Source organism: Achromobacter sp. JUb104 (assembly GCF_024806975.1).
GTDB classification, from domain to species: Bacteria; Pseudomonadota; Gammaproteobacteria; order Burkholderiales; family Burkholderiaceae_B; genus Achromobacter; species Achromobacter spanius.
Genome location: NZ_JANUEY010000003.1, coordinates 113692 through 227137, shown reverse-complemented (window position 1 = coordinate 227137; position 113446 = coordinate 113692). Strand labels below are relative to the sequence as shown.

Annotated in this window: 109 protein-coding genes and 1 tRNA gene (2 of these 110 running past the window's edge); 72 read left to right on the top strand and 38 right to left on the bottom strand. The window is 63.9% G+C overall.

Features of this window, described 5'->3' with window-relative positions; genetic code table 11:
• The 4 genes in view from infB to typA are tightly spaced (at most 39 nt apart) and all read left to right on the top strand, a layout consistent with a single transcriptional unit that may run on beyond the window.
• On the top strand, positions 1-2896 hold the 3' portion of the coding sequence (infB, locus tag M2361_RS21555; RefSeq protein ID WP_259251714.1) for a translation initiation factor IF-2. Its footprint begins 155 nt before the window's first position; only the last 2896 of its 3051 coding nucleotides appear in the window; its start codon lies off the left edge, out of view; its stop codon occupies positions 2894-2896.
• Between the two features lie 23 nt (positions 2897-2919).
• Positions 2920-3321, top strand: a complete 402-nt coding sequence (gene rbfA, locus M2361_RS21550) for a 30S ribosome-binding factor RbfA (protein WP_006218273.1) — start codon at positions 2920-2922, stop codon at positions 3319-3321.
• Positions 3322-3360: 39 nt separating this feature from the next.
• A complete protein-coding gene (gene truB / locus M2361_RS21545; protein WP_100857147.1) occupies positions 3361-4113 on the top strand; it encodes a tRNA pseudouridine(55) synthase TruB in 753 nt (250 codons plus the stop codon).
• Entirely contained in the window at positions 4110-5933 is a 1824-nt protein-coding gene (typA, locus tag M2361_RS21540; RefSeq protein WP_259251712.1) for a translational GTPase TypA, read from the top strand. The genes truB and typA overlap by 4 nt, the downstream gene beginning before the upstream one ends.
• A gap of 112 nt (positions 5934-6045) precedes the next feature.
• Here typA and M2361_RS21535 read toward each other — a convergent pair whose 3' ends face one another.
• On the bottom strand, positions 6046-6444 hold the full coding sequence (locus M2361_RS21535; protein ID WP_259251711.1) for a 4-oxalocrotonate tautomerase: 399 nt from the start codon (positions 6442-6444) through the stop codon (positions 6046-6048).
• 109 nt (positions 6445-6553) lie between these two features.
• Here M2361_RS21535 and M2361_RS21530 point away from each other — a divergent pair, with 109 nt between their 5' ends.
• Complete coding sequence (locus M2361_RS21530; protein WP_259251710.1) at positions 6554-7420, top strand: LysR family transcriptional regulator; 867 nt, start codon at positions 6554-6556, stop codon at positions 7418-7420.
• 89 nt (positions 7421-7509) lie between these two features.
• On the top strand, positions 7510-8931 hold the full coding sequence (locus M2361_RS21525; RefSeq protein WP_259251709.1) for a M20 family metallopeptidase: 1422 nt from the start codon (positions 7510-7512) through the stop codon (positions 8929-8931).
• Between the two features lie 37 nt (positions 8932-8968).
• Here the strand turns inward: M2361_RS21525 and M2361_RS21520 are convergent, their stop codons facing one another.
• Positions 8969-9595 carry a TIGR00730 family Rossman fold protein gene (locus tag M2361_RS21520; protein WP_259252638.1) on the bottom strand — a complete coding sequence of 209 codons (627 nt, stop codon included), beginning with the start codon at positions 9593-9595 and terminating at the stop codon, positions 8969-8971.
• A gap of 52 nt (positions 9596-9647) precedes the next feature.
• Between M2361_RS21520 and polA the strand changes: the two genes are divergently transcribed.
• The 3 genes from polA (at position 9648) to M2361_RS21505 (ending at position 14187) form a co-directional block, all read left to right on the top strand.
• The gene (polA, locus tag M2361_RS21515) at positions 9648-12365 is read left to right on the top strand and encodes a DNA polymerase I (RefSeq protein WP_259251708.1); all 2718 of its coding nucleotides are present in this window, start codon (positions 9648-9650) and stop codon (positions 12363-12365) included.
• Positions 12366-12482: 117 nt separating this feature from the next.
• The gene (locus M2361_RS21510) at positions 12483-13322 is read left to right on the top strand and encodes a ZIP family metal transporter (protein ID WP_100857142.1); all 840 of its coding nucleotides are present in this window, start codon (positions 12483-12485) and stop codon (positions 13320-13322) included.
• A 76-nt stretch (positions 13323-13398) separates the two neighbouring features.
• Positions 13399-14187 carry a dienelactone hydrolase family protein gene (locus M2361_RS21505; RefSeq protein WP_259251707.1) on the top strand — a complete coding sequence of 263 codons (789 nt, stop codon included), beginning with the start codon at positions 13399-13401 and terminating at the stop codon, positions 14185-14187.
• An 81-nt stretch (positions 14188-14268) separates the two neighbouring features.
• Here the strand turns inward: M2361_RS21505 and M2361_RS21500 are convergent, their stop codons facing one another.
• Positions 14269-15930 carry a Na/Pi cotransporter family protein gene (locus tag M2361_RS21500; protein WP_100857140.1) on the bottom strand — a complete coding sequence of 554 codons (1662 nt, stop codon included), beginning with the start codon at positions 15928-15930 and terminating at the stop codon, positions 14269-14271.
• 175 nt (positions 15931-16105) lie between these two features.
• Here M2361_RS21500 and M2361_RS21495 point away from each other — a divergent pair, with 175 nt between their 5' ends.
• Entirely contained in the window at positions 16106-17497 is a 1392-nt protein-coding gene (locus M2361_RS21495) for an L-serine ammonia-lyase (RefSeq protein ID WP_259251706.1), read from the top strand.
• Positions 17498-17581: 84 nt separating this feature from the next.
• On the opposite strand, the gene htpX is transcribed toward M2361_RS21495, so the two are convergent.
• Positions 17582-18463, bottom strand: a complete 882-nt coding sequence (gene htpX / locus M2361_RS21490; RefSeq protein ID WP_100857138.1) for a protease HtpX — start codon at positions 18461-18463, stop codon at positions 17582-17584.
• A 153-nt stretch (positions 18464-18616) separates the two neighbouring features.
• Here htpX and M2361_RS21485 point away from each other — a divergent pair, with 153 nt between their 5' ends.
• Both M2361_RS21485 and M2361_RS21480 read left to right on the top strand, forming a co-directional pair.
• Positions 18617-19471 (top strand): DMT family transporter, encoded by an 855-nt coding sequence (locus M2361_RS21485; RefSeq protein ID WP_259251705.1) that lies wholly within the window; start codon positions 18617-18619, stop codon positions 19469-19471.
• A gap of 30 nt (positions 19472-19501) precedes the next feature.
• Positions 19502-20428 carry a sulfurtransferase gene (locus M2361_RS21480; protein WP_259251704.1) on the top strand — a complete coding sequence of 309 codons (927 nt, stop codon included), beginning with the start codon at positions 19502-19504 and terminating at the stop codon, positions 20426-20428.
• 124 nt (positions 20429-20552) lie between these two features.
• On the opposite strand, the gene M2361_RS21475 is transcribed toward M2361_RS21480, so the two are convergent.
• Positions 20553-21122 (bottom strand): phosphonate degradation HD-domain oxygenase, encoded by a 570-nt coding sequence (locus M2361_RS21475; protein ID WP_100857135.1) that lies wholly within the window; start codon positions 21120-21122, stop codon positions 20553-20555.
• 52 nt (positions 21123-21174) lie between these two features.
• Positions 21175-22038: a LysR family transcriptional regulator gene (locus M2361_RS21470; protein WP_259252637.1), complete on the bottom strand. Its 864-nt coding sequence runs from the start codon at positions 22036-22038 to the stop codon at positions 21175-21177.
• Positions 22039-22183: 145 nt separating this feature from the next.
• Between M2361_RS21470 and M2361_RS21465 the strand changes: the two genes are divergently transcribed.
• From M2361_RS21465 to M2361_RS21445, 5 genes are all read left to right on the top strand, one after another.
• Positions 22184-23257, top strand: coding sequence for a putative 2-aminoethylphosphonate ABC transporter ATP-binding protein (locus M2361_RS21465; RefSeq protein WP_259251702.1), 1074 nt, complete (start codon positions 22184-22186; stop codon positions 23255-23257).
• A gap of 7 nt (positions 23258-23264) precedes the next feature.
• Positions 23265-25046 carry a putative 2-aminoethylphosphonate ABC transporter permease subunit gene (locus tag M2361_RS21460; RefSeq protein WP_259251700.1) on the top strand — a complete coding sequence of 594 codons (1782 nt, stop codon included), beginning with the start codon at positions 23265-23267 and terminating at the stop codon, positions 25044-25046.
• Positions 25047-25061: 15 nt separating this feature from the next.
• Complete coding sequence (gene phnX, locus M2361_RS21455; protein ID WP_259251699.1) at positions 25062-25892, top strand: phosphonoacetaldehyde hydrolase; 831 nt, start codon at positions 25062-25064, stop codon at positions 25890-25892.
• Positions 25893-26031: 139 nt separating this feature from the next.
• Entirely contained in the window at positions 26032-27054 is a 1023-nt protein-coding gene (locus M2361_RS21450; protein ID WP_259251698.1) for a putative 2-aminoethylphosphonate ABC transporter substrate-binding protein, read from the top strand.
• 13 nt (positions 27055-27067) lie between these two features.
• Positions 27068-28198: a TIGR03364 family FAD-dependent oxidoreductase gene (locus tag M2361_RS21445; RefSeq protein ID WP_259251697.1), complete on the top strand. Its 1131-nt coding sequence runs from the start codon at positions 27068-27070 to the stop codon at positions 28196-28198.
• Positions 28199-28287: 89 nt separating this feature from the next.
• Here M2361_RS21445 and M2361_RS21440 read toward each other — a convergent pair whose 3' ends face one another.
• The 3 genes from M2361_RS21440 to M2361_RS21430 all read right to left on the bottom strand — a co-directional run bounded on the left by M2361_RS21440 (position 28288) and on the right by M2361_RS21430 (position 31916).
• Entirely contained in the window at positions 28288-29433 is a 1146-nt protein-coding gene (locus M2361_RS21440; RefSeq protein WP_100857130.1) for an aromatic ring-hydroxylating dioxygenase subunit alpha, read from the bottom strand.
• Positions 29434-29727: 294 nt separating this feature from the next.
• On the bottom strand, positions 29728-30738 hold the full coding sequence (locus tag M2361_RS21435; protein ID WP_259251696.1) for an acyltransferase: 1011 nt from the start codon (positions 30736-30738) through the stop codon (positions 29728-29730).
• Positions 30739-30947: 209 nt separating this feature from the next.
• Positions 30948-31916, bottom strand: a complete 969-nt coding sequence (locus M2361_RS21430) for a tripartite tricarboxylate transporter substrate binding protein (RefSeq protein ID WP_259251695.1) — start codon at positions 31914-31916, stop codon at positions 30948-30950.
• A gap of 168 nt (positions 31917-32084) precedes the next feature.
• Here M2361_RS21430 and M2361_RS21425 point away from each other — a divergent pair, with 168 nt between their 5' ends.
• From M2361_RS21425 to M2361_RS21370, 12 genes are all read left to right on the top strand, one after another.
• Entirely contained in the window at positions 32085-32939 is an 855-nt protein-coding gene (locus M2361_RS21425) for an IclR family transcriptional regulator (RefSeq protein ID WP_259251694.1), read from the top strand.
• Between the two features lie 82 nt (positions 32940-33021).
• The gene (locus M2361_RS21420; protein WP_259251693.1) at positions 33022-33288 is read left to right on the top strand and encodes an exodeoxyribonuclease VII small subunit; all 267 of its coding nucleotides are present in this window, start codon (positions 33022-33024) and stop codon (positions 33286-33288) included.
• A gap of 7 nt (positions 33289-33295) precedes the next feature.
• Positions 33296-34207 carry a polyprenyl synthetase family protein gene (locus M2361_RS21415; RefSeq protein WP_259251692.1) on the top strand — a complete coding sequence of 304 codons (912 nt, stop codon included), beginning with the start codon at positions 33296-33298 and terminating at the stop codon, positions 34205-34207.
• Positions 34208-34260: 53 nt separating this feature from the next.
• The gene (gene dxs, locus M2361_RS21410; RefSeq protein ID WP_259251690.1) at positions 34261-36123 is read left to right on the top strand and encodes a 1-deoxy-D-xylulose-5-phosphate synthase; all 1863 of its coding nucleotides are present in this window, start codon (positions 34261-34263) and stop codon (positions 36121-36123) included.
• Positions 36124-36309: 186 nt separating this feature from the next.
• Positions 36310-37107, top strand: coding sequence for a GTP cyclohydrolase FolE2 (gene folE2, locus M2361_RS21405; RefSeq protein ID WP_259251688.1), 798 nt, complete (start codon positions 36310-36312; stop codon positions 37105-37107).
• 7 nt (positions 37108-37114) lie between these two features.
• A complete protein-coding gene (locus M2361_RS21400) occupies positions 37115-38038 on the top strand; it encodes a DUF817 domain-containing protein (RefSeq protein ID WP_259251687.1) in 924 nt (307 codons plus the stop codon).
• A 212-nt stretch (positions 38039-38250) separates the two neighbouring features.
• A complete protein-coding gene (gene rpsF, locus M2361_RS21395; RefSeq protein ID WP_006218306.1) occupies positions 38251-38625 on the top strand; it encodes a 30S ribosomal protein S6 in 375 nt (124 codons plus the stop codon).
• A 51-nt stretch (positions 38626-38676) separates the two neighbouring features.
• Positions 38677-39000, top strand: coding sequence for a primosomal replication protein N (priB, locus tag M2361_RS21390; RefSeq protein ID WP_050446043.1), 324 nt, complete (start codon positions 38677-38679; stop codon positions 38998-39000).
• A 119-nt stretch (positions 39001-39119) separates the two neighbouring features.
• The gene (gene rpsR, locus M2361_RS21385) at positions 39120-39392 is read left to right on the top strand and encodes a 30S ribosomal protein S18 (RefSeq protein WP_006218308.1); all 273 of its coding nucleotides are present in this window, start codon (positions 39120-39122) and stop codon (positions 39390-39392) included.
• A gap of 14 nt (positions 39393-39406) precedes the next feature.
• Entirely contained in the window at positions 39407-39862 is a 456-nt protein-coding gene (gene rplI, locus M2361_RS21380; protein WP_100857122.1) for a 50S ribosomal protein L9, read from the top strand.
• 126 nt (positions 39863-39988) lie between these two features.
• Positions 39989-40828 (top strand): hypothetical protein, encoded by an 840-nt coding sequence (locus M2361_RS21375; protein ID WP_259251685.1) that lies wholly within the window; start codon positions 39989-39991, stop codon positions 40826-40828.
• Entirely contained in the window at positions 40825-42207 is a 1383-nt protein-coding gene (locus M2361_RS21370; protein WP_006218311.1) for a replicative DNA helicase, read from the top strand. Before M2361_RS21375 ends, M2361_RS21370 begins: the two co-directional genes overlap by 4 nt.
• 70 nt (positions 42208-42277) lie before the next feature.
• Here the strand turns inward: M2361_RS21370 and M2361_RS21365 are convergent, their stop codons facing one another.
• The 5 genes from M2361_RS21365 to M2361_RS21345 all read right to left on the bottom strand — a co-directional run bounded on the left by M2361_RS21365 (position 42278) and on the right by M2361_RS21345 (position 45904).
• Positions 42278-43255, bottom strand: coding sequence for a bile acid:sodium symporter family protein (locus M2361_RS21365; protein ID WP_259251683.1), 978 nt, complete (start codon positions 43253-43255; stop codon positions 42278-42280).
• A gap of 127 nt (positions 43256-43382) precedes the next feature.
• Complete coding sequence (pdxA, locus tag M2361_RS21360) at positions 43383-44363, bottom strand: 4-hydroxythreonine-4-phosphate dehydrogenase PdxA (protein WP_259251682.1); 981 nt, start codon at positions 44361-44363, stop codon at positions 43383-43385.
• Positions 44360-44668 (bottom strand): hypothetical protein, encoded by a 309-nt coding sequence (locus M2361_RS21355; protein WP_259251681.1) that lies wholly within the window; start codon positions 44666-44668, stop codon positions 44360-44362. Before M2361_RS21355 ends, pdxA begins: the two co-directional genes overlap by 4 nt.
• A gap of 94 nt (positions 44669-44762) precedes the next feature.
• Positions 44763-45221: an Lrp/AsnC family transcriptional regulator gene (locus M2361_RS21350; protein ID WP_050446088.1), complete on the bottom strand. Its 459-nt coding sequence runs from the start codon at positions 45219-45221 to the stop codon at positions 44763-44765.
• A gap of 77 nt (positions 45222-45298) precedes the next feature.
• Entirely contained in the window at positions 45299-45904 is a 606-nt protein-coding gene (locus M2361_RS21345; RefSeq protein WP_259251680.1) for a hypothetical protein, read from the bottom strand.
• Between the two features lie 192 nt (positions 45905-46096).
• Here M2361_RS21345 and M2361_RS21340 point away from each other — a divergent pair, with 192 nt between their 5' ends.
• Both M2361_RS21340 and M2361_RS21335 read left to right on the top strand, forming a co-directional pair.
• A complete protein-coding gene (locus tag M2361_RS21340) occupies positions 46097-46342 on the top strand; it encodes a hypothetical protein (protein WP_050446038.1) in 246 nt (81 codons plus the stop codon).
• A gap of 239 nt (positions 46343-46581) precedes the next feature.
• Complete coding sequence (locus M2361_RS21335; RefSeq protein ID WP_050446087.1) at positions 46582-46815, top strand: hypothetical protein; 234 nt, start codon at positions 46582-46584, stop codon at positions 46813-46815.
• A gap of 7 nt (positions 46816-46822) precedes the next feature.
• On the opposite strand, the gene M2361_RS21330 is transcribed toward M2361_RS21335, so the two are convergent.
• Both M2361_RS21330 and M2361_RS21325 read right to left on the bottom strand, forming a co-directional pair.
• Positions 46823-47389: a DedA family protein gene (locus tag M2361_RS21330; protein WP_259251679.1), complete on the bottom strand. Its 567-nt coding sequence runs from the start codon at positions 47387-47389 to the stop codon at positions 46823-46825.
• Positions 47386-48825: a PLP-dependent aminotransferase family protein gene (locus tag M2361_RS21325; protein WP_259251678.1), complete on the bottom strand. Its 1440-nt coding sequence runs from the start codon at positions 48823-48825 to the stop codon at positions 47386-47388. Before M2361_RS21325 ends, M2361_RS21330 begins: the two co-directional genes overlap by 4 nt.
• A 169-nt stretch (positions 48826-48994) precedes the next feature.
• Between M2361_RS21325 and M2361_RS21320 the strand changes: the two genes are divergently transcribed.
• The 4 genes from M2361_RS21320 (at position 48995) to M2361_RS21305 (ending at position 51683) form a co-directional block, all read left to right on the top strand.
• Positions 48995-49372 (top strand): hypothetical protein, encoded by a 378-nt coding sequence (locus tag M2361_RS21320; protein WP_259251677.1) that lies wholly within the window; start codon positions 48995-48997, stop codon positions 49370-49372.
• A gap of 24 nt (positions 49373-49396) precedes the next feature.
• Positions 49397-49473, top strand: a tRNA-Met gene (locus tag M2361_RS21315).
• A 216-nt stretch (positions 49474-49689) separates the two neighbouring features.
• On the top strand, positions 49690-50034 hold the full coding sequence (locus tag M2361_RS21310) for a hypothetical protein (protein WP_100857113.1): 345 nt from the start codon (positions 49690-49692) through the stop codon (positions 50032-50034).
• A gap of 320 nt (positions 50035-50354) precedes the next feature.
• Positions 50355-51683, top strand: a complete 1329-nt coding sequence (locus M2361_RS21305) for a TIGR03862 family flavoprotein (RefSeq protein ID WP_259251676.1) — start codon at positions 50355-50357, stop codon at positions 51681-51683.
• Between the two features lie 3 nt (positions 51684-51686).
• Here M2361_RS21305 and M2361_RS21300 read toward each other — a convergent pair whose 3' ends face one another.
• A complete protein-coding gene (locus M2361_RS21300; protein WP_259251675.1) occupies positions 51687-52094 on the bottom strand; it encodes a hypothetical protein in 408 nt (135 codons plus the stop codon).
• 62 nt (positions 52095-52156) lie between these two features.
• Complete coding sequence (locus tag M2361_RS21295) at positions 52157-52516, bottom strand: hypothetical protein (RefSeq protein ID WP_259251674.1); 360 nt, start codon at positions 52514-52516, stop codon at positions 52157-52159.
• A 164-nt stretch (positions 52517-52680) separates the two neighbouring features.
• Here M2361_RS21295 and M2361_RS21290 point away from each other — a divergent pair, with 164 nt between their 5' ends.
• The 5 genes from M2361_RS21290 (at position 52681) to M2361_RS21270 (ending at position 56738) form a co-directional block, all read left to right on the top strand.
• Entirely contained in the window at positions 52681-52809 is a 129-nt protein-coding gene (locus M2361_RS21290) for an entericidin A/B family lipoprotein (RefSeq protein WP_100857109.1), read from the top strand.
• A gap of 126 nt (positions 52810-52935) precedes the next feature.
• On the top strand, positions 52936-53367 hold the full coding sequence (locus M2361_RS21285) for a BPTD_2524 family lipoprotein (RefSeq protein ID WP_259251673.1): 432 nt from the start codon (positions 52936-52938) through the stop codon (positions 53365-53367).
• A 3-nt stretch (positions 53368-53370) separates the two neighbouring features.
• The gene (locus M2361_RS21280) at positions 53371-53781 is read left to right on the top strand and encodes a hypothetical protein (protein WP_259251672.1); all 411 of its coding nucleotides are present in this window, start codon (positions 53371-53373) and stop codon (positions 53779-53781) included.
• A 116-nt stretch (positions 53782-53897) separates the two neighbouring features.
• Entirely contained in the window at positions 53898-55190 is a 1293-nt protein-coding gene (locus tag M2361_RS21275; RefSeq protein ID WP_046802818.1) for an aspartate carbamoyltransferase, read from the top strand.
• 126 nt (positions 55191-55316) lie between these two features.
• Entirely contained in the window at positions 55317-56738 is a 1422-nt protein-coding gene (locus tag M2361_RS21270; protein ID WP_259251671.1) for a diguanylate cyclase, read from the top strand.
• Between the two features lie 255 nt (positions 56739-56993).
• Here the strand turns inward: M2361_RS21270 and M2361_RS21265 are convergent, their stop codons facing one another.
• On the bottom strand, positions 56994-57893 hold the full coding sequence (locus M2361_RS21265; protein ID WP_259251670.1) for a recombination-associated protein RdgC: 900 nt from the start codon (positions 57891-57893) through the stop codon (positions 56994-56996).
• A gap of 151 nt (positions 57894-58044) precedes the next feature.
• On the opposite strand from M2361_RS21265, the gene M2361_RS21260 reads away from it, so the two are divergent.
• Complete coding sequence (locus M2361_RS21260) at positions 58045-58254, top strand: hypothetical protein (RefSeq protein WP_259251669.1); 210 nt, start codon at positions 58045-58047, stop codon at positions 58252-58254.
• A 314-nt stretch (positions 58255-58568) separates the two neighbouring features.
• Here the strand turns inward: M2361_RS21260 and M2361_RS21255 are convergent, their stop codons facing one another.
• The 3 genes from M2361_RS21255 to M2361_RS21245 form a co-directional block, all read right to left on the bottom strand.
• A complete protein-coding gene (locus M2361_RS21255; RefSeq protein WP_167401151.1) occupies positions 58569-60230 on the bottom strand; it encodes an MFS transporter in 1662 nt (553 codons plus the stop codon).
• A 220-nt stretch (positions 60231-60450) separates the two neighbouring features.
• The gene (locus M2361_RS21250) at positions 60451-61827 is read right to left on the bottom strand and encodes a sensor histidine kinase (RefSeq protein ID WP_259252636.1); all 1377 of its coding nucleotides are present in this window, start codon (positions 61825-61827) and stop codon (positions 60451-60453) included.
• A gap of 112 nt (positions 61828-61939) precedes the next feature.
• Complete coding sequence (locus M2361_RS21245) at positions 61940-62629, bottom strand: response regulator transcription factor (RefSeq protein ID WP_006218337.1); 690 nt, start codon at positions 62627-62629, stop codon at positions 61940-61942.
• A gap of 265 nt (positions 62630-62894) precedes the next feature.
• On the opposite strand from M2361_RS21245, the gene recA reads away from it, so the two are divergent.
• Together recA and recX are read left to right on the top strand one after the other, a co-directional pair.
• Positions 62895-63956, top strand: coding sequence for a recombinase RecA (recA, locus tag M2361_RS21240; RefSeq protein WP_100857102.1), 1062 nt, complete (start codon positions 62895-62897; stop codon positions 63954-63956).
• A 118-nt stretch (positions 63957-64074) separates the two neighbouring features.
• Positions 64075-64851, top strand: a complete 777-nt coding sequence (gene recX / locus M2361_RS21235) for a recombination regulator RecX (protein ID WP_259251667.1) — start codon at positions 64075-64077, stop codon at positions 64849-64851.
• A gap of 91 nt (positions 64852-64942) precedes the next feature.
• Here recX and M2361_RS21230 read toward each other — a convergent pair whose 3' ends face one another.
• The gene (locus M2361_RS21230; RefSeq protein ID WP_259251666.1) at positions 64943-65863 is read right to left on the bottom strand and encodes a LysR family transcriptional regulator; all 921 of its coding nucleotides are present in this window, start codon (positions 65861-65863) and stop codon (positions 64943-64945) included.
• Positions 65864-66004: 141 nt separating this feature from the next.
• On the opposite strand from M2361_RS21230, the gene metE reads away from it, so the two are divergent.
• The 11 genes from metE (at position 66005) to ppa (ending at position 78396) form a co-directional block, all read left to right on the top strand.
• Complete coding sequence (gene metE, locus M2361_RS21225; RefSeq protein ID WP_259251665.1) at positions 66005-68302, top strand: 5-methyltetrahydropteroyltriglutamate--homocysteine S-methyltransferase; 2298 nt, start codon at positions 66005-66007, stop codon at positions 68300-68302.
• 230 nt (positions 68303-68532) lie between these two features.
• Positions 68533-69135 carry a DUF2889 domain-containing protein gene (locus M2361_RS21220; RefSeq protein WP_100857098.1) on the top strand — a complete coding sequence of 201 codons (603 nt, stop codon included), beginning with the start codon at positions 68533-68535 and terminating at the stop codon, positions 69133-69135.
• 10 nt (positions 69136-69145) lie between these two features.
• The gene (gene sucC / locus M2361_RS21215) at positions 69146-70306 is read left to right on the top strand and encodes an ADP-forming succinate--CoA ligase subunit beta (protein WP_100857097.1); all 1161 of its coding nucleotides are present in this window, start codon (positions 69146-69148) and stop codon (positions 70304-70306) included.
• A gap of 103 nt (positions 70307-70409) precedes the next feature.
• Complete coding sequence (gene sucD / locus M2361_RS21210; protein WP_006218345.1) at positions 70410-71291, top strand: succinate--CoA ligase subunit alpha; 882 nt, start codon at positions 70410-70412, stop codon at positions 71289-71291.
• Positions 71292-71575: 284 nt separating this feature from the next.
• Positions 71576-72274: a TerC family protein gene (locus tag M2361_RS21205; protein WP_050446013.1), complete on the top strand. Its 699-nt coding sequence runs from the start codon at positions 71576-71578 to the stop codon at positions 72272-72274.
• Between the two features lie 117 nt (positions 72275-72391).
• Positions 72392-73111: a TerC family protein gene (locus M2361_RS21200; RefSeq protein WP_100857878.1), complete on the top strand. Its 720-nt coding sequence runs from the start codon at positions 72392-72394 to the stop codon at positions 73109-73111.
• 118 nt (positions 73112-73229) lie between these two features.
• Positions 73230-74177, top strand: a complete 948-nt coding sequence (gene hemC, locus M2361_RS21195) for a hydroxymethylbilane synthase (protein ID WP_259251663.1) — start codon at positions 73230-73232, stop codon at positions 74175-74177.
• Complete coding sequence (locus M2361_RS21190) at positions 74177-74977, top strand: uroporphyrinogen-III synthase (RefSeq protein WP_259251662.1); 801 nt, start codon at positions 74177-74179, stop codon at positions 74975-74977. Before hemC ends, M2361_RS21190 begins: the two co-directional genes overlap by 1 nt.
• 37 nt (positions 74978-75014) lie before the next feature.
• Positions 75015-76208: a uroporphyrinogen-III C-methyltransferase gene (locus tag M2361_RS21185; protein WP_259251661.1), complete on the top strand. Its 1194-nt coding sequence runs from the start codon at positions 75015-75017 to the stop codon at positions 76206-76208.
• 5 nt (positions 76209-76213) lie between these two features.
• A complete protein-coding gene (locus M2361_RS21180) occupies positions 76214-77833 on the top strand; it encodes a heme biosynthesis HemY N-terminal domain-containing protein (protein WP_259251659.1) in 1620 nt (539 codons plus the stop codon).
• 32 nt (positions 77834-77865) lie between these two features.
• The gene (ppa, locus tag M2361_RS21175) at positions 77866-78396 is read left to right on the top strand and encodes an inorganic diphosphatase (protein WP_050446009.1); all 531 of its coding nucleotides are present in this window, start codon (positions 77866-77868) and stop codon (positions 78394-78396) included.
• On the opposite strand, the gene M2361_RS21170 is transcribed toward ppa, so the two are convergent.
• The 4 genes from M2361_RS21170 to M2361_RS21155 form a co-directional block, all read right to left on the bottom strand.
• Positions 78397-79233 carry an IclR family transcriptional regulator gene (locus tag M2361_RS21170; RefSeq protein ID WP_259251658.1) on the bottom strand — a complete coding sequence of 279 codons (837 nt, stop codon included), beginning with the start codon at positions 79231-79233 and terminating at the stop codon, positions 78397-78399. It abuts the gene before it with no gap.
• A 15-nt stretch (positions 79234-79248) separates the two neighbouring features.
• Positions 79249-80010 carry an SDR family NAD(P)-dependent oxidoreductase gene (locus tag M2361_RS21165; protein WP_259252635.1) on the bottom strand — a complete coding sequence of 254 codons (762 nt, stop codon included), beginning with the start codon at positions 80008-80010 and terminating at the stop codon, positions 79249-79251.
• Entirely contained in the window at positions 80010-81221 is a 1212-nt protein-coding gene (locus M2361_RS21160) for an ABC transporter substrate-binding protein (protein ID WP_259251657.1), read from the bottom strand. The genes M2361_RS21165 and M2361_RS21160 overlap by 1 nt, the downstream gene beginning before the upstream one ends.
• 99 nt (positions 81222-81320) lie before the next feature.
• On the bottom strand, positions 81321-81719 hold the full coding sequence (locus M2361_RS21155; protein ID WP_050446001.1) for a cupin domain-containing protein: 399 nt from the start codon (positions 81717-81719) through the stop codon (positions 81321-81323).
• A 172-nt stretch (positions 81720-81891) separates the two neighbouring features.
• On the opposite strand from M2361_RS21155, the gene M2361_RS21150 reads away from it, so the two are divergent.
• The 7 genes from M2361_RS21150 to M2361_RS21120 all read left to right on the top strand — a co-directional run bounded on the left by M2361_RS21150 (position 81892) and on the right by M2361_RS21120 (position 87357).
• Positions 81892-82671 (top strand): SDR family NAD(P)-dependent oxidoreductase, encoded by a 780-nt coding sequence (locus tag M2361_RS21150; protein ID WP_259251656.1) that lies wholly within the window; start codon positions 81892-81894, stop codon positions 82669-82671.
• 10 nt (positions 82672-82681) lie between these two features.
• Positions 82682-83452, top strand: a complete 771-nt coding sequence (locus tag M2361_RS21145; RefSeq protein WP_050445998.1) for an ABC transporter ATP-binding protein — start codon at positions 82682-82684, stop codon at positions 83450-83452.
• 1 nt (position 83453) lies between these two features.
• Complete coding sequence (locus tag M2361_RS21140; RefSeq protein WP_050445997.1) at positions 83454-84146, top strand: ABC transporter ATP-binding protein; 693 nt, start codon at positions 83454-83456, stop codon at positions 84144-84146.
• A 13-nt stretch (positions 84147-84159) separates the two neighbouring features.
• Complete coding sequence (locus M2361_RS21135) at positions 84160-86037, top strand: ABC transporter permease (RefSeq protein ID WP_259251654.1); 1878 nt, start codon at positions 84160-84162, stop codon at positions 86035-86037.
• A complete protein-coding gene (locus M2361_RS21130; RefSeq protein ID WP_259251653.1) occupies positions 86037-86339 on the top strand; it encodes a Dabb family protein in 303 nt (100 codons plus the stop codon). Before M2361_RS21135 ends, M2361_RS21130 begins: the two co-directional genes overlap by 1 nt.
• 151 nt (positions 86340-86490) lie before the next feature.
• Positions 86491-87186, top strand: coding sequence for a fumarylacetoacetate hydrolase family protein (locus M2361_RS21125; protein WP_050445993.1), 696 nt, complete (start codon positions 86491-86493; stop codon positions 87184-87186).
• Positions 87187-87225: 39 nt separating this feature from the next.
• Positions 87226-87357 carry an entericidin A/B family lipoprotein gene (locus tag M2361_RS21120; protein WP_006218367.1) on the top strand — a complete coding sequence of 44 codons (132 nt, stop codon included), beginning with the start codon at positions 87226-87228 and terminating at the stop codon, positions 87355-87357.
• An 83-nt stretch (positions 87358-87440) separates the two neighbouring features.
• Here M2361_RS21120 and M2361_RS21115 read toward each other — a convergent pair whose 3' ends face one another.
• Genes M2361_RS21115 through M2361_RS21105 form a run of 3 tightly spaced genes read right to left on the bottom strand, consistent with a single transcriptional unit; the run spans position 87441 to position 90121 of the window.
• A complete protein-coding gene (locus tag M2361_RS21115; protein ID WP_259251652.1) occupies positions 87441-89141 on the bottom strand; it encodes a PhoH family protein in 1701 nt (566 codons plus the stop codon).
• A gap of 57 nt (positions 89142-89198) precedes the next feature.
• Positions 89199-89663 carry a peroxiredoxin gene (locus M2361_RS21110; protein WP_100857083.1) on the bottom strand — a complete coding sequence of 155 codons (465 nt, stop codon included), beginning with the start codon at positions 89661-89663 and terminating at the stop codon, positions 89199-89201.
• Positions 89660-90121, bottom strand: a complete 462-nt coding sequence (locus M2361_RS21105) for an Mth938-like domain-containing protein (protein ID WP_050445990.1) — start codon at positions 90119-90121, stop codon at positions 89660-89662. The genes M2361_RS21110 and M2361_RS21105 overlap by 4 nt, the downstream gene beginning before the upstream one ends.
• A gap of 328 nt (positions 90122-90449) precedes the next feature.
• Between M2361_RS21105 and alaC the strand changes: the two genes are divergently transcribed.
• The 4 genes from alaC (at position 90450) to M2361_RS21085 (ending at position 94800) form a co-directional block, all read left to right on the top strand.
• On the top strand, positions 90450-91637 hold the full coding sequence (alaC, locus tag M2361_RS21100; protein WP_006218372.1) for an alanine transaminase: 1188 nt from the start codon (positions 90450-90452) through the stop codon (positions 91635-91637).
• Between the two features lie 47 nt (positions 91638-91684).
• Complete coding sequence (locus M2361_RS21095) at positions 91685-92989, top strand: homoserine dehydrogenase (protein WP_046805560.1); 1305 nt, start codon at positions 91685-91687, stop codon at positions 92987-92989.
• Positions 92986-94395, top strand: coding sequence for a threonine synthase (gene thrC / locus M2361_RS21090; protein WP_259251651.1), 1410 nt, complete (start codon positions 92986-92988; stop codon positions 94393-94395). The genes M2361_RS21095 and thrC overlap by 4 nt, the downstream gene beginning before the upstream one ends.
• 183 nt (positions 94396-94578) lie before the next feature.
• Positions 94579-94800: a YgdI/YgdR family lipoprotein gene (locus M2361_RS21085; RefSeq protein WP_259251649.1), complete on the top strand. Its 222-nt coding sequence runs from the start codon at positions 94579-94581 to the stop codon at positions 94798-94800.
• A gap of 73 nt (positions 94801-94873) precedes the next feature.
• Here M2361_RS21085 and M2361_RS21080 read toward each other — a convergent pair whose 3' ends face one another.
• The gene (locus M2361_RS21080) at positions 94874-95893 is read right to left on the bottom strand and encodes a class 1 fructose-bisphosphatase (protein WP_259251648.1); all 1020 of its coding nucleotides are present in this window, start codon (positions 95891-95893) and stop codon (positions 94874-94876) included.
• A 9-nt stretch (positions 95894-95902) separates the two neighbouring features.
• The gene (gene pepN, locus M2361_RS21075) at positions 95903-98608 is read right to left on the bottom strand and encodes an aminopeptidase N (protein ID WP_259251646.1); all 2706 of its coding nucleotides are present in this window, start codon (positions 98606-98608) and stop codon (positions 95903-95905) included.
• 150 nt (positions 98609-98758) lie between these two features.
• Here pepN and M2361_RS21070 point away from each other — a divergent pair, with 150 nt between their 5' ends.
• A complete protein-coding gene (locus M2361_RS21070) occupies positions 98759-99406 on the top strand; it encodes a DUF4136 domain-containing protein (RefSeq protein ID WP_259251645.1) in 648 nt (215 codons plus the stop codon).
• Between the two features lie 87 nt (positions 99407-99493).
• Here M2361_RS21070 and M2361_RS21065 read toward each other — a convergent pair whose 3' ends face one another.
• Complete coding sequence (locus M2361_RS21065) at positions 99494-99877, bottom strand: H-NS family nucleoid-associated regulatory protein (RefSeq protein WP_100857078.1); 384 nt, start codon at positions 99875-99877, stop codon at positions 99494-99496.
• An 814-nt stretch (positions 99878-100691) separates the two neighbouring features.
• Here M2361_RS21065 and tldD point away from each other — a divergent pair.
• The 6 genes from tldD to glcF all read left to right on the top strand — a co-directional run bounded on the left by tldD (position 100692) and on the right by glcF (position 109076).
• A complete protein-coding gene (gene tldD / locus M2361_RS21060) occupies positions 100692-102152 on the top strand; it encodes a metalloprotease TldD (RefSeq protein WP_050445979.1) in 1461 nt (486 codons plus the stop codon).
• A 278-nt stretch (positions 102153-102430) separates the two neighbouring features.
• Positions 102431-103504 carry a 3-deoxy-7-phosphoheptulonate synthase AroG gene (aroG, locus tag M2361_RS21055; protein ID WP_100857077.1) on the top strand — a complete coding sequence of 358 codons (1074 nt, stop codon included), beginning with the start codon at positions 102431-102433 and terminating at the stop codon, positions 103502-103504.
• A 139-nt stretch (positions 103505-103643) separates the two neighbouring features.
• Complete coding sequence (locus M2361_RS21050) at positions 103644-105053, top strand: FAD-binding oxidoreductase (RefSeq protein WP_259251644.1); 1410 nt, start codon at positions 103644-103646, stop codon at positions 105051-105053.
• 163 nt (positions 105054-105216) lie between these two features.
• Complete coding sequence (locus M2361_RS21045; protein WP_259251643.1) at positions 105217-106716, top strand: FAD-linked oxidase C-terminal domain-containing protein; 1500 nt, start codon at positions 105217-105219, stop codon at positions 106714-106716.
• 11 nt (positions 106717-106727) lie between these two features.
• Positions 106728-107834: a glycolate oxidase subunit GlcE gene (gene glcE / locus M2361_RS21040; RefSeq protein ID WP_259251642.1), complete on the top strand. Its 1107-nt coding sequence runs from the start codon at positions 106728-106730 to the stop codon at positions 107832-107834.
• A gap of 6 nt (positions 107835-107840) precedes the next feature.
• On the top strand, positions 107841-109076 hold the full coding sequence (gene glcF, locus M2361_RS21035) for a glycolate oxidase subunit GlcF (RefSeq protein ID WP_259251641.1): 1236 nt from the start codon (positions 107841-107843) through the stop codon (positions 109074-109076).
• 77 nt (positions 109077-109153) lie between these two features.
• Here the strand turns inward: glcF and M2361_RS21030 are convergent, their stop codons facing one another.
• The 5 genes from M2361_RS21030 to M2361_RS21010 all read right to left on the bottom strand — a co-directional run.
• A complete protein-coding gene (locus M2361_RS21030; protein WP_050445973.1) occupies positions 109154-110593 on the bottom strand; it encodes an NAD(P)(+) transhydrogenase (Re/Si-specific) subunit beta in 1440 nt (479 codons plus the stop codon).
• Complete coding sequence (locus M2361_RS21025; RefSeq protein ID WP_006224972.1) at positions 110590-110907, bottom strand: NAD(P) transhydrogenase subunit alpha; 318 nt, start codon at positions 110905-110907, stop codon at positions 110590-110592. The genes M2361_RS21030 and M2361_RS21025 overlap by 4 nt, the downstream gene beginning before the upstream one ends.
• Positions 110908-110909: 2 nt before the next feature.
• Positions 110910-112028, bottom strand: coding sequence for a Re/Si-specific NAD(P)(+) transhydrogenase subunit alpha (locus M2361_RS21020; RefSeq protein WP_259251640.1), 1119 nt, complete (start codon positions 112026-112028; stop codon positions 110910-110912).
• Between the two features lie 407 nt (positions 112029-112435).
• Positions 112436-113311: an N-formylglutamate amidohydrolase gene (locus tag M2361_RS21015; protein ID WP_259251639.1), complete on the bottom strand. Its 876-nt coding sequence runs from the start codon at positions 113309-113311 to the stop codon at positions 112436-112438.
• Positions 113312-113381: 70 nt separating this feature from the next.
• A protein-coding gene (locus tag M2361_RS21010; protein WP_259251638.1) for a tripartite tricarboxylate transporter substrate binding protein crosses the window boundary here: on the bottom strand, positions 113382-113446 show its final stretch. Its footprint extends 925 nt past the window's final position; the window shows 65 of its 990 coding nt (coding positions 926-990); its start codon lies beyond the right edge, outside the window; its stop codon occupies positions 113382-113384.

Sequence of the window (113446 nt, the reverse complement as noted above, 5' to 3'; positions counted from 1 at the left end):
CGCCCATGGCGCGACCGAAGGCAAGAAGATCACCCTGACGCGCCGCCAGACGTCCGAGATCCGGCAGGCTGACGCCACCGGCCGCTCGCGCACGATTCAGGTCGAAGTGCGCAAGAAGCGCGTGTTCGTCAAGCGTGATCCCTCCGAAATTGCCCTGGAGCAGGCCGCGTCCGCGCGTGCCGAAGATGAAGTTGCTGTTGAAGAAGAGCAGCAGGTGTCCGCGCCGGCTGCACCCGAGGCTCCTGCCGTGGCCGAGCCCCGCGAAGCCACGCCCGTCCAAGCGGAGGCTCCGGCCCCCGTCGAGGCGGAAGAGCCTGTTGCTGTAGAAGCGCCCGCGCCGGTTGAAGCGCCCGCGCCTGTTGAATCCGTCGCGGCCGAAGTGCCCGCCACCGTCGAGGCGCAAGCCGCCGAAGTCCAGGCCCAGCCTGAACCCGAACCGACGCCGGCGCCTGCTCCTGCCGAGCCCGTGGCCGAAGAGGCCAAGCCCGAAGTTAAGACTGAATCCACCGAGCCCACGGCTGAAGAAGCCAAGCCGGAACCCGTTGTGCTAGCCAATAAGTCCGATACACCTTCCCCCCAGGCCAATGCGCCGATCGCCCAGGCGCAGCCTGCCGCGAAGTCCGAACCTGTGCAGTCCGCCGCGCCCGCGCCGGCCACGCCCCCCGTCCGGGTGGGCAATCGTGCCGACAACCGCCGCGCCGGCCCGCCGCTTGCCGCTTCCGCTACGACGGGTGGCCGCGATGAGGCCCGCCGTGCCGCCGAGGCCGAAGCCGCCGCGCTGCGCGAAATGCTGAACCGTCCGCGCAAGGTATTGCGTGCCCCCGAGCCGGAGGCGCCCGCCGCCGCCGCTGCTCCGATTTCGGGCACGCTGCACAAGCCGGCCGGCAAGCCGGGTGCTACGCCCGGCGCCAAGAAAGACGCCAAGCCCGCCGCTCCCGGCACGAAGAAGACCATCAAGACCGCCGAAGTCGCTTCGACCTGGTCTGATGACGCCTCGCGCAAGAAGCCGGCCGACAAGCCCGCAGCCCCGGCCAGCCGTGACGGCTGGCGTGCAGGTGGCAAGGGTGGTGGCAAGGGCGGCGGCCGTGGTGGTCGCAACCAGCAGAACGACCGCCGCAACGAGCCCGCACCGCAAGAATTCATTGCTCGCGAAGTGCACGTGCCGGAAACCATCAGCGTGGCCGATCTGGCTCACAAGATGTCCGTGAAGGCCGCCGAAGTCATCAAGCATCTGATGAAGCTGGGCCAGATGGTCACCATCAACCAGGTACTGGACCAGGAAACGGCCATGATCGTGGTTGAAGAACTGGGCCACGTGGCGATCGCCGCCAAGCTGGATGATCCGGAAGCGTTCCTGGACGATTCCACGGCAGTGTCCGAAGCCGAGCAACTGCCGCGCGCTCCGGTTGTTACCGTCATGGGCCACGTTGACCACGGCAAGACCTCGCTGCTGGATTACATCCGCCGCGCCAAGGTTGCCGCGGGCGAAGCCGGCGGCATTACGCAGCACATCGGCGCCTACCACGTTCAAACCGAACGCGGCATGGTGACCTTCCTTGACACCCCGGGCCACGAAGCGTTTACCGCCATGCGTGCTCGCGGCGCCAAGGCGACCGACATCGTGATTCTGGTGGTGGCCGCCGACGACGGCGTGATGCCGCAAACGCGCGAAGCCATCCACCATGCCAAGGCCGCGGGCGTGCCCATGGTCGTGGCGGTGACCAAGATCGACAAGCCTTCGGCCAACCCGGAACGCGTCAAGCAGGAATTGGTTGCCGAACAGGTCGTGCCGGAAGAATACGGCGGCGACGTGCCCTTCGTGGGCGTGTCGGCCAAGACCGGTGAAGGCATTGACGACCTGCTCGAAAACTTGCTGCTGCAAGCCGAAGTGCTGGAACTGAAGGCGCCGGAAGACGCGCCCGCCAAGGGCCTGGTCATCGAAGCCCGTCTGGACAAGGGCCGTGGCCCGGTCGCGACGATCCTGGTGCAGAGCGGTACGCTCAAGCGCGGCGACGTGGTGCTGGCCGGCGCAAGCTTTGGCCGCGTGCGCGCCATGCTGGACGAAAACGGCAAGCCGATCCAATCGGCCGGCCCGTCCATCCCGGTTGAAATTCAAGGCCTGACCGAAGTGCCGGCTGCCGGTGACGAGCTGATGGCTCTGTCCGACGAGCGCAAGGCGCGCGAAATCGCGCTGTTCCGCCAAGGCAAGTTCCGCGACGTCAAGCTGGCGCGCCAACAGGCCGCCAAGCTGGAATCGATGTTCGACAACCTGGGCGAGGGCACGCAAACGCTCACGCTTATCGTCAAGACCGACGTGCAAGGTTCGCAGGAAGCGCTGGTGCAGTCGCTGGTCAAGCTGTCGACCGACGAAGTTCGTGTGCAAGTGGTGCACGCGGCTGTCGGCGGCATCTCGGAAACCGACATCAACCTGGCCATCGCCTCGAATGCGGTCGTGATCGGCTTCAACGTGCGTGCGGAAGCAAGCGCCAAGAAGCTGGCCGAAAACAACGGCATCGACGTGCGCTACTACAACATCATCTATGACGCCGTGGATGAAGTTAAGGCGGCCATGTCGGGCATGTTGGCGCCCGAGAAGAAGGAAGAAATCATCGGCCTGGTCGAGATCCGTGAGGTCTACAGCATCTCGCGCCTTGGCAACATCGCTGGTTGTATGGTGCTTGACGGCATCGTCCGCCGCGATTCCCAGGTACGCCTGCTGCGCAACAACGTGGTTACCTGGACGGGGCATCTTGAATCGCTGCGCCGCTTCAAGGACGACGTCAAGGAAGTCAAATCTGGCTTCGATTGCGGTCTTACGCTGCGCGGCAACAACGACATCCAGGTGGGTGACCAGCTGGAAGTCTTTGAAATCAAGGAAATCGCGCGTACGCTGTAAAGCGTCGCGAGGCATTATTGCTAATGAGCCGTCACAAGTCCAAAGCCATCCCCGGTCGCAATCTGCGACTGGCCGACCAGATCCAAAAGGATCTGGCGGAGATCATTCAGCGCGAAATCGATATGTCTCGCGCTGGGCTGATCACGCTCTCCGGTGTGGAATTGTCGACCGACTACGCGCATGCCAAGGTGTGGTTCACGGTTTTGGGCGCCGAGCCCGAAGCCGCCACCGCCTTGCTGAACGAAAAAGCCGGTTGGCTGCATTCCCAGCTTTACAAGCTGCTGCACATACACACTGTCCCCACTTTGCGCTTCTTCCACGACGAGCAAATCGCCCGTGGCATCGAAATGTCGATCCTCATCGACCGCGCAAATCGGCCCGGCCCCCACTCGGGCGTGCCTGACGAACCTGAAGACCAGTCCTGATCGGGCTGTCGTCACTGCTTTTTCAACCGGATTCCGACGATGGCTAAACGACGCGGGCTTTTGCTCGACGGTGTGCTGTTGCTCGACAAACCCGTAGGTTTGTCGAGCAACCACGCCTTGCAACGCGCCAAGCGTTCCATGGACGCGGCGAAAGCCGGTCATACAGGCACGCTGGATCCCTTCGCCACCGGCTTGCTGGTGTGCTGCATGGGACGCGCAACCAAGATTTCCGGCGCGATGCTTAACGCCGACAAAGCGTATCGCGCTACGCTGCAATTTGGCAGCGAAACCGATTCTGGCGACCTGACCGGCAATGTCGTGTCCACCGCCGAACCGGGCTTTACCGTTGACGAGCAAGCGCTGCGCGACGCGCTGTCACGTTTCTCGGGCACGATCGAGCAGATTCCGCCGATGTACTCCGCGCTCAAGCGCGACGGCAAGCCGTTGTACGAGTACGCCCGCGCCGGCATCGAGCTGGAACGGGCCCCGCGCCAAATCACGATTCACCGCATCGAGCTGTTGTCCCTGTCGGGAACGCAGGCAGAGATCGATGTGGCTTGTAGTAAAGGCACATACATCCGAACACTGGCCCAGGACATCGGGCGCGTGCTGGGCTGTTACGCCCACCTGACGGCGCTGCGGCGCACGCACGTCGGGCCTTTTTCTCTGGAACGCGCCGTTGCGCTGGAAGCCTTGCAGGCCATGCCAGACCCGAAGCAGGCATTGCTTGCACTGAACGAATTGCCGGAGGGCTTGCTGCCCTCCACCCTGACCTTAAAGGACTCGCTATGACTCGCGCCTTGCGCAACGTCGCCATCATCGCCCACGTGGACCACGGTAAAACAACCCTGGTCGACCAGCTGCTGCGCCAATCCGGCACCTTCCGCGAAAACCAGGCGCTGACCGAACGGGTCATGGACTCGAACGATCTGGAAAAAGAACGCGGCATCACGATTCTGGCCAAGAACTGTGCCGTTGAATACGAAGGCACGCACATCAACATCGTCGACACCCCGGGTCACGCCGACTTCGGTGGTGAAGTCGAGCGCGTGCTGTCGATGGTTGACGGCGTGCTGCTGCTGGTTGACGCCGTTGAAGGCCCGATGCCGCAGACCATTTTCGTGACGCGCAAGGCACTGGCCCTGGGCCTGAAGCCGATCGTGGTCGTCAACAAGGTTGACCGCCCCGGCGCCCGCACCGACTTCGTCATCAACGCCACGTTCGACTTGTTCGACAAGCTGGGCGCGACCGAAGAACAGCTGGACTTCCCGGTGGTTTACGCCTCGGGCCTGTCGGGCTACGCCGGCCTGACCCCGGACGTGCGCGAAGGCAACATGCGCCCGTTGTTCGAAGCCATTCTGCAACACGTGCCGCAGCGTGAAGATGACCCCAACGGCCCGCTGCAGATGCAGATCATCTCGCTGGACTACAACAGCTACGTCGGCAAGATCGGCGTGGGCCGCATCAACCGTGGCCGCATGCGCCCCGGCATGGAAGTGGCTTACAAGTTCGGTCCCGACGGCCAGGGCGGCAAGGGCCGCATCAACCAGGTCCAGAAGTTCCATGGCCTGGAGCGTGTCGTGGTGGAAGAAGCCGAAGCCGGCGACATCGTGCTGATCAACGGCATCGAAGAGCTGGGCATTGGCTGCACCGTGACCGACGTGCTTACGCAGGAAGCCCTGCCGATGCTGCGCATCGACGAGCCGACGCTGACCATGAACTTCATGGTGAACACGTCGCCGCTGGCCGGCCGTGAAGGCAAGTTCGTGACCAGCCGCCAAGTGCGTGACCGCCTGGATCGCGAGCTGAAGTCCAACGTGGCGCTGCGTGTGCGCGACACGGGCGACGACACCGTGTTCGAAGTGTCGGGCCGTGGCGAACTGCACCTGACGATTCTGCTGGAAACGATGCGCCGCGAAGGCTACGAGCTGGCCGTGTCGCGTCCGCGCGTGGTGTTCAAGGAAGTCGACGGCGTGAAGTGCGAGCCGTTTGAATCGCTGACCATCGACGTTGAAGACGCTCACCAAGGTGGCGTGATGGAAGAGCTGGGCCGCCGCAAGGGCGACCTGCAGGACATGCAGCCGGACGGCCGTGGCCGTACGCGCCTGGAATACCTGATCCCGGCCCGTGGCCTGATCGGCTTCCAGAACGAGTTCCTGACGCTGACGCGCGGCACGGGCTTGATGAGCCACATCTTCCACGAATACGCCCCGGTCAAGGAAGGCGCGATTGGTGAGCGCCGTAACGGCGTGCTGATCAGCCAGGACCAAGGCGACGCCGTGGCCTACGCACTGTGGAAGCTGCAGGATCGCGGCCGCATGTTCGTGAGCCCGGGCGATGCGCTGTACGAAGGCATGATCATCGGCATTCACAGCCGCGACAACGACCTGGTTGTGAACCCGATCAAGGGCAAGCAACTGACGAACGTGCGCGCCTCGGGTACCGACGAAGCCGTGCGCCTGGTTCCGCCGATCCAGATGTCGCTGGAATACGCCGTTGAATTCATCGACGACGACGAACTCGTGGAAATCACGCCGAAGTCGATCCGTCTGCGTAAGCGTCACCTGCTGGAAAACGAACGCAAGCGCGCCGCGCGCGAAGCCTCGGCCTAAGCGGGCACGACGGCCACACTCGCTGTGGCCTTCGCATAAGACAAAGCCGCGCACCTTCGGGTGCGCGGCTTTTTTTTTCACGATGCGCGGGCCGTCTTATAGCCCGCTTTTCTTAGAGTCCGCTTTGCTGATGCCGGTATTCCTGGGTGGCGCCACCATACCCATATGCGGCTGCGCGCGCGTCGATCACATGCACGTAAGAGCATTCGTGCAGTTCGCCCAGAATCCCTTGGAACGCCGCATAAATCTCCTTGATGAAGCGCGCTTTCTCGGCCTTGGTATTGGTTTCGTCCGTGACGCTGATGTCCAGGTGAAAGGCGTTCTTGCCCTGCTCGGAGAGCGGCGTTCCGCCAATGAACCAGAGGTCGTGCGGGATGTGCTGCAAGGTAATCGCGATGACTGGCAGCTTCTTGCCCAGCACGGACTGCGTCAGCCCAGCCACGGATTCAACGACGCGGCGATTGATGGCGGGATCGGATTGGCCAGAAAGATGTACGACGATATGGGGCATGACAGGACTCCAGTTTGTGAGGGGTACAAGGCCAGTGTAGAAAGCCGTTTGACATCGGAAAAGCGGGAAATTACGATTTCATCCATCGAGTAATCCGTCGGATAGAGCCATGTCGGGTTTTGATCTGGACCAGTTGCGCACCTTGGTCGCCGTGCTGGACGCGGGCAGCCTGACGGCGGCGGCGCCGAAGGTTTTCCTGTCGCAATCGTCGGTCAGCGAACAGATGCGCAAACTGGAAGAGCGCGCGGGCCAAGCCCTGCTGGTGCGTGGAAAAACGGGGGTGGCGGCTACACCCGCGGGCGAACGCCTGCTGCAACATGCGCGCGCCATCCTGGCCTTGAGCGACGAGGCCTACCGGGATCTGCGTGGCGTGGCGTTGCGCGGCGAACTGCGGCTGTTCATTACGGATTACTTTCGGCCCGGCGATGTGGCGCGCATGCTGCGACGTTTGAACGAGCAATACCCGCAGGTGCGGCTGCACGTGACGATCATGAAAAGCGGCGCCATCGAGGCCGCCTACGAGCGCGGTGAAATCGACGTGGGCATATCGATGTCGATCCAGGAGCGCGGTGCGCCGCGAGCCCGCGCGCAGGGCGCGCTGTTGCGCCGCGAGCCGCTGCTGTGGATGACGGCCGAGGGCGCAGGCGCGCCGTCGGACGACGCTCCCTTGCCCTTGCTGGTGCTGCCGGAGACCTGCGCATTGCGCCAGTATGTGGAACGGCAGCTTGCGCGGCGTGCCGTGCCTTATACGGTGGCGCACGTGGCGTCTGGGGTGGCGGGATTGCAGTTGGCGGTGTCGGCCGGGCTGGGCGTGGCCTGCCTGAATGAATCCGCCCTGGCGCCCGGGATCGCACGTTTGCATGCGCCTGGTTTGCCCGCGCTGCCCTCTGTGGAATTTCGTTTGTTGCCGGCCCGAACCGGGGAAAGCGAGTTCATCGGATTGGCGCGCGAGGCCATCGTCAAGGCGCTGAGCTGATCGGAGCTGCCTCGGCGAAGGGGGGCTTGAACAGACTCGCCTCCAATCGAAAAATGATCGAAACTGCCGAAACCAGCAGAGGAGAGATCATGGGTGCCATCGACAAACTTGCGCCGTTCATCGACGCGCGCAGCGAGCGTTATGCGGAACTGAGCGACCGCATCTGGAGCTTGGCTGAACTACGCTACGACGAACACAAGTCAGCCGAATTGCACATTGCGATGCTGGAAGAAGCCGGCTTTCGCATCACCCGCGACGCGGCCGGCATTCCCACGGCGTTCGTGGCCGAGGCCGGCCAGGGTGGTCCCGTCATCGGCATCCTGAGCGAATACGACGCGCTGTCCGGCCTGAGCCAGGAAAGCGGCGCCTTTGCGTGCCAGCCGTCGCCGGAAACGCCCAACGGCAATGGCCACGGTTGCGGCCACCACTTGTTGGGCACGGCAGCGCACTTTGCCGCCGTGGCGGTCAAGGAATTCCTGGAAGCCAACCAGTTGCCGGGCACCATCCGTTTCTACGGCTGTCCGGCGGAAGAGGGCGGGTCGGGCAAGACTTTCATGGCGCGCGAGGGCCTTTTCGATGAGCTTGATGCTGCCTTGACTTGGCATCCGGCTTCGCACACAGGCATCTTCCACCAGTCCACGCTGGCGAACATCCAGGCCTACTTCCGTTTCCGCGGCATCGCGGCCCACGCCGCGAATTCACCGCATCTGGGCCGCAGCGCCCTTGATGCCGTGGAACTGATGAATGTGGGCGTTAACTACCTGCGCGAGCACATGGTGCCGGACGCGCGCGTGCATTACGCCGTGACCAACAGCGGCGGCATTTCGCCCAATGTGGTGCAGGCCCGCGCCGAGGTGCTGTACCTGGTGCGCGCGCCCATCAATTCGCAGGCGGCCGAACTGTACGAGCGGGTCAAGAACGTAGCGCGGGGCGCGGCGCTGATGACCGGCTGCGAGCTGGACATCGTGTTCGACAAGGCGTGTTCGAACTACATGCCGAACCGTGTGCTGAACGAAATCATGTACGCCAACATGCAGGCGCTGCAAGGTCCGGCCTATACCCCAGGAGAAGAACAGGTGGCGCGCCGGATGTGGGATTCGATCACGGAAGACGACATCGACAACGCAGGCAAGAACCTGGGCGCGGTACTGCGCAATCCCACGCCGCTGTTCGCGGGCGTGGCGCCGTTTGACCCGGCCAAGACCGAGATCACTTATGGCTCGACGGACGTGGGCGATGTCAGTTGGGTGACGCCCACGGCGCAATGTTGGGGCGCCTGCTACGCCTATGGCACGCCGTTTCATTCCTGGCAGATGGTGGCGCAGGGCAAGATGTCGATGGCGCACAAGGGAATGGTGCACGCCGCCAAGATCATTGCGGCGACGGCGGCTGATCTGCTGGTAAAGCCGGAAGCCTTGGCGCGCGCCAAGCAGGAACTGCTGGACGCGCGACGCGGGCAGCCCTATGTGTGCCCAATTCCGGACGAGGTGGTGCCGTCGTTCAAGCGCTAGGGAGCAAGGCGGCCCTCGCCTGAGGGCCGCGCCGTGTTCAAGCCGGCAGGGATGGCGCGTATTGCGCCTCGGAAGTGACCTTGTCATGGAATTCCACGACGCGGCGCACCACTTTGACGGGGTCGTCCTCGATGATGAAAAGGTCCAGGTCGTGCGCGCCGATCATTCCGTTGCCCAGCACCTGATCGCCCAGCCAGTCGATCAGGCCCGACCAATATTCGCTACCCACCAGCACGATGGGCGCCGGCGGCACCTTGCCCGTCTGGATGAGCGTCAACGCTTCGAAGAGCTCGTCCAGGGTGCCAAAGCCGCCAGGCATCGCCACGTAGGCGAAGCTGTGCATGAAGAACGTGGCCTTGCGCGAGAAAAAATACTCGAACGACAGGCTGATGGTTTGATACTCGTTGTTGTGCGCCTCGTGCGGCAGGCTGATGTTCAGCCCGATGCTGGTGCCGCCAGCCTCGAAGGCGCCTTTGTTGGCGGCCTCCATGATGCCGGGGCCACCGCCCGCGATGACCGCAAAACCGGCGCTGGCCAGGGCGGCCGAGATGGCGATGGTGGTTTCATAATGGGGGGAATTACGGCTGACTCGTGCACTGCCGAAGACGCTGACTGCGGGCCCGATGTGCGCGAGCTCGTCTGCCGCCGTCCGTATCTCTGACATAATCAGCGGAATCTGTTTGCCGGCGGGTGTTTCCATATCTGCCTTTTTAACCATGAAAAAAACCTTATTACTGGTCGACGGTTCAAGCTACTTGTACCGCGCTTTCCACGCTATGCCTGATTTGCGCAATGCGCAAGGCGAACCCACGGGGGCGCTGTACGGCGTGGTCAATATGCTGCGCAAGCTTGTATCTGATCATAAGGCAGAGTATGCCGCATGTATTTTCGATGCCCGCGGCAAGACCTTCCGAGACGACCTGTATCCCGAGTACAAGTCGCACCGTCCGCCCATGCCTGAAGACCTGGCGGCGCAGATCGAACCCATCCACCGCGCCGTGCGCGCGCTGGGTTGGCCGGTGCTGGCCATTGAGGGGGTGGAAGCGGACGACGTGATCGGCACCCTGGCCAAGCACGCCGCCGAACACGATGTACACACCATCGTTTCCACGGGCGACAAGGACTTGGCGCAACTGGTCAATAGCCACGTCACGCTGGTCAACACCATGACGGGCGAAGTGCTGGACGAGCCCGGCGTGGTCAACAAGTTCGGCGTGCCGCCCGACCGCATCGTGGACTACCTGATGCTGGTCGGCGACACCGTGGACAACGTCCCCGGCGTGACCAAGGTCGGCCCCAAGACGGCGGTCAAATGGCTGGCGGAATACGGCTCCATCGACAAGCTGGTCGAAGGGGCGGATGGCATCAAGGGCGTGGCCGGCAACAACCTGCGCGAAGCCATTCCCAATTTCCCGCTGACCCGCCAACTGCTGACGGTGAAATACGATTGCGACCTGACCGGCCATGTAAAAAACGTCAGCGACCTGACGCCACGCGAACGCGACATTGCCACGCTCACCGAACTGTATGAACGCTACGGCTTCCGTACCTGGCTGCGCGACCTGACGGGCGACGCCGAGCGCGTGCCCACGGGCGATGCGCGCATTGCGGTGGAGGTGCCGCAGGCGCCCGCCGAGCTGGACTACCGCATCATTGCCGACTGGGCCGAATTCGACGCCTGGTTTGAAAAGCTGCAAGGGGCGCCCCTGGTGGCGCTGGACACCGAGACCACATCGCTGGACCAGATGCAGGCCCGGCTGGTTGGCCTGTCGCTGGCGGTGGAACCTGGCGTGGCTTGCTACATTCCGGTGGCGCACCGGGGGCCGGACGGCGCAACGCAGTTGCCCAAGGCCGAGGTGCTGGCGCGCTTGAAGCCGTGGCTGGAAGACGCCTCGCGCGCCAAGCTGCTGCATCACGCCAAGTACGACGCGCATGTGTTCGCCAACGAAGGCATCAAGCTTGCGGGCATTACCGACGACACGATGCTGCAGGCCTATGTGCTGGAATCGCATCGCGGCGTGGGGCTCAACGACCTGGCCCAGCGCTATCTGGGCCGCAGCGGCGTGTCGTACGAGGACCTGTGCGGCAAGGGCGCCAAGCAGATCGGTTTCGACGAGGTAGCGGTGGACAAGGCGGGGCATTACGCCGCCGAAGACGCCGACTTCACCTTGCAATTGCATCGCGTGCTGCGTCCGATGGTGGCGGCCGACGAAGGCCTGGACCGCATCTATCAATTGGAAATCAAAGTGTCGGCGGTGCTGACCACCATCGAACGCAATGGCGTGAAGGTGGATGCCGACGAACTCGGCCGCCAAAGCCACAAGCTGGGCCAGGAAATGTTGCGGCTGGAGCAAAAGGCCTATGAATTGGCCGGTCAGCCCTTCAACCTGAATTCGCCCAAGCAGTTGGGTGAAATTCTGTTTGAGCGCATGCAGTTGCCGGTGGTGCGCAAGACCGCCAGCGGCGCGCCGTCCACCGACGAAGACGTGCTGACCAAGCTGGCGCTGGACTATCCGCTGCCGCAGGTGCTGCTGGAATACCGTGGGCTGTCCAAGCTGAAGTCCACCTACACGGACAAGCTGCCGCGCATGATCAACCCCGCCACGGGCCGCGTCCACACGCGCTACTCGCAGGCGGCGGTGATTACCGGCCGGCTGGCATCGTCCGATCCCAACCTGCAGAACATTCCCGTGCGCACCGAGGCGGGCCGCCGTGTGCGCGAGGCGTTCATCGCGGAAGAAGGCATGCTGCTGTCGGCCGACTATTCGCAGATTGAACTGCGCATCATGGCGCACGTGTCGGACGACGCCAACTTGCAACGCGCGTTTGCCGCCGGCGAGGACATTCACCGCGCGACGGCCGCCGAAGTGTTCGGTGTGGCGCTGCCGGATGTGTCCACCGACCAGCGCCGCGCGGCCAAGGCCATCAACTTTGGCCTGATCTACGGCATGGGGGTGTTCGGCCTGGCGTCCAACCTGGGCATCACGCGGGATGCGGCGCAGGCCTACATCGACCGCTATTTCGCGCGCTATCCCGGCGTGGCGATGTACATGGAAAACACGCGCCGCGTCGCGCGAGAGCAAGGTTACGTTGAAACCGTGTTCGGTCGGCGCCTGCAGTTGCCGGAAATCCGTGGGGCGTCGGGTCCACGTAGGCAGGGGGCAGAACGCGCGGCCATCAACGCGCCCATGCAGGGCACCGCGGCCGACCTGATCAAGCTGGCCATGGTGGCCGTGCAGGACTGGCTGGAAGCGGAAAAGCTGCAAACCCGCATGATCATGCAGGTACACGATGAACTGGTGCTGGAAGCGCCGGACGCCGAAATCGAGGTGGTCAAGGAAGCCTTGCCGCGCCTGATGTGTTCGGTGGCCGAGCTGCGCGTGCCGCTGGTCGCGGAAGTGGGCATGGGCAAGAACTGGGAGCAGGCGCACTAAGCCCGCTGTTCTGTCCCCGTGCACCTGGTGGGCCGTCCTCGGGCGGCCCATTTCCGATTTCAGGATTGCAACAATATAATGTTGCGCTTCCTCCCCGCCTCTATTGCGTCCCCCCACATGTTGCTGCTCTGGGTACTTCTTGCCACCGTTACCGGCGGGCTGATCGCCGTCCTTGTTGCCAGTTGGCTGGCCTACAAGGTCTTCGCCCAGTACCTGCACCACATGGTCAGCCTATCGGTGGGCGTGCTGCTGTCGGTGGCGCTGCTGCATTTGTTGCCCGAGGCTTTCGAAGGGGGCGTGGCCGATGCGCATACGCTCTTTGGCTTGATGCTGGCGTCACTGATCGGCTTTTTCGTGCTGGAGAAGATTGCGCTGCTGCGCCATAGCCATCACCACGAGGGCGACGGGCACCATCATCACAAAGGCCACGATCACCACGAAGCCGGGCGCGGGGGCGTGCTTATCCTGATCGGAAGCTCTTTGCACAACCTGTGCGACGGCATCCTGGTGGCGGCGGCTTTCCTGACCGACCCGTTGTTGGGGGTGTTGACCGCGGCGTCGATCATCGTGCATGAAGTGCCGCACAAGCTAAGCGATTTCGTCGTGTTGCTGAACGCCGGGCTGGCGCGCCGCCGCGCCTTTTCCCTGATCCTGTTCACCAGCTTGTGTTCAGCCGTGGGCGGCATAATAGGGTACTTTGTGCTGCAGCAGGCGCAGGACTGGGTGCCGTATGTCTTGGTGGTTGCCGCCAGCAGCTTCCTGTATATCTCGGTGGCTGACCTGATGCCGCAGATGCATGAACGGGTGTCCCTTTCGGATGCCGTCCCGCAATTATTGCTGGTGGGTGTGGGCGTGGCGCTGATCTACAGCGTGACAACCGTGATGCACCATGGGCACGAGCACGGGGCCGACGCCGGCCACGGCGCTCCCCATGCCGAGCACGGCCACTCGCACTAGGCAGGGCTCGCCTACTTGCACCAGGGCGCGCGCGGACGGGACGCCTCTATGTCCACCCCCTACACAGGAGTCCGCCATGAGTTTTTCCGCTGCCGCCGGCAACGTCGCCCCTACCGTCATTCACACTGACACCGAAGGCCTGGTCCACGGGGATTTCAAGCTGCCCGTGGCTGATGGCTCCATTGCCGCGTATTACGCCGCGCCTCAAGGGCGCCGCGACTTGCCTGTCGTGCTGGTGGTGCAAGAGATTTTTGGCGTGCACGAGCACATCAAGGATCTTTGCCGCCGCATCGCCAAGGCCGGTTATCTGGCGGTTGCCGCCAATCTGTACGAGCGTCAGGGCGACGCCTCTACCTATACCGATATTCCCAAGCTCATCGCCGAGATCGTCAGCAAGGTGCCCGACGAGCAGGTGTTTGCTGACCTGGACGCCAGCGTGGCCTGGGCCGCGGACAACGGCGGCGACGCCAAGCGCGTGGCCATTACCGGCTTTTGCTGGGGCGGCCGCCTGACGTGGATGTACGCCGCGCACAACCCCGACGTCAAGGCGGCGGTGGCCTGGTACGGCAAGCTGAGCGTGGGCCATGGCCCGCTGATCAAGCGCGTGGCGTTCGACGTGGTCAACGACCTGCACGCGCCGGTGCTGGGCCTGTACGGCGCCCTGGACGCCAGCATTCCGCTGGCCGACATCGAGACCATGAAGACGAAGCTGGCGGCTGGCAACGCTGCGGCCAAGCAATCGGAGTTCGTGGTGTACCCGGACGCCGACCATGCCTTCCTGGCGGATTACCGCGCCAGCTACAAGCCCGAGGCCGCCAAGGATGGCTGGACTCGCATGCTGGCGTGGTTCCAGCGCTACCTGTAAACCGATAGGCGCGGTGGGGCTTGTGTTTCCCGCGCTGTCATCCGCTTAATTGCCCGCTTGGTTGCCAGCTTAATTACCGGCTTAGTTGCCCGCTTCCCTTAAGCGGCTGGGCAACAATTCCCCGTGGCGGGCCAAGAGCGGATATGCGGCGGCGCCCACCAGGTGCGAGTTGATGCCCTTCATATCGCGCAGGATATCCAGGTACAGCGCGCCGACTTCGGCGGCGTCCACCTCGCCCGACTTGATCTTCTGCAAGTGCGTGTCGGCCGCTTGAATCTCGATCGTGCGAAAGCGCGCCTTTTCACCAGCCAGGGCGCGCGCCTGACGCAGGTCGTCGTTGACGAAGAGCGCGGCGGCCTGACGCTGGTTGGCAATCAATTGGCCCAGCGTGTCGTCCAGACTGGCGCGTTGCTCGGGTGAAAACATCCAACCTTGCTTGCGCAGCTTGGCCACATGGCTCAGCAGCCCGTGATGGGCAATGTCGCCCGCATGGCCGATGTTGCTGGCGAAGGCCAGAATGTCATCCATGCGCTGGACGTCGTCGCGCGTCATGTTTTCCTGGTCCAGCGTGGCCAGGTAGGTGGTGATGGCGTTTTCCAGCTTGTCCAGCGCGGCGTCCAACTGGCGCGCCTGCACCATGCGGTGGCGGTTGTCGCGCTTGAAACCTGCGCGCGCGTACAGCAGCAAGGTTTGCAGCATGTCGGCCATGCGCAGGGCTTCGCGCGCCGCGTTGCCCAGCGCCACGGCCGGTACGTCATGGGCCCATTCATCCAGGTACTGGGGGCGAGACGGGTCGTTGGGATCGGCCCGTTTGGGCAACCAACGGGTCAAGAGCGCCGCGTAGGGTGTCAGCAGCGGCAGGAACAGCAGGGCGATGACCGCGTTGAACAGCGTGTGGAAATTGGCGACGGCGCGTGCCGGGTCGCTTGCCATGTCGCTCATCAGCGGTTGCAGCACCGGCAGCAGGATCAGCCCGGCCAGCACGCCCAGCACCCGGGTCAGCAGGTTGCCCAAGGGCAGGCGGCGCGCGGCGGGGTCGTCGCCTGTCACGCCTTCGATCATGGGGTTGATGGCGGTGCCCAGGTTGGCGCCCAGCACCAGCGCGAAAGCCACGTGGGGCGCCACCATGTGATGGCTTGCCAGGGACATTACCAGCACCACCACTGCCACGCTGGAGTGCGCGGCCCAGGTGAACGCGGCCGACAGCAGCACGGCCGCCACCGGCTGGGTGGCCAGCGCGTCCAGGATCATGCCCAGCATGGGGGCCGTCTGGAACGGCTCGAAAAGCTCGACCAACTGATGCAGAGACAGCAACAACAGCCCCAGGCCGATGAATACCCGGCCCAGGTCGCGCGTGCGGCCGGGCGGGTAGCGGCGAAACATCCAGACGCCGGCAAGAATAAGAATGGGGGCAAGCGAGGTCAGGTCGAACGACAGCAGTTGCACGATCAGCGTGGTGCCGACGTTGGCGCCCAGCATGGCGGCCAGTGCCGGCACCAAGCCCACCACGCCGCCCGCCGCGAAGCCGGTAATCATCAGGCCCGTGGCCGTGCTGCTTTGCAAGGCGGCGGTGATGCCCAAGCCCGCCGCGAAAGCACGCAAGCGGGTGCCCAGGGCTCGGCCCAACGCCGCGCCCAGGGCGGCGCCGAAGGCGCGCTGGACACCGGTTTGGACCATGTGCACGCCCCAAAGGAGCAGGGCGACGTAGCCGGCGAAGTCAAGCAGGGTGATAAGACCAGACATCCAGGGGTGTTCCCGTTCTTTTTATGACAAGTAATAATTCTGTAATGATCGCATGCCTGCCGGGGCGGCGAAACCCGCGGCAGCGATACAGCATACGCTGGCCAGGTTTCCTGCGCGCGGTGTTGCCAGCGCGTATCATTGCCTGACTATTCGTTGATGTATTGGAGTGTGTGGCGTGGCCGTTTCCGTATTTGATCTGTTCAAGATTGGCATAGGCCCGTCTAGTTCCCATACGGTGGGGCCGATGCGGGCCGCCTTGCTGTTCGCGCAAGGCCTGGAACGCGACGGCCTGATTCCTCGGGTGGCGCATGTGCGCGCCGAACTCTACGGTTCGTTGGGCGCCACCGGCAAGGGGCACGGCACCGACAAGGGCGTGCTGCTGGGGTTGATGGGCGAGGCGCCCGACACGGTGGACCCGGCCGCCATTGAAGGCATGATCGCCTCGGTGCGCGCCAGCCGCCAACTGCCGCTGCTTGGCCGCTACCCCGTTGCGTTCATCGAAAAAGAGCACATGGTGTTCTACCGGCGCGAAGCCATGGCCGAGCACCCCAACGGCATGAAATTCCACGCTATCGACGCCAACGGCGAGTCGTTGCGCGAATCGCGCTACCTGTCGGTCGGTGGCGGCTTCGTGGTGACGGCGGGCGCGTCCAATAGCCAGGTCATCGCCGCCCACAACCAACTGCCATATCCGTTCCGTTCCGGCCGCGAACTCTTGACCATGTGCCGCGAGAACGGTCTGACGGTGGCGCAGTTGATGATGCAGAACGAACTTACCTGGCGTGAGGCGGCGGACACGCACAGCGGGCTGGACCGCATTTGGCAAGTGATGCAGGACTGCGTGGCGCGCGGTTGCGGTATCAATTACCCGGAAGCCGACGGCGTACTGCCCGGCCCGCTGCGGGTACGCCGCCGGGCGCCCGAGCTTTACCGCAATCTGACCCAACGCGCCGAACGTACCTTGTCGGACCCGCTGTCGGTCATGGACTGGGTCAACCTGTACGCCATGGCGGTCAACGAAGAAAACGCCGCCGGCGGCCGGGTCGTCACGGCGCCCACCAACGGCGCGGCGGGCATCATTCCCGCAGTGCTGCATTATTACGACCGTTTCGTGCCCGGCGCCAACCACGACGGCGTGCGGGACTTCCTGCTTACCGCCGCGGCGATCGGCTTGCTGTACAAGTACAACGCGTCCTTGTCGGGGGCCGAAGTGGGCTGTCAGGGCGAAGTGGGCGTGGCCTGCTCGATGGCCGCGGGCGGGTTGGCCGCGGCGCTGGGCGGTTCGGTGGAGCAGGTTGAAAACGCCGCCGAAATCGGCATGGAACACAACCTGGGCCTGACCTGCGACCCCGTGGGCGGGCTGGTGCAAATTCCCTGTATCGAGCGCAATGCCATGGCGTCCATCAAAGCCGTGAACGCGGCCCGGATGGCCCTGCGCGGTGACGGCCAGCACTATGTGTCGCTGGATTCGGTCATCAAGACCATGCGCGAAACCGGGGCCGACATGAAGACGAAGTACAAGGAAACCGCGCGCGGCGGCCTGGCGGTGAACATCGTCGAGTGCTGATGGGCGGGGGGATACCCCAGCCGACCCTGCAAAAGAAAAGTCCCTCGGCTGAGGGACTTTTTTCTGCCTGGCAATCCGCGGGGGTCAGACCACGCGGGCGTTTTGCAACGCGGCGATGCGCGACGGGATCGGCGGGTGCGAGGCGAACATGGCCGCCAGGCCGCCACGGCCGGTGATGCCCGAGGCTTCAAAGGACTTGGGCAGATCGCCCGGCTCCAGGCCACCCAGGCGGGCCAGCGCGCGGATCATCGGTTCGCGCGCGCCCATCAGTTGGGCCGAGCCGGCGTCGGCGCGGTATTCGCGCTGGCGCGAGAACCAGGCCACGATGATCGAGGCCAGCACGCCGAAGATGATTTCACAGACCAGCACGGTGATGTAGTAGCCCGGACCGATGCCGCGTTCGTTCTTGAAAACCACGCGGTCGATGAAGTAGCCGACCACGCGAGCCAGGAACACGACGAAGGTGTTCACAACGCCCTGGATCAAGGTCAGCGTGACCATGTCGCCATTGGCGATGTGGGCCACTTCGTGCGCCAGCACCGCCGCAACTTCCTCTTCGCTCATGCTTTCCAGCAGGCCGGTCGACACGGCGACCAGCGAGTCGTTCTTGAACGCGCCGGTGGCGAACGCATTGGGCGCGCCTTCATAGATGGCGACTTCCGGGCGGCCGATGCCGGCGCGGTCAGCCAACTGGTGCACGGTGTCGACGAGCCATGCTTCGCGCTGGTTGCGCGGCGCGTTCGGATCCAGCACTTGGGCGCCGGTGCTCCACTTGGCCATCGGCTTGCTGATCAAGAGCGAGATGATCGCGCCCGTGAAACCCACCACCACCGAGAAGATCAGCAGCGCGTTGAGGTTAAGGCCGTTGGCGGTGATGTAGCGGTCTACGCCCAGGATGCGCAGCGTGGCCGACAGCACGAGCATGACGGCCAAGTTGGTGATGACGAACAAGACAATGCGTTTCATGTTTTTTGTGTTCCTCTGCGAGCGGGAAATACCGGGGTTCGACATGACGGCGGCCCGCCAGTTCCCCGACTCGCCGGCACCGCTCCCGATGGCGAAGAGTATAGTATCGCTTTCCCCTAGTTCTCCCCACTTTTCCCTTAGCGCAGAACCCCAATGCAGGCTCTCTGGATGTTGTTGGCGTCCGCCATGTTCGCCATCATGGGGTCGTTCGTGAAGTTCGGCACCGAACACGGCGCCTCGTTGCCCCAGATCGTGCTTTTTCGTGGGCTGCCTTCCGTTCTTCTCTTGCTGCTGTGGGCGCGCGCCGGCCGCCAATCCATCGTTCCGACCAGTTGGAAGCTGCACCTGTGGCGCAACCTGTCCGGCGTGACGTCGATGTGGCTGGGGTTCTTCGCCATCTCGCACCTGCCGCTGGCCACCGCGACCAGCCTGAACTACACCGCGCCTCTTTTCATTGCCTGTTGGATGCTGGGCTGGGGCGGCGCGCAGCGCGACGCCGTGCGCATCATCGCCGTGGCCTTGGGTTTCCTGGGCGTGATCGCCGTGCTGCGGCCCAGCATCAATGAAGACCAATGGCTGGCGGCGCTGATGGGAATGGGGGCGGGCGCCATGTCGGCAATCGCCATGCTGCAGATCCGCCAACTGGGCCGGATCGGCGAACCCGAGTGGCGCACCGTGCTGTTCTTTTCCGTGGCGGTCTGCGTGTCCAGCGTTGTCGGGCTGTGGTTCGAAGGCTGGGGCACGGCGGACTGGCAGGGCTATGCGTCGCTGGTGGGCGTGGGCGTGGCGGGCATGTTCGGCCAGCTTGCCATGACCCGGGCCTTTGGCGTGGGCTCGGCGCTGCTGACGGCGGCGCTGCAATACAGCACCATTATTTTCGCGGCCTTGCTGGGCATGGGTTTTTGGGGCGACCACCTGGATGGTCTGGCCTGGGCCGGCATGGGCTTGATCATCTCCGCGGGCCTGCTGTCGGTGTGGCGCACCATGCGCGACCCCAAACCGGCCTGACGGGACACCCGCTAGACAGGAGCACACCGAATGACGATGACACTGATTTCCGCCGCCGATCTGGCGGGTCGGCTTGGGGCTTCCGGGCCTGACGCTTCCAACGTGCGCGTAGGCGACGTGCGCGTAGGCGACGTGCGCGTAGGCGACATGCGCGTAGGCGACGTGCGCGTCTTCGACGTGCGTCACGACCTGACCAACCACGCCGCGGGCCGCCAGGCGTATGACGCCGGCCACATCCCCGGCGCTCGTCACCTGGACCACGAAACCGAACTGGCCGCGCCGCGCACCGGCAAGAACGGCCGTCATCCGCTGCCCTCGCGCGCCGAGCTGGGCGCACTGATGGCCGCCCATGGCGTGACGCCGCAAACGCTGGTCGTGGCCTATGACGCCAGCGGCGGTATGTACGCGGCCCACCTTTGGTGGATGCTGCGCTGGCTGGGCCATGAGCGCGTGGTGGTGTTGGACGGCGGCTGGCAGGCCTGGGTGGCCGCCGGGCTGCCGACCACGACCGATCCCGCGCCGGCCGTGCAAGCCGGCCAGCCCGTCGAGCCCGGCGCGCCGCTGGTCGCATCGGTTGATGCGCAGGCCGTGCTGGACAATATCGATCGGCCCGCCTTTACCGTGATCGACGCGCGCGCCGCCAACCGCTATCGCGGCGAAGTCGAACCGATGGATCCGGTGGCCGGCCACATCCCGGGCGCCCTGAACCGCCCGAACGGTGAAAACCTGCAAGCCGACGGAAGCTTCAAGTCCGCCGAGCAACTGCGCGCCGAATTCGACGGCTTGCTTGGCGGCCGCGACCCTGGCGCCATCGTGCACCAGTGCGGCTCGGGCATCACCGCCTGCCACAACCTGCTGGCCATGGAAATCGCGGGCCTGTCCGGCTCGCGGCTGTACCCGGGCTCGTGGAGCGAGTGGTGCAGCGACCCGTCGCGCCCGGTAGCCAAGGGCGCCTGAGGCGCAGCGGCGCACAAAAAAGCCAGGGTTCGCACCCTGGTTTTTTTTCGTCTCCGATGCGATCCCCCTGCGGCTCCTGCCGGGCTATTCTTCCTGCGGCCCGTGCCGGACTATTCCGCCCGCGCTACCAGATCGCCGCCAGCTTGACCCGCCCGGACACGCTTTCCGCGATCTCCAGGAAGTGGTCCAGCGGGGGCGTGGCCAGCCCCGGCACTTTGGCCATATCGTCCCAGCGGCGTAGGCGGATCGCGTCAGGCGCGCCCGGCATGCTGGCGAAATCCACCGCCTGGCCGGCATCGAAACTGCCGCCTTGCAGCGCCAGGCTGCGCTTGGAATCCTCCGACAACGACGCTTCGTATTGCGGCTCGACATAGCAAAGGTAGCGCTTGGCTTCCACGTGCAGGCGGATCGGGTCCAGCACGGCCGAACTGAACAGTCCGCGCAGGAACGGCAGCACGAAATACTGGTGCTTGTCGTCGACGCCGCGCAGCGTGGGGGTGCCCGGACGGTCGGCGATCAGGTGGCCCAGATCATGCAACAGGCAGGCGGTGATGAGCGAAGCGTTGGCGCCATGGCGTTCCGCCAGCGATGCCGTTTGCAGCGCATGCCGCAAATGGCTGACGGACTCGCCATGGTAGGAACGGTGTCCGCGTTCCAGGAAAATCTGTTCGATGTCTTGCAAGGTCAAGGCCATGGTTGTCTCCTGAGTGGCCGCAAGGGGGAGGGGGCGGGCAGTGACCTGACGGTCAGCCGGCTGCCGGCGCCATCTCCAGAAAGCGCGCGATCAACTGCACCGGTTGGCGCTCGCGCAGGCAGTACAGGTATTCGTGCATCACGATCTCGGCCCCCTGGATGTCCAAGGCCGCCAGGTCGGGGTGCGACGGGATTTCACGCGAGGGGATCAGGCTGATCCCCAAGCCGCACAGAATCGCCTGCCGGATGGATTCCCGGCTGCCGATCTCCAGCGTGCGGCGCACGGTGACGCCCGCCGCCGCCAGCGCGTCTTCGGTCAACTGGCGCGTCATGGAGCCGGGCTCGCGCAGCAGCAAGGCGTGGTCGGCCAGATCGGCCAGCCGAACCTGCCCGCGCCGCGCCAGCGGATGGTCGCGATGGGTGACCACGCGGATCGGGTCGGCCGCGATCATCCTGCGGTACAGGTGCTTGTCATCCATCAGAAAGGAAGACGTGGCAATCTCGATCCGGTAGTCGTGCAGCGCTTGCAGCATCGACTGCGAATTTCCGATGGTGACGGCCAGGTCGATGCCCGGGTAGCGCTGGTTGTACCGGCGCACCGTATCCATGATGTAGAAGGGGCCGGTCGCGCCAATGCGCAGATTGCCTTCGCGCAGGTCGCTGGCGTCGCGCAGGCGGAAATCGATCTCGGTTTCCTGCTGCACCAGCTTTTCCACCATGGGCATCAGGTTGTGTCCCGCATCCGACAAGCGCATGCCCCGGCCCTGCCGGTGGAACAGTTCGATGCCGTAGCGCGATTCCAGTTGACGCAACTGCCCCGTCACGGTCGGTTGGCTGACACCCAGTTGGGCGGCGGCCTTGGTGACGGTGCCGCAGCGGGCCACGGCGTAGAAGGATTTGAGTTCGGCGACAAGCACGATGAGGGGGCGGGAAAGGGACGCAATGCGCAAGACCGCCAGTACACCAAAATAATTTGATGTTTTTATTACTGCATTTGCGCGAAGTGTCATAAACGCTCAATACGCGCCTTCCATACTGGCTTCGTTCCAATCTGGAGGCAGCATGCCCCAACCCGATAGCGCCTTCCTCACAGTTCGAAATCTGGTCAAGCGTTTTGGCAGCCACACCGCGCTGGCCGACGTCTCGCTGGATATCCGCGCCGGAGAACTGGTGTGCCTGCTGGGCCCGTCCGGCTGCGGCAAGACCACGTTGCTGCGCGCCATCGCCGGCCTGGAACGCCAGGACAGCGGTGCAATCGTGCTGTCGGGCCGCGATATTTCTTACGCCGAGCCCCAAGAGCGCGACTACGGCATCCTGTTCCAGTCCTACGCGCTGTTTCCCAACCTGACCGTGGCCCAGAACGTGGCGTATGGCTTGAGCGGCAAGCGCGCCCACCGCAACCACGTCGCCAACCGCGTCGAGGAAATGCTGAGTCTGGTCGGCCTGACTGGGGCCGCGGACAAATACCCCGGGCAGATTTCCGGCGGGCAGCAGCAGCGTGTAGCGCTGGCGCGCGCATTGGCGCCATCCCCGTCACTGTTGTTGCTGGATGAGCCGATGTCGGCGCTGGACGCCCGGGTGCGCGAGCATCTGCGGATTGAATTGCGCGCGTTGCAAAAACGTCTGTCCATCACGACGCTGATGGTGACGCATGACCAGGAAGAGGCCATGGTGATGGCCGACCGCATCGCCGTCATGAACGGCGGCGTCATTGAACAATTCGGAACGCCGCGCGAACTCTACCGCCAGCCGGCATCGGCCTTTATCGCCGATTTCGTGGGCGAGGCGAACTGGCTGCCGTTCGAACGCGTCGATACCCATCGCGCCCGCGTCGGCCGCCAGGAACTGGCCGTGGACGAGGCGCTGGACGGCAAGTCCGGCAAGCTGTTCGTGCGCCCCGAAGCGGTGCGCGTCAGCATGGCGCGCTCGGAAGAACCCAATTCAATGTTGGCCGACGTGCTGGACGGCGTATTCCTGGGCCGGGGCTATCGCCTGGCCTTGCGCCTGGAAGGCGTGCCCGGTTCCACCGTGCATTCCATCGTGTCCCCTGAAATCGGAGACGCCCTGTTGGGCCCTCACGCCGCCAGCCGTTGCTGGGTGGAGCTGCCGCGCCATGCGATTCGCGCCTACGCTTGATTCCGCCATGACTGGATCGCCTTCCGTGGCCGAACTGGCCCCCGCCCCGGCCCCCGCCTCGACCACCACCCCCGCGCCGACCGCGCCCGCTCTGGGCCGCCGCCCCATGCCCGCGTGGATAGGCGCGCTGGGCCTGACGGCGGGGCAGGGCGCGCTGGTGCTGTTTCTGGTGCTGTTCCTGGCATTGCCGCTGCTGGCCATCCTGGCCAAGGCCGTGACCGATAGCGACGGCGCCTGGGCCGGCCTGTCGGTGGTCTCCGGCATCATCGGCGCGGATGGCTTTCTTGCCATGGTCGGGCGCAGCCTGACCGTGGGCGTGGTGACGATGCTGCTGGTGGTGCCCTGCGCCTATGGCTTCGCCTACGGCCTGACCCGCACCCGCTTGCCGGGCAAGGGCCTGCTGCGCACCATTGCCTTGCTGCCTTTGCTGGCGCCGTCGCTGTTGCCGGGCATTGCGCTGGTCTATCTGCTGGGCAACCAGGGGCTGCTCAAGGGCCTGACGGGCGGCGCCACCATCTATGGCTTCTGGGGCATTGTGGTGGGCGAGGCCTTCTACACGTTTCCGCATGCGCTGATGATTCTGCTGACCGGCCTGACGCTGGCCGACGGCCGGCTGTACGACGCGGCGCGTGCCATGGGCGCGGGCCCGTGGCGCACCTTCCTGACCGTGACCTTGCCCGGCACGCGCTACGCCGTGTTCTCGGCCTGCTGCGTGGTGTTCACGCTGACCGTCACCGATTTCGGCGTCCCCAAAGTGGTGGGCGGCGACTACAACGTGCTGGCCATGGAAGCCTACAAGGCGGTGGTCGGGCAGCAGAACTTTCCCAAGGGCGCGGCCATCGGCATCCTGCTGTTGCTGCCCGCCTTGCTGACCTTTGTGCTGGACCGCCGGCTGCGTGCCCGCCAAGGTGCGCAGATGAGCGGCCGCGCCCAGCCTTACGCGGCGGGCGCCAACCGACGCCGCGATGCCGCGTTCCTGGCGCTGGCCGGGGTGCTGGCGGGCTTTCTGCTGCTGATCATCGGCGTGGCCGTCTGGGCCTCGTTCGTGAAGATGTGGCCGTACAACCTGTCGATGTCGCTGCGTTCCTACGACTTCGACAACATGGACGGCGGCGGCTGGCTGGCCTGGCGCAACAGCCTGCAACTGGCGCTTTGGACCGCAGTGATCGGCACGGCCGTGGTGTTTGTGGGCGCCTGGATGATGGAAAAGGTGCCGGCGCGCGGCTCAGTGGCGCGCAGCCTGCGCGCCACGGTCAGCATGCTGGCCTTGATGCCGATGGCCGTGCCCGGCCTGGTGCTGGGGTTGGGCTACATCTTCTTCTTCAACAGCCTGATGAACCCGCTGAACCTGCTGTACGGCACGATGCCGCTGCTGGTCCTGTGCACGGTGGTCCACTTCTACACCAGCGCGCATCTGACGGCGGCCACCGCCTTGAACGCCCTGGATCCCGAGTTCGAAGCCGCTTCGGCGTCGTTGAAGGTGCCGCGCATGACGACGTTCCTGCGCGTGACCTTGCCCATGTGCCTGCCCGCCGCGCTGGACGTTGCTCGCTACCTCTTTGTTTCCGCCATGACGACCGTGTCGGCCGTGGTGTTCCTGTACAGCCCGTCCACGGTGCTGGCCGCCGTCGCCGTGCTCAACATGGACGACGCCGGCTTCATCGGCCCGGCCGCCGCCATGTGCACGGTGATCATGGCCAGTTCCGCCACGGCGGCCCTGCTGCTGCATCTGGCAAGCCGCGCGCTGGTTGCGCGCAGCCAGGCATGGCGCCGCCCCATGGCTCTTTGAACGCTTATTTCTAGGATGACCCTCATGACTGTTTCAACCTTGCCCGTCCAACTGGAAGCCGTCATCTTTGACTGGGCCGGCACGCTGGTCGACTTTGGTTCGTTTGCGCCCACCAAGGTGTTCGTGGACGCCTTCTCGCAGTTCGGCATGGATGTGTCGCTGAAAGAAGCCCGTGGCCCCATGGGCATGGGCAAGTGGGACCACATCCGCGCCCTGTGCGATCAGCCCGCCATCGCCAGCCAGTATCAGGCCCAGTTCGGCCGCTTGCCTTCCGATGACGACGTCACCGCCATCTACGACCGCTTCCTGCCGATGCAACTGGAGAAGGTGGCGCAGTATTCAGCGGCCATTCCGGGCGCGGCCGAATTGCTGCGCGCGCTGCGCCAACACGGCTTGAAGATCGGCTCGTGCTCGGGCTACCCCGACAGCGTCATGCGCCGGGTGGTCGAGCGCGCGGCGTCCGAGGGTTTGGAGCCGGACTGCATCGTGGCCAGCGACGATGTGCCGCGCGCCCGTCCGGCGCCTGCGATGGCCTTGAAAAACGTGGTCGAACTGGGGCTGTCCGATGTGGCCGGCTGCATCAAGGTCGACGACACCGCGCCCGGTATCGAGGAAGGGCGGCGCGCCGGCATGTGGACGGTGGGGCTCTTGTTGTCGGGCAACGCCGCCGGCCTGACGCTGGACGAATACCTGAGCCTGGATGAGAACGGCCGCGAGCGCGCGCGCGTCGAGGCACGCGCGGAGCTGTCGTCCGCCCACCCGCATTACCTGATCGACACGGTGGCCGACCTGCCCGCCGTGATTTCCGACATCGAAGCCCGTCTGGCGCGAGGCGATCGACCCTGAGCTAAAGCCATCAGCCTGAATACCTTCCGCCCGGCGTAGCCGGACTTAACCCTGCTTTTTTTTATCGCGACCGCGGCCGGCATCGTCCGACCGTGGCGGCGACCTTCACCCTTTTTTCCGCTCATTCACGGAGTTCCTCATGAATCGCTACAAGCTGCTTGCCCTGGTCACCGCCCTGACGGGCATGATGGGCGCCGCCTCTGCCGAGACCACGCTGACGGTCTACACCGCGCTCGAAGCCGACCAGATCAAGGTCTATCAAGCCGCGTTTGAAAAAGCCAACCCCGACATCAAGATCCAGTGGGTTCGCGATTCCACGGGCATCATCGCCGCCAAGCTGCTGGCGGAAAAGAGCAACCCCAAGGCGGACGTGATCTGGGGCTTGGCGGGCACGGCGCTGGGCCTGATGGACAAGGAAGGCATGCTGCAACCCTACGCCCCGAAGGGTCTTGACCAGATCGCCGCGAACATGCGCGACGCCAAGGCTGAGCCGTCGTGGGTCGGCATGGACGGCTATGCCGCCGCCATCTGCTTCAACACCATCGAAGCCGAAAAGCAAAAGCTGCCCAAGCCGACCTCGTGGCAAGACCTGACCAAGCCGGTCTACGCCGGCAAGATCGTCATGCCGAACCCGGCGTCCTCGGGCACGGGCTTCTTGGACGTCAGCGCCTGGCTGCAGATTTTTGGCGAAGAGAAGGGCTGGGCCTATATGGATGCCCTGCACAAGAACATTGGCTCGTACACGCACTCGGGCTCCAAGCCGTGCAACATGGCGGCCGCGGGTGAGTTCCCGATCGGCGTGTCGTTCGACTACCGCGCGGCCAAGCTGAAGGCCGATGGCGCGCCGGTCGAAGCCGTGTTCCCGTCGGAAGGCCTGGGCTGGGAAGTGGAAGCGACCGCCATCATGAAGGGTACGAAGAACCTGGAAGCCGCCCGCAAGCTGGCTGACTTCTCGGCCAGCCGCGAAGCCAACGAACTGTACAAGGCCAACTTCGCGGTGCTGGCGATTCCGTCCATCGCCACGGCCAACCCGAACCTGCCGGCTGACCTGACCAAGCGCATGATCAAGAACGACTTCGTGTGGGCCGCCACGAACCGTGAACGCATCATCGCCGAGTGGACCCGCCGCTACGACGGCAAGTCCGAGCCGAAGAAGAAGTAAGGCGTTGCCCGCGATGAAAACTTACGACGTGATCGTGGTGGGCGCGGGCATGCTTGGCATCGCCCACGCCTGGGCGGCCGCCAAGCGCGGCCTGTCGGTGGCGGTCATCGAGCGCAGCCGCCAGGCGCACGGCGCCACCATCCGCAACTTCGGCCAGGTCATCGTGACGGGCCAGCCGCCCGGCATGATGCTGTCGCACGCGCAACAGGCGCGCGAGCTGTGGCTGGACCTGGCCGCCAAGGCAGGCTTTCATGTGCGGGCCAATGGCGCGCTGGTGCTGGCGCGCAACCTGGACGAGGCCAGCGTGCTGCAGGAATTCGCGGACACGCGCCTGGCGCAGGAAGGCTATCGCGCCAACCTGCTGTCGGCGCGTGAGGTGGCCGGCCTGTATGGCGGACAGCTTGCGCACCACTGCCTGGCGCTGCGTGGCCATGATGACCTGCAGATTTATTCGCGCGAAGCCTTGCCGGCCATGACCCGCTACCTGGCCGAGTCGCTGGGCGTGACGTTCATTACCGGCACGCTGGCGCGCGCGGTGGAAAATGGCCTGGTCGGCACCACGGCCGGCGACTTCCAGGGCAAGCATGTTTTCGTTTGCCCCGGCCATGACTACCTGACGCTGCTGCCCGAACGTTTCGCGCCGCTGAACCTGGAAGTCTCGCGCTTGCAGATGTTGCGCGCGGCGTTCGACACCAACGCCATCGCCTTGGACCGCCCGGTGCTGACCGGCCTGTCGTGCGTGCATTACGGCGCGTTCTCGGACCTGCCCACGGCGCAGGCGCTGCGCCAGGTGATCCAGGAACGCACGCCGATGCTGGTTGAAAACGGCATCCATCTGCTGATCAGCCCGACGCCGAATGGTGAGCTGATCATCGGCGACTCGCATCGCTATGGGCAGGACGCGTTCCCGTTCAACGACGAGGCGGTCGACAACGCCATGCTGGACCTGGCGTCACAGGCCCTGGGTGCGCGCTTGCGTGTGCTGGAACGCTGGCAGGGCGTGTATGGCGCACACGGACCTGCGCCGTTCTCGGTCATGCCGGTGGACGCCGCTACGACGGTGGCGGTCATGCATTCCGGTGTCGGCATGACGGTGGGGCTGGCGATCGGCGAACGCACGGTGGCGGGTGTGATCGGACATTGACGGCGCGGGCAGGCATTTGCCGCGTGCAATGAAAAGGGCCTCGCGAAAAAATCGCGAGGCCCTTTGTTTTTTGCGACGGCAAACCCGGTTCAGAGGTCCTGCATGATGCGTCGATACCATTCGTGGAAGTGCTGCATGCCGTCTTCCATCGGTGATTGGTAAGGACCGGCTTCATTCACGCCGCGCAACATCAGGGCCCTGCGGCCGGCGTCCATGCGTTCGGCGATTTCATCGTCTTCGATGGCCGTTTCCATGTAGGCGGCGCGCTGGGCTTCGACGAATTCGCGTTCGAACGCCGAGATTTCCTCGGGGTAGTAGAACTCGACAACGTTCACCGTTTCCTGCGGGCTCTTCGGGTACAGCGTGGACAGCACCAGCACGTGCGGGTAAAGCTCGATCATGTGGGTCGGAAAGTACGTGACCCAGACCGCGCCGAAGTCGGGCGCGTCGCCTTCGCGGAACGACAGCAGGCGGTCGTGCCATTGCTTGTACACGTCTGAACCCGGTTGGGCCAACGCATTGTGCACGCCCACTTTCTGCAGGCTGTACCAGTCGTTGAATTCCCAGGTCAGGTCGTCGCAGGTAACGAAACGGCCCAGGCCCGGATGGAACGGCCCGACGTGGTAGTCCTCAAGGTAGACCTCGATGAAGGTCTTCCAGTTGTAGTTGCACTGATGCACTTCAACGTGGTCGAGCACGTAGTCGCCGAAGTTGAACTCGGGGCGCGAGAACAACGGGGCCATGTCCGACGCCGGATCGCGCGGGCCTTCAAACAGCAAGCCGTGGCAATCGCGCAGGCGAAACTTCTGCAAATTCATGCAGGGCGTAGTCTCGAACTGAGGCGCGCCCAACAACTCGCCTTGGTTGTTGTACGTCCAACGATGCAGCGGGCAGACAATATTGCCGCCGGTTGCCTTTAGATTGCCTTGCGTATTGCAGTTGCCGGCTACATTGCCGGCTTCGCCGCCCAGCATCAATGCCTGACGGTGGCGGCAGACATTTGAGATGAGTTCAACGCCTTGCTGGTTACGAACCAGCACGCGCCCCCCGTTTTCCTGGACCAACGACCGCCAATCCCCAATCTCGGGCACTACTTTCTGGTGTCCGACGTACTGCGAGGATTGCTTGAAAATGAGTTCTTGCTCGCGGGCAAAGAGGGCTTCGTCAAAGTAAGCGCTGACGGGTAGCTGGGTGCGAGCTGGCACGACATGTGCCATCCGACCGATGTCGGTCATGATTCCCTCCGCTCGGATAAAAAAGCCAGGACGGTTTGAGCTCTGCCAAGCGTTTTTGTTCAAGCCCAGCGTTTTCAGGAAACCGTCCTGAAAACCGCTTGGAGCTCAACGATGAGCTTGGCTACATACGTGCTGGCGCGAAGAAAAATCGGTGTCTGGCCGATCAAATAAGCCGTGAATTGTACCCCAAGGGCCTCCCTCACGCCCGGGAAGATGGACGAGGCTTCATCCAGTGTTCACGCGGCCTGCCGGCCCTGTGCGGCCGTTCGATTAACCCTTCGCGGCGTAGGTCTTTCAGACGAGCTTGCGCGTGGCGGGATGTCGCCTTAGCAACCAGCTACTGGCCGCCGACAAGACAAAGACCGCAAGGGTCAGCAAGGGGACTGCCCAGGCGTCGCGCGGGCCGCCGGAAATGGCGCCGGCGCGGCGGGCCACGTCCAGGAACACGGGGTGGATCAGATAGATGCCGAAGGTCAAGGGCGCCAGGGCGGCCAGGCGCGGCAGGCGGGGCGAGTCCACGATCCACTGGAATGCGGCCAGCGACATGAACGGCACGGTCAGGCTGAAGTAGTCATAGAAGTACGTGTCCAGGTTATGGCCGTTGGACATCAGGTTCACGCCCAGGGCGGTGGCGGCCACACTGGCCAGCAGCACCAGGCCTGGGCGGGGAATGCGCATGTCGCCATCGAAAATCAAGCGGCCGGCCACGAAGTAGCCCAGGTACGGCAGGAACCAGGTCAGGAAGAATCCGTGCGGCGCGCCCAGCGCGCGCCGGTACAGCGCGTCCAGGATCGCCACGCCCAGAATGCCCACCACCCACAGCGCGCGCCCGCGCGGCGTGCTGCGCGCATACAGAAGACGGGCCAGCGGCGCGAACAGGTACAGGCCCACGATCATGTACAGATACCAAAGGTGGTAATACGGTTCGCCTTGCGCCACCTTGCGCGGCCAGAACGAAAAATCGATACGGCCATCGTCCCACCAGTCCAGGCCCGTGCGCCAGGTCAGGTAGAACAGCGTCCAGAACAAGAGCGGCGCGCAAATACGCGCCATGCGGCGGCTATAGAACTTGCGGGCGTCATGCGGCTTGTTCGGGTCCAGCAGCAGGGCGCCGCTGACCATCACGAACACGGGCACGCACCAGCGTGCCGCCGAGTCGTAGAGATTGGCGGCCAGCCAGGCGCCCTTGCCGTAGGCGGCCGGGTCACTGACGATCAGCGCCGCGCTGTGCAACAGGACGACGGCCACGGCCGCCAACCAGCGGGCGGCATCCAGGCGGGCATAACGGTCTTCGGTCAAAGGCATCGGGCTCCCGCTGGGTGTTTTCTCTTTTTCACCTTAGCAGCGTGCAGCGCCTGGCTTCTGTATCCAGCGGTTAGGCAAGGCATAAAAAACCGACAGGGCCCGTAGGGGCGCTGTCGGCGGAAAGGTCGGCGGGGCGGGTGGCTGGCCGCCGGTTCGCGGGCCGGCGGGACCGCGAACGATTTGTCACGAAACTACTTACTGCGAACGACTTACTGCAAAACGATATTGGCTTGCTTGATCAGTTGCGACACGATGGGCTGTTCGGTCTTGATCTGCTTGTCGAGCTCGGCGGCCGTACCCGAACGCGGGTCGATGCCCATGTCCAGCATGCGCTTCTTAACGCCTTCGTCCTTCAGCGTTTCAGTCAGCGCGGCTTGCAGCTTTTCCAGCACCGGCGCCGGCGTGCCCTTGGGCGCAACAAAGCTGAACCATGCCGTCATGTCGAAGTTGGGATAGCCCTCTTCGGACAAGGTCTTCAGCTTGGGCAGCGTGGCCAGGCGCGACGGGCTGGTAATGGCGAATACCTTGACCTTGCCGGCGTCTGCTTGCGGGATGCCGGTGGCGACCATGTCAAAGAACAGGTCCACATCGCCGCTGATCAAGGCCGGCAGGGCTTGCGTGGCGCCCTTGAACGGCACGTGCAGGATGTCGATGCCGGCGCGCGACTTGAACAGTTCACCCGCCAGGTGCGACGAGGTGCCGGGGCCGAAGGTGGCAAACGTCAGCTTGCCCGGGTTCTGCTTGGCATAGGCCACCACGTCCTGCGTGCTGTTGAAGGGCTGCTTGGGGCTGGACAGCAGCACCAGGGGGCCGACCCCCACCATGCCGATACGCGCGAAGCTGTCCGGGTCGTAGGGCAGTTCCTTGTACAGATAGCGGTTCGTGACGAGCGTGGAGTTGGTGGCCATCAGGATCGTGTAGCCGTCCGGTTGTTCGCGCGACACATAAGCCGCACCGATGGACGTGCCCGCGCCGGCCTTGTTTTCCACGATCATGGATTGGCCCAAGGTCTTGGCCATGCGTTCAGCCAGGATGCGGGTCAGCACATCGGTGGCGCCGCCGGCCGGGAAGGGCGAGATGATCTTGATGGGCCGGGCCGGATAGGTCTCGGCTTGCGCGCCCAGCGCGGCCGCGCCTAGAACCAAGGTAGCCAGTAGTTTGATGCTCGTGCGAATCATGTTTTCCCCTTGAAATCGCGTGCGTGAGTGGATCGCCGGGCCTGGCTTGGCGGCTGCGCGGTGAAGCGCGTTGCGGTGCTTGCCAGGTCTCCTTGGATGCTTTAAATTCCGCCTTATGGAATTTAGTTTTGTCATTCGAAATAAACTATAAAAACGAAGCGTAGTGAAATGCAATCTTTTTCTGACTCCAAGCGTGTCATCCACGCCGCCGCCAAGCCGGACGAAAAGCTGGAACTGAGCCAGCCGGCACGCCGCAAGCGCGCGGCGGGTGTGGGCGAGGGCGCCAGTTCGCCGGACTTCATTACTGCGTTGGCGCGCGGCTTGGACGTATTGCGTTGCTTTCGCCATGGCGTGGCCGCGCTGGGCAATCTGGACCTGGCCCGCTTGACCGGGCTGCCCAAGCCCACCATCAGCCGTATCACGTACACGCTGACCGAACTGGGCTACCTGCGCTATCACCCCGACACCGGCAAGTATTCGCCGGGCTATGGCGTGTTGGCGCTGGGTTTTGGCCTGCTGGCCGGGCTGGAAGTGCGCGAACTGGCCAAGGCGTCGATGACCGACCTGGCCCGCGACACGGGGGGCGCGGTCGCCCTGGGCGCCTTTGATGGCGATGCCATGACGTATGTCGAGGCTATCCACGGGTCGTCGGCCTTGTATCTGCGCCTGCCCGTGGGCTACCGCGCCAGCCTGGACAGCGCCATGGGCCGGGCGTACCTGGCCAGCCTGCCGCAAAGCGCCTGTGATGAGGAAATGGCGCGCCTGGGCCAGGCGGCGCCGCCCGCCGACGCGATCTTGCGCGCCCGCGCCGAGCTTCAGGAATCGGGCTGCTGCTTCGCGCTGGGCGAATGGCAGTCGGGCATCAACGCCGTGGCGGTGCCGTTCACCTCGATCACCGGCGAAGGCGTCTTCGTCATGAGCTGCGGCGGTCCGGCAAGCCTGCTGCCGGAGCCTGACTTGCGCGCGCGCGTCGGGCCGGCGTTGCGCGCCGCGATCGTGGGGCTGGCGGGGGCCGCGGCCTGATCCCTGCGATGCATCCGGGTCTGGTTTGGCTATCTCGTACAATTCACAAATTGATCCACCCCTAGCGCCCTCGGAGACCCGTTTGGCCAACCCCGCACAAGCCGATCCGCAGACTGACGACCGTCCCCTGCCTCAAGATTTCGAAACGGCCCTGGCCGAGTTGGAGTCCTTGGTGGCGGCCATGGAAGACGGCTCGTTGCCGCTTGAGCAATCACTGACCGCCTACCGGCGCGGCGTGGCGCTGACGCGGGTCTGCCAGGAACGCCTGGCGCAGGCCGAACAGCAGGTCAAGGTTCTGGAAGGCGACCTGTTGCGCCCGCTGGATCCGGCGGCGCTGGATGACGAATAAGAATCCGATGAAGCAAACTCAACTCCCCTTTGCGGAGTGGTTGCAGGGTCGCGTGCGGCACGTCGAAGACGTCCTGGACGACCTGATGCCCCCCGCGGACGTGCTGCCTGTCCGCCTGCATGAAGCCATGCGCTACGCGGTGCTGGGCGGTGGCAAGCGCGTACGCGCCGCCATGGTCTACGCCGCGGGACAGGCCTGCCCGGTCAGCGGCAGCGTGCTGGCCATCGAGGCCTCGCTGGACCGCGCCGCGGCAGCGGTTGAATTGATCCACGCTTATTCGCTGGTGCATGACGACCTGCCTTGCATGGACGACGACACCTTGCGCCGTGGCCGGCCCACCACCCATGTGCAGTTCGACGAAGCCACCGCCATGCTGGCGGGCGACGCCTTGCAGCCGCTGGCCTTCGACTTGCTGGCCTCGATGCCCATCGCGCCCGCGCTCATCGTGCAGGCGACCCAGTCGCTGGCCCGCGCCGCCGGCAGCCAGGGCATGGCGGGCGGCCAGGCCATTGACCTGCTCAGCGTCGGTCATTCGCTGTCGCGCGACGAACTCCAGACCATGCACAGCATGAAGACGGGCGCCATGCTGGCGTGCAGCGTGGCCCTGGGCGGCATCGTGGCGGGCGCCAGCTCGGCCTCGCGCCAGGCGCTGGACGCCTACGCGCAAGCCATGGGCCTGGCGTTCCAGGTGGTGGACGATATCCTGGACGTCACCGCCGACACGGCCAGCCTGGGCAAGACGCCGGGCAAGGACGCGGCGGAAAACAAGCCCACCTACGTATCGCTGCTGGGCCTGTCCGAAGCGCGCGCGTTCGCCGAAGAATTGCGCGTGGCCGCGCGGGCGGCGCTGGAGCCTTTGGGCGACGCGGGCTTGCGTCTGGCGCAATTGGCTGATTTCATCGTCCTTCGAGACCGCTGATCCGTGATAAGCCCGGCCTGGGTTCAGGCCGGGGCAACGAACCCCATAAAAGCATGACGACTGATTTATTGGACCGCATTCAATCCCCGGCCGACCTCAAGCGCCTGGATCGTCGCGAGCTGAAAAAGCTTGCCGACGAACTGCGCGGCTTTGTGCTGGAGTCGGTATCCAAAACGGGCGGACACCTGTCGTCCAACCTGGGCACGGTCGAGCTGACGCTGGCCCTGCATCAGGTGTTCGACACGCCGCATGACCGCATCGTCTGGGACGTGGGTCACCAGTCCTATCCGCACAAGATCCTGACCGGCCGCCGCGCCGGCATGGCGCAATTGCGGCAGCAGGGCGGTATTTCGGGCTTTCCCAAGCGCAGCGAATCCGAGTACGACGCCTTCGGCACCGCGCATTCGTCCACGTCGATCTCGGCGGCGCTGGGCATGGCGGTGGCCTCGCGCAATGCGGGCGTGCAGCGCCAGCACATCGCCGTCATCGGCGACGGCGCCATGTCCGCGGGCATGGCGTTCGAGGCCATGAATAACGCGGGCGTCACGCCCAACATCAACCTGCTGGTCATCCTAAACGACAACGACATGTCGATCTCGCCGCCAGTGGGAGCGCTGAACCGCTACCTGGCGCGCCTGATGTCGGGCCGCTTCTACGCCACCGCCAAGAACGTGGGCCGGGCCGTCTTGCAGCACGTGCCGCCGGTGCTGGAACTGGCGCGCCGGTTTGAAGAACATGCCAAGGGCATGGTCACGCCGGCCACGCTGTTCGAAGAGTTCGGCTTCAACTACGTCGGCCCCATCGATGGGCACGACCTGGACGCGCTGGTGCCCACTCTGCAGAACCTGAAGGCGCTGCAAGGCCTGCAATTCCTGCACGTGGTCACGAAGAAGGGGCAGGGCTACAAGCTGGCCGAGGCCGACCCGGTGCTGTATCACGGCCCGGGCAAGTTCGATCCCGCGGTCGGCATCCAGCAATCCAAGGCGCCGGGCAAGCGCACCTTCACGCAGGTGTTCGGCCAGTGGCTGTGCGACATGGCCGAGCAAGACCCGCACCTGGTCGCCGTCACGCCCGCCATGCGCGAAGGCAGCGGCCTGGTTGAATTCGAAAAGCGCTTTCCGCTTCGTTATTTCGACGTGGGCATCGCTGAGCAGCACGCCGTGACGTTCGCGGCCGGCGTGGCTTGCGAAGGGCAAAAGCCCGTCGTGGCGATCTACTCCACCTTCATGCAGCGCGGCTACGACCAGTTCATCCATGACGTCGCGCTGCAAAACCTGGATGTGACGTTCGCGCTGGACCGCGCCGGCATCGTCGGCGCCGACGGCGCCACCCACGCCGGCAATTACGACATCGCCTTTTTGCGCTGCGTGCCGAACATGGTGGTGGCCACGCCTTCCGACGAAAGCGAAACCCGCCTGCTGCTGTCGACCTGTTATCAGCACCCCGGCCCGGCCTCGGTGCGCTATCCGCGTGGCGCAGGCTGTGGTGCCCCGGAAGGCACGAGCTTGGACACGGTGGAACTGGGCCGAGGCGTGGTGCGGCGCGAAGGCAAGAAGATCGCCATCCTGGGTTTTGGCACCCTGGTGCAAGCGGCGCTTGTCGCGGCGGGCAAGCTGGACGCCACCGTGGCCGACATGCGGTTCGTCAAGCCGATCGACCTTGATCTGATTCTGGACCTGGCGCGCCGCCATGAGGCGCTGGTCACGATTGAAGACGCCTCGATCATGGGCGGCGCCGGCAGCGCAGTGCTTGAAGCGCTGAGCGCCGCGGGCGTGCAGATTCCGGTGCTGCAACTGGGTCTGCCGGACGTCTTCATCGACCATGGCGACCAGTCGGCCCTGCTGGCGGGTGTCGGCCTGGATGCCGCCGGCATCGAGCAGTCGATCCGCAACCGCTACGCCGATCTGCTGGCTTGAAGCTGGCGCGGCATCCGGTCGGGGGCGGCGCCCTCGTCCGGGTTTGCAACACACTGTTCCGCTCCAACCGACCTACGGAGAGAAGGGTTTTCCCTGGCGGTCGCGGGGCTTTGGGCGATAATGGCCCCCTCTCAAAGTTTCCTAGGCCGTGCGCGAGCGACTGGTTGCCTAGACAGGTAAGCTGAAATGAATTCTCCGATCGACCCCGCCATCGTGATGCCCGACGTCCAAAGTTCGGCGGACACCCGGCACATCCCGATCCAGCGCGTGGGCATTCGTGGCGTGCGCCACCCCATGCTGATTGAAAGCGGTGATGGTTCGCCCCAGGGCACCGTCGCCAACTGGACGCTGACCGTGGCGCTGCCGCCCGAAGAAAAAGGGACGCATATGTCCCGCTTCGTGGCGCTGCTGGAAAAGTATCGCAGCACGCCCATGACGCCGGCACTGTTCCGCGCCATGGCGGCCGACATGCTGCCCTTGCTGCATGCCGAGCGCGGCGACATCACCGCGGCGTTCCCGTACTTCATCAACAAGTCGGCTCCCATTTCCGGCGTGCAAAGCCTGCTGGACTACGAAGTTCAGTGGATCGCGCGCGCTCAGGGCGACGGCGTTGAATTCGAGCTTGTCGTTCAGGTGCCGGTGACCAGCCTGTGCCCGTGTTCGAAGGCCATCTCGGAATACGGCGCGCATAACCAGCGTTCGCACGTGACCGTGTCGGCCATCCTGAACGGCGACATCAGCATGGACGGCGTCATCCGCCTGATCGAAGAAGAAGGTTCGTGCGAACTGTGGGGCCTGCTCAAGCGCCCCGACGAAAAGTACGTGACCGAACGCGCCTACGACAACCCCAAGTTCGTCGAAGACCTGGTGCGTGACGTGGCGGCTCGCCTGACCGCGCACCCCGGCATCGCCCGCTACCGCGTCGAAGCCGAAAACTTCGAATCCATCCACAACCACTCGGCCTACGCCGTCGTGGAAGGCTGAGCTTCCCGTGCACCATCCGGCGGCCAATGACTGGCCGCTTATCGCGGGGCTGCAAGCCTGGGAATCGCGGCTGGCCAATAACTTGGCCGGCCGCGGTCGTTTGGGCGTGGCGCTCTATGAGTTCTTCCGCTTTGGCGTCAAGCAAGCCTGGGCCTGCCTGTTCGGCGGGTTGATGTGCGCGCTGCTGCTGGGCACGCACTGGTGGTATCCCAAGGACGCGCTGCTGGCGCGCTACGACTTCCTGACGATCGCCGCGCTGGGCATCCAGGCCTTGCTGCTGGCCTTGCGCATGGAGACCTGGAGCGAGGCCCGCGTGATCCTGATGTTCCATGTGGTCGGCACCGGCATGGAAATCTTCAAGACGGCCGCGGGGTCGTGGATCTATCCCGAGGCCAGCGTGCTCCGCATCGGCGGGGTGCCGCTGTTTACCGGCTTCATGTATGCGGCGGTGGGCAGCTACCTGGCGCGGGTGTGGCGGCTGTTCGACTTCCGGTTTCGCGCTCATCCCCCCATGGTCGCCACGGTGGCCTTGTCGGTGCTGATCTACGTGAACTTCTTCGCGCACCACTTCATCATGGACTTCCGGTGGGTGCTGTTCGCACTGACGGCCGTGCTGTTCGCGCGCACCTGGGTGTATTTCCGCATATGGCGCGTCTACCGTCGCATGCCCTTGCTGCTGGGCTTCGTGCTGGTGGCCTTGTTCATCTGGTTCGCCGAAAACATCGGCACCTTCGCCAACGCCTGGCGCTATCCCAACCAGTCGCACGCCTGGCAATGGGTCTCCATCGCCAAGCTCGGGTCATGGTTTCTCTTGATGATCATCAGCTATGTGATGGTCAGCGTGGTCAACCGGCCGCGTGAAATCGATGTTGCCGATCTGCCGCAAACGGTTGATACGGGCGGCGGAAAAGCTCCGTCCCTGATTTCCTGACGCCCCAGTCGCTTGCGAAGCGATGCTCAATCGGTAATAATCGAGGGCTTTCTTGCTCGACCGCCCATGGTTTTTGGGTAGCGGGCTGCCCCTTGCGGGCTAGTTGTCTTTTGCGTGTGCGGCTGAATTGTAGCCATGCATGCAACCACCCATGATGGAAAGCGCGGGTGCAAGACGCTTGGCCAGCAAGACATCCTCAAGGAGTTTTACTCATGCGTCACTACGAAGTAGTGTTTATTGTTCACCCCGACCAAAGCGAGCAAGTGCCCGCCATGGTCGAGCGTTACCAAGCGCTGGTCACGGGCCAAGGCGGCTCGGTTCACCGCCTGGAAGACTGGGGTCGCCGTCAACTGGCCTACCCGATCCAGAAGCTCGTCAAGGCTCACTACGTTTGCCTGAACATCGAGTGCGGCCAAGCCACGCTGGATGAGCTGGAACACTCGTTCCGCTACAACGACGCCGTTCTGCGCCACCTGGTCATCAAGACCAAGAAGGCCCAGACCACGCCCTCGATCATGATGAAGTCGGTTGAGCGCGAAGAAGCCCGTAAGGCTTCGGCTGAAGCTGTCGCGGTTCAGCCCGAGTAAGCAGGGCTCACGCAGAGCTCAACTCATGAAGTCCCCTCGGTGCCTGGCAGGATGAATAAGCTGGAACTCAGCGCCCGCGTTCTTGAATGCGAGCCTTTGCGCCACACTCCCGCCGGTTTGCCCGCACTGGAAATGGTGCTGGCACACGAGTCTGAAGTCATCGAAGCCGGCCACCCGCGCCGTGTTGAATTGACGATCACGGCCGTGGCATTGGGCGATCTGGCGTTGCTGTTGAAAAACACCGCGTTAGGGTCTGAATTGCTGGTGCAGGGGTTTTTGGCTCCCGTCCGCAAAGACTCGGTGAAGATCAAGCTGCATCTGCAGCAGGCACGCAAGATCAGCGGTAGCGCAGGACGCGATCCGCAGGTGGCTTGAAAGGGTTGAGCAAGAGGTGCGAGAGCGCCTTCTGAATACGGATAGGTTATGGGGTGCTGGGCCCGGTTTTTAAAAAACCCCGGGTAAAACCCGCCCCCTCAAACATAGAGGCACATATCATGGCTTTCTTCGGAAAACGCAAAGAAAAACGCAAATTCACGCAGCAGAACCCGCTCTTCAAGCGTCGTAAGTTCTGCCGCTTTACCGCAGCCGGCGTCGAAGAGATCGACTACAAGGATCTGGACACCCTGCGCGACTTCGTGCAAGAAAACGGCAAGATCATCCCGGCTCGCTTGACCGGCACCAAGGCAATCTACCAGCGTCAGCTGGACACCGCCATCAAGCGCGCGCGCTTCCTGGCTCTGTTGCCTTACACCGACAACCACAACTAATCCGGGGCACTGAAATGCAAGTTATTCTGCTCGAAAAAGTCCTCAACCTGGGCAACCTGGGTGAAGTCGTCCGCGTGCGTGACGGTTACGCCCGCAACTTCCTGATTCCCCAGCGCAAGGCCCGTCGTGCTACCGACGCCGCCCTGAAGGAATTCGAAGCGCGTCGCGCCGAACTGGAAAAGGCCCAGGCTGAAAAGCTGGCCGCCGCCCAGGCTCTGGGTGAGCGCATCGCCGGCTTCCAACTGAAGATCGCTCAGAAGGCCGGCGTTGACGGTCGTCTGTTCGGCTCGGTGACCAATGCCGACATCGCTGAAGCGCTGAAGAAGGCTGGTTTCGAAGGCGTTGAAAAGGGCCAAGTGCGCCTGCCCAACGGTCAACTGAAGTCGGTTGGCGAGTTCCCCATCCAGGTTGCTCTGCACGCTGACGTTGTTGTTGACGTCACGGTCCTGGTCGAAGGCGAACTGTCCTAAGCCGGTACCCGCGGTAAAAAGAAGCCGGCCCGCGCGCCGGCTTTTTTTCTTGTTGTCTGGTCGTTTTATGCTTGCTGCCTTGTCGGCCACGCCTAAGACGCCACCTTGCTTCGCACAGAGGACCCCTTGACTCAGCCGCCCGTCCATCGCAATGCGCCGCCCGGCCTGCGCGCCTGGCTCGACAGTGTCGACGCCCAGCGTGAACCTTCGGTGCGCGACGTGAGGATCGACGGCGTGCGCTGCATCGTCAAGCGCCGACGTCCTGGCTTTGGCCGTGGCGTCAGTTACGCACTGCGCTATGTGCGCGCGCTTTTTCTTGGCGTGGGATGCAAGGTGTTCCTGGGCGAGTTTCCGCGTCCCGGCGTGCTGTTGCGCAATGGCCTGACGCACGAGGCCCAGCGCCTGTCCACCTTGCTGGAAGCGGGTTGCCGCGTGCCCGAGGTGTGGTGGCAGGAGCAGGGCCTGCTGGTGCTGGAATACGTGGGCGACGACCTGGCTGACCTGATTCGCAAGGAAGACGCCACCTCGCAGCTTTGGTTGACGCGCGCGGCCGCCGCTGATCTGGCGGCCTTTCACGTGCGCGGTATGTGGCATGGCGGCGCACAGATCCGCAATGTCACCTTGCGTGATGGCGAGCTGTGGCGCATCGATTTCGAAGAGAACATCGGTGCGACCCTGTCCCGGCCGCTGGCGCAGGCCTACGACCTTTTCCAGATGTTGTCCTCGCTGGTGTCTTTGCGTAAATTGCCCAACGATGTGGCCGTCACGCTGGGTAAACTGGCGCTCGATGTCTACCTGGAAAACAACCCTGACACTGCGGTCAGGGCGAGCATGAAGCGCCTGGCCCGTGTGCTTTGTGGCGTTGCAGCGCCTTTGCGTCCCCTGTTGCGGCGCCTTCCTTCGCGCGATATCCAGGGTTTTTTCCGCGTTGCCGATATTTTGCAGCCGTTACTATTGAAGCCATGAACACACCTGCCGATCCCCAGCTTGAATACCTGCGCGTTCCTCCCCATTCCATCGAGGCGGAGCAGTCGGTGCTGGGCGGCCTGTTGCTGGACAACACCGCGTGGGACCGTATTGCCGACGTGCTGGTCGAAGAAGACTTCTACCGCCACGACCATCGGCTGATCTGGCACCACATCGCCCGCCTGATCGGCTTGGCGCGGCCCGCCGACGTCATCACCGTCAATGAATCGCTGATCAGCGCCGGCAAGGCCGAAGACTCGGGCGGCTTGGCGTATTTGAACGCGCTGGCGCACAACACCCCGTCGGCCGCCAACATTCGCCGCTACGCGGAAATCGTGCGCGAGCGCGCCATGCTGCGCAAGCTGGTGTCGATTGCCGATGAGATCTCGTCGGCCGCCCTGAACCCGCAAGGCAAGGAAGCGCGCCAACTGCTGGATGAAGCAGAATCCAAGGTCTTCAAGATCGCCCAGGAAGGCTCGCGCGGCGCCGCCGGTTTCCAAGAGATTCAACCGCTGTTGACCCAGGTGGTTGAACGTATCGACGAGCTCTACCACCGCGAAGGTAGTTCCGATGTCACCGGTGTGCCCACCGGCTTTACCGACCTGGACAAGATGACGTCCGGCATGCAGGGCGGCGACCTGATCATCGTGGCCGGCCGCCCGTCCATGGGCAAGACCTCGTTCTCGATGAACATCGGCGAACACGTGGCGATTGAGCAGGGCCTGCCCGTGGCGGTGTTCTCCATGGAAATGGGCGCGGTGCAGTTGGCGATGCGTATGTTGGGCTCGGTCGGCTTGCTGGACCAGCATCGCATGCGTACCGGCAAGCTCATCGCCGATGACTGGCCGCGCGTGACGCACGCTGTGCAATTGATGCAGGACGCGCAGGTCTACATCGACGAAACCCCCGCCCTGAGCCCCATGGAAGTGCGTGCGCGCACACGCCGCCTGGCGCGCCAGTGCGGTCAGCTTGGCCTGATCATCATCGACTACCTGCAACTGATGTCGGGCAACGGTTCCGGCGAAAACCGGGCTACCGAAGTGTCGGAAATCAGCCGCTCGCTGAAAGGCCTGGCCAAGGAACTGAACTGCCCGCTGATCGCGCTGTCGCAGTTGAACCGAAGCCTGGAACAACGCCCCAACAAGCGCCCGGTGATGAGCGATCTGCGCGAATCCGGCGCTATCGAACAGGACGCCGACGTGATCCTGTTCATCTACCGCGATGAAGTCTACAACCCGGACTCACCCGACAAGGGCACGGCCGAGATCATCATCGGCAAGCAGCGTAACGGCCCCATCGGCACGGTGCGCCTGACCTTCCAGGGTTCCAGCACGCGCTTCCTGAATTTCTCCGGAGCGCAGCCGCGCGACATGTACTGACCGCTATCGGCATCGCAAAAAAAAACCGCGTCACATCGAATGTGCGCGGTTTTTTTCTGTGCGGCAGGGGTCAGTCCTTGATTTCCGGACGCTTGCCGTAGCGCGCGGCCAGCACGCCGCAGACCATCAACTGGATCTGGTGGAACAGCATCAAGGGCAGCACGATGGCGCCCACGGCGTGGCCGGCGAACAGCACCTGCGCCATCGGAATACCGCTGGCCAGGCTCTTCTTCGAACCGCAGAAAAGCAGGGTGATGCGGTCTTCCACGCTGAAGCCGAAGACCTTGCCGGCCAAGGCGGACAAGCCCAACGCAAGCGCCAGGATGACCGCGCAGCACACCACCAGGCCGACCAGCGCGGGGACGGGCGTGGTGCTCCAGAGGCCTTCGTTGATGGCTTCGGAAAAGGCGGTGTAGACGACCAGCAGGATCGAACCCTGGTCCACGAACTTCAGCATGGCCTTGTGCTTGTGGACCCAGGCGCCGATCCAGCGGCGGGCGAACTGGCCCAGCACGAAGGGCAGCAGCAGTTGCAGCATGATCTTGCCAACCGCATCGAACGAAATCGGCGCGCTGCCGGCGTTGGCCACGACCGTGCCCACCAGCAGCGGGGTCAGAAAAATGCCCAGCAGGCTGGAGGCCGACGCGCTGCACACGGCGGCCGGCACGTTGCCGCGCGCCATGGACGTGAAGGCAATGGCCGATTGCACCGTGGCGGGCAGGCAGCACAGGAACAGGATGCCCAGGTACAGCTCGGGCGTGACCAGCGGTTCCAGCACGGGCTTGAGCGCCAGGCCCAGCAAGGGAAACATCAGGAACGTGGCTGAGAAGATCGTCAGGTGCAGCTTCCAGTGCGTCAGGCCGGCGATGATGGCCTCGCGCGACAGGCGCGCGCCGTGCAGGAAGAACAGCAGGCCCACCGCAATGTTGGTGATCCAGCCGAACACCACCACGCCTTGCCCGTGCGCGGGCACGATGCTGGCGATGATGACGGTGCAAATCAGGTAGAGGGTGAAGCGGTCGGGCAGAAGGCGGACTAGGCGTGACATGGACGAACCAAAGGGCGGGCTGAAAGCGGAAACAACAAGCGGGAACGACAGGCGGGAATGACAGGCAGCGGCGCGATAGTCACGCCGGAAACGGGGCGTATTGTAGTCCCGTGGCGCGCCCGGCGCGCTAGGGCGTCATCAACAGCGCCAGGTCGAACGCGGCGACCAGCGAAGCGTGGTCGGCCACGCCCCGGCCGGCGATGTCAAAGGCGGTGCCGTGGTCCACGCTGGTGCGCACGAAAGGCAGGCCCACCGTGACATTCACGCCGTGGTCCAGCCCCAGGTACTTCACGGGAATCAGGCCCTGGTCGTGGTACTGGGCCACGACGATATCGAATTCGCCACGGCGGGCGCGCATGAAGATGGTATCGCCGGGCCAGGGGCCGCTGGCGTCGATGCCTTCGGCACGTGCGCGGGCGATGGCAGGCTCGATGATGTCGATGTCTTCACGGCCAAACTTGCCACCTTCACCGGCGTGGGGGTTCAGGCCCGCCACGGCCACGCGCGGGGCGGCGATACCCATTTGCCGGCAGGCCCGGTCGGCCAGCCGCATGGCGGTCAGCTCGGCGTCGGGCGTGATGCGCGCGATCACGTCCGCCAAGGCCACGTGTATGGTCACCAGCAGCACACGCAATTCGTCGTTGGCCAGCATCATGGCGAAGTCCTGCGTGGCGGAGCGGTCGGCCAGGATCTCGGTGTGGCCGGGATAGTTGATGCCGGCCTCGTGCATGGACTTCTTGTTCAGCGGCGCGGTAACGATGGCGCGGATACGGCCGGCCTGCGCGTCGTCGATGGCGGCGCACACATAGTCATAGGCCGCGCGTCCGGCGGCGGCGCTGATCTGCCCCAACGGCAACGCGTCGGGCAGGGCAGGGCTACAGGCGATGACATGAATACGCCCCGCATCGGGGCTGGCCTGGGTGACGTCGCGGATTTCCACGACGTCCAGGCGTGCGCCCAGTTGGGCAGCGGCGCGGCGCAGCGCGCCTGCATCGCCGTACACCACACAGGGTGCGTTCAGGCCTTGCGCAATCGCCTTGACGACGATTTCAGGGCCGATGCCGGCGGCATCGCCCATGGTGATGCCCACGGGCAATGACGCGTTCACGATGCCTTGTCCTTAGGCGGTTCGATAACGCCGCATTCGAATGTGACCGTGGCGCGCTTGGAGCCCAGCCCCGTTGCGTGGTTGGACGTCACTTCCGGCTTTTGCAGCTTGCGGCCGATCTCTTGGCAATACTGGTCGGCCCGTTGCAGCGTCTGATTTTTCAGTTCGACCCACGTCAGCAATTGCGTGCCCGAACTGTAGGTGACGCTGTAGGTGTCTTTACCGACGGACGTGACCTCGCTCATGCTGGAGCAGGCGGAGAGCAGGGTCAGCAAAACGGCGGCGGGTGCAAGGCGTGCAAACATGGGTTATCCAGAAATCGCGATATCCGTCATTACAACACCATGTCGGTCCACCAGAAAAGACGTCGGGATGGCACGTGCCGCCCAGAGGCAGGCCTCAGGGGGCAGCCACCGCACTGCGCCGGTCTACCTTGCGGCTCAACACGATCGAGGTCTGCGTCTGCTTGACCCCGTCGATCAGCCCGATGCGGTCCAGCAGGTCGTCCAGTTGCTCGTGGGTTTCGCAGCGCAGGAAGATCAGGTAGTCATACGGCCCGCTTACCGATGACACCTCTTCCACTTCCGGCATGCGTTCCAGTTCGCGGATGACGGCGGCAGGCGTCTTGGGCAGCACGCTGATGAAGCAATACGCCCGTACCGCGGCCTCTTCCAGGCGGCGCCCCAGGCGCACGCCATAGCCCGACACAATGTGTTCGCGTTCCAGCCGCGCGATGCGCGCGACAACGGTCGTGCGCGCCAGGCCCAGCTTGCGCGCCAGGATGGCCGCGGGCTCGCGCGCGTTGGCCGAAAGCAGGCTCAGCAATTGCCGGTCGATGTCGTCGAGTCGTTCGTTCATGCAAAGGGCGTGCGGCGAGTAGCGGAGTGGCGACGGTACAGGCGTGAACCCGCCCGCGTCAATGCAATGCGGGCGGGCTAACCGTCTGATTCGGGCGGAATGCCACCGTGATAGATACGCCCATCGAACTCGAAGCGCGTGATGGTCTTGTGCGCGGCCTCGAAGATGCGGTCACGGCTGGCGCCGTCCAGCCCGTCGTGGTCAGCGAAGCGGAAGCGGCATAGGTCGATGTCGCTGTCGTAGAACACCGAATTCACAAAGCGGCTGACGTCGGCCTCATGCGCGAAGTGCGCAAATTCCCGCAACTGTTCCATTTCGTGGAAGGCGCCGTTGCGGCTGACCAGCAGCATGCCGAATTTGCGTTCTTCGTCGGCCACCAGTTCCGGCGCGGCGGGTGCGCTGACCGACAAGGCGTCTTCGTAGTCGAAGCGGGCGCCGGCGTCATGCATGGCATCCAGCACCGCTTGCCATTGGCGTTCGTCCAGCGTCAGGCGGGCCATCATGTAGAACAGGCGTTGCCGGCCCAGTGTGCGCGGTTCGGGGCCGCCGACATAACTTGGCCAGGGCGTTGCGGCGTCCAATCCGGCCAGCTCGGCCATGCGCGCATCGCTGAAACCCAGTTTGTCCTGCAGGCGCTGCAGGGACTGGGCGTCTGGGGGTGCATAGTTCTGGATCGTCTTCATAAGCGCTCCGGTGTCCCCGGATGCCGCGGATGGCGCCGGTGGCGTGCGCCGCGGTGCCCCAGCGGCTACGCTTCATGCTAGCGCGGCGCATGGCGCTTGCCTAGCGCCAGCAAGGCAGGGCGGGCTGGCGCAGGGGCGCGCGGGCGCCATGCTAGGATTTGCGCCGATCACCACTGCCAGGAGGCTTTCGCCATGGATATCCAAGAACAAATTGCCGTTATCGTCCACACCATTTCGCATCAGGGCGGCCGCATCGATGCGCTGAATTCGACCCTGTTGTCGATGCTGCATCTGGTCAAGGCTTCGCCGGGCCTGCGTGAAGCGATCGAGGCGCAGTTGGAACAGAACTATTCCAGCCTGTTGGCGCGTTCGGAAAACCCGCAGTACGTGGCGGGCTTCGAAAGCGTGCGCGACATGATCATTGCCGCCCTGAAGTAAAGCGCTGCGCGGTCGCCGCGCATCAGAAAGTTACCCACAGCTTCTGTGGACAAGCCTTGGGATAGTGCGGGCATAGATCCGCATTTTCCTTTAATTACAAGGGCTTGGGGATGGCGGTCAAAGGTGGCTCCTTTTGCGCGTTTCAGACACGCAATTGTGTAATCTCCACAAGCGCGCCAAGCCGGGTAATATGCGGCCCCATGCGGAATCAGTATCGATTGGAACACCCGGGCACCGTCATGTTGGCGCGTGTTTCGGAAGCGGCAAAGCTGGCGGCGTTCGACCCCGGCAAACTCTCGCCCCAAGCGCGTGAGAGCTGGGAGCGCATGGGGCATGGCTTCAAGGCGTGGCACGACTTCGACCAGCGCCACCCCATCCTGCGCCGCCTGGCGCTGCTGCCTCTTGTGGGCGGGTGGTACCGCAAGGCACGGCGGCGCCATGTGCTGCGCGCCAGCGGCCGAATCGTCTGTTGATGGCGGCTTAGCGTTGCCGTCGTCGGGCAACAAGGTGATAGGCCAGCCCGATCACCAGGCCGATCGCCGCGGCAACGGCCAGCTTGGTTTCCACGCCGTGCAGGCGGCCAAGCAAGCTCTCGATGGTTTGGCCAAACGCATAACCCACCACGCTGAAGCACAGCGCCCAAATGACGGCGGCGATGGCGTTGAGCACTAGAAAGCGCAACGGTGGCACGCGCGACATTCCTAACGCCACGGGCCCCACGGTGCGCAGGCCGTAAAGGAATCGCAGGCTGAGGATGAAGCCATGCGGATAGCGGTCAATGGCGGCCAGCGCTTTTTCAAATGCCGGTTTTTCGCGGATGCGCCGCACGAAGCGGTGGTCGCGATAGCGCCGGCCCAGAAAGAACAGCAGTTGGTCGGCCATGAAGGAGCCGGCGAAGGCGCACAGCATTACATACGGCAGGTGCAGAAGATGCTGGTGCGCCAGAAAGCCCGCGAATACCACCACGCTTTCGCCTTCCAGAAAGGTGCCGGCCAGCACCGCCCACAGGCCGTAATCAACGATGAATTGATGCAGGGACGTGCTCATTGCGCGCGGTCGCCCACGATGCGCGCCAGGGTCAACAAGGCTCGCGAGATGTCTGGCGTGGTGCGCTGGCCGCAACTGATGCGCAGGAAATGGTTGTAGCGCGTGCCGTTCGAGAACATGGCGCCGGGGGCAACGCGTATGCCTTGCCGCAACGCCGCTTCAAACACATCCATGCCCGAACGGCCACCGGGCATTTCCACCCAAAGCAGCATGCCGCCTTGCGGCACGCTCAAGCGCGTACCCTGCGGAAAGTGCGCGGCGATGGCCTCGGCCGTCTGGTCGCGCTGCTGCTTCAAGTGCCTGCGCAAGCGCGTCAGGTGGCGGTCGTAGGCGCGTGACCCCATGTACTCGGCCACGGCGATCTGCGCCAAAGGTTCATTGGGCCGGCTTTGCGCGAATTTCAGCATGGCGATGCGCGCTTTCCAGCGCCCGCCCAACAGCCAGCCCAAGCGCATGCCCGGGGCCAGCGTCTTGTGCATGGACGAGCAATAGATAACGTTGCCGGTTGCATCCCAGGACTTGGCCGCGACCAAGGGCGTGTCGTCATCGGTCAGCGCGCCGTAGGTGTCGTCTTCGATCAGCGGCACCTGCTGACGCTCGCACAGCGCCACCAGCCGGGCCTTTTCGGCATCCGGCATGACGCAACCCAGCGGATTCTGGAAGTTGGGCACGACGACCACGGCGCGAATATTGCCGTGCGTCTGGAAGGCCAGGTCCAGCGCCTCGATCGACAAGCCATGTTGCGGGCTGGTCGGAATTTCGAGTGCGCGCATGCCCAGGCTTTCCAGAATCTGCAGCAGCCCGAAGTAGGTGGGTGACTCGACGGCGATGGTGTCTCCCGGCCGGGCCACCGCGCGCAGGGCCAGGTTCAGGGCTTCGATGCAGCCGTGCGTGACGATGACGTCATCCGGCGTGGTGTTGATGCCATTGGTCAGCGCGCGCCGCGCCAGCACCGACCGCAAATCGGGATGCCCCTGCGGCGGAACCGGGCTGACCAGCACGTGGGGCGACGAGCGCAGCGCGCGCGTCATCGCCTGCTTCAGCGCCTCCATTGGATAAGCCTCGGGCACCGCGGCCGCCAGCGCGAAGTTGGCGCTGACGGGGTGGGCTTCGCACTTGGCGATGAAGTCCGAGACACGGTCATGGATGCCGACGTACTGCGCGGCGCCCAGCGTTTGGCGGATGTCGGGCTCGTTGACCGGGGGAATGCTGTTTCGTCGGGCCTGCAAGACGAAGTAGCCCGACCGTGGCCGGGCTTCGATCAAGCCGTCGTCTTCCAATTGGCGGCAGGCTTGCAGCGCCGTGGATAGGCTGACATGGTGCGTGCGCACCAGCGTACGCACGGAAGGCATGCGCTGGGCGGGCGCCAGAACGCCTGTCTGGATGGCGCGCCGATAGTGGTTCGCCAGGCGGAGGTACAGCGGTTGTGGGTCCATGCGCCGATCATGCTCCCCAGGCTTGGAATGAAGGAAGGCACAGATGGACGAAAAGTACACCATAACAGCCACAAAATCGAGCATCTGCATCGGTACAGAAAGGGCGGGATTGTGGCTGTTGCGCAAAGCAGCGCCCGCGTAGCCTGTCAGTGTCCGATTGGAGATCATCATGCAAGCCGATATGTACCCCGAAGGTCCGTCCCGCCGCCTGGATATCGCGCCCGGCGCATCCCGAGTCTTTGCCCTGCGCGCCGGTGCAACCCTAATCTGCGTGGCGGGCAGCGTGCGCCTGGAAGAACCCGCCGCCGGCGCGGAAGCCACGGGCCGCCTGCCTTTGCCGGTCGCGGTGCGGATGAATGCCGGCGAAGCGCACGCAGTCGTTGACGGGGGCGTGGTGCGCATCACGGCCATCGACGCCGCCGACGTCATTTGCCTGGATGTTCCGGACCCAATTAGCCGCATTTTGAGGGCGGTCACGAAAATATTTCGCCTGAAAGTGCCTAAATCTTCGAATAAAGGGCTGGGTGCGCTGCACAAGATTTCATAATGGTGTATGATTCATCACATCAGACGCGGGGTGGAGCAGTCTGGCAGCTCGTCGGGCTCATAACCCGAAGGTCGTAGGTTCAAATCCTGCCCCCGCAACCAGTTTCAAGAAAAAGCCGCGATTTTTATCGCGGCTTTTTTGCGTCTGGCTTGTCCTTTTTGGATTTCCCTTCGGGTTTCCCTTTTTTCGTCCGGACTTGCCCTGGGTCAACCCAATCTTCCAGTCCGGAGTTTCCCGGATGTTCCTGCCTGCACAGCGCCGCAACCCTGAGCTACCATGGGCCACGCGCGCTAGGTTGCCGCACAGGAGGAGGGTCCATGGGTACAGCAAAATACGATCATCCCGGCTTTGTCGCCGACACCGGCGCTGAAGGCAAGTACCACGTAGGCATCTGGTGCCCGCACGGCTACCCCGCCCACATCCATATCGGCCGGCCCGCGGAACGCGGTGATCCCCAGGCACTGCTGCGCTTGCGCATTCCCGACGGCGTCTTTCAATCCCTGCCCGACGATCCCGAAACCCTGTGCCGCCGCGCGCTGGGGCAAGCCATGGGCGCGGGCTTGCTGCGTTCCGTGGGGGTGGACGGCGAGTACCAAGAGCTGCGTTTCGAAATGGACGCGGAGCCGTGGTCGGGACCCATGCAGGCGGCAGGCAACGCCTGAAATCGGAAGTTAGGGCCGGAAGTTACCCACAGCGACTGTGGACAAGCCTTGGGATAGGCTCTGCGCATGTCGGAATTATCCTTGCATAACAAAGGCTTGGCGCCTGCGGTCAATCATTGGCCGGCGCCAGGCCTTTTTCTTGTCGATGGGTAGGTCTGGTGGGGGCGTTGAGCGCCCTGTTCGCAGGGCCCGTGCGACAATTCTTCCCCGCTGCGCGCGGCATGTTTTTTTTGCCGCTTCTCGCCGCTCTTGATCAAACCGTGTGCCCTCATGCCTTGTCCCCTACCCAAATCTCTTCCCGTTCTGACGGGCCTGGTGCAATGACCGCCCCGACGTCGCGCAATGCTCTTTGCGTTGCCGTCATCGGCGGCGGCCCGGCCGGCCTGATGGCGGCGGAACGATTGGCCGCTGAAGGCTTGCAGGTTGACGTGTTCGACGCCATGCCCTCGGTCGGACGCAAATTCCTGATGGCGGGTCGGGGCGGGCTGAACCTGACACATAGCGAAGCCGCGGCGCCGTTCCTGGCGCGCTATGGCGAGCGGGCCGCGCAGCTTGCCCCTTGGTTGCAAGCGATGGATGCGACGGCGCTGCGGGATTGGGCGCACCAGTTGGGCATCGACACGTTCGTGGGGTCTTCGGGGCGTGTCTTTCCTCAGGAAATGAAAGCCGCGCCCTTGCTGCGCGCCTGGTTGGCAAGATTGCGCGCCAGCGGTGTCCGGTTTCACATGCGGCACCGGTGGCTGGGCTGGCCGCAAGGGGGCGCGGTTGAGCCGGCGGCGCTGCGCTTCGAGACGCCGGAAGGCATGATCACGAAGGAGGCGGATGCCGTGGTACTGGCCTTGGGGGGAGGAAGCTGGGCCAAGCTGGGGTCGGACGGCGCATGGGTGACCGGGTTGCAGGCGCACGGTATCGAGGTAGCGCCGCTACGGCCCGCCAATTGCGGCTTCGACGTCGCGTGGTCGCCGCATTTTTCCGAGCGTTACGCGGGCCAGCCGGTGAAGTCGGTGGCCATGTCCTGCGCCGGCGAAACCAGCGACGCGCGGCCCAGCGGCGCGCGGCCCAGCGACGCGCGGTCTAGCGGCGTGCGGCCTCGCCAAGGCGAATTCGTGGTGTCGGAAACGGGCATCGAGGGCAGTCTGGTGTATGCCTTGTCGGCGGCCTTGCGCGACCGGATCGACGCGGAAGGCCGCGCGGTGGCGATGCTGGACCTGGCGCCGGACTGGACGCAAGACAAGGTCATGGCAGCCGTCACGCATCCTCGTGGCGCGCGCTCCATGTCCAGCCATTTGCAAAGCCGAATGGGGCTGACGGGGGTCAAGGCGGGGCTGCTGCGCGAATGCGCATCGGCCGAAGATTTCAAGGACCCGGCGCGATTGGCCTTGCGAATCAAGGCTTTGCCCGTGACGCTGTTGCGCGCGCGTCCGATGGACGAAGCCATCAGCACGGCGGGGGGCGTGTCATTCAGCGCGGTGACGGATGCGCTGATGTTGCAATCGGCCCCCGGCGTGTTCTGCGCCGGCGAGATGCTGGATTGGGAGGCGCCTACCGGCGGCTACCTGTTGACAGCCTGTATGGCCAGCGGTGTGGTGGTTGCCAAAGGCGTGCTGGATTATTTGAATGGCCCGCGCGAAGGTTCGCCTCGGCAGTAACGTTCAGGACCCGGACGGGTAGGGCGCCATGCCCAGCGGCGGGCGCGGCGCAAGGTCACCCACCACATGGCCCACCACGGGGGTGGCGCCATCTTCCGGCTGAGTGATGATGCCGATCACGCGGGTGATGGCGCTGGCGGGAATGCCGGTGCCGTGCGCGGGATCTTGCACCAGTTGCCAAACGATGGCGTCGGCGGGGCCGGCGTCCGTCAGCGTGGCGGAGGAAGAATCCAGGCAACCGCGGGCAAAGGAAGACCAATCAGAGGCGCTGCAAGGCAAGCCGTGTGCCGTGGCCAAGCGCGCCAGGGCCAGAGGTGCATCCGCCTGGCCCGCGGCATGCTGGGCGGCCGCGCCCAGCGTAACGTCCAGGGACAGCAAGCGGAGAAACTCTACGACGTTGTCTGAATTCATTGCGGGTCTCCTAAGAGCTGGTCTGGATTTCAATCGGCCTTCAATCGCGTGACAAAAGCGGGTCAACCGGGGCTTTGGCCCAGCATCGACACAAGCGATTGCTTGAGGCGGGCAGAAAAGATAGGCACCGTATGGGACACGCCATTGCGGTCTACGCCTTCTTTCAGTTCAACCGTCTGGCCCAGGAAAATCTCGGGCGCGGCGTTGATCTCGTTATAGCGGGCAAGCAACTCGTCCACCTGCTCTTGGGCGTCAACCAGCGTGCTGCTGTCTGCAAGCCTGCCGGCGGCATGGGCTTGCAGGATTCGGTGCAAATCATCGATAAACAGCGCCAATGCCGCTTGGCCGCGGCATCGCGGCTGTTCCCAGCCCCAGCCTTCAACGGCGGCGCCAGCGTTGTGTGATACGGGTTTTCGGTTCATTTGCGAATCCTAATCCATTGGCGGCAAATACGCGACAACCCAGGCGGGCTGGGGATGTCACGGCCGAGTAAGGGCGGTTACGGGGTTTGTGTTCCGGGTGGTGCGCAATCGGGATTCTTTGCGGTATGCTGGCTTCGGTTTTCACGCCCAGACAGGAGATGTATATGAAACACAAGGTTGTTTTCGTCATGCTGCTTTCGATCGCCGCACTTTCGGCGGGCTGCAATACTGTTGCGGGCGCCGGCAAGGATATCCAGCGAGGCGGTGAGAAGATCGAAGGCGCTGCGAAGTAAGGCGGCGCGCCCTGACATTGATCAGGCCGCTTGAGGCCACGCGGGAAATGCCCTGGCATTTCCCGCGTGGCCTTTTTGCGCCGCTGGCATAATCGCAGAAGTCCGAATTTCAATGCGGGAAGAATCATGCGCAAGTCAGTATGGGTGGGTGTAACGCTGGCGGTGGTGTTGGCCGGCTGCGCGAGCAAGGGTGTTTACGAATCCGAGGCCGTGCAGAAAGAGACCTTCAGCGTCGACACCAACTACCAAGCCGCCTTCCGCCGTGGTGGTGAATACGTGCGTACCTGCCACATGAACGTGAAGCATCCCTATGGCGTGGCCTATGCATGGCGCCACGTCTTGGGCGAGAAGGGCGCCCCCGACGAAATCCAGGTGTACAAGGTTGGCGAGCCCGCCACGGTGCTTGAATTGATTTCCGCCGAGGCCGACGGCCCGGCCAAGTCCAAGGTCACGGTGACGGTGCTGGGCGAGGGGCGCTGGGACAAGGCCGAGATCGCCGCGGTGCGTACCTCGATCCAGACCGCGACACCGGCTTGCCGCGCCGCCGACGGCAGCTGATATATGGACCCGCGCGCTCAGCAGATCCGTTCATCGGGGATGTCTTTTTCGCTGCTGGCGGGCGGGTTCCGGTTTCTTGCCTGGCTGAACGGCGGCGCCGCCTTGGTCTTGGTGGCCTTCTCGCTGGGGATCGTGGGCGGCGACATCGCCGCGCCTGACCTGCAATTGCCGCTGGCACTTTTCCTGGTCGGGTTGTTGTCGTCCTGCCTGGGGTTGCTGTTTGCCTATCTGGCACAGGTCAGTTTGTTGCGGCAAGGCTACACGGGCCACCTGACGCGCGGCCATTGGCCCACCCAATTGCTGGCCATGGTTTGCTATCTGTTCAGTGCCCTGGCGTTCTGTGCCGCGTGCTGGTTCGCGCTGGGGCAGGCGGCACCCGAGGCCCAGCAGACGACGTCTTACGCCAGTCGCTAACGGCTGGCAGCGAAGTTCAAGGGTAAACCCTTGTGCGCAAAAGTGTTGGACTTGCACTTGCGCTGGGAATAATATGCGCGGTGCGTATATAAACCCTCTTGCCTTGAGGCTCCGTCATGACCATTTCCCAGCAAGCTTTCCTGCGCGACGCCATGCGCCGCCTGAACCTGACGCGCGACGTGTTCGCTACCCGGATCGGCGTGAAACGTAGAGCGTTGGACACCTGGTTGTTGCCCGAAGGCTCGCAGGAATTCCGCGCCATGCCGGAAGTGGTGCAGCGTTTCGTCAGCGAAATCGTGCAAAACGGGGTGCTGCTGGAAAAATATACGCAAAGCGTACAAGACGGCCCGCTGCGTGAGCGGATCGCGGTGGAAGGCAAGAATCAACTGTTGTCGGTGGATCAGTTCACCCGCGAATCGGTCGAAGACCTGTTCCGCGTTGCCGACATGATGCAACCCATTGCGCGCCGCCAGAAGGTATCGCGCGTGCTGGAAGGCGCCGTGCTGGGCAACCTGTTCTTCGAAGCCAGCACTCGTACGCGAGTCAGCTTCGGGTCGGCGTTCTGCCGCCTGGGCGGCTCGGTGTGCGACACGACGGGCTTCACGTTTTCTTCCATGGCCAAGGGCGAATCCATCTACGACACCAGCCGCGTCATGAGCGGCTATGTGGATGCCATGGTGATCCGCCATCCCGAGCAAGGCTCGGTTGCGGAATTCGCGCGCGCCACCAATATTCCCGTGGTCAACGGCGGCGACGGCCCGGGTGAACACCCCAGCCAGGCACTGCTGGATCTGTACACGATCCTGACCGAGTTCTCGCGCCTGGGTAAGTTGCTGGATGGCGCGCATATCGCCATGGTCGGCGACCTGAAATACGGCCGTACCGTGCACTCGCTGATCAAGCTGATGGCGCTGTACAAGAACGTGAAGTTCTCGCTCGTGTCGCCCAAGGGGCTGGAGATGCCCAGCTACATCATTGAGCAGGCAAGCCGCAACGGCAACATCATCGAACAGAAGACCTCGCTGGCGGAAGGCCTGGCGGGCGCGGACGTGATCTATGCGACGCGCGTGCAGAAAGAGCGCTTCGCCAACGAAGAGAACGAAGGCTACACGCCCGACTTCCAGATCAACCGCGCCATCATCGATGCGTATTGCAGCCCCGAAACCATCGTGATGCACCCGCTGCCGCGCGATAGCCGCCCGGGCGCCAACGACCTCAGCGTGGACCTGAACCACGATCCGCGCCTGGCCATCTTCCGCCAGACCGACAACGGCATCCCCATTCGCATGGCAATCTTCGCGGTGCTGCTGGGCGTTGAAGGCCTGGTGCAGCATTCGCTGCGTGATGTGACCTGGCAACATCCGTCGCACGTCGGCCCGGACGATTCCGTCTTCCACGGCCTGGAATAAGCGGCACTTGCCCTATGAGCGTGGGCCCCGGCAGGGGCCCACTTTCTTTTGGCGCATAATCCGCGCTGGTTTTTCCGTCGCGTGTCGTTCCGAGACACGCGCGGCGTTTTTGGGGCGGATGATCTTATGTCTTCAAGCAAGAGCGCATTGCCGGCGTGGGCAAGCAGCGCCGATCAGGCGTGCTACCTGAGCGCGTCGAACGCGCAAGCCTGGGAAGCGGTCTATCAATCGGTGGACGCTTATACGCGCGGCCAAGTGGCTGCCGTGGTGGGCGACAGCGCCAAGGAACTGGTGGATGCCTTCTATTCCACCTTGCTGGCGGACGCTGAAGCCGGGCCGCGCCTGTCGCATGACATCGTTTCGACGCGGCTGCACAAGGGCATGAAGCACTGGCTTCTTGGTTTGCTTTGCGTGCGTGACCAGGGTGACATTGTGGCCTTGATGGCCACGCAGAAAAAGGTGGGCGAGGTGCACGCCCGCGTCCATATCCCAATTCATCTGGTGATGGCGGGCGCGCGCGTGCTGAAGAATGAAATTGCCGAGCGTCTGCGCGCAAGCGACCTGGACGGCACGGCCGCGTCCATCGCCACGCAGTACGTCTGTAATCTCTTTGACCTGGCCATCGAGCAGATGAGCCGCGCCTTCATGCGCGACATCAATCGCGGCGCGCGCAACGATGAGGCTTACCGACTGTTCGCGCTGGGGCAGAACATTTCCACCGAGCGTGAACGCCAGCGCGCGGCGTTGCTGGAATGGAGCCAGGCGGTGTTGATCGGGCTGCATTACCGCGCACCCGAACAGGCCTTGCCCAGGCTGGCGGCATCGGAGTTCGGCTTGTGGTTGCAGCACAAGGGCGGCGTGCTGTTCGAGAGCGCGCCCGCGTTGGGCCAGATTACCGAGGCGGTCATGCGCTTGGACGACGTGGTGTTGCCAAGCCTGATGATGGACGACCGCGAGCGTCAGCTTTCCTTGCCCGACCAGGTGCGCGAACTGCAGGAATTGGTGGCGCGCATCAAGCATCTGCTCAACGGCTTGTTCGACATGGTGGCCGAGATTGAAAGCGGCAGCGACCCGCTGACCAATGTGCTGAACCGGCGCTTTCTACCGTCGGTGATCGGGCGCGAGATTTCCATCTCCAGCCGGCAGGGCAGCCGCTTTTCGGTGCTGCTGCTGGATATCGACCATTTCAAGGCCATCAACGACGCGCACGGGCATTCGGGTGGTGATCACGTGCTGCGTCAATTTGCCGAAGTGGTGCACCAATCATGCCGGTCCAGCGACTTCGTGTTCCGCTATGGCGGCGAAGAGTTTCTGGTGGTGTTGGTGGATACGGGCCAGGAGGCCGCGCTGGCAGCCGCCCAGAAGTTGGGCGCCGAGATCCGCCGCCACGATTTCACGATCCCGGAGGTTGGCGCCCTGCGCATCACGGCCAGCATCGGCGTGGCCACCTTCGACGGCCATCCCGACTACGCCTATCTGATCGACCGCGCCGACAAGGCCCTGTACCAAGCCAAACTAGCCGGCCGCGACCGCAGCGTGGCCGCCTGACCGAGCGGTACTACACGGTGCCGCAACGACGCGGCACCGACGCGGAACACGACGCGGCACTGATGCCGAAAACGACGTGGCACCGATGGCAAAAAATGCGGCACCGATGCGGACAAATAATGCCGCACCGATGCGGAAAAATAATGCGGCACCGATGCGGAAATGATGGCGAACGTAGGATGGGTGAAGCGCGAGAAGCCTGATGCAAGAAAGCCAGCACCTCAACGCGCGCAACCCATCAATCAACCGACCCCATCAAATCTTTTTCTCGCCCCCCAGCGCATCCACCAACTCGGCCATCATCTTGGCCAGTTCGCCCGTCATCAGCATCATGTCGGAATCGAACTTTTCATCATCGTTGGTGGCTACGCCTTCGTTGCCTTCTTTCAGCACGTCCAGCGGCGACACGCGCTTGACGTCCAGGCCTTCGGTAAGGACAAACGAGATGCGGTCGGCCCACGTCATGGCCAGGCGGGTGCACTGCTTGCCCGACTGGATGTGGCGGCGCACGTCGTCGGCGTCGATGGAATGCTTGACGTAGCGGATGGCCGCGCCGCTTTCGCCGGACGAACGTAGTTCGGTGTCCTGGTCGATGCTGAAGTTCGAGGGGGCCTCGTCTTCAGCCAGCCAGCCCGTCATGGCGGACGCGGGCGACTGCGCCACGTACAGGTTTTCAAGCGGGAACGGATCCACGCACTTGGCCAGCAGGCCGATGACTTCGTCCGCTTTGGCGGATGCGGCAGCGTCGATGACCAGCCAGTGGTTTTGCGGGTCGATCCAGACGCGCGTGTCGCGGTAGACGCTGAAGGCACGCGGCAGCAGTTCGTCGGTGACGCGCTCCTTGATTTCCTTCATTTGCTTGCGGCCCGGCTTGTAGCCTTGCTGCTCTTCGATTTCCTGGGCGCGCGCCTTGGCGACCTGGTTCACGACTGTGCCCGGCAGCAGCTTCTTTTCCGCGCGCAGGCTAAGCAGGATCTGGCCGTTCACGACGTGGGCAAGCCCACCGTTTTCGCGCGGCGGCACCCAGCCCAGGCTTTGCATTTCAAGGTTGTTGCCCGCTTGGTAGGCGTGGCGCGCAAGCGTTTCTTCAAGCTGATCGCCAACGAGAGTCCACGGCGAGGAAAGGCGGTAAATCTTGAGGTTTTTGAACCACATGAGCGTCGGCCAAAAGGGTTGATTCTATACGACGCGGACGGTTTGCCGAAGTGGTGCAATACGCTTGCGACAGGGGACACGTTCTGTCACTGACAGGGGGCGGGCGATGCGTTAACTTCCGCGCACCGACATGGAACCGGAGAGGAAAAACATGAAAATCATTGGCGCGATCCTGATCGTCCTGGGCATTGCAGCGTTGGCCTACAAGGGCTTTGACTACAAATCCGAAGAGACCGTTTTGCAGATCGGTTCGGTCAAGGCCACGGCCGAAACCGAGAAGTCGGTGCCGATCCCGATGTGGGCCGGCATTGCCGCGATTGTGGCCGGCGTGCTGATCATCGGCGTGGGCATGCGCCGCTAAGTCAGACGCACAAAAAAAGCGGCCCGGCTCAATAAAGGCCGGGCCGGTACGGGAGCACACAATACCGCGTCATAAAAGGCTCGCGGGGAACGCGGTATCGGTGTCAGAACACTAGCCCTGCAATCGTCTGACAGGGGGATCAATCGTCAGCCGATCTGGCGCAAGGCCGTAATCTGAAGCGCCAGTCTAAGCGCGAGGGTCTGACATCGTCCTGAAAGCGGCAGCGCGCACTGCCTCAGGGCAAAAAAAAAGCTCCATAAGGAGCTTTCAAGGCCGGGCAGGCGCAGCAGTCCCGCCCGGCGGGGGATGGTCGTTTATGCGTTGATGTCGTTGTCCTTGGATTCGCGCACGAACAGCGTGCCGATGACCAGGGTCATGACTGCAATGATGATCGGATACCACAGGCCGTCGTAGATGTTGCCCGTGGCGGCCACCACCGCGAAGGCGACCGGAGGCAGGAAGCCGCCGAACCAGCCGTTGCCGATGTGGTACGGCAAGCTCATCGAGGTGTAGCGGATGCGGGTCGGGAACATTTCAACCAGCATGGCCGCGATCGGACCGTAGACCATGGTCACGTACAGCACCAGGATCGCCAGCAGCACCACCACCATGACGTAGTTGGTTTGCGCCGGGTCCGCCTTGGCCGGATAGCCGTGGCCGCGGATCGCCGTGGTCAGCGCCTTGTCCAGTTCAGCCGCCCGGGCCTTGAAGTCCGCGGGAGCCATGCCCTTGCCGTCGAACGATTGGAACTCGTCGTTGCCGATCTTGACCTTGGCCACCGAACCAGCGGGCGCGGCTTCGTTCTTGTAGTTCACCGAGTTGCGGGCCATGAAGGACTTCACGACGTCGCAAGAGCTGGTGAACGCCGAGGTACCCACCGGGTTGAACTGGAACGAGCACGTGCCGGGGTCGGCAATCACGGTCACGGGCGCCGTGGCCTGGGCCTTTTCCAGCGCCGGGTTGGCGAAGTGCGTGATGCCTTGGAAGATCGGGAAGTACGTTGCCGCGGCGATCAGGCAGCCCGCCATGATGATGGGCTTGCGGCCGATCTTGTCGGACAGTGCGCCGAAGACCACGAAGAACGGCGTGCCGATCAAGAGCGCGATGGCGATCATGATGTTGGCCGTGTTGGCGTCGACCTTCAGCGTTTGCGTCAGGAAGAACAGGGCGTAGAACTGACCCGTGTACCACACGACGGCCTGGCCGGCGGTCAGGCCCAGCAGCGCCAGGATCACGACCTTCAGGTTCTTCCATTGGCCGAACGATTCAGCGATCGGCGCCTTCGAACCCTTGCCTTCTTCCTTCATGCGCTTGAAGGTCGGCGATTCGTTCAGTTGCAGGCGGATCCACACCGAGATGCCCAGCAGCACGACCGAGATCAGGAACGGAATGCGCCAGCCCCAGGCTTTGAAGTCGTCTTCGCCCATCACCGTGCGGATGCCCAGGATGACCAGCAGCGACAGGAACAGGCCCAGCGTAGCGGTCGTCTGAATCCACGACGTGTAGAAGCCGCGGCGGCCGTGCGGGGCGTGTTCGGCAACATAGGTTGCCGCGCCGCCGTATTCGCCACCCAGCGCCAGGCCTTGCAGCAGGCGCAGCACGATCAGGATGGCCGGAGCGGCCAGACCGATGCTGGAGTAGCTGGGCAGCACGCCCACGAGGAAGGTAGACAAGCCCATGATCACGATCGTGACCAGGAAGGTGTACTTACGTCCTACCAGGTCGCCCAGCCGGCCGAACACCAGCGCGCCAAAGGGGCGCACGGCAAAACCGGCGGCGAATGCCAGCAAGGCGAAGATGAAGCCCGCGGTGGGGTTCACGCCCGAGAAAAAGTGCAACGCGATGATGGCTGCAAGCGAGCCGTATAGGTAGAAGTCGTACCACTCGAAAACGGTGCCCAAGGATGACGCGAAGATGACTCGGCGTTCTTCCTTGGTCATCGGGCGCCGTTCCGCGGAAGGGCCGCGGCCTGCCATGGTTGTTGTGCTCATGATGTCTCCTCGTTTTATGGCCGGCGGTTTTCCGCCGTGCTTAGCTCTTTGCCGACGCACCGACACCGAGCCTTACGCCACATTGAGGCGCAACCCTGACGAGGTTCTGACGTAACCCTTACTCGAATCTTAAAATTGAAACTATTGGTAACTTCTGCGCGCGCAGCTAGGGATAGTCCCTATCGGCCCGCAGCGGGCGGCAGACCTAGCTTTCGTGCGAATCCGGCGCGTCGGTGTACAGCGGGAACACCACGCTGATGCGCGTGCCCGGCAGGTCGGAATGCGGGTTGGGGTGATCGTTGATCAGCACGCTGGCGCTGTGCTTTTGCGCAATCTCGCGCACGATCGCCAGCCCCAGCCCGCTGCCGTCTGACGCCGTGCCCAGCACGCGGTAGAAGCGGTCGAATACCCGTTCGCGCTCGTCTGGCGGGATGCCCGGGCCCGAATCTTCCACTTCCAGCAGCGCCTGGTCGCCACGGCACAGCACGCGCACGGTGATATGGCCGCCACGCGGCGTGTAGCGCAGGGCGTTGTCCACCAGGTTGTTCAGCAGTTCGGCAAGCAGCAAGGGGTTGCCGTTGATGTAGACGGGATCATCCGCGCCCTCGAACCCCAGGTCAGTATTTAGCGACAGCGCCTGCGGCACCCAATGCATGGCCTGTTCGTAGGCAATGGCGTTGAGGTCCGTGCGCGTCAGCCCGATGGCGCTGGGGTTTTCAGCGCGCGCCAGCAGCAGCAACTGGTTGACCAGCCGGGTGGCGCGTTCGGAACCCGTCACCAACTGCCGCAGGCTGGACTGCATCTCTTCGGGGCTGGCGTCGCGCAAGGCCAGCTCGGCCTGTGTGCGCAGGCCGGCAAGCGGCGTCTTCAATTGGTGCGCGGCGTCCGCCACGAAACGGCGCTGGGCCTGGACGTTGGCGGATAGCCGGTCCAGCAGGTCATTCATGGCGGCCACCAACGGCGCGATTTCGGACGGCGCCGCCCGTTCATCGATGGGCGACAGGTCGTCGGGACGGCGCGCACGCAGCCGCTGCTGCAGCGCGTTCAGCGGCGCCACCCCGCGCGACAGCCCGAACCACACCAGCAGCACCGCGATCGGCAACACCACGAACTGCGGAATGATCACGCCCTTGATGATGTCGTTGGCCAACTGCGTGCGCTTTTCCACGGTCTCGGCCACGATCAGCAGCGCGGGCTGGGTGTTGGGCAGGTTCAGGTCAACCCAGGTGTAAGCCAGGCGAACGCCGAAACCGCGCAAGGTGTCGTCTTCGTACTGGACTTCGCCCGGGCGTGGCTGGCCCACGGTGGCCGGCAGCGGCAGGGCGCGATCGCCACCCAGGTATTCGCCGCGGCTGCCCAGCGCCAGCCAGAACACGCTGTCCGTCTCGTCCGCGCGCAACACGTCACGCGCGGCGTCCGTCATCTTCAGCACCGCGCGGCCGTCCTGCACATGGACCTGCCGGGTCAAGACATGCAGATTGTTGGCCAGCGCGCGGTCGTACGGCACGTTCGCAATGTTCTGGGCAACCACATAAGTGATGGCGACGCTCATGGGCCACAGCAGAAAGAGCGGCGCCAGCATCCAGTCCAGGATCTCGCCCAGCAGGGAACGCTGGGGTGGCGCGAAGCTCGGGCCCTTGGACCCGGCTTGCATGATATCCAGCGCTTCCTGATTCAGTGGCTCTGGCCGGGCATCAACTGGCGAGGTACGCGGCACCCTGGTCCCGCTCCAGACAGTAGCCCAGGCCGCGCACGGTCACGATCTTCACGCCGCTGGGTTCGAGCTTCTTGCGCAGACGATGCACGTAGACTTCGATGGCGTTGGTGCTGACTTCCTCGCCCCACTCGCACAGGTGGTCCACCAACTGCGTCTTGCTGACCATGCGGCCGCTGCGCGTCAGCAGAATTTCCAGCAGGCTGACTTCGCGCGCGGACAGGTCCAGCGTCTGGTCGTCGACAATGGCCACGCGGCCGGTCTGGTCGAACAGCAGCCGGCCATGCTTGAGCATCGTGGCGCCGCCGCCCGCGCCGCGCCGGGTCAGGGCGCGCACGCGCGCCTCAAGTTCGGACAGGGCAAAGGGCTTGGCCATGTAGTCGTCCGCGCCCAGGTCCAGGCCTTTCACGCGCTGCTCGATACTGTCGGCGGCCGTGAGGATCAGGACGGGCAGGGCGGAGTTGCGGGCGCGAAGGCGGCGCAATACTTCCAGGCCCGCCAACTGCGGCAGGCCCAGATCCAGGATAAGCAGGTCGAACGCCTGGGCCGCCAGCGCCGAATCGGCGGCAAGCCCGTCGCGCACCGCGTCAACCGCGTAGCCGTTGTGGCGCAGTGACCGGGATAGGCCGTCGGCCAGAATGCTGTCGTCTTCGGCGATCAGGATACGCATGGGGCTGCAAAGGGAAGCGGCAAGGGAAGCGGCAAAAGAGAGCGCTGCAAGATGCAGCGGGGGGCAACGCCGGGGTCGGCTTCGATTCTGTCACACGGGGCGGGACTTGCCCACTCAGGGAATACGTGAAAACTCTGGCACACTGGTTTTTTGTACAGTACAATCCGATGCAATAATCTGAACCTGATTCGAAACAGCACGCTGCGGTTCAAGTTTCAGGCTCTTGACGCCGCAACCACCAGATACGTTACAGACAGGACTCTACATGGACGACAAAACCACCAAGGCCGCCGCTTCGGAAAAGGCCAAGGCGCTTGCCGCTGCGCTTTCCCAGATCGAAAAGCAGTTCGGCAAGGGCTCGATCATGCGCTACGGCGATAACGAGGTCTCGCACGATATTCAGGTGGTTTCCACGGGCTCGCTGGGTCTGGACATCGCGCTGGGCGTCGGCGGCCTGCCGCGCGGCCGCGTGGTTGAAATTTACGGCCCGGAATCGTCCGGTAAAACGACGCTGACGCTGCAAGTCATCGCCGAAATGCAAAAAATTGGCGGCACCTGCGCCTTCGTCGACGCCGAACACGCGCTTGACGTGCAATACGCCAACAAGCTGGGCGTGAACCTCACCGATCTGCTGATCTCGCAGCCGGACACGGGCGAACAGGCGCTGGAAATCACCGACGCGCTGGTGCGCTCGGGTTCGGTTGACCTGATCGTCATCGACTCGGTGGCGGCGCTGGTGCCCAAGGCTGAAATCGAAGGCGAAATGGGCGACTCTCTGCCGGGCCTGCAAGCCCGCCTGATGAGCCAGGCGCTGCGCAAGCTGACCGCCACGATCAAGCGCACCAACTGCATGGTCATCTTCATCAACCAGATCCGCATGAAGATCGGCGTCATGTTCGGCAACCCCGAAACCACCACCGGCGGCAACGCGCTGAAGTTCTACGCCTCGGTGCGTCTGGACATTCGCCGCATTGGCTCCATCAAGAAGGGTGACGAGGTCGTCGGTAATGAAACCCGCGTCAAGGTCGTGAAGAACAAGGTGGCGCCGCCGTTCAAGCAGGCCGAATTCGACATCATGTATGGCGCCGGCATTTCGCGCGAAGGCGAAATCATTGATTTGGGCGTGGCCGCCGGAGTGGTCGACAAGTCCGGCGCGTGGTACAGCTACAACGGCAACCGCATCGGCCAGGGCAAGGACAACGTCCGCGAATACCTGAAAGAACACCGCGACATGGCTATCGAAATCGAAAACCGAGTTCGCGAGAACCAGGGCATCGTCAGCCGCGCCGCCGAGTTCGTGCCCACGGTGGAAGACACCGCCGAATAAGCCATCCACCGTCCGTCAGGTTGCGCTGGCGGCTTTGGCAGCTTTTGTGCCGGCTAGCTAGCCGGCCACACGCGGCAGGCGCCATGATGGGCCTGCCGTTTTGCATAGCAGGAAGCGCATGAGCTGGAAACCGACCCCCGCGTCAGCCGACCGTCTTCGCGCCAAGTTGGATGACGAATTTGAAACCGTCGCCAAGCCGGAAGGTTTGCGGCGCAGCTCGGACGCACGCCGCGAACGGGAAGCGGCGGCGCCCGCTGTCGAGCCAGACACCTGGCAGCGCAGTTCTGAACAGCGAGGCAATGCACGCGGCGGTTCGCGTATCGGCGCCGCATCTGGGCGAGCCTCGGGGTTAGCCTCTGGTCGGGCCTCCCATCATGCCGCTGATGGGGCCTCTAGCCGTACCTCCAGTTCCGAAGACGAAGCCTCCGCCCAAGATAACGGCAAGCCAGCCCGCAAAGGGCCGTCGCTGAAAATGCGCGCGGTCGGCTACCTGTCACGGCGCGAGCATGCGCGCGAGGAATTGGCGCGCAAATTAGCCGCCTACGCTGAAGACGCCGATGAAATTGAAAGCGTGCTGGATGCGCTGGAAAAAGAGGGTTGGCTGTCTACCGAACGGTTTGCGCAAAGCCTGGTGCATCGCCGCGCATCGCGCCAAGGCGCGGCGCGCATCGTGCAGGAATTGCGACAGCATGGCGTGGACGATACGCAGGTGGCTGAGCTACGAGAGCAACTGCGCGCAACCGAATACGACCGCGCGCTGGAAGTCTGGAAAAAACGCTTCGACGCCAAGCCGGAAGACCGCGCCGTGTATGCCAAGCAGGCGCGCTTTTTGGCCAGCCGTGGGTTTGCGCACGATGTGATCCGGCGCATTCTTGGCGAAGGCGAGGACGACTGATCAACTGCGCAATTTATCCGCCGCGCAATTGATCGACTGATCGGATCCGCCTGACGCACAGCCCACTCCGCCGCCCGCCCAGGCGGCTTTTTTATGCCTTGGCCGACTTGATTCCCGACAACGTCTTGAAGCAGACGTCGCGCGTGATGGTCAGGAATTCATCAATGTACGAGGCATCGGTGTCTTCGCTGCGCACGGTGGCGTACAGCGTGCGCCAGACGCCCTGCGGCCCTAGTCGGCACAGCCGCAACCATCCCTGATTCATGTATTCGGTCAGCGCCCAATTCGGCAGCGCCGCCACGCCCCGATTGCTGGCCACCAGTTGCGCGATGATGGGCGTCAGTTCGGCCTTGCGGATGGCCGCCGGCTCAACGTCGGCCGGGTCCAGAAAGGCGGTGAACACGTCCAGCCGCTGCTTGTCCACCGGATAGGTGATGAGCGTCTGGTCCGCCAACTGCTCGGGCATGATGAATTTGCTTGCGGCCAAGGGGTTCGATTCCGACACGGCCAGCACCAATTCGTACTTGAACAGCGGCAGGTATTCCACCGAATCCAGCGGCTGCGGGTCCGACGTGATGACCAGATCCAGGTCGCCGCGCACCAAGGCGGGCAGGGGCGCGAACGAGAACGCCGCAGTCAGATCCAGCGCTACGTCGGGCCATTGCACCCGGAAGGCATCCAGCGCCGGCATCAGCCACTGAAAGCAGGAATGGCAGTCGATAGCCAGATGCAGCCGGCCGCTGCGGCCTGCCGCCAGCCGTTGCAGATCGCGTTCCGTGGCGCGGATGCGGGGCAAGACTTCGTCGGCCAGCGCCAGGACGCGCAAGCCCGCGGTCGTCAGCCGGGCGGGGCGGGTGCGGCGATTCAACAGGGGCGTGCCCAGCCGGGTTTCCAGGTCGCGCAACTGATGCGACAAGGCGGACTGGGTCAGGTGCAGCCGCTCGGCGGCTTCCTGCAGGCTGCCGCCGTCACGGATGGCGGACAGCGTTTCAAGATGGCGGATTTCTAGCATGGGCATCTGGCATGAAAGAGATGAGTGCGAATTGTATGAGGTTTACTCATCTTATGGATGTAGACATTGATTTTGATTCATATAAGTTTGCCTGCACAATGGCTGCCACTTGAACAAACTTTGTCTAACGGCGGTGTTGTCATGACTACGATTCATAATTTGGGATTCCCCCGTATTGGCGCCCAACGCGAACTCAAGCGCGCTGTCGAGGCCTATTGGGCGGGCAAGCAAACCGCCGAAGCCCTGGAAGAGACGGGCCGCGAGCTGCGCGCCAAGCATTGGAAGCTGCAAGCAGCGGCCGGCCTGGAATTCGTGCCGGTGGGCGACTTTGCCTGGTATGACCAGATCCTGGAATGGAGCACGCTGCTGGGCGCCGTGCCCGCGCGCTTCGGCCAGAAGGACAACGAGCCCGTGACGCTGGACACGCTGTTTCGCATGGGCCGTGGCCGTGCGCCGTCGGGCAAGCCCGCCGCCGCTTGCGAAATGACCAAGTGGTTCGATACCAACTACCACTACATCGTGCCGGAGTTGGTGCCTGGCCAGACCTTCCGCATTGCTCGCGAGTCCCTGTTCCAGCAGATCCAGGAAGCGCAAGCGCTGGGCCACGCCGTCAAGCCGGTGATCCCGGGTCCGCTGACCTGGCTGTACCAAGGCAAGGGCGACGCCTTTGCGGGTGGCGCGGCCGACGAAGGCAAGCTGCAACTGCTGGCCGCCTTGGTGCCGGTGTACCAGGAAGTGCTGGCCCGGTTTGCCAAACAAGGCGTGCAATGGGTGCAGATCGATGAACCCATCCTGGTGCTGGACCTGCCGCAAGCGTGGCGCGATGCGTTCAAGCGGGTGTACGACACCCTGGCCGCAAGCCCGGTCAAGCTGCTGGTCGCCACCTACTTCGACGGGTTGAAGGACAACCTGGCTACCGTGCAGTCGCTGCCCGTGGCCGGCCTGCATGTGGATATGGTGCGCGCGCCGGAACAACTGGCGGACGTCGTAGCCGGCCTGCGTGCCGACCAGGTGCTATCCGCGGGTGTCATCAACGGCCGCAATATCTGGCGCACCGATCTGGACGCGGCCATCGCGGCCTTGGCGCCGGTCAAGCAGCAATTGGGCAAGCGCCTGTGGCTGGCGCCGTCGTGCTCGATGTTGCACGTGCCGGTGGACCTGTCCAATGAGACGGAACTGGACGCCGAGCTCAAGAGCTGGCTGTCGTTCGCCGCGCAAAAGCTCCAAGAACTAAGCCTGCTGGGCCGCGCCCTGGACAACGCGACGGATGCGTCCGTGCAGGACGGCCTGATCAAGCAGCGCGCCGCGCTGGCCGCCCGCCGCTCGTCGCCCCGCATTCACAACCCGGCCGTGGGCCAACGGATGGCCAGCGCGGCCGCCGTGTCGCGCGACCGGGCGCCGTTCGCCGGCCGCATTGCCCGCCAGCAAGAACAGTTGGGCCTGCCCGCCTACCCGACGACCACGATCGGCTCCTTCCCGCAAACCGCCGAAATCCGCGCGCTGCGCCGTGATTGGAAGGCGGGCGCGTTGACGGATTCCGGCTACGAGACGGCCATCCGCAAGGAAATCGAGGAAGTCATCCGCTTCCAGGAAAAGGTTGGCCTGGATGTACTGGTGCATGGTGAACCCGAACGCAACGACATGGTCGAGTACTTCGGCGAACTACTGGCCGGTTTTGCCTTCACCAAGAACGGCTGGGTGCAGAGCTATGGCTCGCGCTGCGTCAAGCCGCCGATCATTTTCGGCGACGTGGCCCGTCCCGCGCCGATGACGGTGGGCTGGTCGTCGTACGCGCAGTCGCTGACCGACAAACCAGTCAAGGGCATGTTGACCGGTCCGGTCACCATCCTGCAATGGTCGTTCGTGCGTGACGATCAGCCGCGCGAGCAGACGTGCCGCCAACTGGCGCTGGCCCTGCGCGACGAAGTCGTGGACCTGGAAGCGGCCGGCATCAGCGTCATCCAGATCGACGAGCCGGCCATCCGCGAAGGCCTGCCGCTGCGCCGCGCCGATTGGAAGGCCTACCTGGACTGGGCCGTGGATTGCTTCCGCCTGTCGACGGCCGGCGTGCGCGACGAGACGCAGATCCATACGCACATGTGCTATTCGGAGTTCAACGACATCATCGAATCCATCGCGGCCATGGACGCCGACGTGATCACCATCGAAACGTCGCGCTCCAACATGGAACTGCTGAAGGCGTTTGAAGATTTCGACTATCCCAATGACATCGGCCCGGGCGTGTACGACATCCACTCGCCGAACGTGCCGGAAGTGGACTGGATGGTCGGCCTGATGGAAAAGGCGGCGGCCCGCTTGCCCAAGGAACGCCTGTGGGTGAACCCGGACTGCGGCCTGAAGACCCGCGCCTGGCCGGAAACGGAAGCCGCGCTGATCGGCATGGTGCAAGCCGCCCGCGCGCTGCGCCAGTCGGCTTGACGCCGGCACGCCCCGATCCGCCTGCGTGAACCGAACCCCATGGGGGCGCCAACCCGCGCCGCTCATGGGGTTTTTTTGCGCTCTGCAGGGGGCGGTGCGGGAAAAAACGGCGACGGACACAAGTCCGCGCAGCAAACCGGCCGCTTGATCCGGGGCCGCCTGCGCTATACTTTCAAGGTTTTGTTGCCGCGCACCATGCGCAGGCCATCTTCGCCCCGCAGGCCCCCAGAATGCCCTTGCCACCGCCGGATTACCCTCGCCAACCGCTGCACACGCGTTCCATACGTGTGCAGTCGTATGCGCGCGAAGACGGTAATTGGGACCTGGAAGCCGAGCTGATCGACGTCAAGGCGTACGATTTCCCCAAGAGCGACGGCAAGATGTTCAAGGCCGGGCAGCCCATCCACCATATGCATTTGCGCATCACCATCGACGAGGAATACTCGATTTTGGACGCGCAGGCTGTCTATGATGCGGCCCCTTATGGCGGTCATTGCATGGCCATCGAGGCCGCTTACACTGATTTGATCGGCATGAATCTGCTCAAGGGATTCCGCCGCCAGGTCAAGGAGCGGTTCGGGCATGTAGAGGGCTGTACGCACATGACCGAGCTGTCGCAGGTGCTTCCCACCGCGGCGGTCCAGACCATGGCCAACCGCCGGCGGCAGGAACCCAACCCGAACCGGCGTCCATTCCAATTGGATGGCTGTCATGCGCTCAGCACTGGCGGCCCGGTGGTGGCTGAGCACTATCCCAAGTGGTACACCGGGGGTAGCGCTGAGGCATCGGCCGATTCGTCCTCCGATTCACCTTCTCTTTCTCATACGTCCTGACAGGTAACACATGAAAATCCACGAGTATCAAGGCAAGGAACTGCTGAAGCAATTTGGCATCCCGGTGCCGCGCGGGATCCCCGCTCTTTCCGTCGACGAGGCCGTGGCTGCCGCTGAAAAGCTGGGTGGACCGGTGTGGGTCGTCAAGGCACAAATTCACGCGGGCGGCCGCGGCAAGGGCGGCGGCGTCAAGCTGGCGCGCTCGCTGGACGACGTGCGCAAGCTGGCCTCGGAAATCCTGGGCATGCAGCTGATCACGCACCAGACCGGCCCGGAAGGCCAGAAGGTTCGTCGCCTGTACATCGAAGACGGCGCCGACATTCAAAAGGAATACTACGTGTCGCTGGTCACTGACCGCGCCACGCAGAAGGTCGCCTTCATCGCCTCCAGCGAAGGCGGCATGGACATCGAGGAAGTGGCTCACTCCACTCCCGAGAAGATCATCACCGAATACATCGACCCGCTGACCGGCCTGTCCGCCGAGCAAGCCACCAAGATCGCCAACGCGATCGGCCTGCCCGCCGACTCCACCGCCCAAGCCGTGGACGTGTTCCAGAAGCTGTATCAGTGCTACATGGACACCGACGCGTCGCTGGTTGAAATCAACCCGCTGAACCGCGACGGCAAGGGCAACATCATCGCCCTGGACGCCAAGTTCAACTTCGACTCCAACGCCCTGTTCCGCCACCCGGAAATCGTCGCCTACCGCGACCTGGACGAAGAAGATCCCGCTGAAATCGAAGCCAGCAAGTTCGACCTGGCCTACATCCAGCTCGACGGCAACATCGGCTGCCTGGTGAACGGCGCCGGTCTGGCCATGGCCACGATGGACACCATCAAGCTGTTCGGCGGCGAGCCGGCCAACTTCCTGGACGTCGGCGGCGGCGCTACGGCCGAGAAGGTCACCGAAGCGTTCAAGATCATGCTCGCGAACAAGAGCGTGAAGGCCATTCTGGTCAACATCTTTGGCGGCATCATGCGCTGCGACGTCATCGCCGAAGGCGTGATCGCGGCTTGCAAGGCCGTCAACCTGAACGTGCCGCTGGTCGTGCGCATGAAGGGTACCAACGAAGAACTCGGCAAGAAGATGCTGGCCGACTCCGGCCTGCCGATCATCAGCGCCGACACGATGGCCGAAGCGGCCACCCGCGTCGTAGCCGCCGTCAAGTAAATATGCCCCCTCGCCGCGCCCCTTCGTGGCTAGCAGCCCCCCATGGGGGAGCTTGCCACCTTGGGACGGCCCGGCGGTAAAAGAAATTGCCAAGGATTCACAAATGTCGATTCTGATTAACAAGGACACCAAAGTCATCACCCAGGGCATCACGGGCAAGACGGGCCAGTTCCACACCCGTATGTGCCGTGAGTATGCCAATGGCAAAGCCGCCTTCGTGGCCGGCGTGAACCCCAAGAAAGCGGGTGAAGACTTTGAAGGCGTGCCGATCTTCGCTTCGGTGAAGGAAGCCAAGGCTGACACCGGCGCAACCGTGTCCGTCATCTACGTGCCGCCCGCCGGCGCTGCCGCCGCCATCTGGGAAGCTGTCGAAGCCGAACTGGATCTGGTGATCTGCATCACCGAAGGCATCCCGGTCCGCGACATGCTGGAAGTCAAGAACCGCATGAAGGCCAAGGGCAGCAAGACGCTGCTGCTGGGCCCGAACTGCCCCGGCCTGATCACGCCGGACGAAATCAAGATCGGCATCATGCCCGGTCACATCCACCGCAAGGGTCGTATCGGCATCGTCAGCCGTTCGGGCACCCTGACGTACGAAGCCGTGGCGCAAGTCACCGAACTGGGCCTGGGTCAATCCAGCGCCGTCGGTATCGGTGGCGACCCCATCAACGGCCTGAAGCACGTCGACGTCCTGAAGATGTTCAATGACGATCCCGACACCGACGCCGTCATCATGATCGGCGAAATCGGCGGCCCCGACGAAGTCAACGCCGCGGAATGGGCGAAGGACAACATGAAGAAGCCGGTCGTCGGCTTCATCGCTGGTGTCACCGCTCCTCCGGGAAAGCGCATGGGCCACGCTGGCGCCCTGATCTCCGGTGGCGCCGACACGGCCGACGCCAAGCTGGAAGTCATGGAAGCTTGCGGCATCCGCACCACGCGCAACCCCTCCGAAATGGGCAAGCTGCTCAAGTCGGTGCTGTAAGTTTTCAGCATTGCGTTCAAAAAGCCCGCTTCGGCGGGCTTTTTTTCGTTCGTCCGCCGTTCGGGTGAGGGCGAAATTTTCCGTGTTTTCCTAGGGTAATCCCGCGTCCAAAACGTGGCCGTGCAACCATTCGGCAAGCTGAACGAAACTATAATGAAAGAAATTTCGCTCGTACCCAGCAAGAATGCCGTCGCGCTCGCACGAAGACGGCCAGTACGGCTCTTGTTTTGTTCATCCATTAATTTGGTTCGTCCTAGGGGGATCAACACCTAGGAAAGAGAGGCATGGAACTCAGTTCAGCGGCATTCTGGATAGCGCTGCTCCAGATCATTTGGGTCAATATTTTGCTGTCGGGCGACAACGCCGTGGTCATTGCGCTGGCGGCGCGTTCGCTGCCTCCGGCACAACAAAAGAAAGCGATCACGATAGGTTCTGCCGCCGCGATCATCATGCGTATCGTGCTGACCCTGGTGGCGGCCAAGTTGTTGCTGTTGCCGTACCTGAAGCTGATTGGCGCGTTACTACTGGTCTACATCGGCGTGACGCTGCTGTTGCCGGAAGGCGAAGAGGACGGCGCGGGCAAGACGCAAGGTAATCTTCTGACCGCAATTCGCACTATCATGATTGCCGATTTGGTCATGAGCCTGGACAACGTGGTGGCGGTTGCCGCCGCGGCAATGGGCGATACGACCTTGCTGGTGCTGGGCTTGGCCATCAGCATCCCGCTGGTTATCTTCGGCAGCACCTTGCTGTTGAAAGTGATCGAGCGCTTCCCGGTCATCGTCTGGGTGGGTGCGGCACTGTTGGGCTTTATTGCTGGTGAATTGCTGGTCGGCGATCCCGCCTTGCAGGAACCGGTGGCGCGTATTGACGCGGCCTTGGGCATCACCCATCACAGCTTTGCGCTGATGACGGGCGCGCTGGGCGCGGTGCTGGTGCTGGCAATTGGTAAAGTTTTACTGATGCGCCAGAAAGCTGAATGAAAGCTGAATTACAATAATCAGTTGTTTTGAATGATCCTGCCGTGCCGCGCGCGGCGCGGTGGGATGGCCGGCTCGGGACCGGCCTTTCTTTTCATAAATGCCTTCGGGGGTTCTATAGTGCTTGAGTTTTTCCAGACGCTGAGTTGGGCAGCGGTATTCCAGATCATTCTCATCGACATCCTGCTCGGCGGCGATAACGCGGTCGTGATCGCGTTGGCGTGCCGCAATTTGGCGCCCAAGCAGCGCATGCAGGGCATTCTTTGGGGCACCGCGGGCGCCATCATCCTGCGTGTCGTGCTGATCGCTTTTGCGTTGACGCTTCTGTCGATTCCGTTCCTGAAGGTCGTTGGCGGTTTGTTGCTGGTCTGGATCGGCGTCAAGCTCCTGGTCCCCGAAGACGATGCGCATGGCAACGTGAAGGGCGGAACGTCCATCGCCGCCGCCATCAAGACCATCATCATCGCTGACTTCGTGATGAGCCTAGACAACGTGATCGCCATTGCCGGCGCGGCCCAGAACGCCCACGCCGACCATCAGATCGGCTTGGTTGCCTTCGGCCTGATCGTCAGTGTGCCGATCATCATCTGGGGCAGCACCCTGGTCCTGAAGCTGATCGACAAGTATCCGCTGGTGGTTACCTTTGGCGCGGCTCTGCTGGGCTGGATCGCGGGTGGCATGCTGATTACCGATGTGGTTGTCGAACGTCAATTCGGTGTTCAGCCGACTACGGTTAAAATCGCTGCAGAAATTATCGGCGCCTTGCTCGTTGTTGTCCTTGGACGGTGGCTTGCAAGCCGCAAAACCGCTTCCAAGGAATCAGCACATGAGTCTGCGTAGATCCGTCGATCCCCAGCAATCCGAATCGGGCCTGAGCCTCCTTCAGGGCCTTTTCGTGCTGGCCATCCTCGGGATAGTCGCGACGGTCATCGTCTCCAATTTCGTTTGATGACCGCTCGTGTCTCTTCCGCAACGCCTGGTCATTGCGACCCGCGCCAGCCGGCTTGCCCTTTGGCAAGCTGAGCATGTGCGCGACCGGCTGCGCACGCTGTACCCAGCGTGCGCGGTTGAGCTTCTTACCCTGACGACCCGAGGCGATCAGATCCTGGACCGAACCTTGTCCAAGGTCGGTGGCAAAGGTTTGTTCGTCAAGGAACTTGAAAACGCGTTGCTCGACGGACGCGCTGATCTGGCCGTGCACTCCTTGAAGGACGTGCCGGTGGATCTGCAAGCTCCGTTCGAGCTGTGCGCCATTCTTGATCGCGCGGATCCGCGCGATGCCTTCGTATCCAATCGCTATGCCAGCCTGGCAGATCTGCCGGCGGGCGCGGTCGTGGGTACGTCCAGCCTGCGCCGCGAATCGCAGATACGCGCGCGCTTTCCGGAACTGGTGGTCAAGCCGCTACGCGGCAATCTGGATACCCGCCTGGGCAAGCTGGATAAAGGCGAATACGACGCCATTGTGCTTGCGGCGGCCGGTCTGGAGCGCCTGGGTCTGGCCGAACGCATCCGCAGCCTGCTGGACCCGGCCGATAGCCTGCCGGCCGCGGGGCAGGGCGCACTCGGCATCGAAATCCGCAACGACCGCGACGACATGCGCGCGTGGCTGGCGCCGCTGATCAGCGCGCCTACCACCTCGTGCGTGCTGGCCGAACGGGCAGTGTCGCGCAAGCTGGGCGGCTCCTGTCAGGTGCCGTTGGCGGCGTTCGCCCAGATCTCGGGCGATACGCTGTCGCTACGTGCGCTGGTCGCCTCGCCGGATGGCAAGCGCATGGTCCACACGGCCCGCAGCGGCCCCGTGGCCGATGCTGAAACGCTGGGCGAAGCTGCTGCACAAGAGCTGCTGGATGCCGGCGCCGCCGCCATCCTCCAGGAACTGCTGCAAGCCGATCCCCGGCCGGACTGATGTCCAGCCCCGCCCGAGTCGCCGTCCTGACGCGGCCCGAGGGCCGCAACGAGGCGCTGGCCGGCCGTCTGACCGACGCCGGCTGGCACGCCTGCGTGCTTCCCGCGCTGGAAATTCATGCGTTCGACGTCCCCGCCGCGCAGTTGCCGCGTCCGGCGGACTTCGACATGGTCGTGTTCGTCAGTGGCAACGCGGCCAAGCAATACCTGCGGCAACTCTCGGCGGTGCACGGCGAAGGCGCCTGGCCTGCTCAGGTGATAGCCGCCACGGTCGGCCCCGCCAGCGCGCAAGCGCTGCGCGAATCGGCCGCCTTTTGCGCGAATACAACAGTCTTGCATCCTGGCGACGACGCTCCCAGCCACGATTCCGAAGCCTTGTGGGAAGTCCTTTGCGGCCTGCCCGGCTTGCCGTCCCGCGTGCTGCTGGTGCGCGGCACGCAGGGCCGTGACTGGTTGGGCGACAAGCTTGAGGCCCACGGTGCCGCCGTTACGCGCCACGCGGCCTATCTCAGGCGTCCGGCTGTCTGGGATGCCGAGGCGCTGGCGGCGTTGCGGCGCTGGGCGGACGCGGGCGTTTTCGCCACCTGGCTCATCACCAGCGGCGAGGGCGCGGATGCCATACGCGCGAATCTGGACGTGGCGGGCCTGGCGCCATGGTGGCAGCAATGCCGTTTTGTGCTGACGCACCCTTCGCTTGCGCGGCGCGTCTTACCCGCCTGTCATGGCGCCGACGCTTCAGCAATGGTAAAAATCTGCTTGCCCAACGACGAGTCGATATTCCAGGCTTTTGTTGCTGCTTGATTCGTTGCATCGGACTGACACCGAATACAATCGCGTCATGACAGACAAGACTCCCGCTACCGATCCGGTCGTTCACACGGCCGCCCCGGGCGCAAGCGCGCCCGCATCGGCCCCGGCCGATCCCGTCAAGGCCCGTCCGGCCAAGCGCGGCAATGGCCCCTTGGTCACCGCCCTGATAATCGTCATCCTGCTGGCCGTCGGCCTGGGTTATGCGCTGTGGAGGCAACGCACCCAGTTTGTTTCGGCCGGACGCGAGGTGGCTTCCCGTATCGACACCCTGACCGCCGACGTGGCGCAGGCACGCAAGGACACGCGCGAAGCGCTGGCCTTGGCCCAGGCGCAAGCCGGCCGCGTGGGCGAGCTTGAAGACACCGTCCGCGAAACGCAAAGCCAATACAACGCGCTGCAACTGGCGTGGCAGAACTTCAATGACAGCGCCAGCGATGAACTGCTGGCCAACGACGTTGAGCGCCTTCTGACCATTGCCAACCAGCAATTGCGCCTGGCCGGCAACGTCTCCAACGCCATCGTTGCGCTGGAAACCGCGCAATCGCGCTTGGCGCGCGCCGACCGCCCGCGTTTCTCCAGCCTGCAGCAAGCCATCAACGGCGACCTGGATCGCCTGCGCGCGGTGTCCACCGTGGACATCCCCGCCCAATCCGCGCGCATCGAGCGCCTGGTGGCGCTGGTGAGCAAGGCGCCGTTGCTGGTGCCCGATTCCGTGGCCCCGGGCGTGGCCGCCGCTGGCGAAAACCAACCGGCTGTCGCGCCCGCGCCTGCCATTGATCCGCAAGCCGGCCTGCCCGCTGACGCGCCGTGGTGGCAGCGTTGGCGCGCGGAAGTTGTCTCGTGGCCTGGCCGCGCCGGGTCGGCACTGGCCCAGGAATTGGGCGGCTTGATCACCATCCAGCGCGTTGACGAACCCGCCGCGCTGCTGCTGTCGCCAGAACAGGCCGATCAAGTGCGCGGCACGCTGCGCCAGCGCCTGTTGACCGTCCAGCTGGCCATGCTGATGCGTCAACCGGCCGTCTGGAAGAGCGAGCTCGACAACGTGGGCGTGACCTTGTCCAAGTACTTCGACAGCCGCTCCCCCGATACCGTCGCCGCGCAGACGCTGGCACGCGAGTTGGCCCAGACCGACATCGCCGTGCGCATGCCCGAAGTGGCTGACAGCTTGAACGCCGTGGCCGCCTTGCGCGCCGCGGGTTTCAAGACTAGCGAGCAGGACTGAGCCTTATGCGTACCTGGTTCTGGACACTGCTGCTCGCCGTCATCGCCGTCGCCCTGGCGGTGGTGCTGCGCTCGCATTCCGGCAACGTGCTGTTGCTGGTCTGGCCGTGGCGCATCAACATGTCGCTCACGCTGGCGGTGCTGCTGGTCGTGGCGACCTTCATCGTGCTTTATGTGGGCCTGCGCCTGTTGGCCTGGCTGCTTGCCATTCCGGATCGCGTCCGCGTGTGGCGCGGCAAGCGTGCGCAGGCGCGCGACCATGAATTGCTGGAACGCGGCTGGATCGGCCTGCTGGAAGGCCGCTACGCCGTCGCCGAAAAAGACCTGACCAAACTGCTCGACCAGACCAAGGTGCAGACGCGCCGCGTGCTGGCCGCCTTGTCCGCGGCTCGCGCCGCGCACGGCTTGGGCGAGTTCGATCGTCGCGACCGTCTGTTGGCCACCGCGCAAGAGCAGGCCGGTACGGATCCGGGCATGGTTGAAGCCACGGCAACGGTATCGGCCGATATGCTGCTGGACCAAGGCCGCCCCGAACGCGCGCTGGCAGTGCTTGCGCCCTTGGCTGACGGCGGCGCTCGCCACCTGCACACGATGCGCCTGCTGCTGCGCGCGCACACTGCGCTGCATCACCACGATCAGGTCTTTACCCTGGCTCGCGGCCTGGTGCGCCGCAACGCGCTGGCTCGCTCCGAAGCCGACGCCCTGATCGACGCTTCCGGCGCGGCGCGCTTGCGCGCGGCGGCCCATGGCGACGGCTGGCGCGCCATTTGGAAAGACCTGAAAGCCGAAGAGCGCCTGCTGCCCGACATCGCCTTGTCTGGCGCGGCCGCCTTTGACGCCGCTGGCGAAGCCAACGAAGCGGCGCGTGTGCTGGAAGCCGCCATTGCCGTCAAGTTCAACCCGACCTTGGTGGCGGCTTACGCTCGCTGCGAAGCCGAGCAGGTGTCGCGCCGCCTTGCCAAGGCCGAGACGTGGCTGCAGCAGCGCCCGACCGACCCGGACCTGCTCACCGCGTTGGGCATGCTGTGCCTGAACGGGCAATTGTGGGGCCAGGCCGAGCGTTATCTCTTGCGCAGCCTGAGCCGCCGCAGCGACGCGCAGACGCATGCTTTGTTGGGCAGCCTCTACGACCGCCTGGACCGGCCCGCCGACGCCATGCGTCACTGGCGCCTGGCAACCGCCGCCAGCATGGCGCTGCCGGTGTTGGCGGCCGATGCCGCCTTGCCCGCCGCGGATACCGGTTCCGACCCGTATCACCTGGACGCCGAAGGCGGCTATGCAGTGGGCATGTCTGACACGGACGGCGATGCCGACGTCACCGGCGATTACCCGCCGCTGCCGCCCGCGGTGGCGGCCTCGGCCTCTGACTACGTGCTGGACCCGGATGCCCGTGTCAGCCGCGACCAGCGCGACCGCGCGCTGGCGCCCGAAGACGCGCCGCTGGCCGGCGGCACGTCCGACATTGACGAGTACTTCGACAGCGCCCCGATTCCGGCGGCGGCTTTCGATGACCCCGTGCCCACGTATACGCCAGCGCCCGCCGCCAGCCCGAAGCCCACGCCCGCCCCGGCATCGGCACCGGTGCCGGCGACCAAGCCGCCGTTCAAGGACGACGGCTCGCTTTGAACATTTCTTCAGACAAACAACAAGGTTGAATCATGAGTCTTGATCGCGTCTCCCCTGGCAAGAAGCTGCCGGAAGACTTCAACGTCATCATCGAAATCCCCATGAACGCCGACCCGGTGAAGTACGAGGTCGACAAGGACACGGGCGCGATTTTCGTTGACCGCTTCATGCTGACCGCCATGCACTACCCGTGCAACTACGGCTACATCCCGCAAACCCTGTCGGAAGACGGCGACCCCGCCGACGTGCTGGTCCTGACCCCGTTCCCCATCCAGATCGGCGCCGTCGTGCGCTGCCGCGCCATCGGCGTGCTGGAAATGGACGATGAGTCGGGCGGCGACGCCAAGCTGTTGGCCGTGCCGATCGAAAAGCTGTACCCCCCGTACCGCAATATCAAGTCGTACGAAGATCTGCCGACCGAAGACGTCGCCCGCATCCAGCACTTTTTCGAGCACTACAAAGATCTCGAAAAGGGCAAGTGGGTCAAGGTCAAGGGTTGGAAGGGCGTGGACGCCGCTCACGAAGAAATCGTGAACAGCGTCGAACGCTACAACAAGGCCTGATCAGGCTTTGGTCCGCGCCGGTGATGCACCGGCCGGAGCCCTGATGCGGCGCGGCCGCGACGGCATGATGCCGATCGCCGCCGCGCCGTTGCTTTGTGGGGCTTGCAGGTTCTGCGACACCTCGGCCGCCGCCACCTGGATGCGCGCCTGCAATACTTCCAGGCGCTGCGGTGATGTATGCGCCTGGGCGGCAATGAACACCAGGCTGCCCACCACTTTTTGCTCGGGGCTGAAGATGGCCGCGCCGATCCCCATCAGGCCACGGTCGACCTCGCCGTGCGACACGCACACGCCCGCCGTGCGCAGCCGTTTCAGGTTGGCGCGGAATGCATCCCAGTCTTCGCCCAGTCCGGCTTCGCGGATTTCGGCTGCGTGCCACAGCATCAGGTTGCGCAACTGGTAGGGCGGCAGGTTCGCCAGGATGGGCTTGGCCGTGGCGCCCCGGAACATGGGGAAGGGCCGACCGCGCGCGTAGCTCGATTCAATGGAGTTGTCGGTCCAGTAGCGGTCCACGCACATGACCTTGTCGCCGTAATAGCTGCACAGCATCAGGTTGGCGTGCAGTTCGTCGCCCGTGGCGCGCATGACGTCGCGCGCGGCGCGCATCAAGGGATCGTGCTGGCGCAGATGGCGGTCCAGTTCAATGATGCGTGAACCCAGCACGTAGGCGCCGCCCGCCGTGGGTGCCAGCAGCCCGCTTTCGGTCAGTGACTTCAAATACCGATACGCCGTGGCGCGCGAGCAATCCAGATGCGCCATGACGTCCTCCTGGAACGCGGCGGTGGTGTCGTCGCGAAAAAGGTCGAGTATGGACAGCATGCGATCGGGAGTGCTCATTGCTTCGGGACGTGCCTAGTGAATGTGGAAGCCGCCGTTGACGTCGACCACGATGCCGGTTGAATACGAGGACAGGTCCGAGGCCAGGAAGAGTATGGCTTGCGCCACTTCGGCGGGTGAGCCGAAGCGTTGCAGCGGAATGCCCTGTTTGAGTTCTTGTTCCCAATTTTCGCCGAATTTTCCCAGCGTCATGTCGGTTTCAATAATGCCCGGCGCCACGCAGTTGGCGCGCACGCCACGCGGGCCTAGTTCGCGTGCCAACGCCTTGGTGAAGCTGATGACGCCGCCCTTGGACGCCGCGTAGTGTGATCCGCCCAACAGCCCGCCGCCGCGCAAGGCGGCGGTGGACCCCAGATTGACGATGGCCGGTTGCCGCGTGCTTTCCAGCAATGCGGGCAGGGCGGCGTGTGTGACGTTGTAGGTGCCGGTCAGGTTGACGTCCACCATGCGACGAAATTCCTCTTCGGGCAAATCCCAGATGCGCGTGGCGGCGACGATGCCGGCGTTGTTGACCAGCACGTCGATGCCGCCCAAGGCCGCGTTGGCCAGTTCCATCGCGGCCTCGCACGAGACGCCGCGCGAGACATCGCAGTGCAGATTGACGCGGCGATCGCTCAGCGCGCTGGCGCCGCCTTCGGGGTAGGCATAGTCCAGCACCGCGACGGTGGCGCCTTGCGCAAGAAACAGGTCGACGACCGCCGCGCCGATGCCACGGGGGTTGGCGCCCCCCGTGACGACGGCGCGCTTGCCGGCCAAGAGCGACAGCGCGCCGTCCATCACGACTTCACCAGCGAGCAGCCGCCGTCCTTGAGCGGGCGGAACGCCTGTTCGGCCGGAATCTTGCGCACCAGCTTGTAGTAGTCCCACTCGCGCTTGGACTCCGACGGCTTCTTGACCTGGAACAGGTACAGGTCGCGCATGATGCGCCCGTCTTCGCGGATATGGCCGTTCTCGGTCATGAAGTCATTGATGGGCGTCTCGTGCATTTTCTTCAGCACGGGTTCTGATGCATCCGAGCCCGCGGCCTTGATGGCGTTCAGGTAGTGCATCGTGGCGCTGTAGTTGCTGGCCTGCACCATCGACGGCATGCGGCCCGTGCGCTTGAAGTAGCGTTCGGACCACTGGCGTGCCTTGTCGTCCTGATCCCAGTAGAAGGGTTCCACCAGGTTCAGCCCCTGCGCGTATTCCAGCCCCACGCTGCGCACGTCGACGATGCTCATGAAGAGCGCGGCCACGCGTTGCTTGCTGCCCATGATGCCGAACTCGAATGCCTGCTTGATGCTGTTGATGGTGTCGCCACTGCCGTTGGCCAGGCCGATGACCTGCGCTTTCGATGCCTGCGCCTGCAACAGGAACGACGAGAAGTCCGAGCTGGCGATGGGATGGCGCACGCTGCCCACCACTTGCCCGCCCTTGGCCTTCACCACGGCCATGGCGTCACGTTCCAGCGAATGGCCGAAAGCGTAGTCGGACGTGATGAAGAACCAGCTCTTGCCGCCGTCTTCGATCACGCCATTGGCCACGCCGGTGGCGTAGGCATAGGTGTCGTAGGTCCAGTGCATGCCATTGGGCGAACATGCCTTGCCGGTCAAGTCGGCCGAGCCCGCGCTGGTGAAGATCACCACGCGCTTCATCTGGCGGGTCAGGTCCTGCACGGCCAAAGCGATGGCCGAGTTGGGCACGTCCAGGATCAGGTCCACCTTGTCGTTTTCGTACCAGCGCCGCGCGATCGACACCCCGATGTCCACCTTGTTCTGATGGTCGGCCGAGATCACTTCGATGGGCTTGCCCAGCACCTTGCCACCGAAATCCTCAACCGCCATCTTCACGGCCTCGACGCCGAACTTGCCGGACAGGTCCGCCATCATGCCGGACTGGTCGCCCAGCACGCCGATCTTCACGACATCGTCCGATACCTGCGCCATGGCGGGCACGGACAGGGCGCCCAACACGCAGGCGGCAAGGCTGTTCTTGAAACGGGTCTTCATGGGGTGTCTCCTTGGGGGCTAGTTCTTTTGCGCGCCGCCCTGTGCCGGGCGGTCATGCGGGATATGGCAGGGTCTTGCAGGGTTGAAAAGCCGGGTGGCCTATTCCAGCGTCTGGCCGGCGTAGGCGTCGATAAACAGATTGGGCTTGAGAAAAAAGCTGAGCACCAGCGCGCCGTTGGGCGCGCGGGCCACGTGCTGGTTGCCGCGCGGACGCCAGACGTAGTCGCCCGCGCAGACCTCGCCTTCGGCGTCCACGATGGAGCCTTCCAGCACATAGGTTTGTTCGACTTCCACGTGTTCGTGCAGCGGCAGTTCGGTGCCGGGCTGCCAACGGAACAGGGCGGTGAGCAGGCCGCTTTCCTTGTCCTGCATCAGCACCTTCATGTCGATGCCTTCCACCTGCGTGGGCTTCCAGGGCAGCTCGGCCACTTTCAGAAAGCGCGATGCCAGGGGCGGCAGCGCATTGGCGGCGGGGCAGCCGGGGGTTTCGAGGGCCATGATTGTCTCCTAGCCATTACTCGTTATCGAAGATAAAGCAAAAATCTTGTTATTGAGCGTTTAAAAATAGTCGCGTATATTGAGATTGATGTCAACTTTGTTTTTGCAGCCGGAAAGCAAGGACGACACAGGCCGGACCTAGAGATTCGGTGCATACAACAAGGAGACAAGCTTGAAACACGACTATCTGGACCAGACGTTCGGTCTGGCGGGGCGCGTCGCGCTGGTGACGGGCGCGGCCCGGGGGCTGGGCTACGCCATTGCCGAAGCCCTGGGTCGAGCGGGCGCGCGGGTGGTGGTCAACGACCTGTCGCAAGCCGCCTGCGACACGGCTGTTGCCAGCCTAGCGGCGCAAGGCATCGTGGCCCATGGCGTGCCTTTCGACGTGGCGGATGCCGGCGCGGTCGCCGACGCGGTGGCTCAGATGGAGGACGCCGGCCTGGCCATTGACGTGTTGGTCAGCAACGCCGGCAATCAAAATCGCAAACCCGTGGTCGAGATGACGCCCGCCGAATGGCAGGCCTTGCAGAACGTGCACGTGAACGGCGCCTTTCATTGCGCGCGCGCCGTGCTGCCGGGCATGGGTAAGCGCGGTTTCGGCCGTATCGTGTTGATGTCTTCGGTGGCGGGGCAGGCCACCATGCCCAACATTGCGGCCTATGCCACCGCCAAGGGCGCCATCGCCGCTTTCACGCGGGCATTGGCCGTGGAATATGGCGCCAGCGGCGTGACGTGCAACGCGCTGGCGCCGGGTTTCGTGCGCACCGACTTCACGCAGGGCCTGCAAGACAATCCGCAGTTTCAATCGTTCCTGTCGGCCTCGGTGCCGGTGGGCCGTTGGGCGACGCCGGAAGATGTCGCGCCCGCCGTGGTGTATCTGGCCTCGAAGGCCGCTTCGTTCGTCAACGGGCATGTCCTGGCGATCGATGGCGGCCTGTTGGCCCGCATGTAAGAGGCCCATCATGACGACCCCAAGCACCCAAGCGGTTCTGTCCGCCCAGGGGCTGGTCAAGCGCTTTGGCGGCTTCAATGCCGTCGACGGCGTGACCCTTGCCCTGCACGAAGGCTCCATCCATGCCCTGATCGGCCCCAACGGCGCCGGCAAGACCACCTGCTTCAACCTCCTGACCAAGTTCCTGACGCCCGATGAAGGCGTCATCCACTACCGTGGCCGCGACATCACGGCGCTGGCGCCGGAACAGATCGCGCGCCTGGGCATCGTGCGGTCGTTCCAGATCTCGGCGGTGTTCCTGGGCCTGACGGTGCTTCAGAACATGCGCGTGGCGCTGATGCGCCAGCATGGCGACGGCATGCGCTTCTGGCGCAGCCGGCGCAGCGTGGACCACCTGAACGAACGCGCGATGGAACTGCTGGACGCGGTCGGCCTGGCCAACCTGGCGGACGCGACGGCGGCGCTCTTGCCCTACGGCCGCAAGCGCGCGCTTGAGATCGCGATGACGCTGGCGCTGGAGCCCGAGATCATGCTGCTGGACGAACCCATGGCCGGCCTGGGCCAGGAAGACGTGGTCCGCATCACGGCGCTGATCCGGCGCGTGTCGGCCAATCGCAGCATTCTGATGGTCGAACACAACCTGTCCGTGGTGGCGGACCTGTCCGACACCATCACCGTGCTGGCGCGCGGCGCCGTGCTGGCGCAGGGCGACTACGCGGCGGTGTCGCGCGACGAGCGCGTCATCACCGCGTACATGGGTTCGGACGAGGAGGCGCACTGACATGCTGGCAATCAAGGACCTTAACGCCTGGTACGGCGAATCGCACGTGCTGCACGGCGTGAACATCGACGTGAATCGGGGTGAACTCGTCACCATCCTGGGCCGCAACGGCGCGGGCAAGACGACCACCTTGCGCGCCATCATGGGCATCATGGACAAGCGGCGCGGCTCCATCCGGCTGAACGGCCAAGAAACCGTGGGCATGGCGCCGCACCGCATTCCGCGTCTGGGCGTGGTCTATTGCCCCGAAGAGCGCGCGGTGTTCCGCAGCCTTAGCGTCACCGAAAACCTGATGCTGCCGCCACGGCTGGCCGACGGCGGCATGTCGCTGGACGAGATCTACACGCTGTTTCCAAACCTGCGTGAACGCAGCGCCAGTTCCGGCGGCAACCTGTCGGGCGGCGAGCAGCAGATGCTGGCCATCGCGCGCATCCTGCGCACGGGCGCCCAATTGATCCTGCTGGACGAGCCCACCGAAGGCCTGGCGCCCGTCATCGTGCAACAGATCGGGCAAGCCATCCGCACGCTGAAAGCGCGCGGCTTCACCATCGTGCTGGTCGAGCAGAACTTCCGCTTTGCGACCAAGGTGGCCGACCGCCACTACGTCATGGAGCACGGCTGCGTGGTGGATCAGTTGTCGGCGGATGAGGCGCGCAGCGATCCCGCCCGGATCGCGGCGCGCCTGGGCGTCTGAAAGGAGAATCCCTGTGTTCGAAATTTTCGGTGTGCCGTCCTCGGCGCTGTTCGGCCAGCTTCTGCTTGGCCTGATCAACGGTTCTTTCTACGCCTTGCTCTCGATCGGGCTGGCGGTGATTTTCGGCCTGTTGAACATCATCAACTTCGCCCATGGCGCGCAGTACACGGCCGGGGCGTTCCTGGCCTGGATGCTGCTGAATTACCTGGGCGTGAACTACTGGGCCGCGCTGGTGCTGGTGCCGCTGATCATGGCGATGTTCGCCGTCGTGGTCGAACGCTTGCTGATTTCCCGCACCTATCGCATGGACCACTTGTATGGGCTGCTGCTGACCTTTGGCATTGCCCTGCTGATTGAAGGGGGGCTGCGCCAGGCCTATGGCGTGTCGGGCTTGCCCTACACCATCCCCAAGGCGTTGACGGGGGGCGTGAACCTGGGCTTCATGTTCCTGCCGTGGTATCGCGGCTGGGCGGTGGTGGTGTCGTTGGTGCTTTGTCTGGCGGTATGGGTGCTGATCGAGAAAACGCGCGTGGGCGCCATGCTGCGCGCCGCGACCGAGAACCCCACCATCGTGCGTTCGTTCGGCATCAACGTGCCCTTGCTGATCACGCTGACCTACGCGCTGGGCGTGGCGCTGGCCTCGGTGGCGGGCGTGATCGCGGCGCCCATCTACCAGGTGAGCCCGATGATGGGGTCGAACCTGGTCGTGGTGGTGTTCGCGGTGGTGGTGATTGGCGGCATGGGGTCCATCATGGGCGCCATCGTCAGCGGCTTCGGGCTGGGCATCATCGAAGGCCTGACCAAGGTGTTCTACCCCGAGGCCGCCAACCTGGCGATCTTCATCATCATGGTGCTGGTGCTGCTGTGCAAGCCGGCCGGGCTGTTCGGCAAGCCCTTGCAGGTGCAAAACGTGCTGGCGGCCGAAGCCACGCGCCAACCCGTGCAACTGAGCCGGCGCGCGATGCGCGTGGCGATGGCGGTGCTGGCCGTGGTGGCGTTGGCCGCGCCCTGGTTCGTCTACCCCACGTTCCTGATGAAGGTGTTGTGCTTCGCGCTGTTCGCCGCGGCATTCAATCTGCTGGTGGGCTATGTGGGCCTGCTGTCGTTCGGCCATGCGGCATTCTTTGGCGCGGCCGCGTATGCAACCGGCATCGTGATGAAGTTGCTGGGCGCCACGCCGGAACTCGGGCTCTTGGCGGGCGTGGTGACGGGCGGGCTGCTGGGGCTGGTGTTCGGCGCGATCGCCATCCGTCGCCAGGGCATCTACTTCGCGATGATCACCCTGGCGTTGTCGCAACTGGTCTACTTCATTGCGGTGCAAGCGGGCTTCACGGGTGGCGAAGACGGTTTGCAAAGCGTGCCGCGCGGCAAGCTGTTCGGCATCTTTGATCTGCAAAACGTGATGCCGATGTACTACTTCACGCTGGCCGTATTTGCCCTGGGCTATGCCTTCGTGCTGCGCGTGCTGAACTCCCCGTTCGGTGAAGTGATCCGGTCGGTGCGCGACAACGAGCAGCGGGCGCGCTCATTGGGATATTCCACGTCGCGCTACAAGTTGCTGGCGTTCACGCTGTCGGCCTCGGTGGCGGGCTTGGCGGGCGGGCTGAAGGTGCTGGTGTTCGGCGTGGCGTCGCTGACGGACGTGCACTGGCATGCCAATGGCGAGGTGGTGCTGATGGCGCTTCTGGGCGGCATCGGCACGGTGTTCGGTCCGCTGGTCGGCGCCCTGACGTTTGTGTCTCTGCAGAACTATCTGGCGCCGCTGGGGTCGTGGGTGCTGATCGTGCAGGGGGCAATCTTTGTTCTATGCGTGCTGCTGTTTCGAGACGGCATCATGGGCTTGGTGTCGCGCGCCTGGTTGGCCGCGACGGGCGCTAAAAAGGAGTCCTGATGTTCCTGCATGTGGTGATGTTGCAACTGTCGCCCGCCGCCAACGGCGATTTTCATGCCCGCGTTCAAGGCTATTGCGAGCGGATCCTGGCCGAATGCGAGGGGGTGTCGGGCTATGCGTTCCGGCCTAACCAGGCCAGCCGGGCCGATGGCCTGACGCACGCCGTGGTGGCGGCTTTCACGGACAGCGCGGCGCATGACCGCTACCAGGTGTCGCCCGCGCATCAGGAAATGAAAACTTATATGGCCGATTTCATCGAGCGCCTGGTGGTGTTCGACGGCGAAATCCCTACGTTTTCCTGAACGCAGGCCGGGCGCGCCGTGCCGCCCGGAACGGGATAAACTCGCGGATGATTTTTATTGCCGGGCGGCCCCCGGCTGAGAATGCCCCCGGTCGCCGGGGGTAAGATATTGGCCGGTTTACAGTCACGTACTTGTCATAGGTTGATCGCTCATGGACTACGTATTACCTCCCCAACCGCCCGTGGCGGTCCCCGTTGCCGGCAGCGCCGCGCTGTTCCCGGTGCGCCGCGTCTACTGCGTGGGCCGCAACTACGCCGAACACGCCAAGGAAATGGGTTTCACCGGCCGTGAAGACCCGTTCTTCTTCTGCAAGCCCGCCGACGCCGTGCGTTCGGTGGCCGACGGCGAGACGGGCAAGATGACGTACCCGCCCAAGACCTCGAACCTGCACTACGAAATGGAGTTGGTCGTGGTGCTGGGCAAGGGCGGCCGCGACATTCCGGTCGACCAAGCCAACGATTGCGTGTGGGGCTACGCGCTGGGTCTGGACATGACCCGCCGCGACCTGCAAGGCGAAATGAAAAAGCAGGGCCGTCCCTGGGAAATCGGCAAGGCCTTCGATGAGTCCGCCCCGATCGGCCCGATCCACCCGCGCAGCGTCGTCGGTACGCTGGACAAGGGCGCGATCTGGCTCGACGTGAACGGCCAGCGCAAGCAGGCGAGCGACATCTCGCAGATGCTGTGGAATATTCCGGAAAGCATTTCCTACCTGTCGGGCCTGTTTGAACTGCAACCGGGCGACATCATCTTCACCGGCACGCCCGAAGGCGTGGGCGCCGTGGTGCAAGGCGATGTGATTACCGGTGGCGTGGAAGGGCTGGGCGAACTGCGCGTGCAGATCGTCTGACGCCTTTGCTTCGATAATTTTTGTTCAGGAGTTGACAGCATGCGCGGCAAGATCGTGCTGACCGCCTTTGTCGTATTCGGATTCGTGCTCGCCGGTTGCAATACCGTGGCGGGCATGGGCCGCGATATGTCCCGGGCCGGCAATGCCATCACCAACGCGGCCGACAAGTAAGAACGTCGGCCTGGGTGTCCAGGCAAGAAAAAGCCCCTTGAAGCGATTCAAGGGGCTTTTTTTATGCGAAGGAGAACAGTGCCTTACAGCACATCCCCCGCGTAGTCGGCCAGGCGCGAGCGTTCGCCGCGTTGCAAGGTGACGTGGCCGGAATGCGGCCAGCCCTTGAAGCGGTCGACGACGAATGTCAGGCCCGAGCTGCCTTCGGTCAGGTACGGCGTATCGATCTGGGCAACGTTGCCCAGGCAGATCACCTTGGTGCCGGGGCCCGCGCGGGTCACCAGCGTCTTCATCTGCTTGGGCGTAAGGTTCTGCGCTTCGTCGATGATCAGGTACTTGTTCAGGAACGTGCGGCCGCGCATGAAGTTCAGCGACTTGACCTTGATGCGCGAACGGATCAGGTCCATGGTAGCGGCGCGCCCCCAGTCCCCGTTGCCTTCGCCTTCGCCCATATTGAGCACATCCAGGTTGTCTTCCAGCGCGCCCATCCAGGGCAACATCTTTTCTTCTTCCGTGCCGGGCAGGAAACCGATGTCTTCACCGACAGGCACCGTGACGCGCGTCATGATGATCTCGGTGTAGCGCTTGGTTTCCAGTACCTGCGTAATGCCGGCCGCCAGCGCCAGGAGCGTCTTGCCCGTGCCCGCCTGGCCCAGCAGCGACACGAAGTCGCACTCCGGGTTCATCAGCAGGTTCATGGCGAAGTTCTGCTCGCGGTTGCGCGCCGTGATGCCCCAGACGTTGTTCTTGCCGTGGGTGTAGTCGCGCAGGGTGGCCAGCACCGCCATCTTGCCGCTGACTTCGCGCACCTGCGCGTAGAGCGGCATCTGGCCTTCGAAGTAAACGAACTGGTTGACGACGAACTGCGAGCACAGCGGGCCATGGATGCGGTAGAAGGTGGTGCCGCCTTGCTGCCACGATTCCACGTCCTTGCCGTGCTTGTTCCAGAAGTCTTCGGGCAACTGCATCACGCCCGAATACATCAGGTCCGAGTCTTCCAGGACGTGATCGTTGAAGTAGTCTTCCGCCGCCATGCCCAGCGCACGCGCCTTCAGGCGCATGTTGATGTCCTTGGACACCAGCACCACTTCACGCTGCGGGAATTTTTCTTGCAAGGCGCGGACCACGCCCAGGATCTGGTTGTCGGCCTTGCCCATGGGCAAGTCGGACGGCAGCGTGCTGTGGATGGCGGTCGTCTGGAACATCAGGCGGCCGGTGGCATCCTTGTTGCCCAGCTTGGCCAGTTCCAGCCCTTCGTCCAGTTGCGTGGCGTCTTGAACCAGCGCGTCCAGCGAGCGGCTGACCTGGCGCGCATTGCGCGCCACTTCCGACATGCCTTTCTTTTGGTGGTCCAGCTCTTCCAGCGTCATCATCGGCAGGAAGATGTCGTGCTCTTCAAAGCGGAACAGCGAGCTGGGGTCGTGCAGCAGCACGTTGGTGTCCAGGACGAACAGCTTGCGCGGTTCGTTCTGGGCGCGCGGCTTGGCGCGTTTGGTCGGGCTGGATGCGGCCTTGGCCGGACGCGCCGGTGTGCTGGCGGCGGGTGCGGGGGCAGGCGGAGGCACTTGGCGAGCAGGCGCGGGAATCTGCGCCTTGCGGGCCGGCGTCGTCATGCCGTCGAGTTCAGGCTGCATGAGCAGCTCGTCGTCGTCATCGGCAAGCACGGCTTGGGCGTTGGACTGCGCAGCGGCAGTCTTGGTGGTGCGGGCCTGCGCCCGGGCGGTTTCGCCCGAGGGGAAGGTCAGGATGGCTGCGGGACGGGTGGGCAACTTCGGAAGCGGCATATGCGTCACTCTCCAGGGTGGGCCAGCTATAGCGCCTGACGGCTGTTCCTTGTACGGCTAACCGATGCTTTTTGCGGCCTGCAGGACTTCCTTGGCGTGGCCCGGGACCTTCACCCCGCGCCACTCCTGCACCAGCACGCCATAGGCGTCGATCAAAAAGGTGCTGCGCTCAATGCCTCGCACCTGCTTGCCGTACATATTCTTCTGCTTGATGACGCCGAACAGATTGCACACGGTTTCGTCGGCGTCGGAGATGAGGGGGAAAGGAAGTTCGTACTTGGCCTTGAAGTTCTCATGCGACTTCAGCGAGTCGCGCGAGATACCGATGACCACGGCGCTGGCCGCCAGGAATTCGGCGTGCAGGTCGCGGAAGTCCTGGCTTTCGGTGGTGCAGCCAGGCGTGTTGTCCTTGGGGTAGAAATACAGGATCACGGCGCGGCCCTGGCATTGGTCAAGGCTGATCGGACCAATGGTGCTTTCCGCGGTGAATGGCGGGGCGGGCTTGCCGATGCTGGGCGTCATTTCTGTGATTCTCCGTTGGGAGGGATAAGGGCGACGACCACGCGCCGGCCCTCGGCCATCAGGATGTTGTAGGTGCGAGAGGCGGCGTGCGTGTCCATGATCTCGACGCCGATTCCCATGGCCAACAGGGGACGCAACACTTCGGGACGCAGGAACTGTTGCCGGGCGCCCGTGCCCACCAGCAGCACTTCGGGCGCATTGGCCGGGCGGCTGGGGCTGGCTTCCGGTTCATCCAGGAAGGCCATCGGGTCGCGGACGGGCTCGGTCAAACCGGCCGCCTGATGCAACAGGGAAGAGGTGATGTCGGCCGGCGATGCAGCGGGCCATTCGGCAACTTCGCCTTCGGGGCCAAATGCGACCGACGAAGAAAAACGGACTTGGTTGACCTCGATGTAACCCTCACCGTAGGCGGTGACGGTGTTCAGCGCGGCCGTTGCAGGATCGGTATGCAGCTTCAATAAAAACTCCGGCTTGATGGGCTTGATGATAGCGCATCAGACTCGCCATGGGTTGCAGTGTTGGGGGCTTCGTTGCTCGACGGTATAAGCGGATTCCCTGCCTTGCAACAACGTGGTTTTTGGCGCTTGTGGGCAGTCGAAAAAAAGCCTGTCTTTTCAATGGGGAAACGGACCCGTTTTCACCCCATTTGCCGCATGGCCGTCGTTGCGCTAGATTACAGGGTTTTGCTGCGCTGCAAACGTGAGCTGGCGCGGCTTTGAGCCCTTTTCCCCTTCGCGCGACCGCGCCCTGGTTTTTTCGCCCTTTCCGCCCCTAAGGATTCCCATCATGAGGAAGTTCTCTCGCATCGAGCGTTTGCCCCCGTACGTTTTCAACATTACTGGCGAGCTCAAGATGGCGGCGCGTCGGCGGGGCGAGGACATCATCGATATGTCCATGGGTAATCCGGACGGCGCAACGCCCAAGCACATCGTCGACAAGATGGTTGAGGCCACCTCGCGCCCGACCACGCACGGCTATTCGGTGTCCAAGGGCATCCCGCGTCTGCGCAAGGCCATCTGTGACTGGTATCAGCGCCGCTACGCGGTCGAGTTCGACCCGGATTCCGAAGCCATCGTCACGATCGGCTCCAAAGAAGGCCTGGCGCACTTGATGCTGGCCACGCTGGATCGCGGCGACACGGTGCTGGTTCCCAACCCCAGCTACCCGATCCACATCTATGGCGCCGTCATTGCCGGCGCCAACATCCGCTCGGTGCGCATGACGCCCGGCGTCGATTTCTTCGAAGAACTGGAACGCGCGGTGCGCGAATCCATCCCGAAGCCCAAGATGATGGTGCTGGGCTTTCCCAGCAACCCGACCGCGCAGTGCGTGGACCTGTCGTTCTTTGAACGGGTCGTGGCGCTGGCCAAGGAACACGACATCCTGGTGGTGCATGACCTGGCCTACGCCGACATCACGTTCGACGGCTACGTGGCGCCGTCCATCATGCAAGTGCCCGGCGCGCGCGATGTGGCCGTCGAGTTCTTCACGATGAGCAAGAGCTACAACATGGCGGGCTGGCGCATCGGCTACATGGTCGGCAACCGCGAGCTGGTCAACGCGCTGGCGCGCATCAAGAGCTATCACGACTACGGTACGTTCACGCCGATCCAGGTGGCGTCCATCGCTGCCTTGGACGGCCCGCAGGATTGCGTGAGCGAGATCGTGGCCCAATACCAAAGCCGCCGCGACGTGCTCGTGCGCGGTCTGCATGAAGCAGGTTGGAATGTGGAAATTCCCAAGGCGTCCATGTATATCTGGGCGCAGATCCCCGAGCCCTACCGGGCGATGGGCTCTTTGGAATTTGCCAAGCGTGTCCTGTCGGATGCGAAAGTGGCCGTGTCCCCCGGGATCGGCTTCGGCGAGTATGGCGACGACTACGTACGCTTCGCTCTTATCGAAAACGAGCAGCGCACCCGGCAAGCGGTGCGCGGCATCAAAGATATGTTCCGCAAGGACGGATTGCTGAAATGAATACCCCTGAACGCTCACCCGTCGCGCAAGGCCCCGAGGGCGGCGCGATGCGTCCCATGAAGGTGGGCCTGCTTGGTCTTGGCGTGGTTGGCGGCGGCACGTGGACCGTGCTGTCGCGCAACGCGGAAGAGATCGCCCGCCGCGCCGGCCGCCGCATTGAAGTCACCCGCGCCGCCGTGCGCGACGTGGCCAAGGCGCGCGCTCGCGTGGGCGACTCGATTCTGGTCGATACCGATGTGCACGCGCTAGTGCGCGACCCGGAAATCGACATCGTCGTTGAATTGATCGGCGGCGACACGCTGGCGCTGGAACTGGTGATGGAAGCCATCGCCAACGGCAAGCATGTCGTCACCGCCAACAAGGCGCTGCTGGCCAAGCACGGCAACGAGATCTTCGCCGCCGCCTACGAGCGCGGCGTCATGGTCACGTTCGAAGCCGCGGTGGCCGGCGGCATCCCCATCATCAAGGCGATCCGCGAAGGCCTGACTGCCAACCGCATCCAGTGGGTGGCCGGCATCATCAACGGCACCACCAACTTCATCCTGTCCGAAATGCGCTCGCGCGGGCTGCCGTTCGCCGACGTGCTGGCCGAAGCCCAGCGCCTGGGCTACGCCGAAGCCGATCCCACCTTCGACGTGGAAGGCGTGGACGCCGCGCACAAGCTGACGCTGCTGGCCTCGCTGGCCTTTGGCGTGCCGGTCCAGTTCGACCGCGCCTACATCGAAGGCATCTCGCAACTGGCCGCCGAAGACATCGAACACGCCGAGCGCCTGGGCTACCGCATCAAGCTGCTGGGCGTGACCAAGCGTCGCCCCGACGGCATCGAGCTGCGCGTGCATCCGGCCCTGGTGCCGTCCGAGCGTTTGCTGGCCAATGTGGAAGGCGCGATGAACGCCGTGCTGGTCAAGGGCGACGCGGTCGGCCCCACGCTGTACTACGGCCAGGGCGCGGGCGAAGAGCCCACCGCATCGGCCGTGGTGGCGGACCTGGTCGACGTGACGCGCCTGCACACCGCCGACCCGGGCAACCGCGTGCCGCACCTGGCCTTCCAGCCGGATGCCATGTCGGACACGCCGATCCTGCCGATCGAACTCGTCAGCACGTCTTATTACCTGCGCCTGCGCGTGGACGACCAGCCGGGCGTGCTGGCGGACATCGCCCGCATTCTGGCCGACCGTTCCATTTCGATTGGTTCGATGATCCAGCAGCCCTCTCACATTGGCGGCGCCGACATCATCTTCCTGACGCATGAGGCCGTGGAAGGCAACATCAATCAGGCCATCGAGCGTATCGAGGCGATGCCGTTCGTGCGGTCCAAGGTCACCCGCTTGCGCGTGGAGAACCTGACATGAAATACATCTCGACCCGTGGCGGCATGGCCGCCCAACCGTTTTCCGACATCCTGCTGGAAGGCCTGGCGCCCGACGGCGGCCTGGCCGTGCCGGAACAACTGCCGCAAGTGTCCGAGCAAATGCTCGAGTCCTGGCGCGGCCTGTCGTATGCGGATCTGGCGTTCGAAGTGCTGTCGCTCTTTGCCACCGACATTCCCGCCGACGACCTGCGCCGCCTGACGCGCGCCGCCTACACGCAAGAAATCTTCAACAGCGAAGACATCGTGCCGCTGCGTCCGCTGGACGGCGGATTGACGCTGCTGGGCTTGTCGGAAGGCCCGACGCTGGCGTTCAAGGACATGGCCATGCAGTTCCTGGGCCAGGTCTTCGAATACGTGCTGGCCAAGCGCGGCACCACGCTGAACATCGTGGGCGCCACGTCCGGCGATACGGGGTCGGCCGCCGAATACGCCTTGCGCGGCAAGCAGGGCGTGGCGGTGTTCATGCTGTCGCCCCATGGCCGCATGAGCACCTTCCAGCGCGCGCAGATGTATTCGCTGCAAGACGAGAACATCCACAACATCGCGGTGCGCGGCGTGTTCGATGAAGCCCAGGACATCGTCAAGGCTTTGGCCAGCGACCTGGACTTCAAGACCAAGTACCGCCTGGGCGCGGTCAACTCCATCAACTGGGCGCGCATCGCCGCCCAGGTGGTGTATTACTTCCACGGTTGGTTGCGCGCCACCGACAAGCCGGGCCAACAGGTGTCGTTTGCCGTGCCGTCGGGCAACTTCGGCAACATCCTGTCGGGCCACATCGCGCGCAGCATGGGCTTGCCGGTGCGCCGCCTGGTGCTGGCCACGAACGAGAACAACGTGCTGGAAGAGTTCTTCCGCACGGGCGTTTACCGTCCGCGTCCGGCCGAGCAGACCTACGCCACCTCCAGCCCGTCCATGGACATCTCGCGCGCATCGAATTTCGAACGCTTCGTCTTTGATCTGGTGGGCCGAGACGCCGCCCGCGTGAAGGCCTTGTGGACCACGCTGGCGCAAGATGGCTCGTTCGACTTGTCCGACCTGAAGCCGCAGTTTGAATCGCGCTACGGTTTCGTGTCGGGCCAAAGCTCGCACGAGGCCCGCTTGGCGACCATCCGCGCGCTCTACGACGAGACCGGCGTGCTGGTCGATCCGCACACGGCGGACGGCGTGAAGGTGGCGCGCGAATTCGTCGAGCCGGGTGTGCCGATGCTGGTGCTGGAAACCGCCTTGCCGGCGAAGTTTTCCGAGACCATAGAAGAAGCCCTGGGCCGTCCGGCAACGCCGCCGGGCAACCTGGCCAATCTGGAATCGCTGCCGCAGCGCGTGGAAATCATGGATTGCACGCTGGCTGATGTGCGCCGCTTCATCGAGGCCAACGCGAAGGTCTGAACCTGTAACCGCTTGCGGTTTATGTAAGTGCAAAAACCCCTTGCCGGTTCATCCGCAAGGGGTTTTTTATAATGTGGGACGCGGGTATTACGTTCTTTCGCAATTTGGCCACAACCCGACACCTTATTGGGGCCAGGTTCCCGATACAGTGAATTCACCTATTCACACTTGGAGAACACGCCCATGAACCTGAAGACCATGACGTTGGCCCTGGTGGTGACCGGAGTTGGGGTACTGGCCGGATGCTCGTCGCCCTCGGTCATTCAGCAACGGGACGGGAGCTCGACCGTGACGCCCGATACGCCGTCTTACGATGAAGATGCCGGCATGTATGAGTACGACAAGGACGGCAAGAAAGTCAAAGTCAACAAGGACGATGTGAAGTCCATCGAAGAGGTCAAGTGACCGCCGTTGCGCCAGAGCCGCAATGAAAAAAGCCCCTTGAGCAATCAAGGGGCTTTTGCTTTTCAGCGCGGCATTACTTCGCCGCTTCCTCGGCGTGGTAGCGGCCCACGCGCTCGACTTCGTTCTTCGAGCCCAGGATCACGCTGACGCGCTGGTGGAGTTTGTCGGGCTGGATGTCCATGATGCGCTGGACGCCGTTGATCGACGCGCCGCCGGCCTGTTCGACCAGGAAGCTCATCGGGTTGGCCTCATACATCAGGCGCAGCTTGCCGGCCTTGCCGGGTTCGCGGGCGTCCCAGGGGTACATGAAGATGCCGCCGCGGGTCAGGATGCGATGCACGTCGGCCACCATCGAGGCGATCCAGCGCATGTTGTAGTCCTTGCCCAGGGGGCCGGTCGAGCCGGCCAGGCAATCGTCGATGTAGCGCTTCACGGGCGGAGCCCAGTGACGCATGTTCGACATGTTGATGGCGAATTCCTTGGTGTCTTCGGGCACGCGGATGTTCTCGTGCGTCAGTACCCAGGAACCCATCTCGCGGTCCAGCGTGAAGCCCACCACGCCATTGCCGATGGTCAGCACCAGCATGGTCTGCGGGCCGTACACGGCATAGCCGGCCACAACCTGCTTGTTGCCCGGTTGCAGGAAGTCGTCTTCGCAGACCGGCGCGCCGGACACGTTGTGCGGTGCCTGCAGCACCGAGAAGATGGTGCCGATGGAGACGTTCACGTCGATGTTGGACGAGCCGTCCAGGGGATCGAACAACAGCAGGTATTCGCCCTTGGGGTAGCGGTTCGGAATCAAATGGATGGTTTCCATTTCTTCCGACGCCATGGCCGCCAGGTGGCCGCCCCATTCGTTGGCTTCGAGCAGGATCTCGTTGGACAGCACGTCCAGCTTCTTCTGCACTTCGCCTTGGACGTTTTCGCTTTCCAGGCTGCCCAGGACGCCGCCCAAGGCGCCCTTGCTGACCGCATGGCTGATGGCCTTGCAGGCCCGCGCGACCACTTCGATCAGCAGTCGCACTTCCGGCGCCAGGGCTTGGGCGGAGCGTTGTTGCTCCACCAAGTATTGAGTGAGTGTTTTACGTTTCAAGAGGGTCTCCTATGCTGCGAATTCTAAAGCCTTGGATACGATTTCCTGCACGTTGCGCGACAGCCCCTCGTGGGCGCGCACCTGTTGCAAGGCGGCCTGCATGGGCGCGCGCAGGGCTGGCACGAAGCGCGACCAGTTGTCCAGCGCGCGCGCCAGCCGGGCCGCGATTTCGGGGTTCAATGCGTCCAGCGCCAACACCTGCTCGGCCCAGAATGCGTAGCCCGAGCCGTCCGGGTGGTGCATGCCGCGCGCGTTGTTCAGGCAGAACTGGAAAATCAGCGCGCGGGCGCGGTTGGGGTTGCGCAGCGTGAAGGCGGGGTGCGTCATGAGCTCGCGCGCGGTGTGTACCGTGGTCGAGCGCGCGGCGGCCTGCAAGGCGAACCACTTGTCGACCACCAGCGGGTTGTCGCGCCACTTGTCGTAGAACGCCGCCAGCGCTTCCTGCGGGAAGTCGCCCTGGCCGTAGTTGATCAGGGCGGACAGCGCGGCCATGCTGTCGGTCATGTTGCCGGCGCGTTCGTACTGCTGTTCGGCCAGGCGCTGGGCGTCGTGCTCGCCCGCGGCCAGCAGATGGCTCAGCGCCAGGTTCTTCAGCGCGCGCATGCCGGCGGGCACCGGCGCGGGGCTGTATTCGCCCGGCGTCTGGTTCTGTTCGAAAGCCAGGCTGAACTCGGCGGCCAGTTGGCGGCCCAGTTCAGCGCGCAGGAAGTCGCGGGCCACGGCCAGTGCGGGCGGGTCCACGGCGTGCATGCGCTCGGCCAGCGTCTTCTCGGACGGGAGCGCCAGCGCGCGGGCGCGGTAGGCGGCGTCGATAGCCGGGTCGGTCAGCAGCGCGCGCCAGGCGTTGATGAAGGCGGCGTCGGCATGCAGGGTGCGACCCGCCTGGCGGGCTTCGGCCAAGGCCAGGATCTGGCGCGTGGCCAGTTCCTGGCCGGCTTCCCAGCGGGCGAAGGGGTTGGTGTCGTGCGCGGACAGCAGCGCCAGTTCTTCGTCGGTCCAGTCATAGTCGACGATGACGGGGGCCGAGAAATCGCGCAGCAACGACGGCACGGGGCGCTCGCCGATGTCTTCGAACACCCATTGCTGGCTGGGCGTGGTCAGCTCCAGCAGCGCGGTTTCCTGGACGGCGCCGTCGTGGCGCAGGGGCAGGGCGCGGCCGTCCTGGTCCAGCAGGCCGATCGCAAACGGGATGTGGTACGGCGCCTTGACGTAATCGGCGCCGGCTTTTCTCTCGACGCCCACCGGCAGGCATTCCTGGGTCAAGGTGACCGTGCAGCGGCGCGTGGCGGCATCATGTTCAAGCTTGACGGCCACTCGCGGCGTGCCGGCTTGGCGATACCAGCGGCGGAAGACGGACAAGTCGCGGCCGGGGTGTTGGCGGACGTAGACCGATTCCATGGCGTCGACGAAGTCGTCGCAGGTGACGGCTTGGCCGTCGTGGCGGCGGAAGTATTCGTCCATGCCGGCGCGGAAACCTTCTTCGCCCAGCAGCGTGTGCTGCATGCGGATGACTTCGGCGCCTTTTTCATACACGGTTGCCGTGTAGAAGTTGCCGATTTCCTGGTAGCTCTCGGGGCGGATGGGGTGGGCCATGGGGCCGGCGTCTTCGGGGAACTGGGCGGCGCGCAGCGCCACCACGTCATCGATACGCTTGACCGCGCGCGCGCTGGCCGCCGCGGCGTCATCCATGTCGTGCGCCATCATGTCGGCGCTGAATTCCTGGTCGCGGAAAACCGTCAGGCCTTCCTTCAGGCTCAATTGGAACCAGTCGCGGCAGGTGACGCGGTTGCCGGTCCAGTTGTGAAAGTATTCATGGCCGATCACGGATTCGATGCCTTCGTAATTGGCATCCGTGGCGCTGTCGGCGTCGGCCAGCACATAGGCGGCGTTGAAGATGTTCAAGCCCTTGTTTTCCATCGCGCCCATATTGAAGTCATGGACGGCGACGATCATGAAGCGGTCCAGATCCAGTTCCAGGCCGAAGCGGGTTTCATCCCAGCGCAGGGCGCGGACCAGCGAATCCAGCGCCCATTCGGTCTTGGTTTCGGAACCCGGGTCGCTATAGACCTGAAGCAGCACGTCGCGGCCGCTGGCCGTCTTGACGGTGGTTTCACGGTGCGTCAGGTTGCCGGCCACCAACGCGAACAGATAGCAGGGCTTGGGGAACGGGTCTTCCCATTCCACTTCGTTGCGGCCATCGGGTAACTGGCGCGAGGCCATGAGGTTGCCGTTGGACAGCAACACCGGGTATTGCGGCTGGGCGCGCAGCGTGACGCGATACCGTGACATCACGTCAGGACGGTCGGCAAACCACGTAATGCGGCGAAAACCCTCGGCTTCGCATTGCGTGAAGAAATTGCCGCCGGATACGTACAGGCCCATCAGCGTGGAATTGGCGGACGGCTTGCAGCGGCTGATGATCTCGACGGTGGCGTCGGCCGGCAGCCCGTAAATGGCCAGATTCTGCTCGGACAGGTGATAGCTGTCTGTCGTGAGCGCAGCCCCATTGACGCCTACCGACACGAGTTCCAGGTCTTCTCCATCCAGGATCAAGGCCGCGTCGGCGCTGGCGCCGGGCTTGCGTTGCACGTGCATCGTGCAGCGCACCTCGGTGGCGTCAGGCGCCAGATCGAAGGCCAAAGCGACTTCGGGAATGTCGTAGGGGTAGGGCTGGTAATCCTTGCGATAAACGGTAATGGGCGTGTCGGTGCGCATGGAGTTGCAGTCCTGGTTGAACGAGGGGTCTATTGTAGTAGGTGGGCGCGATGCGTCGTCTGGGGCTTGCGGGCTACGGCAAACTTTTTGCATTGCCCCCAGTCAAAGCTCAGTATGATGGCGCCGTCGTGCGCAACAGGAGTCGCAAAAATGTTCCAAATGTCATCGTTCAGTGTGGGCCGCTGGGCTGGATTATTGACTTTGGCGGGGGCGCTGACGTTGACGGGTTGCGCCGCGCCCACCGTGTCGGCGCGCGTCACATCATTCCAGCAATGGCCCACCGGCGTGGAAGGGCAGACTTATCAGTTTGTGGTCGCGGACCCCAACCAGCTCAATAATCTGGAATATCAGTCTTACCAGGACATGGTGCGCGCCGGCATCGGTGCGACCGGCTTGGTTGAAGCGCAGCCGGGTGCCAAAGGGCGCTTCGATGTGTCTTTCACTTATGGCACGAGCCAGACGCAGGTCATGGTGCGCCGAGCCTACGACCCCTACTTCTACGGTGGCTATGGCTATGGCGGCTACGGGGGCTTTTATGGGGCGCGCCCATGGGGGCCAGGCTTTGGCTACTGGGGTCCGGAGTGGGTGGATGTGCCCATGGCCGTGCAACGCAACGCGCTCAGCCTGAAGATCCGCGATACCCAGCGCGGGGGCGCCGAGGTATATCGCTCCACCGCCTTCATACTGAGTCAGGGTGATGATTTCATGCGCACAATGCCGTATCTGGTGCGCGCGATATTCGACAATTTCCCGGGAAATAATGGGGCGGAACGTGAGATCGAGTTCCCGCTGAGGTAAGCGCGGGGCCGTTCCATCGGCAAGATTCAAAAATAAATCGGCGCACCAATTTGGTGCGCCGATTTATTTCTTACTACAGAATAGGTTTTATTCTTTGATAAGAAAACTGTCGCGGGTGGCGCCGGAAGCTTCTTCGGCTGCAAGCCAGCGCGGTGCTTTACCGCGACCGCTCCAGGTTTCGCCAGTTTGCGGATGGCGGTACTTGGGCGCGACTGCGCGCTTGGGGGCGGTTGCCGGGCGGGCAGCCGCGCCAGCCTTGCGTCGGCCGCCGGGAGCCACGCGGGCGGGCTTGCCGGTGCCGTAAGCCGCAATGATCTCTTCCGGGGTAATGTCGTATTCGCGCATGGACGTGATGATGGAGCTGATCACGGGCTTGCGACGCTTCGTTTGAAGGACTTCCGCCTTCTTTTGAAGCTTGTTGATTTCCTTCTCGATCTTTGCTTGCAGTGCTGCGTATGTTTCTCGGGCCATGGTTTATTCCTGATTATGGAACTGCTTTAATCGCCGGCGGAGTTATGTTTATTTGTTGTGCTTCGCATAATACATAAGTTACGGCTTGACTTCTCTATTTTCGACCTAATTACTTTGTATCAAAAGGGCCGCAAAGCCTGTGGGTATGCGGCCGGGCACCAGAAGCAAGATTTGGGAAGGATATTCCTAAATTTGGGATGGTTTGAAACAAATGGCAGGTTGGTTCACAAGGCGGACGAATGCGGCAAACAATGCCCACCAAGACCCTGTTTTGTTTCAAATGGCGAGCAAATCCAAGTGTATGACCGGTCACACCGAACCATTTTCGGGTGGGTGGGGCATCCATTTAACGGACCGGGTTCAAGCTTCATTTCAGATCGTCGTCAGGAGCCAGGCCGGGTTCTCTGAATTGCCTTGGCTAAGCGGCGTTATGCATTTTGGCATTGCGCATTTCTCGGATTGATATGGCTGCAAAAGTCACCGCCGGATCGCGTCTTTGTATTTTCTCGAGCTTGTATGACGACTTTCGACGATCTGCTTCCCTTGTAGGCCAAGGCAGGTTGGCAAGCGCAAAATCTAGGTGGGTGAGGGAACCGGGTTGTTATGGGACGGAACAATATTTGGTTGTAATTGCTTAACTTGATACTCACTCTTGCGCTGCTATTTGCTTCACTTCCCAATAATGTCCAAGGGGGCGACGCTTGATCTTGACGCGGGCGGGACGCCGGACCCCGGTCGGCGGTACGATACGGTCTTGCGCATCAATGCAAAGCGCGCGCGCTCATGCCGCGCCGATGCCCCCTGAATAGAGCCTATGAAAATCACTGATCCCGCTATTGCTTCCCTTGCCACCGCCAAATCGCTACTGCTGGACCCTTGGGGCCTGACCGAAGCGGACATGGCTCGCGCGCTGGGTGAGATCTTCACCCACAAGGTCGATTACGCCGATCTGTACTTCCAGTACACGCGCAGCGAGGGTTGGAGCCTGGAAGAGGGCATCGTCAAGACCGGCAGCTTCTCGATCAGCCAGGGCGTGGGCGTGCGTGCCGTGAGCGGCGAGAAAACCGCCTTTGCCTACTCTGATTCGCTGTCCGCCGACGCGCTGCTGTCCTCGGCGCATGCCGTGCGCGGCATTGCGCGTCGCGGGGCGGGCAAGGTCAAGGTGGCCGCGCAGGTCGAGGCCGAAATGGGCCGCAGCCTGTACGCCGACATTGATCCCGTGGCGACCTTGAGCGCCCCGGAAAAGGTGGCGCTGCTGGAACGTATCGAGCGCATGGCGCGTGCGCAAGACCCGCACGTGATTCAGGTGATGGCGGGCTTGGGCGCTGAATACGATGTGGTGCTGGTGGCGGGCAGCGATGGCCGCCTGGCCGCGGATGTGCGCCCGCTGGTACGCCTGTCGCTGACCGTGATCGCCGAACGCAACGGCCGCCGCGAAATGGGTCACGCCGGGGGCGGCGGACGCCTGGGGCTGGCGTACTTCACCGACGAAATGCTGCAAGGCTATGTGGAACGCGCCGTGCACGAAGCCATGGTGAACCTGGAAGCGCGCCCCGCGCCCGCCGGCGAGATGACGGTGGTGCTGGGGTCGGGCTGGCCGGGCATCCTGCTGCACGAGGCCGTGGGCCACGGGCTGGAGGGCGACTTCAACCGCAAGGGTTCCAGCGTGTTTTCGGGCCGCATCGGTGAACGTGTCGCCTCCAAGGGCGTGACCGTTGTGGACGACGGCACCTTGCCGGACCGCCGTGGCTCGCTCAATATCGACGACGAGGGCAACGCCACCCAGCGCAACGTGCTGATCGAAGACGGCATCTTGCGCGGCTACATGCAAGACACGTTGAATGCCCGTCTGATGAAGACCGCCGCCACCGGCAACGGCCGCCGTGAATCGTTCGCGCATCTGCCGATGCCGCGCATGACCAATACGTACATGCTGGCCGGCGACAAGCCTGCCGAAGAAATCGTGTCGTCCGTCAAGCGCGGCTTGTACGCCGTCAATTTCGGCGGTGGTCAGGTTGACATTACCAGCGGCAAGTTCGTGTTCTCGGCATCCGAGGCCTACATGATCGAAGACGGCAAGGTGACCTACCCGGTCAAGGGCGCCACGCTGATCGGCAACGGCCCTGACGCCATGACCCGCGTCACCATGATCGGCAACGACCTGCAACTGGATTCGGGCGTGGGCACCTGCGGCAAGGACGGCCAAAGCGTGCCGGTGGGCGTGGGCATGCCGACCGTGCGCATGGAAGGCCTGACCGTGGGCGGCACCGCCTGATCGCAAAACGGGGCCGCCACATCCGATTAAAAACGATGTGACGGCCCAAAAAAATTGTGCTAGAGTCGTTTCCCATGAAATTCGCGTCCCCCGCCTTTTACTTTTATTTTTATAAGTTTCTGAAGCCGCTGGCGGAGGAAGGGACGCGCTCAATCTGAAGTTTGGAAAGAATCCCCCCCAAAAAAGCCGCCAGCGAACTGGCGGCTTTTTTTGTGCCGCCGGGATCGGAACAGACCGATCGGATTGGACCCGTTGGCGGGCAACCCAGGAGCAGTACCGTGTCACACAATACCGACGACCTTCGCATCCGAGAAATCAAGGAACTGAATCCGCCCGCGCACGTGATGCGTGAGTTCGCGTGCACCAAGGAGGCGTCCGATACCGTGTTCGCCGCCCGCCAGGGCATGCACCGCATTCTGCACGGCATGGATGACCGCATGATCGTCGTGATCGGCCCGTGCTCGATCCACGACACCCGTGCCGCCATTGAATATGCGAAGCGTCTGAAGCCGGTGCGTGACCGCCTGAGCGCCGACCTTGAAATCGTGATGCGCGTGTATTTCGAAAAGCCGCGCACCACGGTGGGCTGGAAGGGCCTGATCAATGATCCGGACCTGGACGGCAGCTTCGACATCAACAAGGGCGTGCGCGTGGCCCGTGAACTGCTGCTGGACATCAACAGCATGGGCTTGCCGGCGGGCTGCGAGTTCCTGGACATGATTACGCCGCAGTACATCGCGGATCTGGTCTCCTGGGGGGCGATCGGGGCGCGCACGACGGAAAGCCAGGTGCACCGCGAGCTGGCATCCGGCCTGTCGTGTCCGGTGGGGTTCAAGAACGGCACGGACGGCAACGTGAAGATCGCGGTCGATGCGATCAAGGCCGCGTCGCAGCCGCACCACTTTTTGTCGGTGACCAAGGGTGGGCATTCCGCCATTGTGTCGACGGCGGGCAATGAAGACTGTCACGTCATCCTGCGCGGCGGCAAGACGCCGAACTACGATGCGGCCAGCGTGGACGCAGCGTGCCATGACGTGTCCAAGGCCGGACTGGCGCAACGCATCATGGTCGACGCCAGCCACGCCAACAGCAGCAAAGACCCCGAAAACCAGCCCCGCGTCATCGACGACGTGGCGCGCCAGATGGAAGCGGGCGACGCCCGGCTGGTCGGCGTCATGGTGGAAAGCCACCTGCTGGGCGGCCGCCAGGACATGGTGCCCGGCAAGCCCCTGGTTTACGGCCAGAGCATTACCGACGGCTGCATCGATTGGGATGCGTCGGTTGCCGTGCTGGAACGCCTGGCACAAGCCGTGCGCGAGCGCCGCCGCGTTGCGCTGACGTCGGGCAAGTAAGCGGGACACGCCGCAAACCGTCTTCCTGGGGCGGTTTGCGGTGCAGCATGCGTAGCGGCGTAGAATATTTGGGTTGACGAACCTTGCGACCCGCGCGAACCCTCGCGCATTCCGCGAAATCCCCGAGAACACGCTGATCATGAACGCTCCCTTGCACGCTGAAACGTTGCGCCGTCCGGTGCCCGCCGCCTGTCTGGATGCCTTGCGCGCGCGCTTTGGCGACCGCCTGTCCGAGTCCGCCGCCGTCCGTGAACATCACGGCCGCGACGAATCGCCGTATCCCGCCATGCTGCCCGACGCCGTGGTCTTCGCGCACAGCACCGAAGACGTGGCCGCGGTTGCCAAGCTGTGCAACGAACATCGCGTTCCCTTGATTCCCTATGGCGCCGGCTCGTCGCTGGAAGGCCATATCCTGGCGATCCAGGGCGGCATCAGCCTGGACCTGTCCCAGATGAACCAGGTGTTGGCCATCAACGCCGAAGACCTGACCGCCACGGTGCAGGCAGGCGTGCTGCGCAAGCAGCTCAACGAAGAAATCCGCAGCACCGGTTTGTTTTTCCCGATTGATCCGGGCGCCGACGCCAGCTTGGGCGGCATGGCAGCCACCCGCGCTTCGGGCACCAATGCCGTGCGCTACGGCACCATGCGCGAAAACGTCATGTCGCTGACCGTGGTGACGGCCGATGGGCGCATCGTCCGCACGGCGGGCCGGGCGCGCAAATCGTCCGCGGGCTACGACCTGACGCGTATCTTCGTGGGTAGCGAAGGCACGCTGGGCATCATCACCGAAGTCACGGTTCGCCTGTATCCGCAGCCTGAGGCCGTGTCGGCGGCGGTCTGCAACTTTGAGACGCTGGATGACGCCGTGCAAAGCGTCATCGAAATCATCCAGATGGGCGTGCCGGTGGCGCGCGTGGAGTTCATGGACGCGGCCAGCGTGCGGTCGGTGAACCAGTACAGCAAGCTGAGCCTGCGCGAAACGCCGCTGCTGGTGTTTGAATTCCATGGCAGCCCGGCCGGCGTGCAAGAGCAAGCCGAAACCGTGCAAGCCATTACCGCCGAACATGGCGGCATGGACTTCGAATGGGCCGAACGCCCCGAAGACCGCAGCCGCCTGTGGACGGCGCGCCACAACGCCTACTTTGCCGGCCTGCAATTGCGGCCCGGCTGCCGCGCCAGCACCACCGACGTTTGCGTGCCGATCTCGCGCCTGGCTGACTGCGTGCGCGACACCGTTGAAGAGTTGGATCGCGCCAGCTTCCCGTACACCATCGTTGGCCACGTTGGCGACGGCAATTTCCATGTGCTGATGTTGTTGGACGCCGACAATCCGAAGGAATGGGAAGAGTCGGAAACGATCAACCACAACCTGGTGCGCCGCGCGATTGCCGCTGACGGCACCTGCACGGGCGAACACGGCGTGGGCTTGCACAAGATGCAGTTCATGGCGGAAGAACATGGCGACGATGCGCTTGAGCTGATGCGCAGCCTGAAGCATGCGTTTGACCCGAACAACATCTTGAACCCGGGCAAGATCGTGTCCTGGTAAACCCCTCGACGCACCCCATCAAGCCGACGCATTCGCCGTCGGCTTTTTTGCGTCTGATACGCGCGCAATTACTGCTAGTTACGTATCCGGCGAGCCGCTTATCCCATGGATGCGGGTAAATCCCGGCCTGTGTTCATAGTGCGCTCGCGCTATTGTTGCGCTCATGAATTCACTGGTCGAAACCGGCCTGGCACAAGTGCAGGCGCCTTATTCGTTGCAGCAGCTCATCGAGGCGTTGTCGGCCGCGTTGCCCGCGCACTGCGTCTTGTTCCGCGAGGAAGATACTCGCCCCTACGAATGCGACGGCCTGTCGCTGTATCGCGCGTTGCCGGCCGTTGTTGCACTGCCTGAAACCGAAGAGCACGTGCAAGCCGTCATGCGGATCTGCAAGCGCTTGAACGCGCCCGTGGTGGCGCGTGGCGCGGGCACCGGTTTGTCGGGCGGCGCCATGCCGCATAGCCAGGGCGTGTTGCTGGGGCTGTCCAAATTCAACCGCATCAAGCATATCGATTTGGCCAGCGCCACGGCGGTGGTGCAGCCCGGCGTGCGCAACCTGGCCATTTCCGAAGCGGCTGCGCCCTACGGTTTGTATTACGCGCCGGACCCGTCCAGCCAGATCGCCTGTTCCATCGGCGGCAACGTGGCTGAAAACTCCGGTGGCGTGCACTGCCTGAAGTACGGCCTGACCGTGCACAACGTGCTGCGTGTGCGGGTCGTCACGATTGATGGCGACATCGTAGAACTGGGTTCCGAAGCGCCCGATGCGCCGGGCCTGGATCTGCTGTCGGTCTTCATCGGTTCCGAAGGCATGTTGGGCGTGGTCACCGAAGTGACCGTGAAGCTGATCCCCAAGCCCGCTTGCGCGCAGGTCGTGATGGCCAGTTTTTCCAGCGTTGAGGCGGCGGGCAATGCCGTCACACACGTGATCGCGGCGGGCATGATTCCCGCCGGCCTGGAAATGATGGACCGCCGCGCCACGCACATGGTGGAACCCTTCGTGCGCGCGGGCTACGACATGGACGCGCAAGCCATTCTGCTATGCGAGTCCGACGGCACGCCCGACGAAGTGGCGCACGAGATTGCGCGGATGGAAGCGGTGTTCCGCGATGCGGGCGCCACGCGTTGCCAGGTGTCCACGTCGGAAGCCGAACGCCTGAAATTCTGGGCAGGCCGCAAGAATGCGTTTCCGGCGGCGGGCCGCGTGTCGCCCGATTACTACTGCATGGATGGCACGATTCCGCGTCGCCATCTGGCGCGCGTGCTGGGCGCTATCGAACAGATGGAAGACGAATTCGGCCTGCGCTGCGCCAACGTGTTCCACGCTGGCGACGGCAATCTGCACCCGCTGATTCTGTTTGATTCGAACAAGCCGGACGAGGTTGAACGTGCCGAAAAATTCGGCGCGGCCATTCTTGAGCTGTGCGTGCAGGTAGGAGGCACCGTGACCGGAGAGCACGGTGTGGGTATGGAGAAAATAAATCAAATGTGCGTGCAATTCTCTCGCGAAGAACTCGACGCGTTCCTGGCGGTCAAGCGGGCGTTCGACCCGCCGTGCCTGCTGAATCCTGAAAAAGTCATACCCACGCTGGCCCGCTGCGCCGAATACGGCAAGATGCACGTCCATGCGGGTGAGTTGCGGTTCCCCGATCTCGCTCGTTTCTAGGACGTATCCCTATGGATTTTGTCCTGTCGGAATTGTGCGACCAGGTCATGACGGCCCGTGCCGGCCACAAGCCGCTGTTTGTGATGGGTGGCGGCAGCAAGGCGTTCTACGGCAACTACCGCCCAGTCACGCCGCAAGATGGTCACTGCCTGTTGGATATGACGCCGTATCGCGGCATCGTCAGCTATCACCCGTCCGAACTGGTGGTGACGGTGCGCGCGGGAACGCCCTTGGCCGAACTGGAAGCGGCGCTGGCCGAGAATGGACAGATGCTGGCCTTTGAACCGCCGCACTTCGCGGATACCGCGACGGTGGGCGGTTGCGTGGCGTCGGGCCTGTCCGGACCGCGCCGCATGAGCGCCGGCGCGCTGCGTGATTTTGTACTGGGCACGCGGCTGCTGGATTCAGAAGGGCGGGTGCTGTCGTTCGGCGGTGAAGTCATGAAGAACGTTGCGGGCTACGATGTGTCGCGCCTGTTGGCCGGATCGCACGGCATCTTCGGCGCCATTCTGGATGTGTCGTTGAAGGTGGTGCCCCGCCCCATGGAAGAGCTGACCTTGGTGCTGCCCGCCACGCAGGCGCAGGCCTTGGCCAGCTTTGCGTTATGGCGTGGCAAGCCCTTGCCGATCTCCGCCACCAGTTGGACAGGCGGTGATGACAATGCCGAGGGCGTGATGCATGTGCGCCTGTCGGGCGCCCCGCCGGCAATCGCCAGCGCACGGCGCGTCGTGGGGGGAGACCCGCTGGCGCCCGATGCGGCCGATGCGTGGTGGCGGTCCCTGCGTGAGCAGACCCATGAATTTTTTCATGCGGACCGCCCCTTGTGGCGTCTTGCCTTGCCTCCCACCGCCGCGGTGCTGGGGCTGGGCCAGACCCTGATTGAATGGGGCGGCGGGCAGCGTTGGCTGTCCGGTCAGCACGACGCGGCCACGCTGCGCGAGACCGCCGCGCGGATGGGCGGGCACGCCACCTTGTTCCGCCTTGGCAATACCAAGCCGCCGGTTGACGGTGTCTTCCATCCTCTTGCGCCTGGCGTTGCGGCGATCACACGCCGGCTCAAGCAGGAGCTTGATCCGTCCAGCCTGTTCAACCCTGGCCGCCTGGTTCTGGAGCTATAGCGCGTCATGCAAACCAACCTGGCATCCTGGGCCCGCGACACCGACTTGGGCAACGAGGCCGACGCCATTCTGCGTCGGTGTGTGCATTGCGGTTTCTGCACGGCCACCTGTCCCACGTATCAGGTGCTGGGCGACGAACTCGACAGCCCGCGCGGGCGCATTTATTTGATCAAGCAGGTGTTGGAGGGCGCGCCGCCCACGCAATCCACGCAACTGCATCTGGACCGCTGCCTGACCTGCCGCAATTGCGAAACCACTTGCCCGTCGGGCGTGGAGTACGGGCACTTGATCGATATCGGTCGCAAGATCGTTGACGAGCGCGTGCCGCGTTCCTGGGCGGACAGGACCAAGCGCAATCTGCTGCGTCGAGCCATGTTGTCGCCGCTGTTCGCGCCCGCGATGCGGGTGGGGCAGGCGATGCGTGGACTGTTGCCTGAAGCGCTCAAGCGCAAGGTGCCCGAGCGCCGTGACGCGGGCGTGTTGCCCCAGGTTGCGGGGCACGCGCGGCAAGTGCTGATGCTGGCCGGTTGCGTGCAGCCGGCCATGATGCCCACGATTGATGCCGCCACCATCCGGGTGCTGGACGCGGTGGGTATCGGTGCGCGCATTGCGCCGGGCGCGGGGTGCTGCGGCGCGGTCAGTTTCCATCTGGATGCGCAAGAAGCGGCGCTGGCGCAGATGCGCGGCAACATCGACGCCTGGTGGCCGCTGGTGCAAGACGGCGCGGTCGAAGCCATCGTCATGAATGCGTCCGGCTGCGGCGCGATGGTGAAGGAATACGCGCATCACTTGAAGCATGATCCCGCCTACGCGCAGAAGGCGGCGGACATCGTCGCGCTGGTCAAGGACGTGGCCGAGATTGTGGCGCCGCATGCCGCGCAACTGCGCGCGCGCTTGCCTGATGGCGTGCGTGCCGCCTTTCATCCGCCGTGCACGCTGCAACACTGGCAGGGCTTGCGGCCCTTGTCCGAGCAACTGCTGGTGGACTTGGGATTCAACCTGCAACCCTTCGCGGACCCGCATCTGTGCTGCGGATCGGCGGGGGCGTATTCCGTGTTGAACCCGAAGATCGCGCTGGAGCTGCGCGACCGCAAACTGGGCGCTATTGCCGCCGGCGGGCCGGACGTGATCCTGTCGGCCAACATCGGCTGCATCGGGCACCTGCAAAGCGGCACCGACACGCCGGTGCGGCATTGGGTGGAAGTGGTGGACGAGCAGTTGCGCCAAGTGGCTGCGACCTAGGGGCAGGCCGTGCTGCCTGCCACGAATGCCTGTGGTCAGGCATTCGTGGACCTCTTGGGCTTGGGGCAATCAGCGGTCTATTCGACCGCTTTCACCATGTCTTCCAGCACTTTCTTCGCGTCGCCGAACACCATCATCGTGCGGTCCATGTAGAACAACTCGTTGTCCAGGCCAGCGTATCCCGAGGCCATGGAGCGCTTGTTCACGATCACGGTGCGCGCCTTGTAGGCCTCAAGAATGGGCATGCCGGCAATGGGCGACTTGGGGTCGTTCTTGGCGGCGGGGTTGACCACGTCGTTGGCGCCCAACACCAGCACCACGTCGGTCTGCGCGAACTCGCTGTTGATGTCTTCCATTTCGAAGACCTGGTCGTAGGGCACTTCGGCCTCGGCCAGCAGCACGTTCATGTGGCCCGGCATGCGACCGGCGACGGGGTGTATGGCGTACTTGACCGTCACGCCGCGCTCGGTGAGCTTGGTCGCCAGTTCCTTCAGCGCGTGCTGCGCGCGCGCCACGGCCAGGCCGTAGCCCGGCACGATGGTGACGCTTTCGGCGTTGCTCATGAGGAAGGCCGCGTCATCCGCGCTGCCCGACTTGACGCTGCGCTGCTGCGCCGCGCCCGCATCCGCCGCGCCGCCCGCCTGCCCACCGAAGCCGCCCAGGATCACGTTGAAGAACGAGCGGTTCATCGCCTTGCACATGATGTAGGACAGGATGGCGCCGGACGAGCCCACCAGCGAACCGGCGATGATCAGCATCGGGTTGTTGAGCGAAAAGCCGATGCCGGCCGCGGCCCAGCCCGAGTAGCTGTTCAGCATCGACACCACCACCGGCATGTCCGCCCCGCCGATCGGAATGATGATCAGCACGCCCAGCACGAAGGCGATCAGCGTCATGATGATGAACGGCGTCCATTCCTGCGTCAGCATGAACCAGACGCCGCAGCCCAGCATCACCAGCGCCAACGCCAGGTTCAGCATGTGCTGGCCTGAAAAGACGACGGGCGCGCCTTGGAACAGCCGGAACTTGTACTTGCCCGACAGCTTGCCGAACGCGATGACCGAGCCCGAGAACGTGATGGCGCCCACGAACGTGCCGATGAAGAGTTCGAATCGGTTGCCGGTGGGAATAAGCATGCCGGCCGGCACGATGCCGAACGCATGCGGTTCGGCCACCACCGCCACCGCGATGGCCACCGCCGCCAGGCCGATCATGCTGTGCATGAAGGCAACCAGTTCGGGCATTTTCGTCATCTCGACGCGGCGCGCCATCAAGGTGCCGATGGAGCCGCCCACCAGCAGGCCCAGCACGACCCAGCCCAGGCCGATGGTGGCGGTGCCCTCGCGCGCCAGGCCGATGATGAGCGCCGCCGTGGTCAGCACCGCGATCGCCATGCCGGCCATGCCGAAGGCGTTGCCCAGCCGCGATGTGGTCGGGTGCGACAGCCCCTTTAGCGCCTGGATGAAGCAGATCGAGGCAATCAGGTAAAGCAGGGTGACCAGATTCAGCGAGATCATTTCGCTTCCTCCTTGCCCGGTTTGCGATCTTTTTTCTTGAACATTTCCAGCATGCGCCGCGTGACGAGGAAGCCGCCGAAAACGTTCACCGCGGCAAGCGCCACGGCGAACACGCCCATGCCGCGCGCCAGCCCGCCTTCGGTCAGCGCGGCCGCCAGCATGGCGCCCACGATGATGATGGCCGAGATGGCGTTGGTGACCGCCATCAGCGGCGTGTGCAAGGCGGGCGTGACATTCCAGACGACGTGATAGCCGACATAGATGGCCAACACGAAGATGATGAGGTTCATCAGGGTGGGATTGATCGCTTCCATGTTCAAGTCCTCCGCGCCACATTGCCGCCTTCGCATACCAGGCAGGCCGCCACGATTTCATCGTCGCGCTGGATCGCCAGCGCGCCGTCCGCATTGATGATGAGCTTCAGGAAGTCCATGACGTTGCGCGCGTAGAGCGCGGACGCGTCGGTGGCGACCAGGCCCGGCAGGTTGGTCAGGCCGATGATCGTCACGCCATGCTTTTCAACGATCTGGCCTTTTTCGGACAGCGGGCAATTGCCGCCGCGCTCGACAGCCAGGTCGACCAGCACCGAGCCGGGCCGCATGGCGGCAACGGTGTCGGCGGACACCAGGGTCGGCGCGGGGCGGCCGGGGATCAGCGCGGTGGTGATGACGATGTCGGCCTGCTTGCAGCGTTCAGACACGAGCGCCGCCTGACGCGCCATCCATCCGGGAGGCATGGCGCGCGCGTAGCCGCCCTTGCCTTCGGCAATTTCGCGTTCCTCGTCGGTTTCAAAGGGCACGTCGATGAACTTGGCGCCCAGTGACTCCACCTGTTCGCGCGCGGCGGGGCGCACGTCGGACGCTTCAACCACCGCGCCCAGCCGCTTGGCCGTGGCGATGGCCTGCAACCCGGCGACCCCGGTGCCCAGCACGACGGCGCGCGCGGCTTTCAGGGTGCCGGCCGCGGTCATCATCATGGGAATCAGCCGGCCGTAGTGGTGCGCGGCCAGCAGCACGGCCTTGTAGCCGGCCAGGTTGGCCTGCGAAGACAGCACATCAAGGCTTTGCGCGCGCGTGATGCGGGGGGCTGCCTCCAGGGCGAAGCCGGTAAGCCCCGCGGCGGCCATGTGTTCAATGCCTTCGGCGTCGAACGGGTCGAGCATGCCGATGACGACGGCGCCCGGTTTCATGTGGGGCAATTCGGTGGGGGAGGGGGCGCGAACCTTCAGGACGAGTTCCGCGCCCAGGGCATCCTGGGTGGAACCGAGCGTGGCGCCCGCGGCCTCATAGGCGTCGTCCGGATAGCGGGCGGCGGCGCCTGCCCCACGCTCCACGACAACGGTGTGTTTGCCGCCCAGGTACTTCTTGACGGTCTCCGGTGTTGCTGCGACACGGGTTTCCCCGTCTCGGGTCTCTTTTGGTATCCCGATGTGCATCGACGCCTCTCCTCAGAAGGTTCGCCGTAGTTATACACGCTAATCTCGCCCCCACGCCGCGCTCATTGCATTCGCTTGCTGCCCCCCGAGGGGGCTGGCCCGCCTTGGGGCGGCCCGGCGGCGGGCCGTTGCCCCAAGAGGGTGTGCCCCCACGCTGCGCTCATTGCATTCGCTTGCTGCCCCCCGAGGGGGCTGGCCCGCCTTGGGAGCGGCCCGGCGGCGGGCCGGCTTCTCCTTCGCGCGCTCGTTGCTTGCGCATATCTTGGGCGGTTAGTTCTTTTGATTGAGGGCTTTAATAGGGCGAAAAAAAGCCCCATGGCGAACCATGGGGCTTGGGCTTTGCAGCCCACTTGCTCCGGCCAGTCTTACCACGCCGCTGGCCGGCACTTGCGCGTAAACGTCCGGCGTCAGGCCGTTTGCGCGCGAGTCCAGTTGATCAGCGCGGCGGTGAGGTCACGCAGATCGGCCTTCAGGCGGCCATAGTTTTCGCTGGGACGCAGCGTCACTTCGTCCATATACAACTTGCGGTTGATTTCGATCTGCAGGCTGTGGCGGCCTTCTTCGGGGCGGCCAAAGGCGCGCACCAGTTCCACGCCCTTGTAGGGATCGTTCACGGTCACGTTGTAGCCGCGTTCACGCAGCCACGCGGCGATGAATTCCCGGAAGGCCGGGTCGCTGGTGCTGCCATCGCGGTCACCCAGCACGAAGTCGGGGTGGACCAGGCCGGGGCGGTCGGTGGCGAAGGCGCCGGCCACGCTGGGCATGGAGTGGCAATTGATATGCCAGACCTTGCCGAACTTCTTGTGGGCGGCATCCAGCACCTGGCCGAGCGCGGCATGGTACGGCTTCCAGCAGGCGTTGATGCGGTGGCGCACTTCTTCCACCGTCAGCTTGCGGTTGTACAAGGGCGTGCCGTCATCCAGCATGCGCCAGATCAGGCCCTTGCCCAGCTTCACCTTGGGCGACGCGTTGATAGCGTCAGGCCAGGCTTCGTCCAGCAGCAATTCGTCGATCTCGTCGGGGGCGCGGTTGGCGTCGATGTAGGCGCGCGGGAACGCGGCTGCAACCATCGGCACGCCCTGGTCGAGCGCGTCGCCCCACAGGTCGTCAACCCAGGTGTCCTCGGCAGTGCGCAGCGCGCCAAAGTCCACCGCGGCGGCGAAGTCGGGAGGGTAGGCGGTGCCGCTGTGCGGAGAGTCCAGCACAAGCGGGGCCGAGGATTCCGAATCCGGATAGTGCTGCGGAAGGTCGAGCCGGTAAGACAGGGGTTGGGTAATTCGCATATAGAGGTACTGCGTTCGTGAATCGGAGGCCCCCGCGGCCGAAGATGGCGCGGCGGGGGCCGAAGATCGCTTAGTCGATCTTCACGTTGGCTTCTTTGGCGATGCGCTTGTTCTTGGCGATTTCCGCCGCGATCT

Bases quoted from the DNA above. Each gene is read 5' to 3' on its own strand.
- M2361_RS21475 (WP_100857135.1), bottom strand. From the start codon at position 21,122: ATGGCCTTGACCTTGCAAGACATCGAACAGATTTTCCTGGAACGCGGA.
- M2361_RS21140 (WP_050445997.1), top strand. From the start codon at position 83,454: ATGCTGGCAATCAAGGACCTTAACGCCTGGTACGGCGAATCGCACGTG.
- M2361_RS21220 (WP_100857098.1), top strand. From the start codon at position 68,533: ATGCCCTTGCCACCGCCGGATTACCCTCGCCAACCGCTGCACACGCGT.
- M2361_RS21335 (WP_050446087.1), top strand. From the start codon at position 46,582: ATGTTGGCGCGTGTTTCGGAAGCGGCAAAGCTGGCGGCGTTCGACCCC.
- sucC (WP_100857097.1), top strand. From the start codon at position 69,146: ATGAAAATCCACGAGTATCAAGGCAAGGAACTGCTGAAGCAATTTGGC.
- M2361_RS21030 (WP_050445973.1), bottom strand. From the start codon at position 110,593: ATGATCTCGCTGAATCTGGTCACCCTGCTTTACCTGATTGCCTCGATC.
- M2361_RS21350 (WP_050446088.1), bottom strand. From the start codon at position 45,221: ATGAACGAACGACTCGACGACATCGACCGGCAATTGCTGAGCCTGCTT.
- M2361_RS21120 (WP_006218367.1), top strand. From the start codon at position 87,226: ATGCGCGGCAAGATCGTGCTGACCGCCTTTGTCGTATTCGGATTCGTG.
- M2361_RS21440 (WP_100857130.1), bottom strand. From the start codon at position 29,433: ATGACCGACATCGGTCGGATGGCACATGTCGTGCCAGCTCGCACCCAG.
- M2361_RS21460 (WP_259251700.1), top strand. From the start codon at position 23,265: ATGACTGGATCGCCTTCCGTGGCCGAACTGGCCCCCGCCCCGGCCCCC.
- M2361_RS21445 (WP_259251697.1), top strand. From the start codon at position 27,068: ATGAAAACTTACGACGTGATCGTGGTGGGCGCGGGCATGCTTGGCATC.
- M2361_RS21525 (WP_259251709.1), top strand. From the start codon at position 7,510: ATGGGTGCCATCGACAAACTTGCGCCGTTCATCGACGCGCGCAGCGAG.
- M2361_RS21185 (WP_259251661.1), top strand. From the start codon at position 75,015: ATGACAGACAAGACTCCCGCTACCGATCCGGTCGTTCACACGGCCGCC.
- M2361_RS21190 (WP_259251662.1), top strand. From the start codon at position 74,177: ATGTCCAGCCCCGCCCGAGTCGCCGTCCTGACGCGGCCCGAGGGCCGC.
- M2361_RS21530 (WP_259251710.1), top strand. From the start codon at position 6,554: ATGTCGGGTTTTGATCTGGACCAGTTGCGCACCTTGGTCGCCGTGCTG.
- typA (WP_259251712.1), top strand. From the start codon at position 4,110: ATGACTCGCGCCTTGCGCAACGTCGCCATCATCGCCCACGTGGACCAC.
- M2361_RS21485 (WP_259251705.1), top strand. From the start codon at position 18,617: ATGCAGGCTCTCTGGATGTTGTTGGCGTCCGCCATGTTCGCCATCATG.
- M2361_RS21365 (WP_259251683.1), bottom strand. From the start codon at position 43,255: ATGTCACGCCTAGTCCGCCTTCTGCCCGACCGCTTCACCCTCTACCTG.
- tldD (WP_050445979.1), top strand. From the start codon at position 100,692: ATGAAAATCACTGATCCCGCTATTGCTTCCCTTGCCACCGCCAAATCG.
- folE2 (WP_259251688.1), top strand. From the start codon at position 36,310: ATGAATTCTCCGATCGACCCCGCCATCGTGATGCCCGACGTCCAAAGT.
- M2361_RS21285 (WP_259251673.1), top strand. From the start codon at position 52,936: ATGCGCAAGTCAGTATGGGTGGGTGTAACGCTGGCGGTGGTGTTGGCC.
- M2361_RS21015 (WP_259251639.1), bottom strand. From the start codon at position 113,311: ATGCGAATTACCCAACCCCTGTCTTACCGGCTCGACCTTCCGCAGCAC.
- M2361_RS21275 (WP_046802818.1), top strand. From the start codon at position 53,898: ATGACCATTTCCCAGCAAGCTTTCCTGCGCGACGCCATGCGCCGCCTG.
- M2361_RS21070 (WP_259251645.1), top strand. From the start codon at position 98,759: ATGTTCCAAATGTCATCGTTCAGTGTGGGCCGCTGGGCTGGATTATTG.
- rpsF (WP_006218306.1), top strand. From the start codon at position 38,251: ATGCGTCACTACGAAGTAGTGTTTATTGTTCACCCCGACCAAAGCGAG.
- M2361_RS21310 (WP_100857113.1), top strand. From the start codon at position 49,690: ATGGGTACAGCAAAATACGATCATCCCGGCTTTGTCGCCGACACCGGC.
- M2361_RS21115 (WP_259251652.1), bottom strand. From the start codon at position 89,141: ATGCCGCTTCCGAAGTTGCCCACCCGTCCCGCAGCCATCCTGACCTTC.
- M2361_RS21325 (WP_259251678.1), bottom strand. From the start codon at position 48,825: ATGGACCCACAACCGCTGTACCTCCGCCTGGCGAACCACTATCGGCGC.
- M2361_RS21250 (WP_259252636.1), bottom strand. From the start codon at position 61,827: ATGCTGGCGCCGCTCTTTCTGCTGTGGCCCATGAGCGTCGCCATCACT.
- M2361_RS21265 (WP_259251670.1), bottom strand. From the start codon at position 57,893: ATGTGGTTCAAAAACCTCAAGATTTACCGCCTTTCCTCGCCGTGGACT.
- M2361_RS21050 (WP_259251644.1), top strand. From the start codon at position 103,644: ATGAACGCTCCCTTGCACGCTGAAACGTTGCGCCGTCCGGTGCCCGCC.
- M2361_RS21045 (WP_259251643.1), top strand. From the start codon at position 105,217: ATGAATTCACTGGTCGAAACCGGCCTGGCACAAGTGCAGGCGCCTTAT.
- M2361_RS21270 (WP_259251671.1), top strand. From the start codon at position 55,317: ATGTCTTCAAGCAAGAGCGCATTGCCGGCGTGGGCAAGCAGCGCCGAT.
- M2361_RS21435 (WP_259251696.1), bottom strand. From the start codon at position 30,738: ATGCCTTTGACCGAAGACCGTTATGCCCGCCTGGATGCCGCCCGCTGG.
- M2361_RS21510 (WP_100857142.1), top strand. From the start codon at position 12,483: ATGTTGCTGCTCTGGGTACTTCTTGCCACCGTTACCGGCGGGCTGATC.
- M2361_RS21430 (WP_259251695.1), bottom strand. From the start codon at position 31,916: ATGATTCGCACGAGCATCAAACTACTGGCTACCTTGGTTCTAGGCGCG.
- M2361_RS21260 (WP_259251669.1), top strand. From the start codon at position 58,045: ATGAAAATCATTGGCGCGATCCTGATCGTCCTGGGCATTGCAGCGTTG.
- M2361_RS21255 (WP_167401151.1), bottom strand. From the start codon at position 60,230: ATGGCAGGCCGCGGCCCTTCCGCGGAACGGCGCCCGATGACCAAGGAA.
- M2361_RS21340 (WP_050446038.1), top strand. From the start codon at position 46,097: ATGGATATCCAAGAACAAATTGCCGTTATCGTCCACACCATTTCGCAT.
- dxs (WP_259251690.1), top strand. From the start codon at position 34,261: ATGACGACTGATTTATTGGACCGCATTCAATCCCCGGCCGACCTCAAG.
- polA (WP_259251708.1), top strand. From the start codon at position 9,648: ATGAAAAAAACCTTATTACTGGTCGACGGTTCAAGCTACTTGTACCGC.
- M2361_RS21345 (WP_259251680.1), bottom strand. From the start codon at position 45,904: ATGAAGACGATCCAGAACTATGCACCCCCAGACGCCCAGTCCCTGCAG.
- M2361_RS21450 (WP_259251698.1), top strand. From the start codon at position 26,032: ATGAATCGCTACAAGCTGCTTGCCCTGGTCACCGCCCTGACGGGCATG.
- M2361_RS21505 (WP_259251707.1), top strand. From the start codon at position 13,399: ATGAGTTTTTCCGCTGCCGCCGGCAACGTCGCCCCTACCGTCATTCAC.
- rbfA (WP_006218273.1), top strand. From the start codon at position 2,920: ATGAGCCGTCACAAGTCCAAAGCCATCCCCGGTCGCAATCTGCGACTG.
- M2361_RS21160 (WP_259251657.1), bottom strand. From the start codon at position 81,221: ATGAAGACCCGTTTCAAGAACAGCCTTGCCGCCTGCGTGTTGGGCGCC.
- M2361_RS21520 (WP_259252638.1), bottom strand. From the start codon at position 9,595: ATGTCAGAGATACGGACGGCGGCAGACGAGCTCGCGCACATCGGGCCC.
- M2361_RS21020 (WP_259251640.1), bottom strand. From the start codon at position 112,028: ATGCACATCGGGATACCAAAAGAGACCCGAGACGGGGAAACCCGTGTC.
- M2361_RS21320 (WP_259251677.1), top strand. From the start codon at position 48,995: ATGCAAGCCGATATGTACCCCGAAGGTCCGTCCCGCCGCCTGGATATC.
- glcE (WP_259251642.1), top strand. From the start codon at position 106,728: ATGGATTTTGTCCTGTCGGAATTGTGCGACCAGGTCATGACGGCCCGT.
- M2361_RS21145 (WP_050445998.1), top strand. From the start codon at position 82,682: ATGACGACCCCAAGCACCCAAGCGGTTCTGTCCGCCCAGGGGCTGGTC.
- M2361_RS21280 (WP_259251672.1), top strand. From the start codon at position 53,371: ATGGACCCGCGCGCTCAGCAGATCCGTTCATCGGGGATGTCTTTTTCG.
- ppa (WP_050446009.1), top strand. From the start codon at position 77,866: ATGAGTCTTGATCGCGTCTCCCCTGGCAAGAAGCTGCCGGAAGACTTC.
- M2361_RS21130 (WP_259251653.1), top strand. From the start codon at position 86,037: ATGTTCCTGCATGTGGTGATGTTGCAACTGTCGCCCGCCGCCAACGGC.
- pepN (WP_259251646.1), bottom strand. From the start codon at position 98,608: ATGCGCACCGACACGCCCATTACCGTTTATCGCAAGGATTACCAGCCC.
- alaC (WP_006218372.1), top strand. From the start codon at position 90,450: ATGAGGAAGTTCTCTCGCATCGAGCGTTTGCCCCCGTACGTTTTCAAC.
- rplI (WP_100857122.1), top strand. From the start codon at position 39,407: ATGCAAGTTATTCTGCTCGAAAAAGTCCTCAACCTGGGCAACCTGGGT.
- M2361_RS21180 (WP_259251659.1), top strand. From the start codon at position 76,214: ATGCGTACCTGGTTCTGGACACTGCTGCTCGCCGTCATCGCCGTCGCC.
- M2361_RS21025 (WP_006224972.1), bottom strand. From the start codon at position 110,907: ATGGAAGCGATCAATCCCACCCTGATGAACCTCATCATCTTCGTGTTG.
- metE (WP_259251665.1), top strand. From the start codon at position 66,005: ATGACTACGATTCATAATTTGGGATTCCCCCGTATTGGCGCCCAACGC.
- M2361_RS21170 (WP_259251658.1), bottom strand. From the start codon at position 79,233: ATGAGCACTCCCGATCGCATGCTGTCCATACTCGACCTTTTTCGCGAC.
- M2361_RS21355 (WP_259251681.1), bottom strand. From the start codon at position 44,668: ATGTTTGCACGCCTTGCACCCGCCGCCGTTTTGCTGACCCTGCTCTCC.
- htpX (WP_100857138.1), bottom strand. From the start codon at position 18,463: ATGAAACGCATTGTCTTGTTCGTCATCACCAACTTGGCCGTCATGCTC.
- M2361_RS21500 (WP_100857140.1), bottom strand. From the start codon at position 15,930: ATGTCTGGTCTTATCACCCTGCTTGACTTCGCCGGCTACGTCGCCCTG.
- M2361_RS21110 (WP_100857083.1), bottom strand. From the start codon at position 89,663: ATGACGCCCAGCATCGGCAAGCCCGCCCCGCCATTCACCGCGGAAAGC.
- M2361_RS21330 (WP_259251679.1), bottom strand. From the start codon at position 47,389: ATGAGCACGTCCCTGCATCAATTCATCGTTGATTACGGCCTGTGGGCG.
- priB (WP_050446043.1), top strand. From the start codon at position 38,677: ATGAATAAGCTGGAACTCAGCGCCCGCGTTCTTGAATGCGAGCCTTTG.
- truB (WP_100857147.1), top strand. From the start codon at position 3,361: ATGGCTAAACGACGCGGGCTTTTGCTCGACGGTGTGCTGTTGCTCGAC.
- glcF (WP_259251641.1), top strand. From the start codon at position 107,841: ATGCAAACCAACCTGGCATCCTGGGCCCGCGACACCGACTTGGGCAAC.
- M2361_RS21370 (WP_006218311.1), top strand. From the start codon at position 40,825: ATGAACACACCTGCCGATCCCCAGCTTGAATACCTGCGCGTTCCTCCC.
- M2361_RS21300 (WP_259251675.1), bottom strand. From the start codon at position 52,094: ATGAATTCAGACAACGTCGTAGAGTTTCTCCGCTTGCTGTCCCTGGAC.
- M2361_RS21065 (WP_100857078.1), bottom strand. From the start codon at position 99,877: ATGGCCCGAGAAACATACGCAGCACTGCAAGCAAAGATCGAGAAGGAA.
- thrC (WP_259251651.1), top strand. From the start codon at position 92,986: ATGAAATACATCTCGACCCGTGGCGGCATGGCCGCCCAACCGTTTTCC.
- recA (WP_100857102.1), top strand. From the start codon at position 62,895: ATGGACGACAAAACCACCAAGGCCGCCGCTTCGGAAAAGGCCAAGGCG.
- rpsR (WP_006218308.1), top strand. From the start codon at position 39,120: ATGGCTTTCTTCGGAAAACGCAAAGAAAAACGCAAATTCACGCAGCAG.
- M2361_RS21085 (WP_259251649.1), top strand. From the start codon at position 94,579: ATGAACCTGAAGACCATGACGTTGGCCCTGGTGGTGACCGGAGTTGGG.
- phnX (WP_259251699.1), top strand. From the start codon at position 25,062: ATGACCCTCATGACTGTTTCAACCTTGCCCGTCCAACTGGAAGCCGTC.
- M2361_RS21095 (WP_046805560.1), top strand. From the start codon at position 91,685: ATGCGTCCCATGAAGGTGGGCCTGCTTGGTCTTGGCGTGGTTGGCGGC.
- M2361_RS21230 (WP_259251666.1), bottom strand. From the start codon at position 65,863: ATGCTAGAAATCCGCCATCTTGAAACGCTGTCCGCCATCCGTGACGGC.
- M2361_RS21535 (WP_259251711.1), bottom strand. From the start codon at position 6,444: ATGCCCCATATCGTCGTACATCTTTCTGGCCAATCCGATCCCGCCATC.
- sucD (WP_006218345.1), top strand. From the start codon at position 70,410: ATGTCGATTCTGATTAACAAGGACACCAAAGTCATCACCCAGGGCATC.
- M2361_RS21425 (WP_259251694.1), top strand. From the start codon at position 32,085: ATGCAATCTTTTTCTGACTCCAAGCGTGTCATCCACGCCGCCGCCAAG.
- M2361_RS21415 (WP_259251692.1), top strand. From the start codon at position 33,296: ATGAAGCAAACTCAACTCCCCTTTGCGGAGTGGTTGCAGGGTCGCGTG.
- M2361_RS21465 (WP_259251702.1), top strand. From the start codon at position 22,184: ATGCCCCAACCCGATAGCGCCTTCCTCACAGTTCGAAATCTGGTCAAG.
- M2361_RS21165 (WP_259252635.1), bottom strand. From the start codon at position 80,010: ATGGACGGCGCGCTGTCGCTCTTGGCCGGCAAGCGCGCCGTCGTCACG.
- M2361_RS21305 (WP_259251676.1), top strand. From the start codon at position 50,355: ATGACCGCCCCGACGTCGCGCAATGCTCTTTGCGTTGCCGTCATCGGC.
- M2361_RS21155 (WP_050446001.1), bottom strand. From the start codon at position 81,719: ATGGCCCTCGAAACCCCCGGCTGCCCCGCCGCCAATGCGCTGCCGCCC.
- M2361_RS21125 (WP_050445993.1), top strand. From the start codon at position 86,491: ATGGACTACGTATTACCTCCCCAACCGCCCGTGGCGGTCCCCGTTGCC.
- M2361_RS21205 (WP_050446013.1), top strand. From the start codon at position 71,576: ATGGAACTCAGTTCAGCGGCATTCTGGATAGCGCTGCTCCAGATCATT.
- M2361_RS21290 (WP_100857109.1), top strand. From the start codon at position 52,681: ATGAAACACAAGGTTGTTTTCGTCATGCTGCTTTCGATCGCCGCACTT.
- M2361_RS21295 (WP_259251674.1), bottom strand. From the start codon at position 52,516: ATGAACCGAAAACCCGTATCACACAACGCTGGCGCCGCCGTTGAAGGC.
- M2361_RS21245 (WP_006218337.1), bottom strand. From the start codon at position 62,629: ATGCGTATCCTGATCGCCGAAGACGACAGCATTCTGGCCGACGGCCTA.
- recX (WP_259251667.1), top strand. From the start codon at position 64,075: ATGAGCTGGAAACCGACCCCCGCGTCAGCCGACCGTCTTCGCGCCAAG.
- M2361_RS21480 (WP_259251704.1), top strand. From the start codon at position 19,502: ATGACGATGACACTGATTTCCGCCGCCGATCTGGCGGGTCGGCTTGGG.